General features: G+C 62.9%; 112 protein-coding genes, 1 tRNA gene and 1 other RNA gene (2 of these 114 cut by a window edge). 63 read left to right on the top strand and 51 right to left on the bottom strand.

The features are described from left to right. Nucleotides 1–92: the 3' end of a nucleoside hydrolase gene (locus tag ACRTG1_RS04760; RefSeq protein WP_432515824.1), read on the top strand. The gene continues 850 nt to the left of window position 1, outside the view; only the last 92 of its 942 coding nucleotides appear in the window; the start codon falls outside the window, past its left edge; it ends in the stop codon at nt 90–92. Nucleotides 93–133: 41 nt separating this feature from the next. On the opposite strand, the gene ACRTG1_RS04755 is transcribed toward ACRTG1_RS04760, so the two are convergent. The 3 genes from ACRTG1_RS04755 to ACRTG1_RS04745 form a co-directional block, all read right to left on the bottom strand. Continuing rightward, entirely contained in the window at nt 134–1030 is an 897-nt protein-coding gene (locus tag ACRTG1_RS04755; RefSeq protein WP_113153927.1) for a ribokinase, read from the bottom strand. Between the two features lie 107 nt (nt 1031–1137). Next, nucleotides 1138–2031 (bottom strand): methylated-DNA--[protein]-cysteine S-methyltransferase, encoded by an 894-nt coding sequence (locus tag ACRTG1_RS04750; RefSeq protein ID WP_206544445.1) that lies wholly within the window; start codon nt 2029–2031, stop codon nt 1138–1140. Between the two features lie 108 nt (nt 2032–2139). Continuing rightward, the gene (locus tag ACRTG1_RS04745; protein WP_206544444.1) at nt 2140–2625 is read right to left on the bottom strand and encodes a DUF2244 domain-containing protein; all 486 of its coding nucleotides are present in this window, start codon (nt 2623–2625) and stop codon (nt 2140–2142) included. A gap of 21 nt (nt 2626–2646) precedes the next feature. On the opposite strand from ACRTG1_RS04745, the gene nth reads away from it, so the two are divergent. Beyond that, nucleotides 2647–3387, top strand: a complete 741-nt coding sequence (nth, locus tag ACRTG1_RS04740) for an endonuclease III (protein WP_432515823.1) — start codon at nt 2647–2649, stop codon at nt 3385–3387. A 30-nt stretch (nt 3388–3417) separates the two neighbouring features. On the opposite strand, the gene ACRTG1_RS04735 is transcribed toward nth, so the two are convergent. Continuing rightward, nucleotides 3418–4152, bottom strand: coding sequence for a sulfate transporter family protein (locus tag ACRTG1_RS04735; RefSeq protein ID WP_206548725.1), 735 nt, complete (start codon nt 4150–4152; stop codon nt 3418–3420). A 169-nt stretch (nt 4153–4321) separates the two neighbouring features. Between ACRTG1_RS04735 and ACRTG1_RS04730 the strand changes: the two genes are divergently transcribed. Further along, nucleotides 4322–5314 (top strand): adenosine kinase, encoded by a 993-nt coding sequence (locus ACRTG1_RS04730; protein ID WP_206544441.1) that lies wholly within the window; start codon nt 4322–4324, stop codon nt 5312–5314. Nucleotides 5315–5319: 5 nt separating this feature from the next. Here the strand turns inward: ACRTG1_RS04730 and ACRTG1_RS04725 are convergent, their stop codons facing one another. The 3 genes from ACRTG1_RS04725 to hrcA form a co-directional block, all read right to left on the bottom strand. Next, nucleotides 5320–5952, bottom strand: a complete 633-nt coding sequence (locus ACRTG1_RS04725) for a trimeric intracellular cation channel family protein (RefSeq protein ID WP_317088977.1) — start codon at nt 5950–5952, stop codon at nt 5320–5322. Nucleotides 5953–6101: 149 nt separating this feature from the next. Continuing rightward, on the bottom strand, nt 6102–6761 hold the full coding sequence (gene grpE / locus ACRTG1_RS04720; protein WP_206544440.1) for a nucleotide exchange factor GrpE: 660 nt from the start codon (nt 6759–6761) through the stop codon (nt 6102–6104). 121 nt (nt 6762–6882) lie between these two features. Next, nucleotides 6883–7968, bottom strand: a complete 1086-nt coding sequence (hrcA, locus tag ACRTG1_RS04715) for a heat-inducible transcriptional repressor HrcA (RefSeq protein WP_113153920.1) — start codon at nt 7966–7968, stop codon at nt 6883–6885. A gap of 164 nt (nt 7969–8132) precedes the next feature. On the opposite strand from hrcA, the gene rph reads away from it, so the two are divergent. The 5 genes from rph to ACRTG1_RS04690 all read left to right on the top strand — a co-directional run bounded on the left by rph (nt 8133) and on the right by ACRTG1_RS04690 (nt 11982). Then, entirely contained in the window at nt 8133–8849 is a 717-nt protein-coding gene (rph, locus tag ACRTG1_RS04710) for a ribonuclease PH (RefSeq protein WP_113153919.1), read from the top strand. A gap of 144 nt (nt 8850–8993) precedes the next feature. Next, nucleotides 8994–9407: a VOC family protein gene (locus ACRTG1_RS04705; RefSeq protein ID WP_206544439.1), complete on the top strand. Its 414-nt coding sequence runs from the start codon at nt 8994–8996 to the stop codon at nt 9405–9407. Continuing rightward, nucleotides 9404–10051: an RdgB/HAM1 family non-canonical purine NTP pyrophosphatase gene (gene rdgB, locus ACRTG1_RS04700; RefSeq protein WP_297564213.1), complete on the top strand. Its 648-nt coding sequence runs from the start codon at nt 9404–9406 to the stop codon at nt 10049–10051. The genes ACRTG1_RS04705 and rdgB overlap by 4 nt, the downstream gene beginning before the upstream one ends. Continuing rightward, nucleotides 10048–11214, top strand: a complete 1167-nt coding sequence (hemW, locus tag ACRTG1_RS04695) for a radical SAM family heme chaperone HemW (protein WP_113153917.1) — start codon at nt 10048–10050, stop codon at nt 11212–11214. The genes rdgB and hemW overlap by 4 nt, the downstream gene beginning before the upstream one ends. Before the next feature lie 129 nt (nt 11215–11343). Then, nucleotides 11344–11982, top strand: a complete 639-nt coding sequence (locus tag ACRTG1_RS04690; RefSeq protein WP_432515822.1) for a glutathione S-transferase family protein — start codon at nt 11344–11346, stop codon at nt 11980–11982. A gap of 24 nt (nt 11983–12006) precedes the next feature. Here the strand turns inward: ACRTG1_RS04690 and ACRTG1_RS04685 are convergent, their stop codons facing one another. Beyond that, nucleotides 12007–13224, bottom strand: coding sequence for a penicillin-binding protein activator (locus ACRTG1_RS04685; RefSeq protein WP_206544435.1), 1218 nt, complete (start codon nt 13222–13224; stop codon nt 12007–12009). Between the two features lie 87 nt (nt 13225–13311). On the opposite strand from ACRTG1_RS04685, the gene rsmI reads away from it, so the two are divergent. Continuing rightward, a complete protein-coding gene (gene rsmI, locus ACRTG1_RS04680) occupies nt 13312–14220 on the top strand; it encodes a 16S rRNA (cytidine(1402)-2'-O)-methyltransferase (protein ID WP_432515821.1) in 909 nt (302 codons plus the stop codon). Next, entirely contained in the window at nt 14210–14575 is a 366-nt protein-coding gene (locus ACRTG1_RS04675; RefSeq protein ID WP_113153913.1) for a YraN family protein, read from the top strand. Before rsmI ends, ACRTG1_RS04675 begins: the two co-directional genes overlap by 11 nt. Nucleotides 14576–14595: 20 nt before the next feature. Here ACRTG1_RS04675 and ACRTG1_RS04670 read toward each other — a convergent pair whose 3' ends face one another. Then, on the bottom strand, nt 14596–15966 hold the full coding sequence (locus tag ACRTG1_RS04670; protein ID WP_432515820.1) for a cytochrome P450: 1371 nt from the start codon (nt 15964–15966) through the stop codon (nt 14596–14598). 164 nt (nt 15967–16130) lie between these two features. Here ACRTG1_RS04670 and ACRTG1_RS04665 point away from each other — a divergent pair, with 164 nt between their 5' ends. After that, nucleotides 16131–16328: a CsbD family protein gene (locus ACRTG1_RS04665; RefSeq protein WP_206544432.1), complete on the top strand. Its 198-nt coding sequence runs from the start codon at nt 16131–16133 to the stop codon at nt 16326–16328. Nucleotides 16329–16420: 92 nt separating this feature from the next. Here the strand turns inward: ACRTG1_RS04665 and aztD are convergent, their stop codons facing one another. Continuing rightward, nucleotides 16421–17644: a zinc metallochaperone AztD gene (gene aztD, locus ACRTG1_RS04660; protein WP_432515819.1), complete on the bottom strand. Its 1224-nt coding sequence runs from the start codon at nt 17642–17644 to the stop codon at nt 16421–16423. Between the two features lie 230 nt (nt 17645–17874). Continuing rightward, nucleotides 17875–18861 carry a zinc ABC transporter substrate-binding protein ZnuA gene (znuA, locus tag ACRTG1_RS04655; protein WP_432515818.1) on the bottom strand — a complete coding sequence of 329 codons (987 nt, stop codon included), beginning with the start codon at nt 18859–18861 and terminating at the stop codon, nt 17875–17877. Nucleotides 18862–19001: 140 nt separating this feature from the next. Between znuA and ACRTG1_RS04650 the strand changes: the two genes are divergently transcribed. Genes ACRTG1_RS04650 through ACRTG1_RS04640 form a run of 3 tightly spaced genes read left to right on the top strand, consistent with a single transcriptional unit; the run spans nt 19002 to nt 21080 of the window. Then, complete coding sequence (locus ACRTG1_RS04650; RefSeq protein ID WP_206544429.1) at nt 19002–19877, top strand: ATP-binding cassette domain-containing protein; 876 nt, start codon at nt 19002–19004, stop codon at nt 19875–19877. After that, nucleotides 19867–20688: a zinc ABC transporter permease subunit ZnuB gene (gene znuB / locus ACRTG1_RS04645; RefSeq protein ID WP_432515817.1), complete on the top strand. Its 822-nt coding sequence runs from the start codon at nt 19867–19869 to the stop codon at nt 20686–20688. Before ACRTG1_RS04650 ends, znuB begins: the two co-directional genes overlap by 11 nt. Next, entirely contained in the window at nt 20685–21080 is a 396-nt protein-coding gene (locus ACRTG1_RS04640; protein WP_206544427.1) for a Fur family transcriptional regulator, read from the top strand. The genes znuB and ACRTG1_RS04640 overlap by 4 nt, the downstream gene beginning before the upstream one ends. Here ACRTG1_RS04640 and ACRTG1_RS04635 read toward each other — a convergent pair. Further along, nucleotides 21077–21973 (bottom strand): LysR family transcriptional regulator, encoded by an 897-nt coding sequence (locus ACRTG1_RS04635; RefSeq protein ID WP_432515816.1) that lies wholly within the window; start codon nt 21971–21973, stop codon nt 21077–21079. The two genes, ACRTG1_RS04640 and ACRTG1_RS04635, sit on opposite strands and share 4 nt — an antisense overlap. Before the next feature lie 130 nt (nt 21974–22103). Here ACRTG1_RS04635 and ACRTG1_RS04630 point away from each other — a divergent pair, with 130 nt between their 5' ends. The 3 genes from ACRTG1_RS04630 to ACRTG1_RS04620 all read left to right on the top strand — a co-directional run bounded on the left by ACRTG1_RS04630 (nt 22104) and on the right by ACRTG1_RS04620 (nt 23876). Then, nucleotides 22104–22595 carry a DUF1269 domain-containing protein gene (locus ACRTG1_RS04630; protein ID WP_432515815.1) on the top strand — a complete coding sequence of 164 codons (492 nt, stop codon included), beginning with the start codon at nt 22104–22106 and terminating at the stop codon, nt 22593–22595. 52 nt (nt 22596–22647) lie between these two features. Continuing rightward, nucleotides 22648–23421, top strand: a complete 774-nt coding sequence (locus ACRTG1_RS04625) for an SDR family NAD(P)-dependent oxidoreductase (protein WP_206544424.1) — start codon at nt 22648–22650, stop codon at nt 23419–23421. Between the two features lie 83 nt (nt 23422–23504). After that, nucleotides 23505–23876: a hypothetical protein gene (locus ACRTG1_RS04620; RefSeq protein ID WP_206544423.1), complete on the top strand. Its 372-nt coding sequence runs from the start codon at nt 23505–23507 to the stop codon at nt 23874–23876. A gap of 7 nt (nt 23877–23883) precedes the next feature. Here the strand turns inward: ACRTG1_RS04620 and ACRTG1_RS04615 are convergent, their stop codons facing one another. The 8 genes from ACRTG1_RS04615 to ACRTG1_RS04580 all read right to left on the bottom strand — a co-directional run bounded on the left by ACRTG1_RS04615 (nt 23884) and on the right by ACRTG1_RS04580 (nt 31863). Then, nucleotides 23884–24423: an AAA family ATPase gene (locus ACRTG1_RS04615; protein ID WP_283800317.1), complete on the bottom strand. Its 540-nt coding sequence runs from the start codon at nt 24421–24423 to the stop codon at nt 23884–23886. Nucleotides 24424–24513: 90 nt separating this feature from the next. After that, nucleotides 24514–25845 carry a histidinol dehydrogenase gene (hisD, locus tag ACRTG1_RS04610; RefSeq protein WP_113156135.1) on the bottom strand — a complete coding sequence of 444 codons (1332 nt, stop codon included), beginning with the start codon at nt 25843–25845 and terminating at the stop codon, nt 24514–24516. Between the two features lie 129 nt (nt 25846–25974). Continuing rightward, complete coding sequence (locus ACRTG1_RS04605; protein ID WP_206548737.1) at nt 25975–26430, bottom strand: GNAT family N-acetyltransferase; 456 nt, start codon at nt 26428–26430, stop codon at nt 25975–25977. Next, complete coding sequence (locus ACRTG1_RS04600) at nt 26423–27352, bottom strand: ABC transporter ATP-binding protein (protein WP_432515814.1); 930 nt, start codon at nt 27350–27352, stop codon at nt 26423–26425. The genes ACRTG1_RS04605 and ACRTG1_RS04600 overlap by 8 nt, the downstream gene beginning before the upstream one ends. Next, nucleotides 27349–28158, bottom strand: coding sequence for an ABC transporter ATP-binding protein (locus tag ACRTG1_RS04595; protein WP_432515813.1), 810 nt, complete (start codon nt 28156–28158; stop codon nt 27349–27351). Before ACRTG1_RS04595 ends, ACRTG1_RS04600 begins: the two co-directional genes overlap by 4 nt. Further along, entirely contained in the window at nt 28155–29063 is a 909-nt protein-coding gene (locus tag ACRTG1_RS04590; protein WP_065817299.1) for an ABC transporter permease, read from the bottom strand. Before ACRTG1_RS04590 ends, ACRTG1_RS04595 begins: the two co-directional genes overlap by 4 nt. Beyond that, a complete protein-coding gene (locus ACRTG1_RS04585) occupies nt 29063–30040 on the bottom strand; it encodes an ABC transporter permease (RefSeq protein ID WP_113153898.1) in 978 nt (325 codons plus the stop codon). Before ACRTG1_RS04585 ends, ACRTG1_RS04590 begins: the two co-directional genes overlap by 1 nt. Before the next feature lie 164 nt (nt 30041–30204). Then, the gene (locus tag ACRTG1_RS04580; RefSeq protein ID WP_206548739.1) at nt 30205–31863 is read right to left on the bottom strand and encodes an ABC transporter substrate-binding protein; all 1659 of its coding nucleotides are present in this window, start codon (nt 31861–31863) and stop codon (nt 30205–30207) included. 264 nt (nt 31864–32127) lie between these two features. On the opposite strand from ACRTG1_RS04580, the gene ACRTG1_RS04575 reads away from it, so the two are divergent. After that, a complete protein-coding gene (locus tag ACRTG1_RS04575) occupies nt 32128–35487 on the top strand; it encodes a hybrid sensor histidine kinase/response regulator (RefSeq protein ID WP_206994381.1) in 3360 nt (1119 codons plus the stop codon). Nucleotides 35488–35528: 41 nt separating this feature from the next. Next, nucleotides 35529–37460 carry a beta-N-acetylhexosaminidase gene (locus tag ACRTG1_RS04570; RefSeq protein ID WP_432515812.1) on the top strand — a complete coding sequence of 644 codons (1932 nt, stop codon included), beginning with the start codon at nt 35529–35531 and terminating at the stop codon, nt 37458–37460. A 52-nt stretch (nt 37461–37512) separates the two neighbouring features. Here the strand turns inward: ACRTG1_RS04570 and ACRTG1_RS04565 are convergent, their stop codons facing one another. From ACRTG1_RS04565 to ACRTG1_RS04545, 5 genes are read right to left on the bottom strand one after another with little or no spacing between them, the layout of a single operon-like run. Continuing rightward, on the bottom strand, nt 37513–38013 hold the full coding sequence (locus tag ACRTG1_RS04565) for a GAF domain-containing protein (RefSeq protein ID WP_113153894.1): 501 nt from the start codon (nt 38011–38013) through the stop codon (nt 37513–37515). 12 nt (nt 38014–38025) lie between these two features. After that, nucleotides 38026–38778 carry an ABC transporter ATP-binding protein gene (locus ACRTG1_RS04560; protein WP_206544414.1) on the bottom strand — a complete coding sequence of 251 codons (753 nt, stop codon included), beginning with the start codon at nt 38776–38778 and terminating at the stop codon, nt 38026–38028. Then, a complete protein-coding gene (locus tag ACRTG1_RS04555; RefSeq protein ID WP_206553536.1) occupies nt 38775–39620 on the bottom strand; it encodes an ABC transporter ATP-binding protein in 846 nt (281 codons plus the stop codon). The genes ACRTG1_RS04560 and ACRTG1_RS04555 overlap by 4 nt, the downstream gene beginning before the upstream one ends. Continuing rightward, the gene (locus tag ACRTG1_RS04550; protein WP_065817307.1) at nt 39617–40513 is read right to left on the bottom strand and encodes an ABC transporter permease; all 897 of its coding nucleotides are present in this window, start codon (nt 40511–40513) and stop codon (nt 39617–39619) included. The genes ACRTG1_RS04555 and ACRTG1_RS04550 overlap by 4 nt, the downstream gene beginning before the upstream one ends. Continuing rightward, nucleotides 40510–41541 carry an ABC transporter permease gene (locus ACRTG1_RS04545; RefSeq protein ID WP_224873387.1) on the bottom strand — a complete coding sequence of 344 codons (1032 nt, stop codon included), beginning with the start codon at nt 41539–41541 and terminating at the stop codon, nt 40510–40512. The genes ACRTG1_RS04550 and ACRTG1_RS04545 overlap by 4 nt, the downstream gene beginning before the upstream one ends. Before the next feature lie 278 nt (nt 41542–41819). Between ACRTG1_RS04545 and ACRTG1_RS04540 the strand changes: the two genes are divergently transcribed. The 7 genes from ACRTG1_RS04540 (at nt 41820) to queF (ending at nt 47721) form a co-directional block, all read left to right on the top strand. After that, nucleotides 41820–42509: a helix-turn-helix domain-containing protein gene (locus ACRTG1_RS04540; protein WP_206544413.1), complete on the top strand. Its 690-nt coding sequence runs from the start codon at nt 41820–41822 to the stop codon at nt 42507–42509. A 20-nt stretch (nt 42510–42529) separates the two neighbouring features. After that, nucleotides 42530–44116: an ABC transporter substrate-binding protein gene (locus ACRTG1_RS04535; RefSeq protein WP_206544412.1), complete on the top strand. Its 1587-nt coding sequence runs from the start codon at nt 42530–42532 to the stop codon at nt 44114–44116. Between the two features lie 84 nt (nt 44117–44200). Then, nucleotides 44201–45298 (top strand): M24 family metallopeptidase, encoded by a 1098-nt coding sequence (locus ACRTG1_RS04530; RefSeq protein WP_206544411.1) that lies wholly within the window; start codon nt 44201–44203, stop codon nt 45296–45298. A gap of 137 nt (nt 45299–45435) precedes the next feature. Beyond that, nucleotides 45436–46167: a 7-cyano-7-deazaguanine synthase QueC gene (gene queC / locus ACRTG1_RS04525; RefSeq protein ID WP_432515811.1), complete on the top strand. Its 732-nt coding sequence runs from the start codon at nt 45436–45438 to the stop codon at nt 46165–46167. Further along, on the top strand, nt 46160–46516 hold the full coding sequence (queD, locus tag ACRTG1_RS04520; RefSeq protein ID WP_113153887.1) for a 6-carboxytetrahydropterin synthase QueD: 357 nt from the start codon (nt 46160–46162) through the stop codon (nt 46514–46516). The genes queC and queD overlap by 8 nt, the downstream gene beginning before the upstream one ends. Further along, the gene (gene queE, locus ACRTG1_RS04515) at nt 46513–47238 is read left to right on the top strand and encodes a 7-carboxy-7-deazaguanine synthase QueE (protein WP_432515810.1); all 726 of its coding nucleotides are present in this window, start codon (nt 46513–46515) and stop codon (nt 47236–47238) included. The genes queD and queE overlap by 4 nt, the downstream gene beginning before the upstream one ends. Nucleotides 47239–47253: 15 nt before the next feature. Next, on the top strand, nt 47254–47721 hold the full coding sequence (gene queF / locus ACRTG1_RS04510; RefSeq protein ID WP_206544408.1) for a preQ(1) synthase: 468 nt from the start codon (nt 47254–47256) through the stop codon (nt 47719–47721). Nucleotides 47722–47736: 15 nt separating this feature from the next. Here queF and ACRTG1_RS04505 read toward each other — a convergent pair whose 3' ends face one another. Further along, nucleotides 47737–48837 (bottom strand): glycosyltransferase family 8 protein, encoded by a 1101-nt coding sequence (locus ACRTG1_RS04505; RefSeq protein WP_432515809.1) that lies wholly within the window; start codon nt 48835–48837, stop codon nt 47737–47739. Nucleotides 48838–48871: 34 nt separating this feature from the next. Next, nucleotides 48872–49690, bottom strand: coding sequence for an FkbM family methyltransferase (locus ACRTG1_RS04500; protein WP_432515808.1), 819 nt, complete (start codon nt 49688–49690; stop codon nt 48872–48874). Between the two features lie 201 nt (nt 49691–49891). Between ACRTG1_RS04500 and ACRTG1_RS04495 the strand changes: the two genes are divergently transcribed. From ACRTG1_RS04495 to ACRTG1_RS04475, 5 genes are all read left to right on the top strand, one after another. After that, a complete protein-coding gene (locus ACRTG1_RS04495; protein ID WP_432516004.1) occupies nt 49892–50422 on the top strand; it encodes a MarR family winged helix-turn-helix transcriptional regulator in 531 nt (176 codons plus the stop codon). Then, nucleotides 50419–51201, top strand: coding sequence for a DNA alkylation repair protein (locus ACRTG1_RS04490; RefSeq protein ID WP_432515807.1), 783 nt, complete (start codon nt 50419–50421; stop codon nt 51199–51201). The genes ACRTG1_RS04495 and ACRTG1_RS04490 overlap by 4 nt, the downstream gene beginning before the upstream one ends. A gap of 14 nt (nt 51202–51215) precedes the next feature. Continuing rightward, a complete protein-coding gene (locus ACRTG1_RS04485) occupies nt 51216–51548 on the top strand; it encodes a DUF6616 family protein (RefSeq protein ID WP_432515806.1) in 333 nt (110 codons plus the stop codon). Nucleotides 51549–51637: 89 nt separating this feature from the next. Then, complete coding sequence (locus ACRTG1_RS04480; RefSeq protein WP_432515805.1) at nt 51638–52249, top strand: hypothetical protein; 612 nt, start codon at nt 51638–51640, stop codon at nt 52247–52249. Nucleotides 52250–52628: 379 nt separating this feature from the next. Then, nucleotides 52629–52760, top strand: a complete 132-nt coding sequence (locus ACRTG1_RS04475) for a hypothetical protein (protein ID WP_432515804.1) — start codon at nt 52629–52631, stop codon at nt 52758–52760. 109 nt (nt 52761–52869) lie between these two features. Here ACRTG1_RS04475 and ACRTG1_RS04470 read toward each other — a convergent pair. After that, nucleotides 52870–52959 (bottom strand) — tRNA-Ser (locus ACRTG1_RS04470). 218 nt (nt 52960–53177) lie between these two features. Between ACRTG1_RS04470 and ACRTG1_RS04465 the strand changes: the two genes are divergently transcribed. The 6 genes from ACRTG1_RS04465 (at nt 53178) to ACRTG1_RS04440 (ending at nt 60233) form a co-directional block, all read left to right on the top strand. Beyond that, entirely contained in the window at nt 53178–53489 is a 312-nt protein-coding gene (locus ACRTG1_RS04465) for a hypothetical protein (protein WP_432515803.1), read from the top strand. A gap of 372 nt (nt 53490–53861) precedes the next feature. Continuing rightward, nucleotides 53862–54854, top strand: coding sequence for a BMP family lipoprotein (locus ACRTG1_RS04460; RefSeq protein ID WP_113153878.1), 993 nt, complete (start codon nt 53862–53864; stop codon nt 54852–54854). A gap of 128 nt (nt 54855–54982) precedes the next feature. Then, on the top strand, nt 54983–56365 hold the full coding sequence (locus ACRTG1_RS04455) for a dipeptidase (protein WP_113153877.1): 1383 nt from the start codon (nt 54983–54985) through the stop codon (nt 56363–56365). Between the two features lie 17 nt (nt 56366–56382). Continuing rightward, nucleotides 56383–57000, top strand: coding sequence for a ribonuclease D (locus ACRTG1_RS04450; RefSeq protein ID WP_432515802.1), 618 nt, complete (start codon nt 56383–56385; stop codon nt 56998–57000). A 111-nt stretch (nt 57001–57111) separates the two neighbouring features. Beyond that, on the top strand, nt 57112–59415 hold the full coding sequence (locus tag ACRTG1_RS04445; RefSeq protein ID WP_432515801.1) for a transglycosylase domain-containing protein: 2304 nt from the start codon (nt 57112–57114) through the stop codon (nt 59413–59415). 74 nt (nt 59416–59489) lie between these two features. Continuing rightward, entirely contained in the window at nt 59490–60233 is a 744-nt protein-coding gene (locus ACRTG1_RS04440; RefSeq protein ID WP_206544400.1) for an SDR family NAD(P)-dependent oxidoreductase, read from the top strand. Nucleotides 60234–60306: 73 nt separating this feature from the next. Here ACRTG1_RS04440 and ACRTG1_RS04435 read toward each other — a convergent pair whose 3' ends face one another. Continuing rightward, nucleotides 60307–60753: a host attachment protein gene (locus ACRTG1_RS04435; RefSeq protein WP_206544399.1), complete on the bottom strand. Its 447-nt coding sequence runs from the start codon at nt 60751–60753 to the stop codon at nt 60307–60309. A gap of 229 nt (nt 60754–60982) precedes the next feature. Here ACRTG1_RS04435 and cysG point away from each other — a divergent pair, with 229 nt between their 5' ends. The 6 genes from cysG (at nt 60983) to rpsU (ending at nt 66201) form a co-directional block, all read left to right on the top strand. Further along, the gene (gene cysG, locus ACRTG1_RS04430) at nt 60983–62410 is read left to right on the top strand and encodes a siroheme synthase CysG (RefSeq protein ID WP_432515800.1); all 1428 of its coding nucleotides are present in this window, start codon (nt 60983–60985) and stop codon (nt 62408–62410) included. Next, nucleotides 62410–62718, top strand: a complete 309-nt coding sequence (locus tag ACRTG1_RS04425; RefSeq protein WP_113153873.1) for a DUF2849 domain-containing protein — start codon at nt 62410–62412, stop codon at nt 62716–62718. Before cysG ends, ACRTG1_RS04425 begins: the two co-directional genes overlap by 1 nt. A 16-nt stretch (nt 62719–62734) precedes the next feature. After that, the gene (locus ACRTG1_RS04420) at nt 62735–64405 is read left to right on the top strand and encodes a nitrite/sulfite reductase (RefSeq protein ID WP_299940835.1); all 1671 of its coding nucleotides are present in this window, start codon (nt 62735–62737) and stop codon (nt 64403–64405) included. Continuing rightward, nucleotides 64380–65147 (top strand): phosphoadenylyl-sulfate reductase, encoded by a 768-nt coding sequence (locus ACRTG1_RS04415; RefSeq protein WP_432515799.1) that lies wholly within the window; start codon nt 64380–64382, stop codon nt 65145–65147. The genes ACRTG1_RS04420 and ACRTG1_RS04415 overlap by 26 nt, the downstream gene beginning before the upstream one ends. A 9-nt stretch (nt 65148–65156) precedes the next feature. Continuing rightward, entirely contained in the window at nt 65157–65678 is a 522-nt protein-coding gene (locus ACRTG1_RS04410) for a DUF934 domain-containing protein (protein WP_297565358.1), read from the top strand. A gap of 295 nt (nt 65679–65973) precedes the next feature. Further along, nucleotides 65974–66201 (top strand): 30S ribosomal protein S21, encoded by a 228-nt coding sequence (gene rpsU, locus ACRTG1_RS04405; protein WP_113153869.1) that lies wholly within the window; start codon nt 65974–65976, stop codon nt 66199–66201. A 656-nt stretch (nt 66202–66857) separates the two neighbouring features. On the opposite strand, the gene ACRTG1_RS04400 is transcribed toward rpsU, so the two are convergent. The 7 genes from ACRTG1_RS04400 to ffs form a co-directional block, all read right to left on the bottom strand. Beyond that, the gene (locus tag ACRTG1_RS04400; protein WP_432515798.1) at nt 66858–68315 is read right to left on the bottom strand and encodes an aldehyde dehydrogenase family protein; all 1458 of its coding nucleotides are present in this window, start codon (nt 68313–68315) and stop codon (nt 66858–66860) included. A 268-nt stretch (nt 68316–68583) separates the two neighbouring features. Further along, complete coding sequence (locus tag ACRTG1_RS04395; protein WP_432515797.1) at nt 68584–68982, bottom strand: Kazal-type serine protease inhibitor domain-containing protein; 399 nt, start codon at nt 68980–68982, stop codon at nt 68584–68586. Between the two features lie 138 nt (nt 68983–69120). Continuing rightward, nucleotides 69121–70350, bottom strand: coding sequence for a lytic murein transglycosylase (locus ACRTG1_RS04390; RefSeq protein WP_206544392.1), 1230 nt, complete (start codon nt 70348–70350; stop codon nt 69121–69123). Between the two features lie 336 nt (nt 70351–70686). Further along, nucleotides 70687–71292, bottom strand: coding sequence for a recombination mediator RecR (gene recR / locus ACRTG1_RS04385; RefSeq protein WP_113153865.1), 606 nt, complete (start codon nt 71290–71292; stop codon nt 70687–70689). 158 nt (nt 71293–71450) lie between these two features. After that, nucleotides 71451–71774: a YbaB/EbfC family nucleoid-associated protein gene (locus ACRTG1_RS04380; RefSeq protein WP_113153864.1), complete on the bottom strand. Its 324-nt coding sequence runs from the start codon at nt 71772–71774 to the stop codon at nt 71451–71453. A 17-nt stretch (nt 71775–71791) separates the two neighbouring features. Then, a complete protein-coding gene (locus ACRTG1_RS04375; RefSeq protein ID WP_299940848.1) occupies nt 71792–73654 on the bottom strand; it encodes a DNA polymerase III subunit gamma/tau in 1863 nt (620 codons plus the stop codon). Nucleotides 73655–73782: 128 nt separating this feature from the next. Continuing rightward, nucleotides 73783–73879, bottom strand: an RNA gene (ffs, locus tag ACRTG1_RS04370) — signal recognition particle sRNA small type. 219 nt (nt 73880–74098) lie between these two features. Here ffs and ACRTG1_RS04365 point away from each other — a divergent pair. Both ACRTG1_RS04365 and nudC read left to right on the top strand, forming a co-directional pair. Continuing rightward, nucleotides 74099–74518: an HIT family protein gene (locus tag ACRTG1_RS04365; RefSeq protein ID WP_113153862.1), complete on the top strand. Its 420-nt coding sequence runs from the start codon at nt 74099–74101 to the stop codon at nt 74516–74518. Nucleotides 74519–74548: 30 nt separating this feature from the next. Beyond that, nucleotides 74549–75499 (top strand): NAD(+) diphosphatase, encoded by a 951-nt coding sequence (gene nudC, locus ACRTG1_RS04360; protein ID WP_317090203.1) that lies wholly within the window; start codon nt 74549–74551, stop codon nt 75497–75499. 25 nt (nt 75500–75524) lie between these two features. On the opposite strand, the gene ACRTG1_RS04355 is transcribed toward nudC, so the two are convergent. Beyond that, the gene (locus tag ACRTG1_RS04355) at nt 75525–76394 is read right to left on the bottom strand and encodes a prephenate dehydratase (RefSeq protein ID WP_206548763.1); all 870 of its coding nucleotides are present in this window, start codon (nt 76392–76394) and stop codon (nt 75525–75527) included. 2 nt (nt 76395–76396) lie between these two features. Further along, nucleotides 76397–77143 carry a 3-deoxy-manno-octulosonate cytidylyltransferase gene (locus ACRTG1_RS04350; RefSeq protein ID WP_432515796.1) on the bottom strand — a complete coding sequence of 249 codons (747 nt, stop codon included), beginning with the start codon at nt 77141–77143 and terminating at the stop codon, nt 76397–76399. Nucleotides 77144–77340: 197 nt separating this feature from the next. Here ACRTG1_RS04350 and ACRTG1_RS04345 point away from each other — a divergent pair, with 197 nt between their 5' ends. The 7 genes from ACRTG1_RS04345 to ACRTG1_RS04315 all read left to right on the top strand — a co-directional run bounded on the left by ACRTG1_RS04345 (nt 77341) and on the right by ACRTG1_RS04315 (nt 86893). Further along, on the top strand, nt 77341–78057 hold the full coding sequence (locus ACRTG1_RS04345; RefSeq protein WP_113153858.1) for a c-type cytochrome: 717 nt from the start codon (nt 77341–77343) through the stop codon (nt 78055–78057). Between the two features lie 156 nt (nt 78058–78213). Beyond that, entirely contained in the window at nt 78214–80094 is a 1881-nt protein-coding gene (locus ACRTG1_RS04340; protein ID WP_206544388.1) for an extracellular solute-binding protein, read from the top strand. Beyond that, nucleotides 80091–81980, top strand: a complete 1890-nt coding sequence (locus ACRTG1_RS04335; RefSeq protein WP_113153857.1) for an extracellular solute-binding protein — start codon at nt 80091–80093, stop codon at nt 81978–81980. Before ACRTG1_RS04340 ends, ACRTG1_RS04335 begins: the two co-directional genes overlap by 4 nt. Before the next feature lie 54 nt (nt 81981–82034). Beyond that, complete coding sequence (locus ACRTG1_RS04330) at nt 82035–83147, top strand: microcin C ABC transporter permease YejB (RefSeq protein ID WP_113153856.1); 1113 nt, start codon at nt 82035–82037, stop codon at nt 83145–83147. Continuing rightward, nucleotides 83147–84298, top strand: a complete 1152-nt coding sequence (locus ACRTG1_RS04325) for an ABC transporter permease (protein WP_113153855.1) — start codon at nt 83147–83149, stop codon at nt 84296–84298. Before ACRTG1_RS04330 ends, ACRTG1_RS04325 begins: the two co-directional genes overlap by 1 nt. Continuing rightward, nucleotides 84295–85926 carry an ABC transporter ATP-binding protein gene (locus ACRTG1_RS04320; protein ID WP_206544386.1) on the top strand — a complete coding sequence of 544 codons (1632 nt, stop codon included), beginning with the start codon at nt 84295–84297 and terminating at the stop codon, nt 85924–85926. The genes ACRTG1_RS04325 and ACRTG1_RS04320 overlap by 4 nt, the downstream gene beginning before the upstream one ends. A gap of 16 nt (nt 85927–85942) precedes the next feature. After that, entirely contained in the window at nt 85943–86893 is a 951-nt protein-coding gene (locus tag ACRTG1_RS04315) for a 2-hydroxyacid dehydrogenase (RefSeq protein WP_206548768.1), read from the top strand. A 1228-nt stretch (nt 86894–88121) separates the two neighbouring features. On the opposite strand, the gene ACRTG1_RS04310 is transcribed toward ACRTG1_RS04315, so the two are convergent. The 3 genes from ACRTG1_RS04310 to ACRTG1_RS04300 all read right to left on the bottom strand — a co-directional run bounded on the left by ACRTG1_RS04310 (nt 88122) and on the right by ACRTG1_RS04300 (nt 90862). Next, on the bottom strand, nt 88122–88991 hold the full coding sequence (locus ACRTG1_RS04310; protein ID WP_432515795.1) for an NlpC/P60 family protein: 870 nt from the start codon (nt 88989–88991) through the stop codon (nt 88122–88124). Then, nucleotides 88988–89338, bottom strand: a complete 351-nt coding sequence (locus tag ACRTG1_RS04305) for a MarR family winged helix-turn-helix transcriptional regulator (protein ID WP_206544778.1) — start codon at nt 89336–89338, stop codon at nt 88988–88990. Before ACRTG1_RS04305 ends, ACRTG1_RS04310 begins: the two co-directional genes overlap by 4 nt. A gap of 150 nt (nt 89339–89488) precedes the next feature. After that, a complete protein-coding gene (locus tag ACRTG1_RS04300) occupies nt 89489–90862 on the bottom strand; it encodes a leucyl aminopeptidase family protein (RefSeq protein ID WP_432515794.1) in 1374 nt (457 codons plus the stop codon). A gap of 121 nt (nt 90863–90983) precedes the next feature. On the opposite strand from ACRTG1_RS04300, the gene ACRTG1_RS04295 reads away from it, so the two are divergent. Then, nucleotides 90984–91808, top strand: coding sequence for a tetratricopeptide repeat protein (locus ACRTG1_RS04295; protein WP_206994458.1), 825 nt, complete (start codon nt 90984–90986; stop codon nt 91806–91808). A gap of 75 nt (nt 91809–91883) precedes the next feature. On the opposite strand, the gene ACRTG1_RS04290 is transcribed toward ACRTG1_RS04295, so the two are convergent. The 9 genes from ACRTG1_RS04290 to ACRTG1_RS04250 all read right to left on the bottom strand — a co-directional run bounded on the left by ACRTG1_RS04290 (nt 91884) and on the right by ACRTG1_RS04250 (nt 100986). Further along, complete coding sequence (locus tag ACRTG1_RS04290) at nt 91884–92873, bottom strand: type II secretion system F family protein (protein ID WP_206544381.1); 990 nt, start codon at nt 92871–92873, stop codon at nt 91884–91886. 3 nt (nt 92874–92876) lie between these two features. After that, entirely contained in the window at nt 92877–93890 is a 1014-nt protein-coding gene (locus ACRTG1_RS04285; RefSeq protein WP_206544380.1) for a type II secretion system F family protein, read from the bottom strand. Between the two features lie 43 nt (nt 93891–93933). Further along, nucleotides 93934–95358, bottom strand: coding sequence for a CpaF family protein (locus ACRTG1_RS04280; protein ID WP_222474219.1), 1425 nt, complete (start codon nt 95356–95358; stop codon nt 93934–93936). Nucleotides 95359–95464: 106 nt separating this feature from the next. Beyond that, nucleotides 95465–96742 (bottom strand): AAA family ATPase, encoded by a 1278-nt coding sequence (locus ACRTG1_RS04275; protein ID WP_432515793.1) that lies wholly within the window; start codon nt 96740–96742, stop codon nt 95465–95467. Nucleotides 96743–96762: 20 nt separating this feature from the next. Further along, entirely contained in the window at nt 96763–97506 is a 744-nt protein-coding gene (locus ACRTG1_RS04270; RefSeq protein WP_206544377.1) for a CpaD family pilus assembly protein, read from the bottom strand. A 14-nt stretch (nt 97507–97520) separates the two neighbouring features. Continuing rightward, nucleotides 97521–99050 carry a type II and III secretion system protein family protein gene (locus tag ACRTG1_RS04265; RefSeq protein ID WP_432515792.1) on the bottom strand — a complete coding sequence of 510 codons (1530 nt, stop codon included), beginning with the start codon at nt 99048–99050 and terminating at the stop codon, nt 97521–97523. Nucleotides 99051–99112: 62 nt separating this feature from the next. Further along, the gene (gene cpaB, locus ACRTG1_RS04260) at nt 99113–99928 is read right to left on the bottom strand and encodes a Flp pilus assembly protein CpaB (RefSeq protein WP_432515791.1); all 816 of its coding nucleotides are present in this window, start codon (nt 99926–99928) and stop codon (nt 99113–99115) included. A 201-nt stretch (nt 99929–100129) separates the two neighbouring features. Further along, a complete protein-coding gene (locus ACRTG1_RS04255; protein ID WP_432515790.1) occupies nt 100130–100651 on the bottom strand; it encodes an A24 family peptidase in 522 nt (173 codons plus the stop codon). 155 nt (nt 100652–100806) lie between these two features. Further along, the gene (locus ACRTG1_RS04250; protein WP_297561483.1) at nt 100807–100986 is read right to left on the bottom strand and encodes a Flp family type IVb pilin; all 180 of its coding nucleotides are present in this window, start codon (nt 100984–100986) and stop codon (nt 100807–100809) included. Nucleotides 100987–101339: 353 nt separating this feature from the next. Between ACRTG1_RS04250 and ACRTG1_RS04245 the strand changes: the two genes are divergently transcribed. The 10 genes from ACRTG1_RS04245 (at nt 101340) to ACRTG1_RS04200 (ending at nt 111405) form a co-directional block, all read left to right on the top strand. Next, a complete protein-coding gene (locus ACRTG1_RS04245; RefSeq protein ID WP_222474203.1) occupies nt 101340–101753 on the top strand; it encodes a pilus assembly protein N-terminal domain-containing protein in 414 nt (137 codons plus the stop codon). Between the two features lie 145 nt (nt 101754–101898). Continuing rightward, nucleotides 101899–102447 (top strand): TadE/TadG family type IV pilus assembly protein, encoded by a 549-nt coding sequence (locus ACRTG1_RS04240; protein ID WP_283800264.1) that lies wholly within the window; start codon nt 101899–101901, stop codon nt 102445–102447. Nucleotides 102448–102485: 38 nt separating this feature from the next. Then, nucleotides 102486–103115, top strand: coding sequence for a TadE/TadG family type IV pilus assembly protein (locus ACRTG1_RS04235; protein WP_432515789.1), 630 nt, complete (start codon nt 102486–102488; stop codon nt 103113–103115). Between the two features lie 266 nt (nt 103116–103381). Then, the gene (mutM, locus tag ACRTG1_RS04230) at nt 103382–104278 is read left to right on the top strand and encodes a bifunctional DNA-formamidopyrimidine glycosylase/DNA-(apurinic or apyrimidinic site) lyase (RefSeq protein WP_297565304.1); all 897 of its coding nucleotides are present in this window, start codon (nt 103382–103384) and stop codon (nt 104276–104278) included. Between the two features lie 33 nt (nt 104279–104311). Continuing rightward, the gene (locus tag ACRTG1_RS04225) at nt 104312–105085 is read left to right on the top strand and encodes an enoyl-CoA hydratase (RefSeq protein WP_113153840.1); all 774 of its coding nucleotides are present in this window, start codon (nt 104312–104314) and stop codon (nt 105083–105085) included. 224 nt (nt 105086–105309) lie between these two features. Then, on the top strand, nt 105310–105576 hold the full coding sequence (gene rpsT, locus ACRTG1_RS04220) for a 30S ribosomal protein S20 (RefSeq protein WP_113153839.1): 267 nt from the start codon (nt 105310–105312) through the stop codon (nt 105574–105576). Nucleotides 105577–106591: 1015 nt separating this feature from the next. Then, nucleotides 106592–107992 carry a chromosomal replication initiator protein DnaA gene (gene dnaA, locus ACRTG1_RS04215; RefSeq protein WP_236042257.1) on the top strand — a complete coding sequence of 467 codons (1401 nt, stop codon included), beginning with the start codon at nt 106592–106594 and terminating at the stop codon, nt 107990–107992. Between the two features lie 302 nt (nt 107993–108294). Next, nucleotides 108295–109413 carry a DNA polymerase III subunit beta gene (dnaN, locus tag ACRTG1_RS04210; RefSeq protein ID WP_206544368.1) on the top strand — a complete coding sequence of 373 codons (1119 nt, stop codon included), beginning with the start codon at nt 108295–108297 and terminating at the stop codon, nt 109411–109413. Nucleotides 109414–109430: 17 nt separating this feature from the next. Then, nucleotides 109431–110597, top strand: a complete 1167-nt coding sequence (gene recF, locus ACRTG1_RS04205) for a DNA replication/repair protein RecF (RefSeq protein ID WP_420507348.1) — start codon at nt 109431–109433, stop codon at nt 110595–110597. Between the two features lie 31 nt (nt 110598–110628). Further along, complete coding sequence (locus ACRTG1_RS04200; RefSeq protein WP_432515788.1) at nt 110629–111405, top strand: molybdopterin-synthase adenylyltransferase MoeB; 777 nt, start codon at nt 110629–110631, stop codon at nt 111403–111405. A gap of 252 nt (nt 111406–111657) precedes the next feature. On the opposite strand, the gene ACRTG1_RS04195 is transcribed toward ACRTG1_RS04200, so the two are convergent. Continuing rightward, nucleotides 111658–111760, bottom strand: the 3' portion of a protein-coding gene (locus ACRTG1_RS04195) for a 2-hydroxyacid dehydrogenase (protein ID WP_113153834.1). 899 nt of this gene lie beyond the right edge of the window; 103 of the gene's 1002 nt are visible here — the last part of the coding sequence; the start codon falls outside the window, past its right edge — the gene reads right to left on this strand; its stop codon occupies nt 111658–111660.

The raw sequence follows: 111760 nt of genomic DNA, 5'->3' as shown, positions 1-111760 counted from the left end.
TGACGGACCGCCCGGAGAACGCGCTCGTGATGCGCGACATCGACGATGACGGCTTCTTCACGCTCCTGACGGAGCGGCTTGCGGGGCTTTAGGTCGGGTTGCAGTCAGGTGAAAACACCTGACTGCTGAACGCTCAGGCGAGCGCCGCGTCCACATCCTTGCGCAGCGGAATGGCAGGCTGCGCGCCGGGTTTCAGGCAGGCAAGCGCGCCTGCCGCCGCTGCCTGACGCAATGCGGCTTCCAGTTTCAGCCCCTCGGCCAGCCCTGCCGCCAGATAGCCGCAGAACGTGTCGCCGGCTCCAACCGTGTCGACAGGCGTGATCTTCATCGACGGGCAGGTGACGAAACCGTCCGGCGTTGCAGCCCATGCGCCTTCACCGCCCAGCGTCACGATGACGATGCGGCCGGTCTTTGCCACGAACGCTTCCATGCGCGCGCGCCGGTCTGCGCCTTCAAGTCCCAGCGCATCGGCGTAGAGGTCGAACTCGGTCTCATTGGCGACCACGTAATCCGCATCGGCAAGCAGCGACGCCGCCTCGGGCCGGTAGGGCGCGGTGTTGAGCACCGAAATGGCCTCGGCCCTGCGCGCTTCCTCGATGGAGGCCGCAACGGTCTCGATCGGGATTTCAAGCTGCAGAAGCACATGGTCACCGGCGGCCAGTGCGGCCTGCGCCACATGGCCGGGCAGAACATCGGCATTGGCGCCCGGAACGACGGCGATGGTGTTCTCGCCTTCCCGGTCAACGAGGATATGGGCCGTGCCGGTGGCGCTTTCGGCCCTGTGCACGGCGGAGAGATCGACGCCCGCCGTCTCCAGAAGCTCCAGCGCCTCGCCGGCGAAAGGATCATTGCCCACCGCACCGACGATGCGGGTGCGCGCTCCGGCCCGCCGTGCGGCCAGCGCCTGGTTCGCTCCCTTGCCGCCCGGCGCAGTGACGAATGTGTCGCCGGGCACCGTTTCGCCGGGCTTCGGCAGCCGATGCACCGTGGCGATCAGGTCGAGGTTGATGGAACCGATAATGACGATCAAGACTGTCTCCCGCGCTTATTCGCGCCGGAAAGTAGAGCATCGGGCCGAAAAGTGGAATCCGGTTTTTCGGTTGTTCCGATGCGCACTCAAGAGACGTCTTTGCGGGGTCAGGCCGGCTGGCTGTCCTGCGAGAGCTGCCCCGCTTCCCAGCCAAGGATGGCGCGCTTGCGCGTGAGGCCCCAGTGATAGCCCGTGAGCGCACCCGACTTGCCGACGGCGCGATGGCACGGCACCACGAAGGAAACCGGGTTGGCGCCAACCGCTGCGCCAACCGCGCGCGAGGCGCTGGGCTTGCCGATGGTGCCGGCAATGTCGGAATAGGCGCAGGCGCGACCCATCGGAATCTTGAGAAGCGCGTCCCAGACCCGCACCTGAAAATCGGTTCCGATCAGCACCACGCGCAGCGGCTCGTCGGCACGCCAGCGCGACGGCTCGAACACGCGCGCCGCATAGGGCGCGGTGGCGGCCATGTCTTCCACATAATCGGCATTGGGCCAACGCGAGGCCATGTCCTCGAACGCCGCACGCTCCTCGCCCGCATCGCAGAAGGCAAGGCCCGCGAGGCCGCGTTCCGTGACCATGATCAGGGCCTGACCGAAGGGCGAAATGTGAAACCCGTAGCGCATGGTGAGCCCTGCCCCGCGCGCCTTGTATTCGCCGGGTGAAATCGCCTCATGGGTCACGAACAGATCGTGCAGACGGCCCGGCCCCGACATGCCCAGTTCAAGGGCTGCATCAAGCAGCGGCATGCCGGAATCGAGAAGCCGCCGCGCGTGATCCAGCGTCACCGCCTGCAGGAACGCCTTGGGCGATAGCCCCGCCCAGCGCGTGAAGAGTTTTTGCAGGCCGGTCGGCGTGTCGCCCACCTCCTGCGCGATTTCCTCCAGCGAGGGCTGGTCGCGATAATCGAGGCTGATCTTTTCGATGACCCGGCGCACGATCTCGTAATCGCTGCCCTCCGGGGTTACATCGCGTTGCAAAAGCGCGGTCTGCATGTTCATGGCGTCCATTCCCGGCGCTGGCCGCTGTCGCGCCGCGCCTCGTCAAATCTCCATCGAAGCCGACAATGACGGTTTCAGCGCATCCGCACCACCCGTTTCCTGCAAAGCTCAGCGCCCCTTCGCGGTGGCCAGCGCCTGCCCGAATGCGGTCGCGAAGCTTTCACGGTCGTCGGGGTTCAGAAAGCTGCCCAGTTCGACCCGCTCGCCACGCATTTCCACCGCCATGTCGGTGATGCCGATCTCGTCGTGACGGTCGATGCGGAACCGCGTCCAGAACGGGTTGAAATGATGCTCCTCCGCCTTGCCGGAGGGCGGCACTTTGCGAATGTCGAGACTGGTGCGCGACAGGCGCACTTCCTCGCGCACCCGCGCGGCGCGGTAGTTCACCCGAAACGCCACATAGATGGCCAGAATGTCGAGCCCGAAAAAGCCGAACACCGGCCATGCGCCGATCCGCAGGAAGACCGCGCCGATGGTCAGCCACACAAGCAGGAGAAGGCCCATAAGAACGGCAAACCCGCGCCCGCTCAGCGAGCGATAAGGCGTGAGCAACGCCTGAAAAACAGGTGCGTCTGCGGTGTTTGTTTCAGCCATGATCCCGATTATAGAAGGCACATGGAAAAGCCCAAGAAGAAAATTGCAGCACCCCGCAAGCCGAGCCGCACCCGTCGCCGCAGGACCGTTTACACGCCAGAGGAGATCCACGAGATCTTCCGCCGTTTCTCGGTGCAGCGCCCGGAGCCGAAGGGCGAGCTGGAGCATGTCAACGCCTTCACGCTTCTGGTGGCGGTGGTCCTGTCGGCACAGGCAACCGACGCCGGCGTGAACAAGGCGACGCGCGATCTCTTCAAGGTGGCCGACACGCCGGAGAAAATGCTGGCGCTCGGCGAGGAACAGGTGGGCGAATACATCCGCACCATCGGCCTGTGGCGCAACAAGGCGAAGAACGTCATCGCGCTGAGCGAGGCGCTGATCCGCGATCACGGGTCACAGGTGCCCGACAATCGCGAGGCGCTGGTCACCCTGCCGGGCGTCGGGCGCAAGACGGCCAATGTGGTTCTCAACATGTCGTTCGGGCAGCCCACCATGGCCGTCGACACGCATATCCTGCGCATCGGCAACCGGATCGGGCTTGCGCCGGGCAAGACGCCCGAGCAGATCGAAGACACGCTGGTGAAGATCATTCCGGCGGAGTTCATGCGCCACGCCCATCACTGGCTGATCCTGCACGGGCGCTATGTCTGCAAGGCGCGCAAGCCCGACTGCGTGGCCTGCGTGATCGCCGATATCTGCAAGTCGGCGGAGAAGACGAACGAAATCCCCGCCCCGCTGGTGGAGCTGGCTCCGCAGGCCTGATCCAGCAATTCCAGAAGAAGCGGAAGCGCTCTAGCCGCGCAACTCCACCCCGCGCGCGGTTCTTGCCGCGTCTTCCTGCGAAATCAGCTTGTGCAGGTGCACCATCATGGCGGCCGCAAACAGCGGCGTCAGCAGGTTGAGGATCGGCACGGCCAGGAAGCCCGCGATCACCAGACCGGCAAGGAAGATGGTGCCCGCATGGCGGCGGCGCAGCGCCTTTGCATCCGCCTCGCTGCGGAAGCGCATGGCGGCGAATTCGAAGAATTCACGCCCCAGCAGATAGCCGTTGACGAGGAAGAAGGCGAGAATGTTCACGCCCGGCACCAGAAGCAGCAGGAGCGCGATGATGTTGCCGAGAATGACGACGCCGAAAAACTTGATGGATGTGGCTATGGCCGCGCCAAGCGGCAGCGCCTTGCCGGGCGGGTCCTGCGGATAGTCTTCCTTCTCCACCACCTCGGCCACATCGTCGAGGAAGAGACCGGCGATCACGGCGGTCACCGGCGCGATGAGAAGCGCAAGCCCGGCCGCAAGACCGAGCCCCGCCGCAATCGCCGCGACGAAGCTCAGCCAGCCCAGCCATGAAGGCATATCCGGGAAGAACGCATCGAACCACGGCAGCGCGAAATACTCGAACAGTTCCTTTGTGCCGAGCCACACGCCGACAAGCACGAGAAGCGTCAGACCGAGCGTCTTGAAGAACACGCTGCGGAACTCACGGGAGAAAAGACGGCTTATGGCGGCGCGCGCCGCATCAAGGATCATACGGGTAAAGGGCCTTTCACGGTGTGTCTGCCGCTTCGAGATAGGGTGCGCTCAAGGCCGGTGCAAGGCGCACGGTTCGCACCGATGGCTTGCAAATCCCGGTCAAACCGCTAAACCGCCCGGAGATTTGAGCCAACAACGCTTCCCTTGCATATCTGGAGATCTGAACTTGAGCGAATATGACGTGCTGTGCATCGGCAACGCCATTGTCGACATTATCGCCCGTTGCGACGAAGCGTTTCTGGAAGACAACAACATCATCCGCGGCGCGATGAACCTCATCGATGTCGACCGCGCCACCCTGCTCTATGACCGCATGGGACAGGCCATCGAGGCTTCCGGCGGCAGCGCCGGCAACACGGCGGCCGGCATTGCGGGCTTCGGCGGCAAGGCTGCCTATTTCGGCAAGGTCTCCGACGATGCACTCGGCAAGATCTTCGCGCACGACATTCGCGCGCTGGGCGTCGCCTTTGACACCAAGCCGCTCGACGGGCATCCGCCGACAGCCCGCTCCATGATCTTCGTCACCCCGGATGGCGAGCGTTCCATGAACACCTATCTGGGCGCCTGCGTGGAGCTTGGCCCGGAAGACGTGGAAGAGAAAAAGGCCAGCGGCTCCAAGGTCACCTATTTCGAGGGCTATCTGTGGGACCCGCCGCGCGCCAAGGAAGCGATCCGCATGACCGCCGACGCGGCCCATGCCGCAGGCCGTGAAGTGGCCATGTCGCTGTCCGACCCGTTCTGCGTCGACCGCTACCGCGACGAGTTTCTGGAACTGATGCGTTCAGGCCGCGTGAACATCGTTTTCGCCAATGAGCACGAGCTTCTGTCGCTTTACCAGACCGCGTCCTTCGACAGTGCACTGGAAGAAATCCGCAGAGACACTAGCATGGCGATCGTGACCCGCTCCGAGAAGGGCTCGATCATCGTCACCAGGGATGAGACGATCCCGGTCGACGCCATTGCCATCGACGAGCTGGTGGATACCACCGGCGCAGGCGATCTCTATGCGGCAGGCTTTCTCTACGGCTACACGAACGGGCGCAGCCTCGCCGATTGCGGCCGGCTGGGCTCATTCGCCGCCGGTCTGGTCATCCAGCAGTATGGCCCGCGCCCGCAGAAAGACCTGCGCTACGAGGCCGAACAGGCTGGCCTGATCTAGGGGCACTACTCTAGCTCTTCCGGCGGACGGCCCGGCCGCGAACGATAGCGCGGGATCGTCCAGCCGAATTTGAGTGCACCGCCGCGCACCAGAAAAGCGGCGGTGACGGCGATCAGGGCCGCCACAGCGCCCTGCATACCTGCCAGATCGGCCACGGTGAACACGCTGGCTCCGACCAGCGCGGCAGAGACATAGACTTCCGGACGCATGAGAACCGACGGTTCGCCCGCCAGCACATCGCGCAGCACGCCGCCGAATGTTGCGGTGAGCATGCCCGTCACCACCGCCACGATGGCCGAACCGGACGCTTCAAGCCCCTTGGCCGCGCCCAGCACCGAATAGGCGGCAAGGCCGGCGGCATCGAGCCACAGAAGCAGCCGATAGCGATATTCCACCAGCGGCGCGCCAAAGAAGACGAGCAGCGCCACGACGGCGCAGACGACGATGTAGATGTGGTTTTCGACCCAGAAGACCGGAACGCCCAGAACGAGATCGCGCAGCGTGCCGCCGCCTGTGCCCGTCACACCGGCCAGGAACATGAACCCGATAAGGTCGAGTTCCTTGCGTGAGGCCGCAAGCGCGCCTGTGGCGGCAAACACCGCAACACCCGCATAATCAAGAAGCTGAATAGGATCCATCTGGCCCTCCCCGGCACTCTGGATAGCCGAAGGGCGGATGAATAGGAAGCAAGCCCCGCTACAAAGCGGTTTTTGCGCCCGGAAAGAGGTGCAGGAGAGGTCTGTCGCCGCGGGCGCGCGATGCCCCGCGGCGATGAACAAATCACGCCTTACGCGTCGCGTTCGGCCTGCGGATTGGGCGGACCGGGCTCTGCCGAAGCATTCTCGCCATTCTGTACCGCGCCGGCCTTCGGGCCGCCCTTGGCGACGCCGACCATGGCCGGGCGCAGAACGCGCTCGCCGATCACGAAGCCCTGCTGCACCACCTGAACGACGGTGTTTTCAGGGGTTGTCGGGTCCGGCACCTCGAACATTGCCTGATGGAAATGCGGGTCGAAACGCTCACCCTTCGGGTCGAGCTGCTTCACGCCATGGCGCTCCAGAGTGGAGAGCATGGAGCGCTCCGTCATCTCGACGCCTTCCATCAGCGAGGCAAGTCCGCTCTCGGCAGCCGCACGGGCTTCCGCCGGCACCGCTTCGAGCGCACGGCGCAGATTGTCGGAAACCGTCAGCATGTCGCGGGCGAAGCCGGCGATCGAATAGCTGCGCGCTTCGGCGACGTCGCGTGCGGTGCGCTTGCGCAGGTTTTCCATTTCGGCCGCGAGGCGAAGGGCACGTTCCTTCAGCTCCTCGTTTTCCCTGGCCAGCCGCACCAGGACGTCTTCTTCCGAAACCGCCTCGCCGCCGGCGTGCGCTTCGGACGCCTTCAGGTCCTGCTCCTCGGCCGTTCCGGGTCTGGTTGCTTCGTTGTCCTTAGCCTGATTGGTCATGACAGTCCGTCTATGGTTCTAGAATTGTTCGGATATTGCGTCCGATATCGAGGTTCGTGCGGGCAAAATCAAGGGGTGGGCTGATGCATTCGCGTACTGGCTTCCGGTGTGACTTAATCCGCTAGCGCAGAAGGCGCCCCACGATCTGGGCCGTATAGTCGACCATCGGCACGATGCGGGCATAGTTGAGCCGCGTGGGGCCGATGACGCCCAGCGCGCCAATCACGCGCGATTCCTGATCGCGATAGGGCGCAACCACAAGCGACGAGCCGGAAAGCGAGAAGAGCCGGTTCTCCGAACCGATGAAGATGCGCACGCCCGACCCTTCCTCGGCCATGTCGAGAAGCTGGATGAGACCTTCCTTGGTCTCCAGATCTTCGAACAGCCGGCGCAGAAGCTCCAGATCGGCCTCCGCCGTCAGGTTTTCCAGAAGATTTGCCCGGCCACGCACGATCAGCCGCGCCGGCTGGCCGCTTTCGGTCCCCGCCCACACGGCGAGCCCCTGCTCCACCAGCTCCTGCGAGAGCGTGTCGAGCGCGGCGCGTGTTTCTTCCTGCAGGCGCGACAGCTCGGTCCGCGTTTCGGCGAGCGTGCGGCCACGGATATGCGCATTGAGGAAGTTGGACGCCTCATGCAACTGCGAGATGGTGACGCCTTCCGGCAGATCGATGACGCGGTTTTCCACGTCGCCATTCTGCGAGACGAGCACGGCAAGCCCCTTGCGCGGCTCAAGCTGCACGAATTCGATGTGCTTGAGCGCTGCTTCCGACTTTGTGGCGAGCACCAGTCCCGCACCGCGCGAAAGGCCGGACAGAAGCTGGCTCGCCTCCGTCAGCATGTGATCGAGCGAATGACCGCTGCTCGACGCCTTGACCTGCGTTTCGATGATGCGGCGCTCATTGTCCGACAGGTCGCCGATTTCCATGAAGGCGTCGACGAAGAAGCGTAACCCCTGCTGCGTGGGCATGCGGCCGGCAGAAACATGCGGCGCGTAAATGAGGCCCAGATGCTCCAGGTCGCTCATCACGTTGCGGATGGTGGCCGGCGAAAGCTGCGTGGAGAGGATGCGCGAAAGGCTGCGCGAACCCAGCGGGTCGCCGTCTCTCAGGTAGGATTCCACGATGACGCGGAAAATCTCGCGGGAGCGGGAATCCAGCGATTGCAGTGCGTGTTCGTGAAAATCTCTGTCCAAGACTGGTTTCGTCATTCGCGGCCTCTGATATGTCGAATATAAGCGGCATCCCATGGATGACAACAGTCATGAAGGTGCGCGCACAGCTGGATTTCCAGTCGTTTCCGGATTTCCTTTGCGTTGACGCACCCGCGAAGCTACAAGCCGCCAACACCAAATGACACTGGAGAGAACCGCCCATGCGCCCTTCCAAACGCGAACCCGATGAAATGCGTGCTGTCAGCTTCGAGCGGGGCTTTTCCAAGCACGCTGAGGGGTCGTGTCTGGTGCGCTTCGGCGACACCCATGTGCTGTGCACGGCCAGCCTCGAAGAGCGCGTGCCGCCATGGCTGCGCAATTCCGGCCAGGGCTGGGTGACGGCGGAATACGGCATGCTGCCGCGCTCCACCGGCGACCGCATGCGCCGCGAGGCCTCTTCCGGCAAGCAGGGCGGCCGCACGCTCGAGATCCAGCGCCTGATCGGCCGCTCGCTGCGCTCGGTCGTCGACCTGCAGGCGCTTGGCGAAAAGCAGATCACCGTCGACTGCGACGTGATCCAGGCCGATGGCGGCACCCGCACGGCAGCCATCACCGGCGGTTTCATCGCCCTTTCGGACTGCCTTTCGTGGATGGAAGCACGCCAGATGGTCAGCCGCGACAAGGTCCTCAAGGACCATGTGGCCGCCATTTCCTGCGGCATCTACAACGGAACGCCCGTTCTCGACCTCGACTATCCCGAGGATTCGGCTGCCGAGACCGACGCCAACTTCGTGATGACCGGCAAGGGCGGCATCGTGGAGATTCAGGGCACGGCTGAAGGCGAGCCCTTCTCCGAGGACGAGTTCGCAGCCTTGATGGGACTTGCCCGCAAGGGTATCACCAAGCTCGTGGACATGCAGAAGATGGCAATCTCCTGAGCTGGCTCCTGAGCTGGATCGCCGTGCGTCCCATTCGGACGCACAAAGGACGATCTGAACATTAGATGGAGCATCGGAATAGACCGAAAACCGGTTTCCACTTTCGGTCCGATGCTCTGATCCCGAAAGGGTCGTAACCGAGCCATGCAACCCCCGGCCATACTGGAAGCCGCGCTCTATGTAAGTGACCTTGCCGAAGCCGAGCGCTTCTATGGCGAGGCGCTCGGGCTGGAGCGGATTGCCAGGGTCGAGGGCAGACATGTGTTCTTTCGCTGCGGGCAGACCGTACTGCTGCTGTTCAACCCGGCGGCTACCGCCGAACCGCCCGCAGCCGACGCCCGGCTTCCCGTGCCGCCGCACGGCGCGCGCGGACAGGGCCACCTCTGTTTTGCCGCAACTGCCGAAGAGATTGCCCGCTGGAAGGCGCATCTCGAAGCGGCCGGCATCGCAATCGAAGCGGATTTCGAATGGCCGGGTGGCGGTCGCTCGATCTATTTCCGCGATCCTTCCGGCAATTCGCTCGAATTCGCCGAACCGCGCATCTGGGGACTGACTTGAGACCGATCGACAACAAGACCTTCGTGCTCGCCAGCCATAACAAGGGCAAGCTTCGCGAGTTTTCAGACCTTTTGGCCCCGTTCGGCTACACGGTGCGCTCGGCTGCCGAGCTTGGCCTGCCCGAGCCGGAAGAAACCGGCACGACGTTTGAAGAGAACGCCCGCATCAAGGCGCTTGCCGCCGCCGAGGCCACCGGCCTGCCGGCGCTGTCGGACGATTCCGGTCTCTGCGTGGATGCGCTGGACGGCGCACCCGGCGTCTACACCGCCGACTGGGCGACGAAGGATGACGGCAGTCGCGACTTCATGATGGCCATGGAGAAGACACAGAAACTGCTTTCCGAGGCTGGCGCGGACACGCCGGAAAAGCGCACCGGCCGCTTCGTGGCGACGCTTTGCCTGTGCTTTCCCGATGGCGAGACCGAATACTACCGCGGTGAAGCCGAAGGCCATCTGGTCTGGCCGCCGCGCGGCACGGACGGGTTCGGCTATGATCCGGTGTTCCAGCCCGAGGGCTATGAAGTCACCTTCGGCGAGATGACGGCCGAGGAGAAGCACGGCTGGAAGCCCGGCGACGAGCACGCCCTCTCCCACCGCGCCCGCGCGTTCCAGAAGTTCGCCCGGGCAAGGCTGGGCGCCGCGTGATCACCCCGCTCGATAGGACGCCGGGCTTCGGCATCTATCTGCATTGGCCGTTCTGCGCGGCCAAATGCCCTTATTGCGACTTCAACAGCCATGTGCGCCACCAGCCGGTGGATCAGGAGCGCTTTGCCGCCGCCTTTGAGCGCGAGCTTGCCACCATGCGCGCCCGCACCGGGCCGCGCACCGTCACCAGTATCTTTCTGGGCGGGGGCACGCCCTCGCTGATGGAGCCGCGTACGGTCGGCGCTCTGCTCGACGCGGTCGCCGCCAACTGGAATGTTCCAGACGGCATTGAGGTGACGCTGGAGGCCAATCCAAGCTCCGTCGAGGCCGACCGTTTTCGCGGCTATCGCGCTGCCGGCGTCAACCGGGTTTCGCTCGGCGTGCAGGCGCTCAACGACCGGGATCTCAAGTTTCTCGGCCGTCTGCACAATGTGGAAGAGGCGCTGAAGGCCATCGGCCTTGCCCGCGAGACCTTCCCGCGCCTTTCCTTCGACCTGATCTACGCGCGTCCCGGCCAGAGCGAGGAAGCCTGGGCCGAAGAGCTCAGACAGGCCATCGGCCACGCCGCCGACCACCTGTCGCTTTACCAGCTCACCATCGAGGAAGGCACGCGCTTCCAGCTTCTGCACGCCGCCGGCAAGCTCGACATGCCCGATGGCGACCACGCCGCGCGGCTCTACGAGATCACGCAGGAGGTGACGGCGGCGCACGGCCTGCCGGCCTATGAGATTTCCAACCACGCCCGCCCCGGCGCGGAAAGCCGCCACAACCTCGTTTACTGGCGCTATGGCGAATATGTCGGCGTCGGCCCCGGCGCCCATGGCCGTTTCATCGAGAATGGCCGCCGCCATGTGACCTTCACCGAGAAGATGCCGGAAACCTGGCTGGAGCGGGTGGAGACCAAGGGCCATGGCGTGATCGGCGGCGAGGTGCTGACGCATGACGAAGAAGCCGACGAGTTCCTGCTGATGGGCCTGCGCCTTGTCGAGGGCATCGACCTGCCGCGCTACGAGGCGCTTTCCGGTCGCGCGCTTTCAAACAGCCGCATTGCCGTGTTGCAGGAAGAGGGACTGGTCGAGCCCATCGGCAACACCCGCCTGCGCGCCACCCCGCAGGGCATGATCGTGCTGGATGCGGTCGTGGCCGATCTGGCGCGCGAATAGGCCGGCGTTCCCGGTTCTCACAAACCGATTGCAGCATATGGCAGGAGCGAATGCGCCTGTGTCCCTCGTCGCCTTGTTGCCTCGCCGGTGGCCCGCTATAGCTCGGGGCCTGGGAAGAGGAGACGATTGATGGCAGAGCTGACGCTGACGACGTTCGACTGGGTGCCCGAGCTGCCGCGCGGCTATGTGCGCGACCTGAGGATAAGATGGGCTCTGGAAGAGGCCGGCCTGCCTTACCGCGTGGAAAGCGCGGCGTTCAGCGACCGGCAGCCCGGGCACTTCTCGCACCAGCCCTTCGGGCAGGTGCCGTGGCTGACGGATGGCGACACCTCGATCTTCGAAAGCGGCGCGATCCTGCTGCATCTGGGCGAAAAGAGCGATGCCCTGATGCCCACGGATGACAAGGGCCGCAGTGAGACCATCGCCTGGCTGTTTGCAGCGCTGAACTCGGTCGAGGCGGCAAGCCTGCCCTGGACGATCTTTCAGTTTCACGGCCTTGCCGGCGACACGCCCGGCTGGAAGCCCCTCAACGACTTCCTGAACGCCCGCCTGAAGCACATGGAGAGCGTTCTGGCTGACCGCGAATGGCTCGGAGACAGCTTTTCCATCGCGGATATCGCCATGGCCGATGTGCTGCGGCTGGTCGACCGTTTCGACGGGCTGGCGGCCTGTCCGGCCTGCCGCGACTATGTCGCCCGCGCCACTGCCCGCCCGGCCTTTGCGAAGGCGCATGCCGACCAGATCGCGCATTTCGCCGCAGCAGACTGAGCCGACGCTCGATCAAAGGACGGTCTAGAAAGCCCCGCCGAACCGGGTTGGCGCGGCATCAATGACCTGCGGACGGCCCTCACGCACCTCGTAGACCGCATAGCCGCGCTCGGTCGTGCCATCGCCATTGAAGCGGAACAGCCCGGTATAGCCATTGAAGCCGACCGGCGTTTCAAGCGCATGGCGCTGAACGCCGCCGCCGCCCTTTGCAATGTTGGCCACCAGAACGACCGTGTCATAGGCGAGCGCCGATGTGAGCGAGGGCTCGGCCCCGAAGCGCGCCTGATAGCGCTGCTTGTAGGTGTTGACGCGCGCCTGATCGGTATCGGCGAACCACGCGCCCTGAAGCGCGGGATCGGCGAGGTTGGCGCTCGTCCACTGCCCGGTTCCCAGGATCTTCTTGTTGGAAACGTCGATGCCGGTTTCCGTCATGGTAGTGACGATGGTCGCCGGGCTGCTGCCGCCATCGGGAATGAACACCGCATCGGCGGCCCGCACGGCATCAGCCACACTCTGCACGGCTTCATAGACGGACATGTTGTCATAGGCGTAGCGCGCCACCGCCGTCAGCTCACCGCCGGTTTGCTGCATGGTGCGCCGCGCCTCGGCCTCGGCGAGGTCGCCCGCCGCCCCTTCCGGCAGGATCGCCACAACGGAGCGCACGCCCTGACCGGCGGCATAGGTGAGCGTGCGGTTCACGACGCCCTGCGGCAGGAATGAGTTGAGGTAGACGCCCGGCGAAGCAGCCGCGCGGTCCGACGAGAATGCGATCATCGGCGTCTGCGTTGCCTGCAACGCCGGTGTTGCAGCGCGAACATTGGCCGAGAAGAGCGGCCCCAGAACGGCAGACGCGCCTTCCGTCAGCGCCTGCGTGGCGGCGGCGGTCGCGCCTTCGGTCGTGCCGCCCGTGTCCTTGACGACAAGTTCCAGCGTCTGCATGCCGCTGTCATCCATCGCCAGCAGGGCCGCGTTCTTGAGTTCGGCGGCGATGCGGCTTGCGTTGCCCTCACCCGTCAGCGGCAGGAGAAGCGCCACCCGCGTATCGCCCGAGCCGATCACCTCGCCCGTGGCCGGCTGACGCGGGGCATTGTCCGCGAAGGGCTGGTTGAAGCCGCTCTGGCCATTCGTCTGCGGCACGCCGTAAGGCACATCGCTGCCCATGCAGCCGCCAAGCGCCAGAAGCGCTGCAAGCGCGCCCGTGAGAAACCCGGCCCTGCGACCGGGCATTGTCCATAACTTCATTACCGCATCCGTCCCAAATTGAGCGCGCGACTTTGCAACCCTCATGTCGGCATGTCAAAGAGATGAGCGAATAAGGACCAATGAGCTATGGATAACCCGCGCGTGGAGAAAAGTTTCGTCGTCGGCAACGCCCGTATCGGCGCCGACCCGCTGGAGCCCGCGCTCTATCTGGTGGCGACGCCCATCGGCAATCTGGGCGACATCACGCTGCGCGCGCTCCACATTCTGGCGGGTGCGGACATCGTCGCCTGCGAAGACACCCGCGTCTCGCGCGTGCTGATGGCGCGCTATGGCATCAGCCACAGCCTCACCGCCTATCACGAGCACAATGCGCGCGAGGCAGGCCCCCGCCTGCTGGCCGCCATTGAGGATGGCAAGAGCGTCGCGCTGATCTCCGACGCCGGCACGCCGCTTGTCTCCGACCCCGGTTACAGGCTTGTCGATCAGGCCGTCGAAAAGGGGCTGCGCGTCGTTCCCATTCCCGGTCCCTCGGCGGTTCTGACGGCGCTTTCGGCCTCCGGCCTGCCAACGGACGCCTTTCTCTTCGGCGGCTTCCTGCCGGTGAAGGAAGGCCAGCGCCGCACGCGGCTCGAAACCTTCCGCCAGACGCCGGCCACGCTGATCTTCTTCGAATCCCCGCGCCGGCTGGCCGACAGCCTTGCCAGCATGGCGGCAACACTGGGAGCGGACCGCTCCGCCTGCGTCGCGCGGGAACTCACCAAGACCTTTGAAGAGTTCCGCCGCGGCACACTGGCCGAACTGGCCGAACATTATGCCGAAACCGGCGCACCCAAGGGCGAGGTCGTTGTCTGCATCGAGCCGCCGCAAGAAGAGGAAAGCGTCAGCGCCGAGGATGTCGACCGGCTGCTTCTGTCGCTCTCCACCGAAATGTCGGCCTCCAAGGCCGCCGGCGAGGCGGCGCGCATGACGGGCGGCCGCAAATCCGAACTTTATCAGAGGCTTCTGGCGCTGAAGGCCGAAAGCGATGCCGGCTGAGGCGCGGCGCAAGGCCTACAGGCTCGGCCATCGCGGCGAATGGTTCGCAGCAATGGCCCTGCGCCTCAAGGGCTACCGCATTCTGGCCCGGCGCTACCGCACGAAACTCGGCGAGATAGACCTGATCGCCCGGCGCGGCGATGTGGTTGCGATTGTCGAGGTCAAGGCGCGGCCGACGCTGGAGCAGGCAATGGACGCGGTCGGCTATCAGGCGCAGATCCGCATCGAACACGCCGCCGATCTGTGGCTTGGCCGCCAGCCCGACCACGCCCGCCTTTCGCTACGCTTCGATCTCGTCGCCATCCTCCCCCGCCGCTGGCCGGTGCATGTGGAGAATGTGTTTCAGGGGGGATAGTTTTCACCCCTAGCGCCTCCTCAGCGCCGGCTCACGCGCATGGGCAGGCCGCCCTGTGGCTGGGTGGTCAGTTTCTGAACCGGCCATGGCTTCGTTTCCGGCAGCGTGTCGAAACGGAAGCGGGAAAGCAGGATGGCGAGCGCGATGACGGCCTCCTGCATGGCGAAAGTGGCCCCGATGCACACGCGCGGCCCCGCGCCGAAGGGCAGATACTGATAGCGGTCGAGCGTCTCCCGGTTGCCCGGATGGAAGCGCGACGGGATGAAAGCGTCGGGATTGTCCCACAGCGTCCGGTGGCGATGCACCGTCCATGGCATGACAAGCACCTGCGCGCCCTTCACGATGGTCAGGTCTTGGTAGCGATCCTCCGCGATTGCCTCCCGGTTGATCGAAGGTGCAGGCGGATAAAGCCGCAACGCCTCCTCAAACGCGGCGCGCGTCAGGGGCATGGCATCGAGCCAGTTGACCGGATCGGGCTCGCGGGAGAGCACCGCATCGATCTCGGCTTCCACCTTCTCGCGCTCCCAGGGGGCTTCGGCGAGACAGTAGATCGTCCAACCCAGCGCCCGCGCCGTGGTTTCGTGACCGGCGCCGATGAAGGTGATGATGTTGTCCTCGATCTCCTCGCACGTCAGCCCTTCCGGCCCTTCGGCGCGCAGGAGAAGCGTGAGGAAGTCTTCCGGCACATCGCTGCCGCGCGCCATCTTCTCTTTCCGTAGAGCCATGGTCTCGGCCACGATGTTGCGGAAGAAGGTAAGCGAGTTGCGCCCCAGAAGGCGCGTGATGCGGGGCAGCCAGTCCGGCGCGCCCAGAAGATCCAGCGGATCGACGCGGCCCATGGTTTCAAACAGGCGATCCACCTGTTCGGCGAAACTGCCCGGCTCGCCCGCAATTTCGCCGGAGAAAAGCGTCTCCGCCAGAATGTCGAAGGTCAGGAGCGTCATGTCGCGCGACACATCCACCGGCCCTGCCGCATCTTCATAGCGATCGACGAAGGCGCGGCTGCGCTCCAGCATCGGCTTTGCGAAACCGGCAATGTGGCGCGGCGTGAAGACCGGGGCCATGGCCTTGCGCGAACGCCGCCACACGGCCCCTTCCGCCGTCAGAAGACCATCGCGCAGGATCGGGCGAAGGATTTTTTGGCGCACCCGCGCCATCTTGTAGTTTTTCGCATTGTCAACGAGCACATGCCGGATCAACCCCGGATCATTGGCGATGACCAGCGGCCCGCCAATCGTGTTCTCGATGTTGATCCACGGCTCGTTGTAGGAAGGTTCGCCCCACAGTTCGAGCGGATTGCGATAGACGATCCGCATCATCTCGAGCGTGGAGGGCGGCTTGGTGCGCGGGCTGGGCGCCGGCGGCACAAAGGGGGCGGGCTGGCTTTCCATGATCGCTTCCTTTCCCGCTTGATTTAGGTCCTGCGACGCTGCGCTTCAATTTGGGCGCGGCTATGAAAAGGCGGGAACTTCATCTCCGCTCGCGCATTGTTGAAACACCTAGGCCGATGAAGACAAACCGGAGTGCACTCCGCAGAGATGCGGAAGGATAAGTCATGAATTGGAATCAGATCGAAGGCAATTGGGAACAGTTCAAGGGCAAGGTCCAGCAGAACTGGGGCAAGCTCACCAATGACGATCTCGACGTGGTGCGCGGCAACCGCCGGGAACTCGCCGGAAAGCTGCAGGAACGCTACGGCAAAGCCCAGGAAGAAGCCGAGCGCGAGATCGACGACTGGCTTTCGCGCCACTGAGCGCACGCACTGACCGCGCTTTGAGACATCCCTGCCCCAAAGCAAAAAGCCCCGGCAATGCCGGGGCTTTTTCATTCCAACACAATCCTGGATCAGTGGTTTTCGTGCTGCTCGCCCGAACCACCGACGGCCAAGATGTTGTAGGGCATGCCCTCAACGGCAATGTCGCGCGCCTTCTCGAAGGTCTCTGCGTCGACCGCACGGATAACGCTCTTGAGCGGATCGGTGACCATGATCTCGTCGCCGGTGACGGCGATGCGCGGACGCGGATCGGACCAGTGGCCATCCATCGAATAGGCGGCCGTGAGCTCAACCGACTTGTCGATCTTGCCCGAAAGCACATTGATGCGGTTCAGCTTGCCATCCTCGGTGAAGACATAGGCGAACTTCGGACGCACCGGGTCTACAACGAAGTGCACGGCGCGCACCGGCAGTTCGATCAGGCGGAAGGCATCTTCGTCTTCCGGGTCGATCAGGACGAGGTTCGACTTGCCGAAATTGCCGAGGAAGTACTGCAGCGCCTTGCCGCCGGCGAGCGTCGAGACCTTCAGATCCTCGGGCAGCGACTTCGTGTAGGCGAGATGCCGGATCGTCGGGGCGGCACTGCGGCTTCCCGAAACCAGGAGCAGGCCCGTATCGCAGGCAATGGCCGTGATGTTGCCGGAGGTGGCTTCACCATGCAGGCCCGGGCAGGCTGCGGCATCCCCCACGGCTTCTCCCTTGGCGTCCACCACCTGCACACCCTCGGGCAGCTCGCTCGGGTCCTTGCTGTTGGGAACGGTCGCGATGGCGTGCGCGCCATAGGGGATCACGACGCCATGGTGCGGTGCGGAGGTCTTCAGCTCGCGGAATTCGGGCTTGCCGTCCTGCACCTGCTTTTCCGAAACCACGCGGGCCACGCCCTCGCCATCGAAGAAAAGGGCGATCTCGCCATAATGGGAGACGAAATGCACCGGCCGGTCGCCATCGACGGAACCGTCGAGCGCCTTGGGAGCGCTGACTTCCATGTCGGCATGATCGCCGTGATCGTCGAAATGGATGCCGCTGGAGAACGCCGTCACCGTGTTGGCGTCACGCTGGACGGCAAAGACGGTCTCATTGCTCTCCGTGGCGTAGACGCGCGCAGGAGACTTGAGCGAGAAGGTTTCAATCGTCTCGCCCTTTTCCGCATCGAGCACACGAAGCTCCGGCGCGGAATGGTCGGCGACGAACAGCCGCCAGGCCTCGTGCTCATCGGCGTGGGCCGGATGCAGCGCGGCGAGCGCTGCACCCGCGCTCAAAAGCCCTGCACGCAGAAGGACTATGGAAGGACGCATCGTTTCTCTCCTATTTGTTATAACGTTACTAAAATTGGACAAGCAAATGCCGGCTTTCTCCCCGGTAGAGAACCGGGCCCAGGCAAGTCTGGAAACTCATGGCCACCCCAGAGGCGGGCGGCTACTGAAACGGGTTTTGGCGCGGGGCCGTCATCCAGCCGGGCAGGTAATGGGCTCGGAACCCGGCCGGATGAGCGGGCCTGGAAGCAATCGCCTCCATGCCCCTGAACCTATTTCGTGAGACAGGTCTTCAGCGAGGCCGCCATGCCGCGCATCAGCTCGAAATAGAGATCCTTGCCATCTTCGATCTCGGCGCCCAGCGGATCGAGCACACCGGATTTCGCGTCAGTGCCTTCGGTGACCACCTCCACGAGACGCGGCTCGAACTGGGGCTCGGCGAAGACGCAGGCCGCATCAAGCTCACGCACCTTGGTGCGGATTTCATCGACACGCTGCGCTCCGGGAATGATCTCGGGGCTGACGGTGATGGAACCGGCTGCCGCAAGGCCGAACTGCTTTTCGAAATACTGATAGGCATCGTGGAACACGATGAAGGGACGGTCTTTGACGGGCTCCAGCTCGGCGGAAAGCTCGGTCTGGAGCGCCGCGATGCGCTCGTTGAGTGCGGCGGCATTGGCCGCATAGGCAGATGCGTTCTCCGCATCGGCCGCACTGAGCGCCTCGGCAATGGCGCTCACCATGATCTTCGCATTGTCCGGGTCAAGCCAGAGATGCGCGTCGGGACCATGATCATGGGCGTGATCGTGGCCGAATTCTTCCGCTTCGTGGCCATGGTCGTCATGGTCATCATGATCGTCGCCATGCGAATGCGCTTCGAACGCGCCGCCCTCGCGCATCTCGAGCAGGGTCAGGCCCTCGCTGTCGGAAAGCGCCACCTGCGTCGCCTCGCCGGCCAGCGTTTCCAGCGGCTTTTCAAGAAAGACTTCAAGGCCCGGCCCGACCCAGAACACCAGATCCGCATTGGCCAGCATGCGCGCCTGCGACGGGCGCATCGAATAGGTATGCGGCGAACCGGCGCCCTGCAGGATGAGCGCCGGCTCGCCTACGCCCTCCATCACCCCGGCCACGAGAGAGTGCACGGGCTTGATGGACGTGACGACCTGCATGTCGGCGGCGAAAGCTCCGGTCAATGCGCCCGGCGTCAACAGCGCAAGGGAGGATGCGGCTGCGGCGAGCGAAAGGCGAAACGACTTCATGGAAGGCTCCTGTAGGCATTGAACGGACGGACATGGCATGCAAGCCCAACCTTCACCGCCTCGGTGAATGTTATGACATTACACATCCTTGCGTTACGCTATAACGTGTGCCATATCCGCTGACAAGTCGGAAAAATCACATGCTGAAAAAACAAAGCCCCTCCCCCGAAACCGCCGGTGAAATGCTGGTGGAGATGCACAATGCCGGCGTGAGCCGCAGCGGGCGCTGGCTGGTGCGCGGCGTCGACCTTTCGGTGCGGCGCGGCGAAATCGTCACGCTGATCGGCCCCAATGGCTCGGGCAAGAGCACCACCGCGAAGACGGCCATCGGCGTCATCCAGCCGAACGAGGGGCATGTGCATCGCGCGCCGGGTCTCAGGGTCGGCTACGTACCGCAGAAAGTGGCCATCGACTGGACGCTGCCGCTGACCGTCGAGCGCCTGATGACCCTGACCGCGCCGGCCGGCAGCGCCGAGATCAAGGCAGCGCTCGCGGCAGCGGGCGTGGCGCATCTGGCGGGACGCCAGGTGGCCGCCCTTTCCGGCGGCGAGTTTCAGCGCGCGCTTCTGGCCCGCGCCATGCTGCGCAAGCCGGACCTGCTGGTGCTCGACGAGCCCGTTCAGGGCGTCGACTTTACCGGCGAGGCCGCGCTTTACGAACTCATTCGCGAGATCCGCGACCGCACCGGCTGCGGCATCCTGATGATCTCGCACGACCTGCACATCGTCATGGCCGACACGGATACGGTGATCTGCCTGAACGGCCATGTGTGCTGCCGCGGCGCGCCGCAAAGCGTCATGGACAGCCCCGAATACCGCAAACTTTTCGGCACGCGTGCGGCGGAAGCGCTGGCGCTCTACCGCCATCACCACGACCACACGCATCTGGCCGACGGGCGCGTGCGCCATGCCGATGGCACCATCACCGAGCACTGCCATCCCGAGGATGGTCACCACCATCACGACCATGCGTGCGCCAGCGACACGCCGGCGAAGGGAGCAAACAATGCTCGATGATTTCTTCACCCGCGCGCTGGTGGCCGGTGTCGGGCTCGCCCTGGTAACCGGCCCGCTTGGCTGTTTCGTCGTGTGGCGGCGCATGGCCTATTTCGGCGATACCATGGCCCACTCCGCACTTCTGGGCGTCGCGCTGTCGCTGGTCATGGAAATCAACCTGATGGTCGGCGTGTTTCTGGTGGCCGCGCTCGCCTCGGTGGCGCTCATCATCATGGAGCGGCGTCGCGCGCTCTCCACCGATGCCCTGCTCGGCATTCTCTCGCACTCGACACTGGCGCTCGGCCTCGTCATGGTGGCCTTCATGACGTGGGTGCGCGTGGATCTGATGGGCTTTCTGTTCGGCGACATTCTCGCCGTCTCGAAACTCGACATCGCCGTCATCTATGGCGGCGGCGCGGTCGTTCTCGGTCTGCTGATCTGGCTCTGGCGCCCCCTTCTGGCGGCCACCGTCAACACAGACATCGCGCAGGCCGAGGGGCTGAAGCCCGAGCGCTCGCGCCTGATCTTCATGCTCCTCATGGCGGCGGTCATCGCCATCGCCATGAAGCTGGTGGGCATTCTGCTCATCACCGCGCTGCTCATCATTCCCGCCGCCACCGCCCGCCGCTTTGCCGGCGGGCCGGAGATGATGGCCGTTCTGGCCGCCATTGCCGGTGCACTTTCGGTCATCGGTGGGCTGACGGCGTCGCTGCAATTCGATACACCGTCCGGACCTTCCATCGTGGTGGCTGCGCTGGCGCTGTTTCTCGTCAGCCTCATGCCGTCGCCAAGGGGAGGAACCGACGATCGCGCAACGGAGACCAAGCCATGAGTGCCGACCTGACACGCAACCAGGCGCTGGTGATGAAAACGCTCTCCGGCGCAGAGGCTCCTCTCAGCGCCTACACGATCCTCGACCGGCTGCGCGGCGATGGCCTGCGCGCGCCGCTGCAGGTCTATCGTGCGCTCGACAAGCTGACCGAGATGGGCCTTGTGCACCGGCTGGAAAGCCTGAACGCCTTCGTCGCCTGCGCACACCCCAACTGCCATGAGCAGGAACTGATCGCCTTTGCCATCTGCGAGGCCTGCGGCAAGGTGGAAGAGTTTTCCGACGAGATCGTGAAGGACCGGCTCGACGGCTGGGCCAGAAGCCACCGCTTCAAGCCGGCCAAGACCACGATAGAGATCCGCGGCAATTGCGGATCATGCGTGGCTAAGGCCTAGAGAGCCTCACCATCGCCCGGCGGCTGCAAAAGCAGCACCTTGGCCCTTGCCGTTCTGGGATTGCGCATCGCGCTTTTGAGCCACAGCAGGTAATAGGCGATTTCAGGATTGCCGCGTGGCCCTGCGATCACGTCCAGCGCACCGGAGCGCAGATGCGCGGCCACCAGATAGCGCGGCAGAACACTCCATCCGAACCCTTCAACCACGAAGTTCCTGAGCGCTCTCAGATCGGGCGTCGTAACCGCCTCTTCCGCATTGCCGATGGACATCTGATTGTGCTCGATCCACATGCGGATCATATAGCGCTGCAGATCATAGGAGAGGAACGGAACCTCCTGCAGCGCTTCCGCCAGCGCCGTTTCACGCCCGATCCGCTCCACGACCTCAGGCGCAGCCACCAGCAGCAGTTCCTCACGGCCATAGAGCGCAGCCTCGATCCGTGGATCGTCCGGCACCTTGACCGCAAAGGCGAAGTCTGACCGCCCCTCGACCAGCATGCGGGGTGGCTCGTCATCAACGGCGGGGTGAAGCTGCACCGCCAGATTGCTGTGCATCAGGGTCTTGATCCGGTCGGTAATGAGATCGGACAGAATGTCCGACGGGCCGCACAGATGGATCGTGCCGGAAACGCGCATGGAGCGCGCCCGCACCTCCGCCAGAACATTCTCCGCCACATCGATGGCGCCGGTGACGCGGCTGGCAAGTTCGTCGGCAATGACCGTCGGCGTCACGCCACGGGCGTGGCGCGTGAAAAGCTTGCGCTCAAGCTGCGCTTCAAGACTGGCGATATGCCCGGTGACGGCTGGCTGGGTGAGCCCAAGCTCATGCGCGGCCCGACTGACCGAACCCTGACGGTAGACCTCGACGAAGCTTCTCAGATGCGTGACCGACATGTTCGAGACATAACATATTTTATGCCTATTCAAAAATACGATAATTGGCTTTCTGGCATGACAACACCGATCTTCAGGTCACGGGCAGCGATGAGGCTGCCGAAGAAATTGTCTGACCAAGGAGATCATGATGTCCAAGCTTGTCGCGATCAGTTTCAAGGATGATGCAACGGCCTTCGCCCTGCGTTCGGATCTGGCTGCCATGCAGTCCGATTATCTGCTTGCCCTGGACGACATTGTCGTCGTGACCAAGGACGAGAAGGGCAAGCCCAAACTGCACCAGCCCGTCAGCCTGACCGGGGCCGGCGCCCTGAGCGGCGGCTGGTGGGGCACGCTCATCGGCTTCCTTTTCCTCGCCCCTCTGGCCGGCCTCGTAATCGGCGCGGGCACCGGCGCACTGGCCGGCAAGCTCACGGATATCGGCATCGATGACCGCTTCATGCGCGATGTCGCCGCGAGCCTGGAGAAGGACGAAGCCATGGTGTTCGTGCTCGTCCGCGATGTGACAATCGACAAGGTGATGGACGGTCTGAGCGCCTATCGCGGCCAGGGCAGGATCCACACGACCTCGCTCTCCCGCCGCGATGAAGATGAACTCAGGAAGCTTATCGAAGCCGCCTGACCAGGCCCTCAAACCCTATTGCCCCCCAACCCCCTACTGAAAGGACAGGATCATGTCCGACAACAAAGTTGCCATCGTCACCGGTGGCGGAACCGGCCTTGGCCGCGCCATCGCGATACGTCTTGCCGAAGACGGTTTCTCGGTCGTCGTCAACGGCCGCGAACAGTCCAACCTTGATGATATGGTCGCAAAACTCGGCCCGGAACGGGCCATGGCCGTCGCTGCGGATATCTCCGTGAAGGCGGAAGCAGAACGCCTGATAGCCGAAACCCTAACGCGCTTCGGGCGCATCGACGTTCTCGTCAACAATGCCGGCGTGGCCAATCCGGGCACGGTGGACACGCTGAGCGACGACGATTTCGAAGCCATGCTGGCCATCAATGTCAGCGGCCTGCGTCACGTCTCTCTTGCAGCCCTTCCCGCCCTGCGCCGGTCGGGAGGCAACATCGTCAACATGTCGTCCGTTTCGGGCATGCGCGCCGACTGGGGCATGTATGGCTACAACGCCTCGAAGGGTGCCGTGACGCTGATGACGCAGGGCATGGCGCTGGAACTCGGGCCGGAAGGCGTGCGCGTCAACGCAGTGGCCCCTGCTACGGCGAACACGCGCCTGGTCAACGGCCTGAAAGGCAAGCGCGGCGCGCTGGAGGCCTTTGCGGATCGCATCCCCATGGGCCGGATCGTCGAGCCCTTCGAGGTCGCAAACGCGGTGGCCTTTCTCGCCAGCGATCAGGCAAGCTTCATCACCGGCGTCATTCTGCCGGTCGATGGCGGCCTGACCGCATCGAACGGCCAGCCCAACTTTCTCACCCTGATGGCCTCCTGATCCTGCCGCCGGTGAAAGACAAAAAACCTGCCCCCGCGTCTTTCACCGGCGCTTATCCTTCGCCCCGGAACCGGACCCACGCAATGTCTGAACGCTTTCTGCGCAACACGCTGTTCTTCACGTTTTTCTACAATCTCATGGGCTTTGCCACATTCATGTTCCCCGCACGGTTCGGCGGCATGGCGGCGCTGCCCACGGATGTGCCCTTCCTGTATTCAGGCTTCATCGCGACGAACATTCTGCTGTTTGCCCTTGTCGGCCTTTGGCAGGCCCGCGCGACGACGCTTCACACACCGGTGCTTGTGATCTTCGGTGTCAGCAAGATCGTGTTCTTCGGCCTCATGACAGCCGCCTGGTCTCTTGGTGAAGTCGCGTTTGCCGGTGTCGCCATGAGCGCGGTGGATCTGGCGATGGGCGTCATCTTCCTGCTGGGCGCAAAACGGTTCGCTGCGTGAAGCATGCCTAGCGCGGTGCCGGTAGATCCCAGTCCTTGTAAAGCGCATTGAGCGCACCCGCCGTGTGGCACTCGACGGCGGGCAGACCGGAGCCGCGCACGACCTCGGCATATTTGGCGTCGCTGTTGCGGGTCTTCACGAGGATCCAGTGGATCATCGCCCACTTCACACTGTCCTGCGCGCCTTCCAGATGTCCCGCGCGATCAGACCGGTTGGCGAGCGTGCGTCTGAAATAGCGCGCAATGCGCAGCCACGGGCTGGACGTGACCAGAATGACGCCGGTTGCCCGCGCCAGACGCTGCGGCATCAGGCGCGAGTAATTGCCTTCCATCACCCAGCCATCTTCAAGAATGGCCGCATCGTGCAGTGCCGCGAACTCGGCCTCCGGTCGCGGCTGCCAGTCGGTGTTTGGCAGGTGCTGCAACTGATCGAGATGAACCGGCGGCACGCCAAGTTTTTCAGAAAGGGCGACGGCCAGCGTCGACTTGCCCGCATTGGACGGACCGAGGATCGCTATGCGCTCTCCAAGCGAAGACAGGGGCAGCATGTGGGACACCCATTGGCCGCGAGGCAAGGAAGCGCGATGAGCGAAGGACGCACCGGAACCCGGCGCGCCCGTCATTGTTCCCGCACTTGCCTACTCGCCTTTTTCGACGTGGTTGTTGCGCAGCCGCGTAACGGCGTTGCCATGCGCATCGAAGCCCTCATAGCGGGCAAAGCGCAGCGTATGAGGCGCAAACTCGGCATAGCCCTGTGCGGTCACGTGACCGATGGACGAGGTCTTCATGAAGTCGTGCACGCCGAGCGGCGAATGCGCCCGCGCCATGCCCGACGTCGGCAGAACGGCGTTCGGCCCCATCGCGTAATTGGCCATGGACCCCGCCGCATATTCGCCCAGCAGGATTTCCGACGCATTGCGCACGTGCGACAGATATTCGAACGGCGTCTTGGACAGGATCTGAAGGTGCTCCGGCGCGTAATCGTTGACGAAGGCGAACGCCTCTTCCGGCGTGTCCGCCAGAACGATGCCGCCGCTTGTGCCGCCCAGAACATCGGAGGAGTAGCGCACGCGCTCGGCGCTCATCTCCGCCCAGTATTTCGGCAGCGCATCGCGCACCTTTTCTGCAACCTCGCGCGACCAGGTGACGAAGAAGTTGGAGCTGTCGCTGCCGTGTTCGGCCTCGACCAGCAGGTCGAGCGCCGCGATCTCGGGATCGGCGCTCTCATCGGCAAGCACGATGCTCTCGGTCGGGCCGGCGGGAAGCCGCGAGGCGATCTGCCCCTGAAGCAGCCGCTTGGCAGCGGCGATCCACGGGCTGCCGGGGCCTTCGAACTTGGCGCAGCGCGGCACCGTGTCCGTGCCGAATGCGGCAGCAGCAACGGCCTGACCGCCACCGGCCTTGTAGACGTGTTTCACGCCGGCAATGCGCGCGGCAACCAGCGTCGCCGCATCCACCTTGCCGTCCGGTCCGGGCGGGGTGAGCACGATGGGCATCGGCACGCCGGCCACCACGGCCGGGATCGCCGTCATGAGCGTCATGGAGGGGAAGGTGCCCTTGCCGCGCGGCGAATAGAGCGCAACGCTGTCAATGGGCGTGGCGCGCTCGCCCACCAGAACGCCGGGGCGGATTTCCTTCATCCACATTTCCTGCGGGCGCTGCGCCTCGTGGAAACGGCGAATGTTGTCGGCGCAGAATTCCAGCGTCTCGATCATCTCCGGATCAAGCGTCTTGAAGGCGGCGTCGAAATCCTCTTCCGTCGCAGCGATCGCGTCCGGCTCGACCTGGGCCTTGTCGAACATGCGCGCGAAGCGGGCCAGCGCCACATCGCCTTCCTTGCGCACCGCCTCGATGATGGGCGCGACATTCTCCAGAAAATGGGTGAGATCGTCTTCCGTTCGTGTGAGGAGCGTCTTGCGCTCTTCAGCAGACAGTTTCGACAGTTCGTGCCAGGCAACGCGGTTCGACATTTTCACCCACCAGTTCAAAGGATGCGTTTCGGCGCCACGTATAAATCATTTTCGGGCGAGGCATAGGGTCAGGACCAATCAAATCGGCAAGATTGACCGGCCACGACCTCATGCCGCAGCGCCAACCGCTCAGCGCAGCATGTCGCCATAGATGCCGGGGGTGGAATCGGGAATCTCGATTGCGCCGCACTGGCTCTTGTAGAATTCGATCGGCCCGGCGCTGCCGATCACGCCATAGACATAGCCCGCATCGCGCATCGCCTGAAGCGTGGCCATGAGCAGCGCCGCCCCGACGCCGCGCCCGCGCGCGGCCTCGTCAACGCCGGTCGGGCCGAAGAAGCCCTTCGCCGTGGCGTCGTAGCAGGCAAAGCCCAGAAGCTTTCCGTTTTCCACCGCGACCAGAACATTGGCCGGCTGCGCCGCCATGGCCACGGCGCATTCGCTGGCCCAGTTGCGGCTGAAATGCTTCTCGGCGAAATCGCACACGACATGCATTTCCGGCCCGATGGCGCGGCGAATGACAATGCCCTCGGCCACGGGTCTGGCCGGCGGGAGCTTGTAGAGGGGCACGAGCATATCAGTCATGGTCTGCATCCGAATAGGCAACGAAATGGTCTGGCGCAACTTCACGATAACCCGAGATGGGACGCGCCGCACTTGCCCGCACGGCCTCCGCTTGCCGGGTGAAGGCGAGCCCGTCGCCATCGGCGTCATCGAAACGCTTCGCCGGATCGGGCACGGCAGAAATGAGAAGGCGCGAATAGGGATGGCGCGGATTGCGGATGACCGCATCGGACGGGCCGCGCTCCATCACCTGCCCGGCATACATCACCGCCGTTTCCTCTGCGATGTAGTGAGCGGTCGCGATATCGTGCGTGATGTAGAGGAAGGCGATGTTGCGCTCCTCCTTCAGCCGCCGCATCAGGTCGAGCACCGATTTGCGGATCGACACATCGAGCATGGAGGTGGGTTCGTCGGCAACGATCAGCTCCGCGCCCACCGCAAGCGCACGGGCAAAACTGACACGCTGGCGCTGACCACCGGAAAGCTGGTGCGGGAACTTCTCAAGCGTGGTGTCGGGATCAAGCTCCACATCGGCCAGCGTCTGCCTGAGCCTTGCTTCGAGATCCGCCGTCCCGCCATGCAGCCGCAGCGGGCGTTCGAGATGGTGACGGATCGTGTGGGTGGGGTTGAGCGAGGAGAACGGGTCCTGAAACACCATCTGCACCGCGCGCAGATAGGCGCGGTCTCCGCTGCGGGTGCGGTTCTCAAAAATGTTCTCGCCGCGAAACCGGACGGTGCCGGCGCTCGGCTCGAAATGGCGGATCACGGCGCGCCCGCAGGTGCTCTTGCCCGACCCGCTTTCGCCGACCAGCGCCAGCGCCTTGCCCGGCTCGATGGAGAAGGTGACATTGCGCAGCGCATCCACGCGGCGCACCGCGCCCAGAACCGGGCGCACATGGAAGGTCTTGGATACGCCTTCAAGCGACAGAAGCGGGGCGTTCATGCGGCTGCTCCCTCAATGCGCGGCATGGCTGCCCAGAGCTTGCGCGTATATTCGTGCTGCGGATCGGCCACCAGGCTGCGCGCCTCGCCCTGCTCCACGATGCGCCCTTCCAGCATGATCGCGATGCGGTCGGCGAACTGCGCCATCAGCGCCAGATCATGCGTGATGAAAAGCACCGAGAAGCCGAGCGTTTTGCGGAGCGCCACGATCTCCTGCAGGATCTCGCGCTGCACCACCACATCGAGCGCGGTGGTGGGCTCATCCATGACCACGAGGCGCGGCTTGAGCGTCAGCGCCATGGCGAGCACCACGCGCTGGCGCATGCCGCCGGAAAGCTGGTGCGGGAATGAATCGAGCCGGTCTTCGGGGATGCCCACCATGGCCAACATTTCACCGGCTTTCACGCGGGCGGCGTCGCGCCCCATCGTCTCGTGACGGGCGAGCATGTCGCGGAACTGCTCGAAAACCGTCAGCACCGGGTTGAGCGAGTTCATCGCGCTCTGGAACACCATGGACGCCCCGCTCCACCGCCAGGCCTCGAGCCGGCGGCGCGAAAAGGCGAGAACATCCTCACCCTCGAACAGGATCTTGCCATCGCTGATGAAGGCCGGCGGCCGGTGGAGCCGCATGATCGAGAAGGCGATGGTGCTCTTGCCACACCCGCTTTCGCCGGCAAGCCCGAGGATCTCGTTCTGCCCGATGTCGAGCGAGACATTGCGCACGGCGCGGAACGTGCCATTCGGCGTCAGGTAGTCGACGCACAGATTCTGCACCGAAAGAAGTGGCTTTGCGGTCTCCATGCTCATGCCTCCTTCTCCGCAAGACGCGCGCGGTCGAGCTTCTTCTGCAGCTTCATGGCCTTGCCGATGGCGCCCAACGTGCGCAGCCGCGGATTGGAAATCTCGTCAACGCCGAAATTGAGCAGCGACAGGCCCACGCCGATGATGACGATGGCGACGCAGGGTGCAGCCATCTCCCACCATGCGCCCACGGTAATCGCCGAGGCGTTCTTGGCGTTGTAGAGCATCGTGCCCCACGAGACGGAGAGCGGATCGCCGAGCCCGAGGAACTCCAGCGTGGCCTGGGTGATGATGGTGAAGATCACGCTGCCGATGAAGTTGAAACCGATGATCGACAGGAGGTTCGGCAGCATTTCCACCAGGATCATGCGCCAGACCGGCTCGCCGATGAGTTGGGAAGCCTGAATGAACTCTCGGTTCTTCAGCGTCATGGCCTGTGCGCGTGTCACGCGCGCGCCCCACGCCCATGATGTCAGGCCGATGATGATGGCGATGGAGAGCGGCCCCACCTGCCCGAGAAACGCCGCCAGCACCAGAAGCAGCGGCAATTGCGGCAGCACCAGCACCACATTGGTTGCGAAATTGAGCGTCTCGTCCGTCGCGCCGCCATAATAGGCGGCGGTCAGGCCCACCACGGTGCCGATCAGCGTGACGATGAGCCCGGCCAGAATGCCGACCATGAGCGAAGTGCGCGTACCCCACACGAGCTGGGTGTAGACATCGCGGCCCATGCGGGTGGTGCCCATCACATATTCCGCGCTCGGCGGCTGATGCGGACGGCTCACGCGCTTGTTGGGATCGTGGTCGGTGATGAGCGGCGCGGCCAGCGCCACCACCACGTAGAACACGACGATGAAGACGCCAAAGGCTGCCTTGCGGTTGCGCACGAAGATCTTCAGGAGATTGAGCATCACGCCCTCCTCAAGCGCGGGTCGAGCGCCACATAGGCGATGTCGACGGCAAAGTTTGCGCTCAGCATGGCGAGCGTCATGATGAGAAGCTGGCCCTGAATGAGCGGGAAATCGCGGGCTATCACCCCCATGTAGAGCAGGTTTCCAAGCCCCGGATAGTTGAACACCACCTCGGTGATGAGCGAGCCGCCGAACACCGAGCCAAGGCTGATCGCAAAGGCGGTGATGGACGGCAGGAAGGCGTTGCGCGCCGCATAATTGTAGCGCACGCGGGCATCCGAAAGCCCCTTCGCCTCCGCCAGATGCACGTAATCCTCGCCGAGTTGCCCGATCATGTTGTTGCGCATGGTGATGAGGTAACCGCCCACCAGAACGATGCTGAGCGACAGGACCGGCATCAGCGCGTGAAAGAACACGGAGGACAGGAACGGCCCGCTGAGCGACGGCTCAAGCGAAGGGTCGAATGCATAGCCGGCCGGCAGCCAGTTGAGCGAGACGGAGAAGAGGAACATCGCCGTGATCGCGATCACCACCGGCGGGATGGACTGCAGCGCCAGCGCCAGCGGGGACATGAAACTGTCGAACCCGCTGCCACGCCGCCACGCGGCGCGAATGCCGAACAGCGTGCCGAGCGCATAGGCCAGAAGCGTCGCCGTTCCGGTGAGGAACAGTGTCCACGGCAGCGCGCGGGCAAGCAGATCGAACACCGGCGTCGGGTAGTATTTGACGGAAAGGCCGAAATCCCAGGTGAAGATCGAGCCCAGATATTTGAGATATTGCAGATACAGGGGTTCGTTGATGAAGCCGAATGTCTCCATCAGCGCCTCGCGCGCCTCGGGCGGAATGGTGCCCTGGGCCTGGGCCAGCATGACGTCTGCCGGATTGCCCGGCATCAGCCGCGGTATGAGGAAATTGAATGTGGCCGCCACCAGAAAGGCAACGAGATAGAACGCCAGCCGGCGCAGAATGAAGCGCATGGTGTCCCCCTGCTCTGTGCGCCGTCAGGCGGCCCGAAGGCCACGGCGTCTTTTCTGAAGGCGGGGCGAAGGCCCCGCGTCAGCTCCCGGTTTTCCCCTCCGTGGAACCCTTCTCCCCGCGAACGGGGAGAAGGGGGGAGGATGCAGTCAGATCGAGGATCGGATCAATCTTCGACCGGACGCAGGGAGAGCAGGTGAAGGAGACGCTCCGGCGTCTCGTCGTGAACGACGGGCTTGGCCTGAGGATTCTCGGCGCTGAAGAAGCCCGTGAAGCGCTTGGTGTTGTACTGGTACCAGAGCGGGTTGTTGAACACGGCGATGAACGGCATGTCACGACCGACTTCCATCTGGATGTCGTTCATGATCGCGCGCTGCTTCTCCGCATCAACGGTCTGGAAGAAGGAGTCCAGCAGCCCATCGAGTTCTTCATTGTAGTAACGCGTCGCGCCGAAGCGGGTCTTGCCCTGGTTCTGCGAATGCAGGCCCAGATCATACTGGTAATGCGGCGTGACACCGGTGAAGTAGGCGTTCATGGCCATGTCGTAATTGCCGTTGATCAGGCTTTCCGACCAGACCGCATGCTCGGGCGTGGCCACCTGGGCCTCGATGCCGATCGCCGTCAGACCTTCCACCGCCAGCTGCACCGTGTTGATCCAGTCGGTCCAGCCATTCGGCACGATGATGTTGAACGAGATCTTCTTGCCGCTCGGCGTTTCCAGATTGCCGTCGCCATCGGTGTCCTTGTAGCCCGCCTCGGCCAGAAGCGCCTTGGCGCCCTCGACATCATAGCGGGTGAACTTGCCATACTCGGCATCCACTTCCGGGTTGTTCCAGGAGTGGTAGGCCTGGCCGAGACCGGACGGATACTGGTTGATGGTCGGATAGCCGTAACCGGCAATGTCGACCATGGCTTCACGGTCAAGCGACATGGAAACGGCGCGACGGAAATCCACGTCGCTGAACGCTTCGCGGTTGCCTTCGTTCTTCGATTCCATGTTCACGTTGAACATGACGAGCGAGCCGGCCGGGAACCAGTATTTGTGGTTCTCGGGATCCTTGCCGACAAAGGTCTTTTCGATGTCTGGCAGGAACGAGCCCATCCAGTCCAGTTCGCCACGGGCGGCAGCCGCCAGCGCCTGATCGTTTGTGGCGATCTGCGGGAAGCGCATGCAGTCGACCTTGAGGGTCTCCGCATCCCAGTATTTTTCATTGCGGCACTGGATGTATTCCTGCGGCGTGAAGCGGCGGATCTCCGTCAGCGGGCCGGTGCCGACCGGGTTCGGGTTGGTGAAGGTCACCGGGTCTTCGACACTTGACCAGACATGCTCGGGCACGATCGCCAGACGGACGATGGAGTAGATCGCGCCGGAATTGGCATCGCTCAGCTGGAAGCGGACGGTCTTGTCGTCCACAGCCTCGACCGTATCGACGAGCTTGCCATGACCATAGATGTCGAGCGGCTTGTTCTCCTTCACCAGATTGAGGCTGAACACCACGTCATCGGCCGTGAAGGGCTCGCCATCGGACCAGGTCACGCCGTCGCGCAGGGTGACTGTCAGCGTCTTAAGATCTTCGGAGAATTCATAACCCGTCGCCAGCCGATAATTCGGCTCACCGCCTTTCAGGGTATTGAAGATGATCAGCGGCTCGTAGATGAAGTCGTTGACCGAAGGCAGTCGCGAGGACTGGTTGAAGGGATTGTAGTTTTCAATCCACGCCGTGCGCTGGATCGGCAGGGCCGTGAGAACGGATTCAGCCGCGGCCGCTTGCATCTGCAGAATACCGGCGGCAAGGACCAGCCCGGCCGTCAACGAATGTTTCATGCTTTCCTCCCTCAAGAGTCCGGGCGGACCGTCCGCCCTCTTCTACTGCTCCGCCAAAGGCTCCACCCTGGCGCGACACGCGCCGGCAAGAACAGTCCAGTCATTCTGGTAGATAGGACCAATCTAATGCCACCGTCTATTTCGTAAATTTCGTCAGTTTCGTTGCATTCGCCTTCGGGCGTGGCTCGCGGTCTTGGCGGAGCCTTCGGCTTTCGCTAGCGTATTCATTGAAAGGCGTGCTTTTTGCCGTCTCGGGAGGATTACATGAATTGGCGCAGGATTTTACCGGCCGGTTTCCAGGCGCGGCTCTTATTGGTCTTGCTTGCGGTATCGATCGTGCCGCTGGCGATCAGCGCTGCCGCCTTCTACTCCCTCGTCAACGCAAACATTGCACGCGAAACCTTCGAGAAGATCGCCTTTGCGCGCGATGCCAAGACCAGTGAACTGACACAATATGTGTCTTTCGCCAAGCGGCAGGCCGAAAGCCTCGCCCAGACCAATATAGCGCGCTACTCGATTGGCGATTTTTACGGTTTCAGCTACGCGATGAGCCAGATGGCGCCCGATGAGGAGCAGGCGGCGGAAGAGCTGCGCAGCCTGTTCGAGGTCGGGCCGAACGAGCCGGCGCGGGCCGAAGCGCCCAGCCATGACCGGCTCCTGCGCGAAGCCCTCGCCTACGCCAATGCGCACAGCCAGTTTCACGAAGAATATCTGACCTTTGTTGAAAGCTCCGAGTTCGACAATGTCTATCTCGTCAATGCGCGCGGGCGGGTCGTCTACTCCGTCTTCAAGGACGATTATCTGGGCAGCCTCCTGACCAAAGGCGATTCAACGCTTTCCAGCGCGCTGATGGAGCTGCGCTCCGCGCCCGACGACCGGCACATCGTGTTTTACGATTTTGCGCGCGATCCGCGCACCGGCGAATTCGCCGCCTATTTCGCCGTTCGCGTGAGCCTTTATCAACGCGCCAGCGGCGCGGCCATTCTGCGCCTACCCGCCAGCAAGCTTGCCGCCCTTCTGGGTGGGCATGAAGGCGTCAACGGCACGCTCAGCCTCATCTCGTCGCGCGGCGCCGTCATCGCCTCTTCGGCCCCTGCCCTCAAGACCGGCGTGAGCGCCAGCGTGCCGGAGGAGATGGAAGCGAAAAGCGGTGTGACGATGCTCGAAACGGGACTGCTCGGCGCACCCGTCCTTTCGGCATGGACGCATCTTCTCCTGCCCGACGCCACCTGGCTCTTCGCCGTCGATGCAGACGCCGCATCGGCCTTCGCGGCGAGCACCAGACTGCGCAACCTCATCCTGGCGCTGGCCGCACTCGCGCTGCCGCTGATCCTGCTTCTGTCCTACTATCTCGCCCGCTCGCAGACCCGCCCCCTGAAATCCGTCACCGATGCGGCAGAGGCCGTGGCCGATGGCGCGTTGGACATGAGCCTGCCGAAATTCGACAAGCCGACGGAATTCGCGAGGCTCTCCCATTCCGTCGCCCGCATGCGCGATGCGCTGCGCGATCAGCTTCAGCTCATCAGCCAGAAGAACCGCGAACTGGAAGTGCATATCCGCGAGATCGGCGAGAAGAATGCGGAGCTGGAACAGGCCGACCGCATGAAGGACCAGTTCCTCGCAAACACCTCGCATGAGCTGAGAACACCGCTCAACGGCATTATCGGCATCTCCGAAACACTGGCTGCGGGTGCGGCCGGCGACATCGCACCGACACAACGCAACCAGCTTCAGCTCATCACCTTCTCGGCGCGCCGCCTGTCGCGCCTCGTGGACGATTTGCTCGACCTCTACCGCATCCGTCAGGGCCGCATGCGGCTCGACATTCAGGGCGTCGATGTGGCCACCAGCGTGCGCCAGGTTCTGCTCCTGTCAGAGCCGCTGCTTTCCGGCGAGCCGGTGAGCCTCAGGGTGGACATTCCCGATGTGACGCCGCCGGTGATCGCCGACCCGGTGCGCTTTGAGCAGATCCTCTACAATCTCATCGGCAACGCCATCAAATATGTCGATGACGGGCACATCCACGTCACCGCATGGCACGAGGGCGAAGGCGACAGCGCGACCGTCTCCGTCGCCGTGGAAGACACCGGACGCGGCATCTCGCCCGAGAATCTGGAACGCATCTTCCAGCCGCTCGAACAGGCCGAATCCGGCGACGTCACGCAGAAGAAGAGCGGGACCGGCCTCGGCCTCGCCATCGCGCGCAATCTTGCAGCCCTGCTTGGCGGCACGCTGACCGCGACCAGCGAGCCGGGCAAGGGCTCGCGCTTCGTGTTGCAGCTACCCGCCGCCAGCGCCGATGCCGCAGAACAGGCGCGCGGGAAATATCCCGGCGGCCTGCACCAGACCATCAACGCGCTCGATGCCTTCGAAACCTCCGTCTCCGAGCGCGGCGACGCCAATGCGCAGACCATCGTTGTGGTGGATGACGAGCCGATCAATTTACAGGTTCTGCGCAACGTGCTCCTGCCGCAGGGCTATCGCGTCATCTGCGCCGACAATGGCCGCGACGGCATCGAGGCCGTTCTGGAACACAAGCCCGACCTTCTCATCCTCGACGTAATGATGGACGATCTCTCGGGCCTCGAAGTGGCGCGCAGGCTGCGCCGCCAGTTCTCGCTGATCGACCTGCCCATCATCATGGTGACGGCGCGCAGCCGCACGCGCGACATGATCGCCGGCTTCGAGGCGGGTGCGAACGACTATGTGGTGAAGCCCTTCGTCAAGGATGAGCTTCTGACGCGCATCTCCACCCTGATCGACGCCTCGCGCGCCCGCAGCCGTGCGGAGGAAAATCAGGAACTGCGCGACGAGGTGGATCGCCGCATCCAGGTCGAAGACGCATTGCGCCTGTCGCAGCGCCGCATGGCGCGCCTGCTCGACGCGCTGGAAGCCGGTCTTGTCTGCGTCAACGACAAGACGATCATCACCTATGCCAACCGGGCTGCGGAGACGATCTTCGGTCGCCCGCTCGACCGCGCCACGCCCCTGTCTCTCCTGCTGCCGTCGGACATGGCCGCGCTGCTCGACAGCCAGTGCCGGGTGGATGGCGAAAGCAGCGCCACGCTGCATCTGGGCGGACGCGAATTCACCATCAATGCGTTCGAGCTGGAGCCCGAAGCGGGCGCGGGTATGGCGCTCGTTCTGAGCGACGCCTCGCTGGAGGCCGAGAACCTGCTCGTTTCGGTGCGCGGAGCCATCGACAGCGCGCTGCCGGTAATGGCCGGCGAAGCGCAGGCCGAGCCGGGCCCGGCATCGGATGAAGCCTATCGTGCCCTCATCGTTCAGGTGATGACGGGCAGCCTCAACCTGTGGCGCGACGTGACCGGCAAGGAGCGGATCGAATTTGCCGAGGAGAGCGGCATCTGGCGCGTCAGCCTCGACAAGACATCGCTGCAGACCCGCACGCTCGACAAATATCTGCTGATCGAAACGCTGCCTCTCAACCCGCGCTGGCGCGATGTGGTGCGCTCGGCCGAGTTCACCCTTGCCCGCGCGGAGGCTGCCGACCGGCAGGCCGAAGCGCAGAAACTCGCCGCCGATCTCGCGCGCCTGCGCGAGCATCTGCGGATCGCCAACTCACCCCGGCAGCGGCAGGACCAGCCCACCGCCGCCGATCTCTGAAATCCATCAATCCACGCATTCTTTTTTCGGGAGGAACACCGATGCCGAACAGCCATGCCTGCCGCCTGCTGACCAATTGGGACGCAGAGCGCCGCGTGATCGAGCTGAAGCTCGAAATGACCGAAGGCGCGCCCATCAGCGGCGCGCAGCTCGCCACCACCTCGCTCTTCCGCATTCATCCCGATTGCGAGATCGAGGGGGCGACGCTTGCCGACCAGCTTTCCAACTACCACGTGTTCCTCCAGCCGAGCGGCGCAGTGCTTGCGCCGGGCGAAAGCTGGGTCATTCGGGCAGACCGGCTGAGCCATGTGCTGCGCCACTACACCTATGGCCCCAAGAGCGCACATCTCATTCTGAAAGACGGAACCACCTGCCCCGTGGACGTCGAACCAATGACGCTGAATGGCGTTCCCGGCGAACCGAACTGGGAGAAACTCGAGCCGACCGCGCTGCCGGAAGGGGCGGCCCCCGTCTCCGTCATTCCCGCACCGCTGGACGTTCAGGTGGATGGCCGGCGTGACACGGTTGCCCCCTTCGTGCTCGCAGCCGGGGCCACACCGGATGCGCAGAAAGCGTTCTCGGTGGTCAGCGCGCTTGCAGGCCGCCTCTTCGCCGGTGAGGAGGCGCTGTTCGGCCACGACGGCGGACATGTGGTGACGACAACGGCCGGTCCCGATCTGGGCGATGGCGCCTATGCGATCACTTTCAACGCGGAAGACATCGCGCTCAGCGCCGGTGATGAAAACGGCTTCCGCCACGGCCTCATCACGCTGGGACAGATGCTGCGCGGCGCGCGCCAGCGCCCGGACGAGTTCACCCTGCCGGCCAGCGGCGCGATCAACGACAGGCCGCGTTTCGGCTGGCGCGGCGCACATCTCGATGTCGCCCGCCAGTTCTATCCGATGCAGGACCTCAACGACTTCCTCGACTGCCTCGCCTGGAACAAGCTGAACCACTTCCACATCCACCTGAACGATGACGAGGCGTGGCGTCTTGAAATTCCGGGCTGGCCCGCGCTGACAGAGCGCACCGCGTTTCGCGGCGGCAACGAAATCCTGCCGCCGCTTCTCGGCACGCCGGCAGAGCGTTCCGGCGGTTTCTACACCGGCGACGACATGCGCGCGCTGGTCGCCCATGGCGCGGGGCTCGGCATCGAGATCATTCCCGAGATCGACATTCCCGGCCATTGCTACTGCGTGCTGCGCGCGCTGCCCCAGCTCTGCGATCCGGGTGAGAACCGCATCTACTATCGCTCGGTGCAATACTTCCCGAACAACGCGCTCAACCCCGCGGTCGACGCCACCTGGACCTTCCTCGGCGATGTGTTCGACACGCTGGTGGACATCTTCCCGGCACGCTACATCCACGCCGGCGCAGACGAAGTGGCCGAGGGCGCATGGCTGGAATCCCCGCTCGCCCGCGCGCTGGGCGAAAAACTGTTCGGCAAGGTCGAGACCTTCTCGCTGCAGTCCCATTTCCTGAAACGCGTGCAGGAGATGCTGCGCGAGCGCGGTCGCGATATCGCCGTATGGGAAGAGGGTGCGCTTGGCGGCGGTCTCGATGTGGACGGCGCGCTGCTTGTCGCATGGAAGGAATCGAAGAGCGGCCGCGCTCTGGCCGAACAGGGCTATCAGGTCGTGCTGGCCCCTGCCGAGCATTACTATCTCGACATTGCCCGTTCGACGGAATGGTGGGAGCCCGGCGCAAGCTGGGCCGGAACCGTGACGCTGCGCGACGCCTATGACTATGAGCCGGGCGGCGACTGGCCGGATGCACTGAAAGATCAGCTCGCCGGTGTGCAGACGTGCCTCTGGTCGGAGAACCTGGCGACGCCCGGCCTCTTCGCACATCTGGTCTATCCGCGCATCTCCGCCATGGCCGAGACGGCGTGGTCGGCAAGTGAGCGCAAGGACTTTGACCGGTTCCGGGCGATCCAGGATCTGATGCCCGTTTCACACCGCACGGTGTCGTAAAGAAATTCCGCCCTCATGGTCCGACAGGCTGACCATGAGGGCGGAAACAGTGTCAGCCCTGCAGCTGGCGGCTGGCGAGATACGCAGCCTTTGCCGGCACCGAGAGCCAGGCCTTCGCAAGCGCCACGCGCTCGGGCGTGTAGTGATGCTCGACATCGAGGATGTTGACGGTGCCAACCAGCGTATCGCCCAGCACCACCGGCAGGTTGATGACCGAACCGCAGCCGAGTTCACCGATCAGCGTGGCGTCGGGGAACACGGTGTCGATGTCGGCCAGCGTGTTGGCGACGAAGCATTCGCGCTTCTTGTGCACGGTCTCGAACCACCGGTCATAGTGGATCGGCTTGGTGCCGGACACCGGATATTCTTCCGGATGCGAGGTGTAGGAACGGCTTGCCGTTTCCGTCTTCATGTCTGCCGTCATGAAGGTGAACAGCTTCGTGCCGACCACGGCACGCGTCAGCTCCAGCAGCGCATCGAAGGGTGCATCCGGGGTCGTGGCGAGTGAAAGCGCACGGTCGAATTCGGCCAGCGGGCCGGTGTAGTCGGTCATTTTCAGTCTCTGTTATGCGGGTTGGAGCGTGCCGCCACTGGCGGCGTAGAGTTCGCGCGAATAGGGATCGGAAAGCCGACCCGTCTTCAACGCATCCACCTCTGCGATCTCGACAACACGGCCATGACGCATGACCGCCATCCGGTCGCAGAGGAAGGAGACCACGGGCAGGTTGTGGGTCACCATCAGATAGGTGAGCCCCTGCTCGCGGCGAAGCTTCTTCAGGAGGTTGAGGATTTCCGCCTGCACCGACACGTCGAGCGCCGAGGTGGGCTCGTCGAGCAGCATCACGCGCGGCTCCAGCATCAGCGCACGGGCAATCGCCACGCGCTGCCGCTGGCCACCCGAAAGCTGGTGCGGAAAGCGGAAACGGAAACGCTGGTCGAGACCGACCGCATCGAGCATGTCCTTCACGCGCGTGTCGCGTCCGCCGATGCCATGCACGGCAAGCGGCTCGGCCAGGCAGTCATCCACCGTCTTGCGCGGATGCAGCGATCCGTACGGATCCTGAAACACCATCTGGCAGACTTTTGCGAACGCGCGGTCCGGCGCATGGCCACGCGGCTTTCCAAGCACGGAGATCTTGCCGGTCCAGTCGGGCGCAAGCCCGCTGATCGCCTTCAGGATGGTCGACTTGCCGGAACCCGACTCGCCCACCAGCGCGAAGCTCTCGCCCTCGGACACCGAGAAATTGACATCGAACACCACCGGCGTCTTGCCGTAGCTGATCGACAGGTTTTCGAGATGAATTGCGGCGTTCTTCATGTGCCCGCTCCCGTGGTCCAGGTGCTGCGGTCGAGAACCGGCAGTTCGTCGCGGTCCTCGTTCATGCGCGGCATGGCCGCAAGAAGCCCCCTCGTATAGGGGTGCGTCGCCTTGTGCAGATCGCTGGCCTTGCACGATTCAACGATCTCGCCGCTGTTCATCACGAGAATGCGGTCGCAATAGCGCGAGACGAGGTTCAGATCGTGGCTGATGAGGATCAGCCCCATGCCCTTGCCGGTCACGAGATCGTCGATGATGTCGAGCACCTGCGCCTGCACCGAAACATCGAGCGCTGAAGTCGGCTCGTCGGCGATCAGAAGGTCGGGTTCGGGGATGAGCATCATGGCGATCATGACGCGCTGGCCCATGCCGCCCGAAACCTCGTGCGGATAGAGGTTCGCCACCCGCTCCGGCTCGTTGATGCGCACGGCTTCCAGCATGGCAAGCACCCGCGCCTTCAGCTCGCTGCGCGGCAGCTTCTTGTGGGTGAGCAGCGCCTCGCCGATCTGCTCGCCGATGGTCATCACCGGGTTCAGCGAGAACTTCGGGTCCTGCATCACCATGGAGATGCGCGCGCCGCGAAGCTCGCGCATCTGCCGTTCGCTCTGCGACAGAAGGTCGATGCCGTCGAAGGTCATCCGGTCCGCCGTCACGCGGCCCGGCTTGCGGATGAGCCGCAGGATCGACCGGCCCGTCATCGACTTGCCGGAACCGGATTCGCCGACGATGCCCAGGCGCTCGCGGCCAAGCGAGAAGGAAATGCCCTTCACCACGTCGACCGGTCCCCTGGACGTCGGGAAGGTGACTGTCAGGTTTTCGATTTCAAGCAGCGGTGCGCTCATTGCTTTTCTCCCTGCTTGGGATCGAGCACGTCACGCAGACCGTCACCCAGGAAGCAGAAGCCGAGGCTGACGAGAATGATCGCAAAGCCCGGCATGGTGGCGACCCACCACTGATCGAGGATGAAGTTGCGCCCGCGCGAGATCATCGCGCCCCATTCGGGAAGCGGCGGCTGCGCGCCGAGGCCGAGGAAGCCGAGGCCGGCGGCGGTGAGGATGATGCCCGCCATGTCGAGCGTCACGCGCACGATGGTCGAGGACGCGCAGAGCGGCAGCACGTGACGCAGGATGACCCGCGTCGCCGAAGCGCCCTGCAGCCTGACCGCCGAGATGAATTCCGAATCCCGGAAGGTGATCGTCTCTGCGCGTGCGATGCGCGCATAGACCGGCCATGCGGTGATGGCGATGGCGATGATGGCGTTTTCGATGCCCGGTCCAAGCGCCGCCACGAAGGCGAGCGCCAGAATGAGCTTCGGCATCGACAGGAAGATATCGGTCACGCCCATCAGGACGCGGTCGACCCAGCCGCCGAAATAGCCGGACACCGCACCGACCACGAGGCCGATGGGAGCGGCGATGACGGCCACCATGGTGACGATCAAAAGCGTGATGCGCGCACCGTAGACGACGCGCGAATAGATATCGCGGCCAAGCTCATCCGTGCCCATCCAGTGTTCGGCGGAGGGCGGCATGAGGCGGTTTGCGAGATCCTGCCCAACGGGGGAGTAGGGCGCAATCAGCGGTGCGAAGATCGCCATGACGACCAGCACCAGCACGATCAGCGCGCCGACAACGGCGAGCGGATTGCGTAACAGTGCGGTCCAGACGCGCCATGCGCGGCCCATATTGGCCTGCAGGCGCGAAGTCGGGGAATCGTCGAGAAGCCAGTCAATCATCGGCGTGCCCTCGGGTCGAGGATGCGGTAAAGCACATCGGAAATCTTGTTGATCATGATGAAGACGGCGCCAATCACCAGCGTCGCGCCGAGAACGGCGTTCATGTCGGCGGTCAGAAGCGCGGTCGTGAGATAGTTGCCGATGCCCGGCCACGAGAACACGGTCTCGATCATCACCGAACCTTCCAGCAGCGCCGCATAGGACAGGCCGATCACGGTGATGAGCTGGATGCGGATCGGATAGAACGCATGCCGCCAGATGACGCGGCGCTCGGACACGCCTTTAACCCGCGCGGTCGTCACATATTCCTGCCCGAGCTGGTCGAGCATGAAGGAGCGCGTCATGCGGGCGATATAGGCCAGCGAGAAGAAGCCGAGGATCGACGCCGGCAGCATCAGATGGTCGAGCGCGTTCCAGAAGATATCCCACTCACCGGCGATCACGCTGTCGACCAGATAGAGCCCGGTCACGGGATCGAGCAGGCCGTCATAGAAGATATCGACGCGGCCCGGACCGGCAACCCAGCCAAGCCCCGCATAGAATATCGCCAGACCGACAAGGCCGAGCCAGAAGGCCGGCACCGAATAGCCGAGCAGGCCGAGCACGCGGATCACCTGGTCGATCCAGCTGCCCTGATGCGTGGCGGCGACAACGCCCATGGGCACGCCCAGCACGACGCCGATGATGATGCCGATGGTGGCCATTTCCAGCGTCGCGGGGAAGACGCGCGCCAGATCGTCGACCACCGGACGCCCGGTGGAGATCGACATGCCGAGATCGCCCGTCAGAACGTCGCCCACATAGGCGAAGAACTGCACGATGAGCGGCCGGTCGAGCCCCATGGCCTGACGCGCCGCCTCATAGACTTCCTGTGTCGCCCGGTCGCCAACGACCGAGAGCACGGGATCGATCGGCACGACACGACCGATGAAGAAGGTGATGGCCAGAAGGCCGAGAAAAGTGCCGGCGACGACGACGGCGAAACGCAGGACGCTCGCAACGCCTTCCCAGGCACGGCCGGCCAGCATGCTCAAACGCGCGCTGGCAGCCCCTGTGGATGGTTCAAATGCCATGGCTTGTTTGCTCTCTGGCCGCTGTTTTTGTTGATGGACGCCCCAAACGCGCCTCCTGTCCCTTGGCTGGCCGGCAGGCCTGCCGTGAGACAAACCAGACGCCAACGTCTTGTTTTCATGCAACTTTGGGGCGCTCAAACTCGTCCCGCGCCCTGCCAAGTCAGTCAAAAAAGTGCTTGGATCATACAAAAAAATCTGATTACATCAAAAAAATTTTTGTGGGGGAAAAATCTTTGAGCAGCCCGACGGTCCGCGCCACACCCGAAGTCGACACCAGGATTGGTGTGCTTATTCGTGCACGCCGCCGCCAGCTCGGCCTCACGCTTCAGCAGCTTGGCAAGGCGGCCGGTCTTTCCGTTGGGTATCTGAGCCAGGTGGAGCGCGACAACGCCACGCCGACGCTCGGTTCGCTTGCCGGCATTGCCCGCGCGCTTGGCGTCGGCCTCGACTATTTCGTCTCCCAGCCCCGCGCCGAAGACGGCCTGACGCGGGCCGAAAGCCGCCCGCAGTTTTCCATCGCCGGATCGCCCATCGTCTATGAGCGGCTCGGGACCGAGTTTCCCGGCAGCCAGCTTTCTTCCTTCCTCCTCACCGTACCGCCCGGCTACGCCTCGGAGACGGTGAGCCATGAGGGCGAAGAGATGATCTACGTCCTCGAAGGCTCCATCACCCAGTATCTCGATGGCGAAGAGATGGAGATGAAGGCCGGCGACAGCCTGCATTACCGGGGCAACACCCCGCACGCCTGGAAGAACGGCACCGACAGTCCCGCACGCCTGTTGTGGACCGGCACGCTGACCGTGTTCGGCGCCAATGGCCAGGCGACCAACCGCATTGAACTGGTTTCTCCGGACAAGGGCAGCCCCAAAGGCTCCCGGTCGGGAACCGGTTCGTCAACCAGCAAGACCAAGAGCAATTCCTGATCCATAAGGAGGAGAAAACAATGAAGCTCTTCAAAACGGCGCTCCTTGCCGCCGCTCTCACCATGCCGCTGTCGCAGCATGTGCTCGCAGCCACGCCGGACAATGTTCTGGTCGTCGCGCAGAACATCGACGACATCGTCGCCATCGATCCGGCGCAGGCCTACGAGTTCTCGTCGGGCGAGCTGGTCACCAACATCTATGACCGTCTCGTGCAGTACGACGCCGAAGACCCGACGGTGCTCGCTCCCGGCCTCGCAGCCGAGTGGGAAGCCGATCCGGAAGCCAAGACGATCACCTTCACCATGCGCGACGGCGCGACCTTCCATTCGGGCAATCCGGTCCGCGCGGAAGACGTGGCGTTCTCGTTCGCCCGCGTCATCAAGCTGAACCTGACCCCGGCCTTCATTCTCACCCAGCTCGGCTGGACGCCGGAGAATGTCGACGCGATGGTCACCGCCGATGGCGACAAGGTCGTCGTGAAATATGAGGGCGACTTCTCCCCCGCCTTCGTGCTGAACGTTCTGGCCGCCCGCCCTGCCTCCGTCGTCGATGAAAAGACGGTCATGGAGCATGAAGAAAACGGCGACATGGGCAACAAGTGGCTCAACGCGAACTCCGCCGGTTCCGGCCCGTTCAAGCTGACCGCCTACCGCCCGGGCGAGCTGGTGCGCATGGGCGCCAACGCCGACTACTTCAAGGGTGCGCCGAAGGTCGAGAACGTCATCATCCGTCACGTGGCCGAAGCAGCGACCCAGCAGCTTCTCCTGCAGTCGGGCGACGTGGACATGGCCCGCAACCTGACGCCGGACCAGATCAACGGCATCAAGGCCGACAACATCAAGGTCGAGACCTACCCGCAGGCCGCCGTGCACTTCGTGTCCTTCAACCAGAAGACCGAAGCGCTGCAGCCGGAAGCCGTCTGGGAGGCCGCGCGCTACCTCGTGAACTATGAGGGCATGGCCGACAGCTTCCTCAAGGGACAGATGGAAATCCACCAGGCCTTCTGGCCGAAGGGCTTCCCCGGCTCCTATGACGAGACGCCCTACACCTACGATCCGGAAAAGGCGAAGCAGATCCTCGCCGACGCCGGCATTGAAACGCCGATCAAGGTCACGCTCGACGTCATCAACTCGACGCCGTTCACCGACATGGCGCAGTCGTTGCAGGCAAGCTTCGCGGAAGCCGGCATCAACTTCGACATCATCCCCGGCACGGGCTCGCAGGTCATCACCAAGTACCGTGAGCGCAGCCACGAGGCGATGCTGCTCTACTGGGGCCCGGACTTCATGGATCCGCACTCCAACGCGAAGGCCTTCGCCTATAACCGCGACAATTCCGACGACAATTACCAGGCCACCACCACATGGCGGAACGCCTGGGCCGTGCCGACGGAGATGAACGACAAGACCGCTGCCGCTCTGGCCGAATCCGACGCTGACAAGCGCAACGAGATGTATGTCGAGCTGCAGAAGGAAGTGCAGGCCAAGTCGCCGATCGTCATCATGTTCCAGGCTGCCTACCAGGTCGCCATGGACGAGAAGGTGAACGGCTACGTCAACGGCGCCACCTCCGACTTCGTCTACTATAGGCTCGTCACGAAAGACTGACGAACGCCGCACCAATCGAGGCCGCCCCGCCAGCCGGGGCGGCCTCTTTCCTTTGCATAGCGCCATTCTTTTCAGGAGTTTCTGATGTCCAACACCTCCGCCCGGCGGCTTGAGGCACTGCGCCAGCGCATGAGCGAAACCGGCACCGACCTGGTGGCCATCGGCCCGTCCAGCCACATGGTCTACCTTGCCGGCCTCGACCCGCACGGCGACGAACGCCCCGTCATGCTTCTGATCTCGAAGGATCATGCCGGCTTCCTGATGCCCGCGCTCAATGTCGACAGCTCGCGCCAGAAGACCGACCTGCCCTTCTTCCCCTGGCGCGACGATGACGGCCCGGACGCCGCCCTTGCCGGGCTTCTCAAGGCATCGAACCTGCCGGAGACCCCGAGCGTGGTGATCGACGAGACGATGCGCGCCGATTTCGCGCTGCTCCTGCTCGACGCGCTGCCGGGCGCAAAGCGCCGCTTCACCGACGACACGGTCGGCCATCTGCGCGCCCGCAAGGACGAAGACGAGTACAAGCGCCTGAAGGCGAGCGCGGTGCTCAACGACAAGGCCGCCATGGCCGGTTTCGATGCGCTGAAGCCCGGCGTCACCGAGCTGGAAATCTCCGCAGCCATCCGCGACGTCTACAAGGCGGCGGGTGCGGTGCCGGTGTTCACCAGCGTCTGCTTTGCCGGCAATGGCGCATTCCCGCATCACCACACCGGCGACACGAAGCTGAAGGAAGGCGACGCGGTTCTCATCGACACCGGCGGCCGGCTGGACGGCTACCCCTCCGACATGACGCGCGTCGGCTACTACGGAAAGCCCGATGCGGAGTTTGAGAAGGTCTACGCCATCGTCGAGCAGGCGGTTGCCGCGGCTCTTGCCGCTGCAAAGCCCGGCGTCACCGCAAAGACCATCGACAAGGCCGCGCGCGACGTGATCACCGAGGCCGGTTATGGCGACTTTTTCCCCCACCGCACCGGCCACGGGCTCGGCATCGACATTCACGAGCCGCCCTACATGACCGCCACCTCCGAGACGGTTCTGGACGAAGGCATGGTGTTCTCCATCGAGCCCGGCATCTATCTGCCCGGCAAGTTCGGCCTGCGGCTGGAGGAGATCGTCATCATGCGCGCCGACGGTGCGGAGATCCTCTCCGACCTGCCGCGCACCGCGCAGCTGCGCGGATAGAGGCTCACAAAACCAGGCGGCGGTCGGGAAACCGATCGCCGCTTTTCTTTGGGCTGAAGGTCTGATACGCCTCCAGCCGCCGGAGAGTTCCGGCACCGGTCGCAGCCTACCCGGTCATTAAAACAAGGAACCCGATCATGAAAACGCTCGTCGTCTGCTCAGGCGGACTCGATTCCGTTTCCCTTGCCCACAAGGTGGCGCGGGAACAAAACCTTATTGGCCTGATCTCCTTCGATTACGGCCAGAGACATCGCAAGGAGCTGGATTTCGCGGCAAAGGCAGCCGCCCGGCTCGGCGTCCCCCACGACCTTCTCGACATCTCCGCCATCGGCCGGCATCTGGCGGGCTCCGCCCTCACCGACGCCATCGACGTGCCGGATGGTCACTACGCCGAGGAGACCATGCGCGTGACGGTGGTGCCCAACCGAAACGCCATCATGCTCACCATCGCCTTCGGCATTGCCGCAGCGCGCGGGGCCGATGCCGTGGCCGCAGCCGTTCATGGCGGCGATCACTTCATCTATCCCGATTGCCGGCCGGGCTTCATCGATGCGTTTCAGGCCATGCAGGACGCTGCGCTCGAAGGCATGGGCGCGGTCAGCCTCTACACGCCCTTCGTGACCGGCTCCAAGGGCGACATCGTGCGCGAGGGCGCACGCGCTGAAACGCCCTTTGCCGAGACCTGGTCCTGCTACAAGGGCGGCGAAAACCATTGCGGGCGCTGCGGCACCTGCGTGGAGCGGCGCGAGGCCTTCCACGAGGCCGGCGTTCCAGACCCCACCCTCTATGACGATCCGGACTTCTGGCTTGCCGCCACCGGCCGGCAGACCGCCGCACGACAGCCCACTGGGGAGGCAGACCATGTATAGGGTCAGCAAGGAGTTTCATTTCTCCGCCTCGCACCGCCTGACGAACCTGCCCGACGACCACCCTTGCGCGCGGCTGCACGGGCACAATTACATCGTGGTGGTGGAACTGGCCGGCGAGCGGCTCGACAATCACGGCTTCGTCCGCGACTACCGCGAGCTCAAGCCCCTTAAAGACCATATCGACGACACGCTCGACCACCGGCACCTGAACGAGGTGTTCGGCCATGACGGCGTCACCGCCGAGTTTCTGGCCAAGGCGCTTTTCGACTGGTGCCGGACGCGCTGGAGCGAGGTGACAGCGGTGCGCGTGAGCGAGACGCCCAAGACCTGGGCGGAATACCGCCCATGAGCACGCTGCGCATTGCCGAGATTTTCGGCCCCACGATCCAGGGCGAAGGCGCATTGATCGGCATGCCGACCGTGTTCGTCCGCGCCGGTGGCTGCGACTATCGCTGCCGCTGGTGCGACAGCCTCCACGCCGTCGACAACGCCTATCGTCATGACTGGCTGCCGATGCAAAGCAAGGATGTAATGGACCGCATAAGGGACCTCTCCGGCGGCACGCCCGTCATGGTTTCACTGTCCGGCGGCAACCCGGCGATCCAACCCTTCGAACGGCTGATCGATACGGGCCGCGCCGAGGGCTATCGCTTCGCGCTCGAAACGCAGGGCTCCGTCGCCCGCGACTGGTTCGCAAAGCTCGACATGCTGGTTCTGAGCCCCAAGCCGCCCTCCTCCGGCGAGACGGTGAACTGGGAGCGTTTCGACGCGTGCATCGCCGCCGCCGGCGATGCGCCCATGGCGATGAAGATCGTCATCTTCGACGAGGCCGATTATCGCTGGGCGCGGCATGTGGCGGACCGCTACCCCGCCCTGCCCCTCTACCTCCAGCCCTGCAACCACACCCCGCCGCCGCCAGAGACCGAGGCCGAGGATGCCGCCATCGACATGGAAGGCGTTCTGGAGCGCATGCGCTGGCTGGTGGACCGCACCGTTGCCGACCGCTGGTTCTCCCCCCACATCCTGCCGCAGCTTCACGTGCTCCTGTGGGGCAACCGGCGCGGCGTCTGAAAGGAAGCGACCGCAATGACCGACAAGACCATCTACGACAATCTGACCCTTCTGGGCGGCAAGACCGAACTGCCCGCATCCCCCGAAGAAGCCGTGCTCGAACGCGTGCCCAACCCGCAGGAGGATGCGCTCTACGCCGTGCGCTTCACTGCGCCGGAATTCACCTCGCTCTGCCCGCTCACGGGCCAGCCCGACTTCGCCCATCTGGTGATCGATTATGTGCCGGCCGGCTGGCTGGTGGAGAGCAAATCGCTAAAGCTTTATCTCGGCGCGTTTCGCAATCACGGCGCGTTTCACGAAGACTGCACCGTCTCCATAGGCCGCCGCCTCTGCGACCTTCTGGAACCCCACTGGCTGCGCATCGGCGGCTACTGGTATCCGCGCGGCGGCATGCCCATCGACGTGTTCTACCAGACCGGAGAACCTCCAAAGGGCGTGTGGATCCCCGATCAGGGCGTCCCGCCCTACAGGGGGCGTGGCTAGGGAGAGAGGGAGCGTTCAGGACGCACTCTGCTTCGCAAGCAGCGCATCCCTGTCGAGGCGCGTCCTGAAGAAGCGGCCGTCGAAATAGGTCTCGTCGCGGATATCGGGCAGCGCCTTGGCCGTCATGTCGGCGAAGCGCCCTTCGGAAAGGCGCGCGGAAACATAGTCGGCGAACACACCGATGCGGCGCTGCCTTTCCCGCCCCACGCGCCGCTCCTTGCGTGAGGGAAAACCGTGCGCCGCCATCTTTCTGCGCAGCCAGAATTTGAAGCGCTGCGGCCCCGTCAGTGTGAGCGGGCGCGCCAGCGCTGCGGCGTCGCAGCCGGCATCTTCCAGAAGCGCATCGTACACATCGATGATGGCTTCATCGATATTGGTCGCGGCGTCGCCCCGGCGGTCGAACCAGGGCTTTTCATACTGACAGAAATGCACGAACACCGGATCAATGGCCGCAAACATGCCGAAACCGAGCACCGACGCCTGAAAATTGAAACGCGGGCTCAGCTCCGTCCATGCGCCATCGAAGAGCCAGGCAAGAAAATCCTGATCGAAACGCTCGGCCTGCGGATATTTTTCAAAATATTCGACAAGCCTGCCGGCAAAGTCATGCTCCCGCCAGCGCTGCGGGTCGATAACCAGAACGCCCGAGTTGAAGCCACGACCGGATGAAATGCCCAGCGTCTCCAGCCAGCCCTCCCGGCACAGATTTTCGGCCGTTGGCGGCAGCTCGAAAAGCGTTCCGTAATCTTCCACGGCGGCAAGACCGGACGGCAGAGCCACGTCCCAGATCGCATGATCGGGCTTCATGCTCAGGACGTCGGCATCGAGATAAATCAGCCGGCTATATTGCTGCAGGCGCGCCGGAGCAAACAGCCGGAGATAAACGATATGCGGCCAGCTGCGGCTGCTCGGCAGCCCTTCCGGAAGACAGGGCATCAACGCGTCGAAATGATAGTGAATACGCCCTTCATGCTCGACCTGCCGTACGGCGGCTGCGGGATCACGCCTTTCGACAAAGACATGCACATCGCAGCCCCAGCTGCGCGCAATATGCAGGGCCTGCGCGCTGGCAATGCAGCACATCCCCTCATCGACGACAAAATAGAAAGCGTTCAAAACCTTGCCTCAGAACGGGCAAGGCTTCCGTTTCCTATCTGAAAAGAAAGTCCACTTGCCGATCAAATTTCGAAATATCGAACTCGGGCATTGAGTTCCAAATAACGCCGTCCTTATGAACGACGGCCCACTCCTTCCAGCACGCAAAAACGTCATTTGAAAGGCGACGGATAGCCGGCGAATATTCTACGCAGAACGGCAGCCCCGCCATGGAGGGCCAGCCGGCGATGGCGTCCCCCTCGAAGCCTTCCACATCCATCCAGACCAGCCCGATCTCATCCGGTGACACGCCCAGATCGGCCATCACGCCCTCGATGCGCACGACAGGCACATCGACGGCAACGCCGCTGCCGCCATCATGCAGAAGGCTGCTCGCGCCGGTGTTGAGCGTGTTCAGAAAAAGCCGGGCCTCACCGGGCTCCCTGCCGGCCGCCGCTTCCATGATCGTCACCCGGTCGGTCAGATCGTTGATGGCCATGTTGGCCTTGAGGATCCACAGATGTTCCGGGTGCGGCTCAAAGCAGATCGCCCGTTCGAAGCCGCCGAACTTGAGCGCATAGATCGTCTGGGTTCCGATATTCGCACCGACATCGACAAAGATCCCGCGCCGCGCCGCCGCCTCGAACACCGCCATGGTTTCTTCCCGAAACCAGCCCTTCTCCTGCCGAATGGCTTTTCCGATACACTGGTCCTGAATGCTGACCGCACATCGGTGATCATCGAGCTCGACGATCAGCGCGCCCGCTTCTTCATAAAGATGCCGCTGAAAATACCGCGAACGAATGAGCGGCTTGATGATGCGTTCGTCCCGAAAATTCCGGGCGCTCTTTTCAAGCGTCTTGAGAAAACCCATGGCCTGCATCCCGGATAACCGCGCGGAAACACAACCTTAATGACAGAGCCCGGCGATCACGACAAGCCTGTGGTTGCGGGCCGGATGGAGAGAGCAGGAATTGGTGGATACCCCGCCGAAGACCATGAAACCGAAATCCACGCAAACGCCACCGCCCAAAGATTATTGACTATAATTAGCCACCATATTATATGCCGCCATATGAATGAGATGCTTGAACAGAAACACCTGGCGCTGCTGAACGAAGCCGAGCGCCGCGCCACCGCCCCCACGCACAACATCCGCGCATGTTTCGAGCTGCTGACACTGGCCGGCGCGATTGATCGCGACTGCGCCGCCCGGCTCGCGCCGCACCGGCTTTCCGAAAGCAAGTTCGTCCTGCTTTTTCTCCTGCACGACAAGCCCGAGGGGCTTTCGCCGCATGAGCTGGCGGAACGTGCGGGCGTGACGCGCGCAACGATCACCGGACTTCTCGATGGCCTCGAACGCGACGGCTTCATCGCCCGCCGCGGCGGCCTTGATGACCGGCGGAAGGTCGCCGTCAACCTGACCGAAGCAGGACAAAAAACGGCGCGTGACCTGTTCAACGAACACACCGAATGGGTCGCTTCGCTGTTTGAAGGCTTCGCCGACGATGAGCGCAAAACGCTGAACATGCTCCTGCAACGCATCTGGCAAAATCTGGAAGCCGGCAGACCACAGGCGGGCCAGCCAAAGGATGCGCGCGCATGAGCGCGGCAAAGCCCGCAGGGCGCGGCGTCAGGGATATAAGCCCGGATCGCCTCGCCCGCCTCAATGCCGGAGAGATTGAAGCCGCGACGCTCACCGAGTGTCTCGCCGTCGATTTTGCCGTGCTCATGGGCAATGTCCTGCCGGAAATCGGCGCGGACGCCCTGGCCGAAATGAAACAGAGCGCAGCGCAAGGCATATCAAGACGCATGGCGCTTGCCGCGCAATTGATCCGGCAGGAGCTTGGCGACACCGCATTGGACCGGCTTGGGCAGCACCCTTCCGACACCGCGCGCGGCTGGGCCTGCTTCATGGTCGGCGCGGCCCAAATGCCCCTTCACGACAGGCTTGCGGCGATACGGCCCTATGCCGACGACCGGCATTTCGGCGTGCGGGAATGGTCGTGGATGGCCGTCCGCCGGCATCTCGCCGCCGAACTCGAAAGCGCCATCGCGATGCTGGCCGCGTGGAGCGCAGATCCGTCGGAGCGCGTCCGGCGCTTTGCCTCGGAGGCTATCCGCCCGCGCGGCGTGTGGTGCACGCATATCGGCGCGCTGAAGACACAGCCACAGCTTGGGCTTCCGGTCCTCGAACCGCTTCGAGCGGACCCTTCCGGCTATGTGCAGGACTCGGTTGGCAACTGGCTGAACGACGCCGGAAAAGACCGGCCGGACTGGGTTCAGGCCCTGTGCGCCCGGTGGTCCGCCGAAAGCCCGACACCTGCGACAGCCCGCATCTGCAAGCGCGCCCTTCGCTCGATCAAACCCGATCTCCAACGTTGAACCGGAAGTGAACCATGGCGCACTATCTCGCCGAACTCTACACCCCGAAACCCGCCTGGCTCGACCTTTCCGAGAGCGAACGCCAGCAATTCTTCGCCGGCATCGGCTCGGCCGTTCCGGCCCTGTCCGCCCTCGGCGTGGAGGCTCTTGCACTCGGCAAGGTCGATCAGACCAAACTGCACGCCGCGCCACAGACATTCTTCGCCATATGGCGCGGCCCCGACGATGCGGCGCTCGATGCGCTCGTATCCGGCATCGCGCAATCGGGCTGGCACGATTATTTCGACACCGTCAACGCCGGCGGCGAAGCAACCGATCTTGCCGGACACCTCACGCAGCTGAGCTGAAGGCACCGGAAACCGGAAAGGCGTGAGACAAACCGCTTGCTATTTTTGCTCAACAGCGCACCAATCGACACTACTTCAGGAGATCAGATATGGAAGCCCTGCTCAGCACCCCATTGGAATTGCAGATATCCATAGCTGCTGGCTATCTCGGCTGGTGGATTGCGACCATTGGGAACCGGCAGAACAGCCCCGCTGACATGGCGCTTCAAATTCTCCTATACAGCATCGTCGCCCGCTCTGCTTCTTCCATGGCACTGGCATTCGCCCCAGAGATGACCGAAGGTATAACTTTCGCAGCAGTCGCTGTATCCACCATTGGTTCTGCCGTGATCATTGCGATCGCATGGAGGTCGATTATCCGCCCTCTCTGGGGCGATCTCATGGCGTGGCTAGGCGTTTACTACGATGATCATCAGACTTCGTCTTGGCGTTCGATCAATGAGATAAAAGACAAGCGGCACACCATCCATATACATCTGAAGGATGGTTCAGTTCTGGAGTGCAATTATGCCGAAACAGGAGCCGCCAGTCGCGCGCACGATCTTTATGTAGCCGAAGACGGAATGGCATTGCCTGTCACGAAATTTTATCGAGCTGACGGCACAAGCGTCGCCTTCACTGCGCATGACAATGACTTCAGTCTCGACTACATTCCGCGCTCCGAAATCCAACGCGTCACATGGCACTTCGGAAAAGAATAGCTACTTCTTGGGAGCCGGCGGGTTGGGTTTAACCATTGTCGGAGGCTTTGCTGACGCAGTTTCGCCACCAGTTGTAGGTCGCGTAGTAACCGACGAAGCTCCCCCCGACATCTTCCCCAAAGCAGAGTTTTCTCCCTTTGCACCCATAGCACTGTTCCTTTTCGTCTTAAGATGAGACAGAGTCGGAAAGCCCCGACGACAGGTAATCACCAAACCAATTCCGTACGACAGTACAACTATCGCACCCGCCGCTCCTTCGAGCGTATGGAGTGTGTCTGATTCTCTAAGGAAAAAACATGCAACTCACTAGCGACCACTCCCCATCACTCCATCTGCACCGTGGCCAGTTGAAGCGACATCCCCCCTGCCGAGCAACGATATGACGCAGATCCGGCAGCTGTTATCATCGCGGATTGATCTGGAGGGTGCCCAGCTGAACTATTCCATCTCCGCCGGCACCGGCACGAAGGCGAAGGAGCTGATCATTTCCTCGGTCGAGGATCAGGGCTAAGCAGGAGGTCCCTTCAAACACCCTTTGAGGGGCTTCAAGAAACTGTGACTGGTCTAAAAAGCGCTGACAAAAATCCAGAAAGCGACGGCCGGCTACAATCAGCTGAATATGGCGGAGAGAGAGGGATTCGAACCCTCGATACGGTTTCCCGTATACACGCGTTCCAGGCGTGCGCCTTCAACCACTCGGCCACCTCTCCACGGCGCTGCATTTTTCAGCTACGCGACGCTCATCTAGTCGATCTGATCGCGAATGCCAAGACCAGTCTGTGACAGATTTGCAATTTGACGCATTTTCCTGTGTCCGGAGTTCACAAACGCTCAACTTTCCGTAGCGCAATTGCCATCCCGCGCACCGCAGCCTATGTCTCGACAGGTAGTTTCAAATGCACCGCGCGAACACACCCAAGGGGAAGCGATGTTTCGCTTGATCTTTCGAATCCTGGCCCTGTTTGCCCTGGCCGTCGCCGTCGTGATGGCGGTGATCGACGCCACACGCTCCATCGCCGCTTCCGCGCTCATCATCACCCCGCTGGGTGAAAGCTGGTTTTCGGTCTCGCCCGATACGCTCAATCTCAGCCAGGCGCTGATCCAGCGCTACACCTTCCCCGTCATCTGGGATCCGGCCATCATCTACATTCTCACCCTGCCGGGCTGGCTGGTCTTCGCCGTGCTCGCGCTTCTCTTTCACGCCATCGGATACCGGCGCAAACGCCACGCCTTCTCATAAGGCGCGCGGAAAGAGACCGCACAGCCAGGCAGCAGATCGCCCGCTTTCGTGCGGCCACAAAACGCGCGCTCCGAACTATTGATAGGGCCGAAAACCGGATTCCACTTTTCGGCCCGATGCTCTCCACTGAACCCCGGCAAGACTATCCAAAGTCGTTTTTCCGAACGGTCAAAATTCCACGTGAAATTTGAATTCAGCCATGCAAGAGTGCTGGCAAGAGGAGAGTAATTTGCTTTCCTCATGCCGTCCCCGCTGGTCCACGGCCGGTTACGGGATGCTCGCAAGGGCGCGGGAGCGAACGGGCCTTGGTTCCGGTATCCGCTTCTGCGGCACAGGCAAAAGAGACAGGATAACCGACAGGGTGTGGATCACATGAAGCGTATTGTCCTCGGCCTTCTGGCCGCAACCGCGATGTCCGCAAGCGCATTTGCGGATGAGATCGCTCCGGCTCTCATCTACGATCTGGGAGGCAAGTTCGACAAATCCTTCAACGAGGCAGCCTATAATGGCGCCGAGCGGTTCAAGGAAGAAACCGGCATCGAATATGTGGAGTTCGAAATCTCCAACGACGCCCAGCGCGAGCAGGCCCTGCGCCGCTTCGCCGAGAACGGCCGCAACCCGATCGTCATGGCCGGCTTCACCTGGGTGGATTACCTGAAAAAGGTCGCCGCAGAATATCCCGACACCGACTTCACCATCATCGATGATGCGGTGGATGCGCCCAATGTGCGCTCGGTGACCTTCAAGGAGCAGGAAGGCTCCTATCTGGTCGGCATGCTGGCAGCGCTCGCTTCCGAAACCGGCACGGTCGGCTTCGTCGGCGGCATGCAGGTTCCGCTGATCGGCAAGTTCGAGTGCGGCTATGTGGGCGGCGCGAAGGCAGCCAATGCAGACGCCAAGGTCATTCGCAATTACACCGGCGACACGCCATCGGCGTGGAACGACCCGACAAAGGGCGGCGAGATCACCCGCACGCAGATCGACCAGGGCGCAGACGTGGTCTATCACGCCGCTGGCGGCACGGGCGTTGGCGTTCTCCAGGCTGCGGCGGATGCCGGCAAGCTCGGCATCGGCGTCGATTCCAACCAGAACGGCCTGCATCCGGGCAAGGTTCTCACCTCCATGGTCAAGCAGGTGGACGTCGCCGTCTACAATGCCTTCATGGACGCCAAGAACGGTGAGTTCAGCTACGGCCTTCAGGATCTCGGCCTTGCCGAAGACGGTGTCGGCTACGCCATGGACGACAACAACAAGGACCTCGTGACCGACGAGATGAAGGCCACCGTCGAGGCAGCCAAGCAGAAGATCATCGACGGCGAGATCGTGGTGCACAACTTCCTGAGCGACAACGCCTGCCCCTATTGAGGCAGCGCTTTCGCTCCGGCGACACATTCCAAAGGGCCGCCCGTGCGGCCCTTTTTCCTTTCCTCTCCGCGGCCGGAATGTGTTAGGCCGCTTCCATATTTTCTCCGTACAGTCTTCAGGAGCTTTCCATGTCCGATCTCGCCCCGGTTCTCGATCAGCTCGATCGTTCCATCGATCAGAGTCTGGAGCGGCTTTTCCACCTTCTGAAGATCAAGTCGATCTCGACCGATCCGGCCTTCACCGCCGACTGCCGCAAGGCTGCCGAATGGCTGGTGGACGATCTGAACTCCATCGGTTTCGACGCCAGCGTGCGCGACACTGAAGGTCACCCCATGGTGGTGGCGCATCATGATGGCGAAGGCCCGCACGTGCTGTTCTACGGCCATTACGATGTGCAGCCGGTCGATCCGCTGGAGCTGTGGGACGAAGACCCGTTCTCCCCGTCGATCAAGGAGATCGAGCCGGGCCGCAAGGCGATCCTCGGTCGCGGTTCTTCCGACGACAAGGGCCAGCTCATGACCTTCGTGGAAGCCTGCCGCGCCTATAAGGCGGTTCACGGCAAGCTGCCCTGCAAAATCACCATCCTGTTCGAGGGTGAGGAGGAATCCGGTTCCCCGTCGCTGCGCCCCTTCCTGGAAGCAAACCGCGAAGAGCTTTCCGCAGAGTTTGCGCTGGTCTGCGACACCGCCATGTGGGACCGCGATACGCCGGCGGTCTGCGTTGGCCTGCGTGGCCTGGTCGGTGAGGAGATCACCATCAAGGCCGCCGACCGCGATCTGCATTCGGGCTTCTTCGGCGGCGCCGCCGCCAACCCGATCACGGTTCTGGCGCGCATCCTCGGCGACCTGCACGACGAGAATGGCCGCGTCACCGTGCCCGGTTTCTATGAAGGCGTGGAAGAAACGCCGGCAGAGATCCTGAAAACCTGGGAAGGTCTCGGCGAGACCACCGAGGATTTCCTCGGCCCCATCGGCCTTTCCAAACTGTTCGGCGAGAAGGACCGTTCCGCGCTGGAGCTGGTCTGGGCACGCCCGACGGCAGAGGTGAACGGCATCACCGGCGGCTACACCGGCGAAGGCTTCAAGACGGTCATCCCGGCCGAAGCCTCGACGAAGGTTTCCTTCCGTCTCGTACACAAGCAGGATCCTGAAAAGATCCGCGCCGCCTTCCGCGCCTTTGTCGAGGAGCGGCTGCCCGACGACTGCCGGGTGGAGTTCCATCCGCATGGCGGCTCGCCCGCCTTCCAGCTCGACTATGACATGCCGCTTGTCACCAGGGCGCAGGCCGCGCTGACCGACGAGTGGTCCAAGCCGGCGGTGGCCATCGCCATGGGCGGCTCCATTCCGATTGCCGGCGAATTCCGCCGCATGCTCGACATGGAGACGCTGCTTGTGGGCTTTGGCCTGCAGGATGACCGCATCCACTCACCCAACGAGAAATACGACCTCAACTCGTTCCACCGCGGCCAGCGCTCCTGGGCCCGCATTCTTGATGCCCTGAGCAAGCAGTAAGCCGGGAAGAAGAAGACATGACCATCCGCTTTCACAAGAACGATCTGCCGGATCTCAGCAATTACGATGTCGACGCCGTGGCCATCGACACCGAGACGCTGGGCCTGAAACCGCATCGCGACCGGCTTTGCGTCGTCCAGCTTTCGCCGGGCGACGGCACCGCCGATGTGGTGCAGATCGATGCCGGGCAGAAGGAGGCGCCGAACCTCGTCGCCCTTCTGAAGAACCGCAAGATCACCAAGCTGTTCCACTATGCGCGCTTCGATCTGGCCGTGCTCTATCACAGCTTCGGCGTCATGGCGGAGCCGGTGTTCTGCTCCAAGATCGCCTCGCGCCTCACCCGCACCTATACCGACCGTCACGGCCTGAAGGATCTGTGCAACGAGCTGCTCGGCGTCAGCCTGTCCAAGGCGCAGCAGTCGTCCGACTGGGCCGCCGAGACGCTTTCGCCCGAACAGCTCGAATATGCGGCATCCGACGTGCTCTACCTGCACCAGCTGCGCGAAAAGCTGATCGTGCGTCTGGAGCGCGAGAAGCGCACACGCGAGGCCGAGGCCTGCTTCCGCTTCCTGCCCACCCGCGCCAAGCTGGACCTGATGGGCTGGGAAGAAGCCGACATTTTTGCCCACAGCTGAGCGCAACCCGGTCGATTTCGTTTAATTTGACTTAACTGCGCCTTAAACCGCTGCCCTTTACTGTGCCCGCACTTGGCAATGCGGGCACAGGATCACGGGGCAACAGGCTGTATGGCGCGTAAGACGAAAAACCGAAGGATCGAACCGACATTCGACGCGCCCGCAGCGCGCCGAGGCGGCGATGATCTCAAGCTCGGTGACGCCGATCGCGTCGTGCCCTCGCGCCAGCGGCGCAAGCCCGCAAAGGGCAAGAGCACCAAAGGCGGAAAAAGCGCCCGCCGCGCAAGCCCGCGCCGCAAGAGCGGTGCCGGTGGTAGCGGTGCCGGTGGTAGTGGTGGTGGCGGTTTCTTCGGCTTCCTGCGCACCGCCGTCTACTGGTCATTCGTGCTGGCGCTGTGGGGCGGCATCGCCGCCGTGGGCATCACCGCCTATTACGGCGCGAAAATGCCCTCCGCCACCACCTGGGAAATCCCCGACCGGCCACCCAATGTGAAGATCGTCTCCGCCGATGGCGGGCTGATCGCCAATCGCGGCATGACCGGCGGCGAGGCCGTTGGCCTGCACGAAATGTCGCCCTTCATCCCGCAGGCCGTGATCGCCATCGAGGACCGCCGTTTCTATTCGCATTTCGGCGTCGACCCCATCGGCCTTGCGCGCGCCATGTCGGAAAACCTTCTGGCCGGGCGGCTGACCCAGGGCGGCTCCACGCTCACCCAGCAGCTTGCCAAGAACCTGTTCCTGAAGCCCGACCGCACCATTGAGCGCAAGGTGCAGGAAGTGCTGCTCGCCTTATGGCTGGAGCAGAAGCACTCCAAGGATCAGATCCTCGAAATGTATCTGAACCGGGTCTATTTCGGCTCCGGCTCCTATGGCGTCGAGGCAGCCTCGCGGCGCTATTTCAACAAGTCCGCGCGCGACGTCACCCTGTCGGAAGCCGCCCTCCTCGCGGGCCTTCTGAAAGCGCCCTCGCGCCTTTCGCCGGCGCGCGATCCGCAGGCCGCCGAAACCCGCGCGCAGGTGGTGCTGACCGCCATGCGCGACCAGGGCATGATCGGCGACAGCGAGATGACCACCGCCATGAGCCGGCCCGCCACCCGCGCCGCCGCCTACTGGACCGGGTCCGAACACTATTTCGCCGACCGTGTGATGGAAGAACTCCCCGGCCTCATCGGCGATGTGAAAAACGACATCATCGTCGAGGCGACGGTGGACTTCCGGCTTCAGAAACAGGCCGAAAAGACCATCCGCAGCCTGATCGACGAGAAGGGCGGCAAGCTGGCGGTCAGCCAGGGCGCGCTCGTCTCCATCGACACCACGGGCGCAGTGCGCGCCATGGTGGGCGGCTACGACTACGCCAACAGCCAGTTCGACCGCGCCTCCGAGGCGCGCCGGCAGCCGGGCTCCGCCTTCAAGCCCTTCGTCTACATGGCCGCGCTGGAACAGGGTCGACGCCCCGACAGCGTGCGCAATGACGCGCCGATCAGGATCGGCAAATGGAAGCCGGAAAACTACAAGGGCAAGTATTACGGCCCCGTCACCCTGTCGGAAGCGCTGGCCCGCTCGCTCAACTCCGTTGCAGCGCAGCTTGCCATGGAAGCCGGTCCCAAATCCGTGGTGGAGCTGGCGCAACGCATGGGCATCGAGTCCGACCTCAAGGCCAACGCCTCCATCGCGCTCGGCACCTCCGAGGTCACGCCGCTGGAATTGACGGCGGCCTACCTTCCCTTCGCCACCGGCGGACTGCGCCCGGAGGTCCATTTCGTCACCCGCGTGACCACCTCCTCCGGCAAGGTGCTCTATCAGCATGACCGGCCACGCATGACGCGCGTGGCAAGCGCGGAAGTGATCGGCATGATGAATTCGATGATGCAGGGCGTGGTGGAAAACGGCAGCGCCCGCGCAGCCGCCATCGGTCGCCCCGCCGCTGGCAAGACCGGCACCACGCAGCAGTCGCGCGATGCGTGGTTCGTGGGTTACACCGCCGATCTGGTGACCGGCGTGTGGTTCGGCAACGACACGTCCAAATCCACCAGGGCGACGGGCAGCTCCCTGCCAGTGCCGGCATGGAAGGCTTTCATGGAAGAAGCCGAAAAGGGCCGCCCCGTAAAGCGCCTGCCCGGCTCCTGGTCGCCCGGCGCATCCTTCGGCGGCGGCGTCGCCGCGCAGCCTCAGGAGCGCCCCGTCCCGCAAGTCGCTGTTGGCTCTGGCGGTAATGGCGGCGCCAACACACAAGCGTCGCAGGCCTCTGAGGCCCGGCCTACACCGCCCGCCCCAGTGCCAGCCCCAGTGCCCGCACCCGGCGGCGGAAACCCCGACCACACGGCCTCCGTGCGCCGTCCCGTGCCACCGGCGGATGTCGGCGGTGCGCCGCAGCGCAGCCAGACCTCCATCCTCGACATCATTCTGGGAAATTAGAGTGCCGCCATCCGCTTTGCCTATCGCTTTCCCCTGCGCTGTCGCCTACATAGGAACGGAACAGGGAGAAGGGCATGGCGGACGAGCGGAAGACACTGGTTTTAACCGGCGCAAGCCGGGGCATTGGCCACGCGACGGTGAAGCGTTTTTCCCGCGAGGGCTGGCGCGTCATCACCTGCTCGCGGCAGGCGTTCGCCGATGACTGTCCATGGCCCGCCGGCCCGGAAGATCACATCAAGGTAGACCTTTCCGACCAGGAAGACGTGGGCATCGCGGTCGCCGAGATCCGGCACCGTCTGGAGGCCAATGGCGGCCGGCTCGACGCGCTGGTGAACAATGCGGCCATCTCGCCCAAGCTTGAGGGCGGCAAGCGCATGAACTCCATCGACACGCCCATGCATGTGTGGCGCGATGTGTTTCAGGTGAATTTCTTCGCCCCCATCATGCTGGCGCGCGGCCTCTTCCGCGAGCTTGGCAATGCGAAGGGCTCCATCGTGAATGTCACGTCCATCGTCGGCAGCCGCGTCCACCCCTTTGCCGGAACCGCCTACGCCACGTCCAAGGCCGCTCTCGTGGCGCTGACCCGCGAAATGGCAGCCGATTTCGGCCCCCATGGCGTCCGCGTCAACGCCATTGCGCCGGGCGAGATCGAAACCTCGATCCTTTCTCCCGGCACCGACAAGATTGTTGAAGGCATTCCGCTGCGCCGCCTCGGCCAGACCTCGGAAGTCGCCGACACGATCTTCTTCCTGTGCTCGGATCAGTCGTCCTACGTGTCCGGCTCGGAAATCCACATCAATGGTGGCCAGCACGTCTAAAACATCCCACGCCGCGTGAGGTGTAACAAACGTTGCAGCGTTTCCGGGAAACGCTGCAACGGCGCACAAGCTGCTATTGAAGCAGCACTTTCTCGATGTCGCTCACCGTGTGATTGGTCAGCGTCTTGGCGATCTCGCCGATCACCTTGTCTTCCACTTCCTTGTGCATTTCCTTGCGCAGCTCGCCCAGCACCAATGGCGGGGCGACCAGCACGAGCTTGCTGTACTTGCCCTTGTGCGCAAGCTTGTAGAGGCGCTCGGCGACATCGCCGGCAAAGCGCTCTTTCTCGATGCGGTGCCAGTCGGTCTCGTCCACGGCGCTGCGGTGCCCGCCATTGCCGTCATTGAGACGTCCCGGCCTGTCGGTGCCCTGCTCCCGGCTTGGCGGGTTCTCTTCCTGCATCAAACGCACGACCTGAAGGTTGGGATAGGTGGCGTCGCCTTCATTGCGAAGGAACAGCGCCTTCTCACCATCAGCGACCACAACCCATGTATCGTGTACAAGCCGGAACTCAGCCATTTCGATCTCCATTGCTCAAGTCGGTCTCCGGGAAACGCGGGCTGGCGCTTCCCGTTCCCACAAAACTGATATGGGTATCGCAGCGAAGCCGGGGAAGGATTTCCTGCGGAAAAGCGACGCTGCGGAAAAGCAATCTTGTCGCACCCCTGTGCCACGGTGAGTGTATTTCTTCTCAGGAACCCATGCAAACCGCCATTATTCCGGGCATCTTTCAACAAGGCTCGCGATCATGGCGACAGACACTCAAAAGCTTGCGGCTTTTCCCGTGTTCATGCGGGTGGAGAACCGCGCCGTCGTCATCGTCGGCAATGGAGAAGAGGCGCTTGCCAAGGCCCGCCTTCTTGGCCAGTCGCGCGCAGCACTCACGCTTGTCGCCGATGCGCCCGAAGACGCCCTCGTCTCCTGGGCGAAGGCCAACGGAGCGCATCTCATCCGCGCGCCCTACGCGCCGCGTTATCTCGACAATGCAGCACTGGTGTTCGCCGCCACCGATGATGAGGCGCAGGACCGCGCCATCATTGCCGATGCACGGGCGCGCTCCATCCCCGCCAATGCGGTGGACCGGCCCGAACTTTGCGATTTCTACACACCGGCTCTGGTGAACCGTGCGCCGCTCGCCGTCGCCATCGGCACAGAGGGAGCCGGCCCCGTGTTGGCGCAGATGGTGCGGGCGCGCGTGGATCAGATGCTCTCCCCGTCGCTGGGCGCGCTCGCCCATCTCGCCACGCAATATCGCGACGCCGTCGACCGGCTGGTGCCGCGCGGGCTCGCCCGCCGCCGCTTCTGGAAAGCCTTCTTCACCGGCGACACGGCACATGCCATGGCCCGGGGCGACACGGCGGCAGCCCGCCGCAGCGCCTCCAGCCTGCTGGCCTCCGGCAGCGACATTCCCGGCCACATCGCGCTTGTGGGCGCAGGCCCCGGCGCGGAAGATCTGCTGACGCTGCGCGCCCAGCGCCTGCTCATGGAAGCCGATGTCATTGTCTACGACGCGCTCGTGCCCGAGGCCGTGGTTGCCATGGGCCGCCGCGATGCGGAACGCATTTCCGTCGGCAAGCGCAAGGGCTGCCACTCCAAGAGCCAGGAACAGATCAACGATCTTCTGGTCACGCTTGGCCGCGAGGGCAAGCGTGTGGTGCGGTTGAAGTCCGGCGACCCGCTGATCTTCGGTCGTGCGGGCGAGGAAATGGCGGCACTGCGTGAAGCAGGCGTGTCCTACGAGGTCGTGCCCGGCGTCACCGCCGCCTTTGCGGCCGCCGCCGATTTCGAGCTGCCGCTGACGCTTCGCGGCATCGCCTCCTCCATCGTGTTCACCACCGGCCACGACCTGAAGGGCCGCACCCTGCCGGACTGGGCGAGCCTTGCCGTCTCCGGTGCGACCATCGCCGTCTATATGGGGCGCTCCGTGGCTGCCGATGTGGCTGGGCGTCTCATCGAGGCCGGCCTCTCGCCGGACACCGCCGTGGCCGTGATCGAGAACGCCAGCCGCGACGACAAACGCCTGCTGCATGGAACGCTGAGCGACCTGCCTTCGCTTGCCGACCGCAGCGAACTGACCGGCCCCGTGATGACGCTGATCGGCGACGCCGTGGCTGGCGCAAACTTCGAGCGCTCCGAAGCGCTCGCAACCTATAAGCACCAGCTGGAGCGCGCGTGATGAAGATAGTAGCCGCCAATCGCCTGACCGATGGCGAAACCGTATGGCTGGGCGCAGGCGACCGCTGGGTCGATACGATCGACGCCGCCCATGTGGCGCGCGACGCCGAAGACGAAGCGCGCATCGCCGCTGCCGGCAGCGCCGCGCTCGCCGCCAACATCGTGATCGACGTCACACTGGTCGACGTGGACATCGCCGAAGGCCGCATCCTCCCCAAGCGCCTGCGCGAACGCATCCGCGCCGGCGGGCCTTCCATTCACCCCGAGATCGGCAAGCAGGCGCGCAACGCCGCGCAGCACGCCGCCTAACGTCAGGCCACGTCCCATGTACCGTTACGACGAATTCGATCATGCCTTCGTGCAGGCCCGCGTTGCAGAGTTTCGCGACCAGGTGGAGCGCCGCCTTTCCGGCGAGCTGACGGAAGACCAGTTCAAGCCGTTAAGGCTGATGAACGGCGTCTATCTTCAGCTTCACGCCTACATGCTGCGCATCGCCATTCCCTATGGCTCGCTGACCGCGCGCCAGATGCGCAGGCTGGCCCATATCGCGCGCACCTATGACAAGGGCTATGGCCATTTCACCACGCGCCAGAACCTGCAGTTCCACTGGCCGAAGCTGACCGACATTCCGCGTGTGCTCGAAGAGCTGGCGGAAGTGGAAATGCACGCCATCCAGACCTCCGGCAACTGCATTCGCAATGTGACGGCAGACCATTTTGCAGGCGCCGCCGCAGACGAGGTGGCGGACCCGCGCCCCTATGCGGAGATCCTGCGGCAATGGTCGTCGCTCCATCCGGAGTTCTCCTATCTGCCGCGCAAGTTCAAGATTGCCGTTACGGGCGCAGAGCGCGACCGCGCCGCCATCGAGGTGCACGACATCGGCCTGCACCTGAAAAAGAACGAGGAAGGCGCGCTGGGCTTTGCCGTGTTCGTCGGCGGTGGCCTTGGCCGCACGCCCATGGTCGCCAAGAAGATCCGCGACTTCCTGCCAGAGCAGGACCTGCTCTCCTATGTGACGGCGATCCTGCGCGTCTACAATCTGAACGGACGCCGCGACAACAAGTACAAGGCGCGCATCAAGATTCTGGTCCACGAGACCGGCACCGGGGAACTGACAGCGCAGGTGGAAAAGGAATTCGCCGCGCTGAAGGAAAGCGAGCTGAAGCTCCCCGATGCCGACATTCGCGCCATCGAAACCTATTTCGCGCCCCCGAAGCTCAAACCCCGCCCGGAAGGCGACGCAGCAGTGAGCAAGGTGGTCAAGGCCGATCCCGGCTTTGCCGACTGGCTGCGCCGCAATGCGCACACGCACCGCAACCCCGACTATGCCTCCGTGACCGTGTCGCTCAAGGGCATTGGCGAGGTGCCGGGCGACGCCACCGATGTACAGATGGACGCCATTGCGGATCTGGCGGAGCGGTACGGCAATGACGAAATCCGCGTGAGCCATGAGCAGAACCTGATCCTGCCCCATGTGGCGCGCGCCGATCTTCCTGCGGTTCATGCGAGGCTTGTCGAGATTGGTCTTGCGACCTCCAATGCCGGTCTCATCACCGACATCATCGCCTGCCCCGGCCTCGATTACTGCGCGCTCGCCAATGCCCGCTCCATTCCGGTGGCGCAGGAAATTTCGCAGCGTTTCGCAACCCAGGCCCGGCAGGACGAGATCGGCGATCTGCAAATCAAGATTTCCGGCTGCATCAATGCCTGCGGCCATCACCATGTCGGCCATATCGGCATTCTGGGCGTCGAGAAGAAGGGCACGGAGCTCTATCAGGTGACGCTTGGCGGTTCGGCGCGCGAGGGTTCGACCATCGGCGAGATCATCGGGCGTGGCTTTGCGCCGGAGGAAATCACCGACGCGGTGGAAACCATTGTCGACACCTATCTCGCAAAGCGCGAAAACCGCGACGAGACCTTCCTCGAAGCCTATCGCCGGCTCGGACCGGCGCCGTTCAAGGAGGCCCTTTATGGCCACGAAGCCAAGGCAGCTTGACCGCGACTTTGCCGCCAGTGGCGACACGGGCGACCTCGCGGCTGCGCTGAACCTGCGCTACGGACACCTGCCCGCCGAGGAGATCATTGCCGTGGCAATCGATCTCTTCGCGGATGCGGGCGGCATTGCCGCCACATCCTCCTTCGGTGCCGATTCCGCAGCGCTGCTTCACCTGATCGCAGAAGCTGCTCCCGGCCTGCCGATCACCTTCCTCGACACCGGCCAGCACTTTGGCGAAACGCTTGAATACCGCGATCAGCTCGCGGACGATCTGGGCCTGACCAATGTCGAGATCATCAGGCCGCTTGAGGATGCTCTTGCCGCTGACGATCCCGATGGCATCCTGCACCAGAGTGACACCGACCGCTGCTGCGCGATCCGCAAGGTGGAGCCCATGGCCCGCGCCATCGCGCCCTATCGCGCCTGGTTCACCGGCCGCAAGCGTGGTCAGGCGTCGACCCGCGCCGAGATGCCGGTGTTCGAGGCCGTTGGTCCGCGCATCCGCGTCAACCCGCTGGCGCGCTGGTCGACCGAAGATCAGGCCGCCTATATGCGCCGGCACGGACTGCGCCAGAACCCGCTGGTGGCGTTCGGCTATCTGTCGATCGGCTGTTTTCCCTGCACGAGCCCCGTAAAGCCCGGCGAAGACCCGCGTTCAGGCCGCTGGGCCGGTCATGCCAAGACCGAATGCGGCATCCATCTGCCCGGCCTCGAAGACACGCTCTCGACGGCATCGGGATAGGAGTTTTTCATGAACACGACCGATATTCGCCTCTGGACCGCAGACGGCTTTCAGGACGACCGCTGGCAGAAGGCCGAAGACGGTTCGGCACTTGATGCCAGCGCGCATGTGATCCTGTCACTTGCAGCCTTTCTCGATCTTGACGACGAGACACGCACAAAGGCGGCCGACCGCATTGGCGTGGAGCTTCAGCCAGGCGATGCGCTGGATGCGCTCCTGCCGCATCTTGCGCGTCTGCCGCTGGTGGCGCTCGCCTTTCCCGCCTTCAATGACGGGCGAAGCTATTCCAAGGCCGAACTCCTGCGCACGCGCCATGGCTATCGCGGTGAAATCCGCGCCACGGGCGATGTGTTGATCGATCAGGTCGCGCATATGCTTCGGGTCGGCTTCTCCAGCCTGGAAATCGCCAATCCGCGCACGCTGGAGCAGCTCCAGTCCGGCCGGGAAGCGGGCATTCCGCTTTACTACCAGCCGGCGGCGAAAGCGGCCGCAGCGCCCGGCTCCTATGCATGGCGGCGGGTTTCGGCCTGAATCACCCGGAATCAGGGCTGCAAATCACGGTTATCGCGCTGTTTTGCGGGATTTTGGCTCGCTTTTCAGGGGATTATCCCTATATTAAGACCTCAGGGGTGCATTCGGCAGAACTTCTGTTATGGTGCGCCCCATCTTGAGTCGCCCCTTTGACGGGCGCTTTTGCATCTCTGCGCCGGCTGATGCCAGGCTCCCGCACCGATGTGGAATAAGATTGAACGTGAGTTGCCCTTCGCGCTTTCGAGCGCCCTGGCCAGGCTCAATCACTGAAACGCCAACTGAAGAAGGAAGTCCATTGCAGGTTATCGTTCGCGACAACAATGTCGATCAGGCCCTCAAAGTGCTCAAGAAAAAGCTCCAGCGCGAGGGTGTTTTCCGGGAAATGAAAGCCCGTCGTTCTTATGAAAAGCCGTCGGAGAAGCGCGCACGCCAGCGTGCCGAAGCTGTCCGCCGCGCTCGCAAGCTGGCCCGCAAGCAGGCTCAGCGCGAAGGCCTTCTGCCGAAGAAGCGCCGCGCAGCCTAAGGGCTGATGCCAGGCAAGCCTGGTTTTTGTGAATTTACGAGACAGGGACGGTGCGGCTTTGGCCCCGTCCCTGTTTTGTTTTTTGGATTATGGGATTGCCCTGCGCCCACCCGGATGCATTGCAATCGGTCCAAGCCATTGATGGCGCATCGGAATAATCGGATTACACGCTTCGTCCCGATGCCCGGGCCGGCAGTTCAGCCTGCGCGGCTCTCGGCTTCGTCCAGCTTTCCCAAAAGATCCTGAAATTCGTCCGGAATTTCCGAATCCAGCGAAAAATGCGGCAATTTGTTCAGAAACCGCGTGTTTTCGGGCTGCCCAAGACGCTGTCTGACACTGCGCGCAGTGTCAGCGCGATATGCGTCGCTCCGGCGCTCCTGTCGTTTGTCCTGTTGCGTCATTGTCCTTGCTCGATGTTGCAAATCGCACTCGTGAGATAAAATCCCGAGTTGTGGATTTGTTCCGAGAAATGAGGCGCTTCAGCCACATTCAGGCAACAGGGTAAACTTTTCCTAAAATTGTAAGCATCACCCAGAACACCCGGAATCCGGCGCCTTTGGGTCATGACAGCATGATCGAAAAAGCGATACGGACACCGCGCCGGGGATGCCGCCACCAAAGATGGCGACGTCGGTATTCTGTCAGCGCCCTGACGATCAGGGCTGTGTGTAGGCGGTCTTCACCGTGGTGTAGAACTCGACGGCATAACGCCCCTGCTCACGCGAGCCGAAGCTCGAGCCCTTGGTGCCGCCGAACGGCGCATTATAGTCGACGCCGGCGGTCGGCAGATTGACCATGACCATGCCGGCCTGGGACTTTTGCTTGAAGTCGCTCGCATATTTCAGCGAGGTCGTGCAGATGCCCGAGGAAAGGCCGAAGCTGGTGTCATTGGCGACGTGCAGCGCTTCCTCGTAATCCTTCACGCGGACGACGCTGGCGACCGGGCCGAAGACCTCTTCACGGTTGATGCGCATATCGTTGCGGGTTTCGGTGAAGAGCGCCGGCGCCATGTAGAAGCCGGGCTTGTCGAGCGTCAGGCGCTCGCCGCCAAAGGCAAGCCTGCCGCCTTCCTGGCCGGCGATCTCCACATAGGAGAGATCCTGCTCAAGCTGCTTCTCATCGACCACCGGCCCCATCTGGGTCCTGGGGTCGAGCGCATCACCAACCACAAGCGCCTTGAGCTTGTCGGTGAGCGCGGAGACGAACCGGTCATGAATGCCATCGGCCACGACAAGGCGGCTGGAAGCGGTGCAGCGCTGGCCGGTGGAGAAGAATGCACCGTTGAGAGCGGCGGAGACTGCCACATCCAGATCGGCATCGTCGAGAACCACCAGCGGGTTCTTGCCGCCCATTTCAAGCTGCACCTTCTTGAGATGCTGTCCGCAGGCAGCGGCGATGCCACGGCCGGTGGGCACGGAGCCGGTGAAGGAGATGGCGCGAACCTTCGGGTTCTCGATCATGCGCGGACCAAGCTCGGAACCGCGACCGGCAACCATGTTGAACACGCCTTCCGGCAGACCGGCGCGGGACAGGATCTCCGCCAGCGCCCATGCCGAACCCGGAACCAGCTCGGCCGGCTTGAGCACGATCGTGTTGCCATAGGCAAGCGCGGGCGCGATCTTCCAGGCGGGAATGGCGATGGGGAAGTTCCACGGGGTGATGAGACCGATCACGCCCATCGGCTCGCGGCGCATGTCCACCTCAACGCCCGGACGGATGGAATCGAGGCGTTCACCCGGCAGTCGAAGGGCTTCGCCGGCAAAGAACTTGAACACCTGACCGGCGCGCACAACCTCGCCAATGCCTTCCGGCAGGATCTTGCCTTCCTCACGCGAAAGCAGGTGGCCGAGCTCGTCCTTGCGGGCGATGATCTCATTGCCGACAGCGTCGAGAATGTCGAAGCGCTGCTGCGGCGTGGAACGCCCCCAGCCTGGCGCGGCATCATGTGCGGCATCGATGGCGCGGTCGAGATCCGCAGCGCCGGAGCGCGCCGCCAGGCCCACCACATCGCGCGTGTCCGACGGATTGATGTTCTCGACCTGGCTGTCGCCGTCAATCCATTCGCCGGCAATGTAGTTTTTGAAATCCATGCTGCCCGTTTCGGTTAGCGCCATTGGTGGAATACCCCCGCTTATCTCAGTTTGGTTGGCCCGGAGCCTAACCCAGGCGGGGCAGGCCAGTCATGCGATGCTTCGTTATGCCAGCCTGCCATTTGCGCATGAAACCTGAGCGGAAATGCCGGAAGCACCGAGTGTGGTCCAAGGCCCGCACAAAAGAAAACGCGGGTGAAGCTGCCCGCCTCACACGCGCCTGCATTTTCAGTGCTGTTTTGAGTGCCGGCAGCCCCTCTGGAAAGGCGGCGGGGCTGAACTTCCCGTCAGATCAGCACTGGCCGGGGCGAACGATCCGGTAGCCGGCGGCCTGTGCCGAGCAGGCATTGCCGAAGGTGCGACGCTGGCCGTTCTTGCGTGCGCATACCGGGCGGTATTCGCGGGTGCAGATCTGCGGACGCTCGGGCCGGTTGGACTGTGCCCGGCACTCACCCGGCCGAACGATGCGATAGCCGGCGGCGCGCGCCGTGCAGGCATTGGCAAAGGTGCGCTGACGATCACCCCGCCGCGCACAGACCGGCTGGAATTCCATCGTGCAGACCTGCGGGCGATCCGGACGCGGTGGACGCGGACGGTTCGGCCCCTCTTCAACAACCACCGTACAGCTCGCCAGAATGACGGCTGCGCCCGCAAGCGCGCCGACACGGGACAGAATTTTTGCAAAAGACACCGCGAGACCCTCTCTCTTTCAAATATTGACGCCGGCTCCCGGCGCAATCCCCATGCGCAGATTAGACGATTTTGAAGAAGTCACCAGTGTATCGAGAGATGCTATGCTTCCGGCCCGCAGCCGAAGACGGTTTTACTGCTATTGCAGGCGGCGCACGGTCTGGCTTTCCGGGAAGCAGGTCGGAGAGACCCCGTTTTTCTGCTGCCACTCGCCGATGGAGCGGCGCGTCTTGAAGCCGACCAGACCATCGGCCCCGCCGACATCGTAGCCAAGCCTTTCAAGCCCGCGCTGCATGCCCGCCACATCGCTGCGATTGAAGCCGCCGACACGGCCCCACGAGGTGGCGAATTCATTGTTGCCATACATGATGCGGTCGCCCGCATGGCCCACGAAAAGCGCGTAGAGGTCGCTCTCGTTGTAGTCCTTGAGGCGGTAGAAATTGGGCGTGACGATGAAGGCCGGACCAAAGCGGCCGGCAGGCATCATCAGATAGCCCTCGCCGCGCAGCTCATGCTCGGGAAACGCCTTGCCACCAACCCGGCGGATGCCGAGCGCCTGCCAGTCTGCAATGCTCTTGCCGCGATCCGGGCCCTCGAGCGCGCAGGAAACGCCCTGCGGAACGGTCACTTCAAAGCCCCAGTCGCGCCCGCGCACCCAGCCATGCTGCGCCAGATAATTGGCGATGGAGGCAAGCGTGTCGGCCTGCGAATTCCAGATGTCGGCGCTGCCATTGCCATCGCCATCGACGGCATATTTCAGGTAGGAGGTCGGCATGAACTGCGGCTGCCCCATGGCGCCGGCCCAGGATGAGCGCATGGCGCGGGGCGAGACGCCGCGACGCTCCACCATTTCGAGCGCTGCCAGAACCTCTTCACGGAACATCGCCTTGCGGGTGGCGAGAAAGGCCTTGGTGCCGAGAACCTCGAACGCGTCATAGGGAATTTTTGCCCCGCCAAAGCCGGATTCCCGCCCCCAGACGGCGAGCACGACGCCACGCGGAACGCCATAGCGCTTTTCGATGGCCGACAGCACGCCATTGAGCTTTCCAGCCCGCGCGCGCCCGCCGGAGACGACGCCCCCGATATGCTTGAAATAAGCCGATGGCGCACGGAATTCCGCCTGATGCTGCCTGTCGCTGCGCGGCTTGCTCTCGCCCGGCAAGACGAGGTCCGGCAGTTTCAGATTGGGTGACACATTGGCGAAGGCAGCGTTGAAAGTGTTGGCCGAAATGCCCCGGCGCTGCGCCTCCGGCCACAGATCGCTGGCGAGCCAGTTGCGGAACTGCGTCTCGACGGACTGCGCCGCAGCCGCGCCCGCGGCAAGCGAAACGCTCAGAATGACAAGAAGGCGGATCATGCGCTGGAACATCAAGGCGTCTCTCCCGTCGCCGCAATGGGCGTTTGATCGTCTGATAGCATGGTAGCGGCACAACCGCCGCGCTGGCTAGATCGCGTCCACTTCTCGTTGAATCGTGAAAACGCTCTCATTCACTGGTCTTGTGCAATTCCGGGCGCCGACTTCGAGGCCCCCTTCTCCCCGCTCGCAGAGAGAAGGTGAGGATGAGGGGCGAGCGCAAAGTTCTGCGAACCCACAATGCGGCTAGATTTTCACGCACGGCGTCAGCCCCTCATCCCCCTGCCGGGACCTTCTCCCCGCTCGCGGGGAGAAGGAGGCTGTCATCCGGCCAGAGCGCTTCCGCTTCTCCTAGAAACTGGTACGCGATTTGAGCGCCGCCGACAGCGTTCCCTCGTCCAGATAGTCGAGTTCGCCACCCACCGGCACGCCGTGCGCAAGGCGCGTGACCTTGATTTCCATCCCGGCCACCTGATCGGTGATGTAATGGGCGGTGGTCTGCCCCTCGACCGTCGCATTGACGGCAAGAATGAGCTCGGACACCCCGCCTTCGGAAACCCGGCTGACGAGCCCCGCAATATTGAGATCGCCCGGCCCGACGCCATCGAGCGGCGACAGCGTGCCGCCAAGCACGTGATAGCGTGCGCTCATCGCGCCGGCGCGCTCAAGCGCCCAGAGATCCGACACATCCTCGACAACGATGATGGTGCTGCCATCGCGGCGCGGATCGGTGCAGATGGTGCAGGGATCGTGCGTATCGACATTGCCGCAGGTGGAACAGATCCGGACCTTGTCCAGCGCATCCGACATGGCGGCAGTGAGCGGCGCGAAGAGCTGATCCTTTTTCTTGATCAGATGCAGCGCCGCGCGCCGGGCCGAGCGCGGCCCGAGCCCCGGCACACGCGCCAGAAGCTGGATAAGACGCTCGATTTCAGGCCCGGCGATGGATTTTGACATGCAAGGATACCATTGAGGGGCTGATCCGATTGCGGATCAACGCCCGTTCTCCTGTCCTGGAGCGCCGTGCGTCCATTCGGACGCACATAGGACGCTCCAACCTATTGAATCCACGCATCGTGCTTTCCGAAAATCAATCCCGATTTTCGGGGCGATGCCTAGAAAGGCAGCTTCATGCCCGGAGGAATGGGCAGGCCAGCCGTCATTTCCTGGGTCTTTTCCTGCATGGTGGCTTCGAGCTTGGTCTTCGCATCGTTGTGCGCCGCCAGAATCAGGTCCTCGAGGATCTCCACATCGTCTTCCTTGAAGAGCGACGGGTCGATCTTGAGCGCCTTCATCTCGGACTTGCCGCTAAGCGTTACCGTGACGGAGCCGCCGGCAGCCTGGCCCTGGACTTCCATCTGGGCCATTTCTTCCTGCATGGCCTGAAACTTGGCCTGCATCTCCTTGGCCTTGCCCATAAGGCCCATCAGATCGCGCATTTTGGTCTCCAATTCAATCAGAAATCGTCGTCGTCATCATCATCCAGATCGACCGCCTCGACGGGACCGGATGCATCGTCGATCGCATCCGGGTCGGTCGCGTCGGGGATGCGGATATCGATGATCTTAGAGCCGGGAAACTTGTCCAGTATGGCTGCGACGGCGGGGTCCGCCTTCGCGTCGGCCATGGCGCTTTCGCGCCGCCCCTCTTCCACCTCGGAAAGCGTGGGGCCGCCGGCCTCGCTGGAAAGCATGACGATCCAGCGCCGCCCGGTCCACTCCTTGAGCCGGTTGGTCAGGTCGCCCATCAGCGTTTTGGGCGCATCGGCGGCGAGATTGACCTCAAGCCGGCCGGGCTCGATCGAGACGAGGCGCACATAGCTCTTGAAGCGAACCTTGAACGCCATGTCGCGATTGGCGTCGGCAAGCTTTGCGATGTCTTCAAGCGAGCGCAGCGGCACGGCGTCCGCCTCGGCCTCTTCATGCACGGCCTGCTGCTGCATGGGCGCAGGCGCGCTTTCGGGTGCGGACTGGACAAGACGCATGGTCTGGCCGCCACCGCCGCCGGACACGGAAACATGCTGGGTGGCCACTGCCGAACCCATTGATCCACCGCCGCCAGCGCCCCCACCAGCACCATTGCCCGAAGGCGCAGGCGCGCCATGGCCGGAGGGCTGGCCCTGACCATTGCCGGCAGGCATGTCGTCGAGCCGCTTCATCGCTTCATCGAGCGTCGGCAGATTCGCTGCGTGGGCGATGCGGATAAGCACCATCTCGCCGGCGGCCACCGGCCGGCCGGAAGACTGCACTTCCTGAATGCCCTTGAGCAGCATTTGCCAGGCGCGCGAGAGAACACGCACGGAAAGCGTTTTGGAAAATTCGAGGCCGCGGGCGCGCTCGTCTTCCGACAGCGAGGCGTCTTCAGCCGCCTCGGGCACGAAGCGCAGCCGCGTGACCAGATGATTGAATTCGGCGAGATCGTTCAGCACGGTCGCCGGGTCTGCGCCGACATCGTATTGCGCGCGGAACTCGGCCAGCGCGGCGGCGACATCGCCCTTCATCAGGTTTTCGAACAGGCCGATGATGCGGCTGCGATCCGCCAGTCCCAGCATGTCACGCACGGTTTCCGCCGTGACCTGACCGGAGGAATGGGCAATCGCCTGATCGAAGATCGACTGGGCGTCACGCATAGAGCCTTCGGACGCGCGCGCGATCATCGCCAGCGCCTCGTCTTCCGCCTCCACGCCCTCCAGCCCGCCGATGCGGGCGAGGTCTGCCTTGATCATGGCTGCATCGATGCGGCGCAGATCAAAGCGCTGGCAGCGCGACAGGATGGTGATCGGAACCTTGCGGATTTCCGTCGTCGCGAAGATGAACTTCACATGCGGCGGCGGCTCCTCGAGCGTCTTCAACAGGCCGTTGAAGGCCTGATTGGAGAGCATGTGGACCTCATCGATGATGAAGACCTTGTAGCGCGCGGAGACCGGCGCGTAGCGCACCTGATCGATGATGTCGCGAATATCGTCGATGCCGGTGTGCGAGGCCGCGTCCATCTCCACCACGTCGACGTGGCGGCCTTCGAGAATGGCGCGGCAATGCTCGCCCTCAACGGTCAGATCGACCGTTGGCGCATCGATGGTGTCTGTCTTGTAGTTGAGCGCACGCGCCAGAATGCGCGCCGTCGTGGTCTTGCCCACACCGCGCACGCCGGTGAGCATCCACGCCTGCGCGATGCGCCCAGCGCCAAATGCATTGGTGAGCGTGCGGACCATCGGCTCCTGGCCGATCAGTCCCGTGAAATCGCTTGGACGGTACTTGCGGGCCAGAACCCTGTAGGCGCTGCCGGCCTTGTCGCTTGCGTTCGTGCCGGCGTCGGTCATTGCCCTGTCGCGCTCCGTGTTTTGCCCTGACGCTTCCAGTGTCCCCTTGGACGAGGTTGTGCGTCAATGGACAATCTGGACGGCAAGGCTGGATTCCGGTGAATGCGGCTTAGAAAAGCAAGAAGAAGGTGGGAGGCTGGCACGGCGACCCGTGCCTGGCTCGTTAGGGCTGCTTCCTTCCGGACCTGACCCGGTTGGCGAGTGGCTCGTCCACCACCAACCTCCCGGCCCCCATATCGGAAATTGTGAAGCCAAATGCAAGGGAGGAGTTTCGCTTTCCTGTCGATGACCGGCCGATTGCCTGCAACCGCCGCGCCCGCATCCGGGCCGGCCTACGGGTTAACCGAAACGGCGAACTGCCTGATATGCTCAATTATGCGGTATGAGGTGATTTCGCCCGACCGCAAAATAATCTAGCCTTGATTGTCATCATGAGGAAAAGCGATGCTGCCGGACGCCAAGCAGGGTTTCGAGCTCAATCCACGGCTGGAGGCTGAAAGCCTTCACGTTACATGGCTCGGCCTTTGCGAGCTGCGCCTTTGCGACGACCGTCGCTGGCCCTGGCTCATGCTGATTCCGCAGCGCCCCGGCGCGGAAGAGATTCACGAGCTGACCCCACTCGATCAGGCCATGGTGAGCTTCGAGACCAATCTCGTCGCCCAGGCGCTCAAGGACATGACGGGCTGCACCAAGATCAACACCGCCGCCCTCGGCAATGTCGTCCGGCAACTGCATATCCATGTGGTTGCCCGCAATGAAGGCGACCCCGGCTGGCCCGGCCCCATCTGGGGCCATGGCGTACGTGAGCCCTATCGCCGCGAAGACCTGCATCAGCTCGCCGAAACGATTCGCGGCAAACTCTGACCTTTTCCTGAAAACGGACTTCCCTCTTCCATGACCTTCCCATTTTTCGACGAACGGCGCGACGAAGCCAGCCAACGCGTCGCCTTTTCCGGAAACTCCATCGACCGGCAGTCCGAGGCGCGCACCGACGATGATGCGCTGAAGGCGCTCAGGGACGAACGGGCGCGCGTGATGCTTTTCGGCGAGGGACGGCTTTTCCTGCGGGTCGCTGGGGAAGACGCATTCGACCCTTATCTATCGCCGGCGGATCGTGCGGCCTGCGCACCCGATCTGGAGCGCGCGGTGCTTCTGGGGCATCAGGAAAGCGTTCCGGTTCTGGCCGTGCCGGCGACGGCGGACCCCGAGACATTGCCCGACCACCTCAAGGCCATCGACTATCGCTCGATCTACATGCAGGGACTGCTGGACGCCGATGCGCTCGGCGCGATGGCGCAAGGCGCATCGCTTTTGGCGTGGCACGCCAATCACCGTTTTTGCGGGCGCTGCGGCAGCGAGAGCGAAATGCGCGACGGCGGCTACAAACGGCACTGCCCGGCCTGCGGACGCGACCACTTTCCGCGCACCGACCCGGTGGTGATCATGCTGGCGATCCGCGGCGAGCGCTGCCTCATGGGCCGCAGCCCCCATTTCGCTCCGGGGGTCGTGTCGTGCCTTGCCGGCTTCGTGGAGCCGGGCGAGACCATAGAAGCCGCAGTGCGCCGCGAAACACGCGAAGAATCAAACATCGAAGTCGGCACGGTCGCCTATCACGCCAGCCAGCCCTGGCCGTTTCCCTATTCGCTGATGATCGGCTGCTACGGCGAGGCCATGAGCGAGGAGATCGCCATGGACGAGAACGAGCTGGAGGAATGCCGCTGGTTTTCGCGCGCCGAAGTGCGCCAGATGCTCGAAGGCGCGCATCCCGGGGGCTACCGTGTGCCCCCGAAAGGCGCCATCGCCAACACGCTCATCCGCGACTGGGCGCTCGCGACGGAGAGCTAGAGCGCTTGCGCCTTTCCTGGAATTGCTAGTCCTCGTCTTCGCTCTGCATGGCGCGGAACGGGTGCCCTTCATAGACGCCCAGAATGCGCACTTCGCGTGAGAAGAAGCCAAGCTCTTCCAGCGCCAGCGCCACATTGCGGTCGTCCGGATGCCCCTGAACGTCTGCGTAGAACAGCGTCGAGAAGAACTTGCCGCCGAGCTGATAGCTCTCCAGCTTGGTCATGTTGACGCCATTGGTGGCAAACCCGCCCATCGCCTTGTAGAGCGCCGCCGGCACGTTGCGCACACGGAACACGAACGTGGTGACCATGGTCTGGTCAGGCGAGGAACGCGCGGCCCATTTCTGCTCCTTGGAGAGTACGACAAAACGGGTGACGTTGTTGTCCGTGTCCTCGACATTCTCCATGGCGATATCGAGACCGTAGAGATCGGCTGCCAGAAGCGGCGCCAGCGCGGCGTTGGAACGCTCGCCCATCTCGGCCACAAGACGCGCGGCGCCCGCCGTATCGCCGGCGACCATGCCCTTCCAGCGCTTCTGGCGGATGATCTCCCGGCACTGCCCCAGCGCGTGGATGTGGCTGTAGACCGTCTTGATCTCCTCCGTTTTCACGCCCGGAAGAACCATGAGCTGAAAATGGATCGGCAGGAAATATTCGCCGACAATGTGCAGCTTGGAGCGCGGCAGGAGATGGTGAATGTCGGCAACGCGGCCGGCAATCGTGTTCTCGATCGGGATCATCGCCAGATCGGCAGCACCCGTTTCGACCGCGTTGAAGCAGTCCTCGAATGTCGGACAGGGCAGCGGCTCCATGTCCGGAAACATGTTGCGGCAGGCCGTGTCTGAATTTGCACCGGGTTCGCCCTGGAAGGCGATCTTGTTGGTCTTGGCTGCCATCTTCACATGTCCGTTTCTGCTAAAAGTCTGGTCCTGGCTTTTTCCAGGTCTTCGGGCGTGTCCACGCCCAGCGGCACCGAGGCCACGATCTGCGCAACGATGCGCATGCCGGCCTCGAGTGCGCGCAACTGCTCAAGGCGTTCGCGCCGCTCCAGCACCGAAGGCGGAAGCGAAACGAAGCGCTCGAGTGCGGCGCGACGATACGCATAGATGCCCACATGATGGTAGAGCGGCCCTTCGCCCCATGGCGCGGTGGCGCGCGTAAAATAGAGTGCGCGAAGCCGGCTGGCGTCTGCCGGGAGCGGCGCGCCAACGATCTTCACAACATTCGGATTGGTCTTTTCCGCCTCATCGGTGATCTCGACGCCAAGCGTCGCGATGTCGATCCCGGGATCATCCAGCGGACCGGCAACAGCGCGGATATCTTCCGGCGCGATGGTCGGCAGATCGCCCTGTAGGTTGATGACGCGTTCGCACACGCCCTGCGGATCGAGCTTGCCCAGCGCCTCAAAAATGCGGTCAGAGCCGGATTCATGGTCGGAACGGGTCATCACCGCATCGAAACCGGCCTTCTCCACCGCATCGGCCACTTCCTGCGTGTCGGTGGCGACCGCCACCCGGCCAATGCCGCTTTCACGCGCCCGTTCGGCCACGTGCACGATCATCGGACGCCCCGCAATATCGGCCAGAGGCTTGCCCGGAAGACGGGTAGACGCCATGCGCGCGGGGATTATGATGAGGCTGGACATTGGGGCGCGAACTCTTTTGAAATGATAAAGTGGCAAAAAGTCTCACAGGGAAGTGCCTTATATGTGTTGCATGCGCGGAGCAAAAGCCCTAGTTTCCGCGCGATTTTACCGGCATCGGTCGAACGCGGGGGACACCGGCGCGGAAGTTTGGATCTTCACGCCGCCGCGAGCGTCCGGAATAGGGAGCCTCAGGGCGTATGAACTCTTTCGAACTCAACAAAATCCTCGGCGCGCTGCTTGCCGCCGTTTTCGTGGTCTTCTCGGTCAGCCTTCTCTCGGATGCGATCTTCGCTTCGCCGCCGCCTGCCACACCGGGCTACGCGATCGAGGTTGCTGAGGACGACGGATCGGGCGCGCCTGCAGAACCGGCCGAACCGGAATCCATCGCGCCGCTGCTCGCCTCTGCCGATGTCGCCAAGGGCGAGAACATCTTCAAGCGCTGCCAGGCCTGTCACACCGTTGATGACGGTGGCGCCAACAAGGTCGGCCCGAACCTCTGGGAAATCGTCGACCGCCCGATCGCCGGCCACGAAGGCTTTGGCTACTCGGCGGCCATGGAAGAATTCTCTCAGGGCGGCACCGTGACCTGGACCTACGAGAATCTCGACCACTTCCTGACCAACCCGAAGGGTTTCGTCTCCGGCACGGCGATGGCTTTCGCCGGTCTGAAGAAGATCGAGGACCGCGCCAACCTGATCGCCTATCTGCGTGAGAACGCTGCGACCCCGGTTGCCCTGCCCGATCCGGAGCCCGAGGACGAGGCTTCTTTCGAAGAGCCGCTTTCGCCGGATGAGCGCACGGACCTGACCGTGGAAGACGAAGATGCTTCGCTTCCCGCAGGCGTCAGCGACGACCCGGCCACGGGCGAGGAAGCTTCGGCCGACGAGACCGAAGGCGAAGCAACCGCCAACTAACGAAAATTTAATTTCGTGGAACTTGAAAAAGCCGGTTTCGACCGGCTTTTTTGTTGTCCGAACATATAGTTTCCGGAAATCCACATGGCCCTTGCCATGTGCGGGCGATGGTCTACCTTTCGGCTGGGAACGAAAAACAATTATGAGGAGAATGCCATGCGGGTAATCGGTGCAACAGCAACAAGGGCGGCCTGCATGGCCGTGGCACTCTTGTTCGCCGGCACACCCGCAAGCGCCGAAGACGAATGGCTCACCAGTTCGTCCCTGATCGAGCCCGAAGGCCAGACAGGTGACTTTGAGCGATACGACTATGTGAACCCGGACGCCCCCAAGGGCGGCACGCTCAATTCCGTGGCGCTGGGCACGTTTGACAGTTTCAACCCGTTCATCGTGCGCGGCACGCAGGCTGCCGGACTGAACTATTTCGGCGGGCTGCTCTGGGACACGCTCATGCAGCAGTCGCTGACCGAGCCGAGCACCAGCTATCCGCTGATCGCCGAGGCGTTCAAGCATCCCGAAGACAATTCATCCGCGACCTACCGCATCGATCCGCGCGCACGCTGGCATGACGGCAAGCCGATCACCGCCGAAGATGTGGTCTGGACGCTGAACATGCTCAAAAAGCACAGCCCGCAGCACACCCGCTATTTCTCCAGCGTGGTGGAGGCCGTGGCCCTTTCCGAGCGCGAGGTGGAGTTCCGCTTCGACCAGAAGGGCAACAAGGAGCTGCCACACATCATGGGCGACCTGCCGGTTCTGCCAAAGCACTGGTGGGAAGGCACGGACGCCGACGGCAAGAAGCGCAATTTCACCCAGCCGACCCTGGAAAAGCCGCTGGGCAGCGGGCCATACCAGATCGAGAGCTTCAAGCCGGGCTCGGAAGTCGTCTGGAAACGCGTGGAAGATTACTGGGCCGCCGACCTGCCGGTGAATGTCGGGCGCTACAATATGGATCGCCGCCGATACACCTATATTCAGGACGAGAACGCCGCCTGGCTGGCCTTCACCAAAGGCGGGCTGCAGGACATCCGCATAGAAAACCGCTCCCGGCGGTGGGCGACCGAATACAATTTCCCGGCCTTCAAGGATGGCGATGTCATCAAGCGCGAATTCCCGACGGGCGGTGCGGAACCGATGCAGGGCTTCGTGCTCAACACTCGGCGTCCGAAATTCCAGGATCGGCGCATTCGCGAGGCGCTGACGCTCGCCTTCAACTTCGAAGACATGAACCGCACGCTGTTCTTCGACAGCTACACCCGTACCGACAGCTATTTCGAGGGTTCGGAACTGGCCGCGACCGGCCTGCCGGAAGGGCGCGAACTGGAAATCCTCGAAGAGTTCAAGGACAAGCTGCCGGCAGAACTCTTCACCGAGGAATTCAGGCTCCCGGTCTACGACAATCCGCAGGCCGAGCGCACCTATCTGCGTGAAGCCATCAAACTCTTCTCCGAGGCTGGCTGGAGCATCAAGGGCGGCAAGATGACGAACAATGGCACCGGCCAGCAGTTCACCATCGAGTTCCTCGGCAACAGCCCCACCGACGAGATCACCACCGGTCCCTATATGGCCGCGCTCCGCAAGATCGGCATCGACGTGTCGCTGCGCATCATCGATCCCTCGCAATATGTGAACCGCATCCGCAATTTCGACTTCGACGCCGTGGCGAGCATTTTCGTCAACTCGCTTTCGCCGGGCAATGAACAACGCGAATACTGGGGCGCCAAGGCGGCCGACATTCCCGGTTCGCGTAATCTGGCGGGTGTGAAGGATCCGACCGTTGATGCGCTGGTCGAGAAGATCATCTACGCGCAGGACCGCGAGGAGCTGGTTGCGGCCAGCCGCGCGCTCGACCGCGTGCTCCTGTGGAACTACTACTGGGTGCCGCAGTGGCATGCGCCCTATATTCGCATCGCCTACTGGAACAAGTTCGGCATTCCGGAGAAACAGCCGGAATATACCGGTGTGGATCTGGAATCCTGGTGGATCGATCCCAAGCTTGAAGAGGCGCTGGCCGCCAAGTATCGGAGCCAGAATTGAGCCGCCCTGCGGCCCGACAGTGCGGCGCATCGCGCCGCACTTTTCTGGCCCTTGCCGGGGCAGCGGTGGCTGCCCCCCTTCTGCCGCACGACGTATTTGCCAGCGTCGAGACCGGCAAGCCGCTTCATGGCCTGTCGGCCTTCGGCGATCTCAAATACGCCCCCGGTTTCAGCCATTTCGACTATGCCAGTCCGGATGCCCCGAAGGGCGGAACGTTCAATTTCCAGCCGGGCTACTGGTACTACAATCAGAACGTTTTGACCTTCAACACGCTGAACGCTTTCGTGCGCACGGGCGACGCCCCGCCGCGCATGGAGATGTGCTTCGCCTCGCTGATGACGCGCGCCTATGACGAGCCGGACGCGATCTACGGCTTTCTCGCCGAAAGCGTGACGCTTTCCGAAGACCGGAATGGCTTCACCTTCGCGCTGCGGCCGGAAGCGCGGTTTCATGACGGTTCGCCGATCACCGCCGAGGACGTCGCGTTCACCTACACGCTGCTCAAGGAGAAGGGGCACCCCCAGCTTCTGCTGCCGCTCGCCGAGTTGACCGAAGCGCGGGCGGATGGGCCGCACAGCGTGCACCTGCGGTTTTCCGGCCAGCAGTCGCGGCGCAACATCCTGACCGTCGCCACCTTCCCCATTTTCTCAAAGGCCTTTGTCGAGGAGAATGGCTTCGACAGTTCCCGCATCGTGCCGCTGCTCGGCTCGGGGCCCTACAGGGTGGGGAATTTCTCCGCCGGGCGTTTTGTTGAATACAAGCGGGTGGAGGACTACTGGGCGCGTGATCTGGGGCCGCTCAAGGGTTTCAACCATTTCGACACGGTCCGCATCGATTTCTATCGCGACCGCAATGCCGGTTTCGAAGCCTTCAAGAAGGGCGACGTCAACTGGCGACAGGAATTCACCTCCCGCATCTGGGCGACGGGCTATGATTTTCCGGCCATGCGCGAAGGGCGCGTTCTGAAGACGGAGATTCCCGGCGAGAAGCGCGGGCAGCTTTATGGCCTGGTGCTGAACCAGCGGCGTGAGCAGTTTCGCGATGTGCGGGTGCGCGAGGCCATCAGCCTGTGTTTCGACTTCGAATGGACCAACCGCAACCTCTTCTACGACGCCTATACGCGTTCGCATTCCTTCTTCGAGCGAGCGCCCTTCATGGCCGAGGGCGCACCTTCGCCGGAAGAAGAGGCGCTTCTTGCCCGCTTCCGTGGCGAAGCGCCGGAGGCGGCCTTTGGCGAAGCGGTGATGCAGCCCGTTTCGGACGGATCGGGCCGCGACCGCAACAATCTGCGGCGCGCACGGCAGCTTTTGACAGAGGCCGGCTGGACGCCGCGCGATGGCGTTCTCCACAACGAAAGAGGCACCCGCCTCACGCTTGAATATCTGGTGCGGGACGAGATCTTCCTGCGGCAGGATGCGAGCTTCGGCGAGAATCTGCGCGCCATCGGCATTGACGCTTCGACGCGGCTTGTCGACGCATCGCAATATCAAAGCCGCCAGAGCGCCTTCGATTTCGACATGATCTCCGCGGCGATCGGCATGGACGCCACCCCCGACGAGGAAGGGCTGGAACAGCTTTTCCATTCGCGAACGGCGGCTCTGGAAGGCTCCTACAACTTTGCGGGCATCACCGACCCGGTGGTCGACGAACTGATCGAGATCGCCGGCAAGGCCGAGAACCGTGACGACCTGAACGTAACGCTAAAGGTGCTGGACAGGGTCTTGCGCGCGCGGCGCGACTGGATTCCAAATTGGCACCTGACGAATCACCGTGTGGCCCACTGGGACATGTTCGGCTACAGCGACAACAAGCCGGACTACTTCTTCCCTGCGGAGGCTCTCTGGTGGTTCGATGAAGAAAAGGCGAAAGCGATTGGCAAGGCGTAAGGACGGCGTGGCAAAACTCCCAGCACTCCTGAACACGAAGAAAGCAGCAGACTGATGGGCGCGTATATTCTCCGTCGCCTGTTGCTGATGATCCCGACCCTGCTCGGCATCATGGCCATCTCCTTCATTGTCGTGCAGTTCGCGCCCGGCGGCCCGGTGGAACAGGTCATCGCGCAGATCACCGGTCAGGCCGGGGGCGCCGATGCGCGCATCTCCGGCGGTGGCGGCGATTTCGGCAATCAGGGCTTTGACGGCAGCTCGGTCGAAAGCAGCGGCGCGACCTCGAAATATCGCGGCGCACAGGGCCTCGACCCGGAATTCATCGCCTCGCTCGAAAAGCAGTTCGGCTTCGACAAGCCGCCGCTCGAACGCTTTGGCCTGATGATCTGGAACTATGCCCGCTTCGACTTCGGCGAGAGCTATTTCCGCGACATCTCCGTGATCGACCTTATCCTTGAAAAGATGCCCGTCTCCATCTCGCTGGGGCTCTGGATCACGCTGATCTCCTACGGCATTTCCATTCCGCTCGGCATCCGCAAGGCGGTGAAGGACGGCTCGCCCTTCGACGTGTGGACCAGCGGCGTGGTGATTGTCGCCTACGCCATTCCCGGCTTCCTGTTCGCCATCCTGCTGATGGTGCTGTTTGCCGGTGGCTCCTTCTTCGACTGGTTCCCGCTGCGCGGCCTGACCTCCGACAATTGGGAAAGCCTTTCCTGGCCGGCGCGCATTCTCGACTATTTCTGGCACCTTGCCCTGCCGCTCACGGCCATGGTGCTGTCTGCCTTCGCCACGACGACGCTTCTGACCAAGAACTCGTTCCTTGACGAAATCCGGAAGCAATACGTGACCACCGCGCGCTCCAAGGGGCTTTCGGAACGGCAGGTGCTTTACGGGCATGTGTTCCGCAACGCCATGCTGATCATCATCGCCGGTTTTCCGGGCGCGTTCATCTCGGCCTTCTTCACCGGCTCGCTTCTGATCGAGAGCATCTTCTCGCTGGACGGGCTTGGCCTGCTCGGTTTCCGGTCGGTCATTGACCGCGATTACCCCGTGGTGTTCGCCAACCTCTACATCTTCTCGCTCATGGGCCTTCTCATCAGCCTGATTTCCGACGTGACCTACACGCTGATCGATCCACGCATCGACTTCGAGCGGAGGGATGTGTGATGTCGGACGTGCAGGTGCAAAGCGAGGTGGCGACGGCGCGCCGCCCGCAGTCGCGGCCATGGCTTTCGCCGATCAACAAGCGCCGCTGGCAGAATTTCTGCGCCAACCGGCGTGGCTACTGGTCGCTGTGGATCTTCCTGATCCTCTTCGTGCTGTCGCTGTTTGCGGAATTTCTCGCCAACGACAAGCCGATCCTCGCCTATTACAAGGGCGAGGTGCTCTACCCGGTTCTGGTCGATTATCCCGAGGAAAAGTTCGGCGGCTTCCTGGCCGTGACGGACTATCGCGATCCGATCATCTCCGAGGAGATCGATGCGAATGGCTGGATGGTCTGGCCGCCGATCCGCTACTCCTATCGCACGGTGAACAACGAGATTCCCGAGGCGGCTCCGGCCAAACCCTCCTGGATGTACACGAAGGAAGTGCGCTGCGAGCGGTATCCGCTGGGCGTGGATGACCCCGCCTGCACACCCGGAAACTGGAACTGGCTCGGCACCGACGATCAGGCGCGCGACGTGCTTGCGCGGGTGATCTACGGTTTCCGCATCTCGGTTCTGTTCGGTCTCATCCTGACCGCCGCCTCGGCGCTCATCGGCGTCAGCGCCGGTGCGATCCAGGGCTATTTCGGCGGCTGGACGGACCTTCTGTTCCAGCGCTTCATCGAGATCTGGTCGTCCATTCCGGTTCTCTACCTGATCCTGATCATCGCCGCCGTGCTGCCGCCGGGATTCTTCATCCTGCTCGGCATCATGCTTCTGTTTTCCTGGGTGGCCTTCGTCGGCGTGGTGCGCGCCGAGTTCCTGCGCGCGCGCAATTTCGAATATGTCAGCGCGGCCCGCGCGCTCGGCGTTTCCAACCGCACGATCATCTTCCGGCATCTTCTGCCGAACGCCATGGTCGCCACGCTCACCTTCCTGCCCTTCATCCTGAACGGTTCGATCACAACCTTGACTTCGCTCGACTTCCTCGGCTTCGGCCTGCCGCCGGGCTCGCCCTCGCTGGGTGAGCTGCTGCGTCAGGGCCAGCGCAATCTGAACGCCCCGTGGCTCGGCATTGCCGGCTTCCTGAGCCTCTCCATCATGCTGTCGCTGCTGATCTTCATCGGCGAAGCGGTGCGCGACGCCTTCGACCCGCGGAAGACGTTCAAATGAGCGAGCAGCCTCTTCTTTCGATCCGCGATCTCTCCGTTTCCTTCACACAAGGGGCGCAGGAGACGCTTGCCGTCGACCATATCTCGTTCGATATCGGGCGCGGCGAGACCGTTGCGCTGGTGGGCGAATCCGGCTCGGGCAAATCAGTCTCGGCGCTGTCCGTGCTGCGGCTCCTGCCCTACCCGGCTGCCAGCCACCCTTCCGGCCAGATTTTCTACAATGGCGTCGACATTCTGGCCGCCGACGAGGCGACACAGCGCAAGGTGCGCGGCAACGAGATCTCCATGATCTTTCAGGAGCCGATGACCTCGCTGAACCCGCTGCACACGATCGAGCGGCAGATCGGCGAGACGCTGAAGCTCCATCGCGGCATGGGCGACAAGGCCGCGCGCGACCGCACGCTTGAGCTTCTCACCCAGGTCGGCATCCGCGATCCTGAAAAGCGGCTCGATTCCTTCCCGCATCAGCTTTCCGGCGGACAGCGCCAGCGCGTGATGATCGCCATGGCGCTCGCCAACGAGCCCGACCTCCTGATCGCCGACGAACCGACCACCGCGCTCGACGTGACGGTGCAGGCGCAGATCCTCGAGCTTCTGGCCGACCTGCGGCGCAAGAAGTCCATGTCGATGCTGTTCATCACCCATGATCTCGGCATCGTGCGAAAGGTGGCCGACCGCGTCTGCGTGATGACCGACGGCAAGATCGTGGAAAGCGGGCCGACGGAGCAGATCTTCACCAACCCGCAGCACGAATACACGCGCCATCTCATCGCCGCCGAGCCCAAGGGCCGCCCGCCAAAGGCCGATCCGAACGCGGAAACGGTGATGCAGGGCGACGACATCAAGGTCTGGTTCCCCGTGAAAAAGGGGCTCATGCGCCGCACGGTCGATTACATCAAGGGCGTCGACGGGGTCGACGTCACGGTGCGCGCCGGCCAGACGCTTGGCGTGGTGGGCGAGTCCGGTTCCGGCAAGACGACGCTCGGTCTGGCGCTTGCCCGCATGATCGCCTCGAAGGGCGAAATCCGCTTTGACGGACAGGAAATCGACAGGCTGAGCTTCCGCCAGATGCGCCCGCACCGGCATGCGCTGCAGGTGGTCTTCCAGGACCCGTATGGCTCGCTCAGCCCGCGCATGTCTGTCGCTGAAATCATTCAGGAAGGCCTGCGCATCCACCAGCCCGGCCTTTCGGCGGAAGAGCGCGATGCGATGGTCGTCGACGTCTTGAAGGAAGTGGACCTCGATCCCGAATCCCGCTTCCGTTATCCGCATGAATTCTCCGGCGGCCAGCGCCAGCGCATCGCCATCGCCCGCGCCATGGTTCTGAAGCCGCGCTTCGTGATGCTGGACGAGCCCACCTCCGCGCTCGACATGAGCGTTCAGGCGCAGGTGGTCGATCTTCTGCGCGATTTGCAGAAGCGGCACAATCTGGCCTATCTCTTTATCAGTCACGACCTGAAAGTGGTGCGCGCGCTCGCCAATGAGGTGATCGTCATGCGCGCCGGCAAGGTGGTGGAGGCCGGTCCGGCGGAGCAGATTTTCGATGCCCCGCAGACCGACTATACACGCGCGCTGATCGCAGCCGCGTTCAACATCGAAGCCACGCCCGGAGGCGTGGTCAGCGAATAAATCCAAGGGGCACGCCATGAGCACACCGCAGCGCGGTCGCGTCTTACTGTCTGTTACCGGCTTCAATCCGCAGCGCTGGTATGATCTTCTTTCGCAGGAACGGGACGTCGTTCTCGAACCCGACGGCGCGGAGGATCCGTCCATCGACTATGCGGTGGTCTGGAAACAGCAGCCCGGTGTGCTCGCCAAACTGCCGAACCTGAAGGTGATCTTCTCCATCGGCGCAGGCGTGGACCACATTTTCAATGACGATCAGGTGCCGGATGTGCCGATCGTTCGCGTGGTGGCGGAAAACCTTACCCAGTATATGTGCGAATATGTGAACTGGCGGGTGCTCGATCATCACCGCCAGGGCGCGCTCTATCGCACGCAGCAGACGAAGAAGGTCTGGCACGAGCCGCGGCAACCGCCCGCGAACGAAGTTTCGGTCGGCATTATGGGGCTTGGCCAGCTTGGCACGCGCGCCGCCGAGGCGCTTCTGGCGCTCGGCTTCTCGGTGAATGGCTGGAGCCGCACGCCCAAGGAGATCGACGGCATCGCCTCCTATCATGGCGAGGATGGCCTCACGCCTTTCCTGAACGCCACCGACATTCTGGTCGTGCTTCTGCCGCTCACGCCTGCGACCGACGGCATCGTGAATTACGGGCTGCTGTCACGCCTGCGCCAGGATGGCCCGCTCGGCGGCCCCTGCCTTATCAACGCCGGCCGCGGCAAACTCCAGCGTGAAGCCGACATTCTGCGCGCGCTGGAAGACGGTGTACTGAAGGAAGCAAGCCTCGACGTGTTCGAGAGCGAGCCCCTCGCATCCGAAAGTCCTCTCTGGGAGCATCCGCGCGTCTTTGTGACACCGCATGCTGCGGCCACATCCGACCCGGCCCATCTGGCACCGCCAATGCTGCGTCAGATGGATGCATTCGAACGCGGCGAGCCGCTTGAAAACCTCGTCGACCGCAAGGCCGGTTACTAAGCGCGCTTCCGCTTTTCGTTGGATCGCGAAAGCGCTCCAATTCATTCTCCTGCGCAATTCCGGGTGCCGGCTTCAAAGTCCCCTTCTCCCCGCAAGCGGGGAGAAGGTGAGGATGAGGGGCGAGCGCCAACGTCTCCGATTCCACAATACGGCGAGATTTTCATGCGCCGTGTCAGCCCCTCATCCCCCTGCCGGGACCTTCTCCCCGCTTGCGGGGAGAAGGAAGCCGTCATCCGGCCAAAGCGCTTCGGCTTTTCGTTGAAGCGCGAGAACGCTCCGGTCATTCTTTTGCGCAATTCCGGGCATCGGCTTCGAGGCCCCCTTCTCCCCGCAAGCGGGGAGAAGGTGAGGATGAGGGGCGAACGCCAGGTTCGGCGAACCACACAATACGGCGAGATTTTCGTGCGCGGTGTCAGCCCCTCATCCCCCTGCCGGGACCTTCTCCCCGCTTGCGGGGAGAAGGAAGCCGTCATCCGGCCAGAGCGCTTCCGCTTTTCGTTGAGGCGCGAAAACGCGCCAGTTCATTCTTTTGCGTAAATCCGGGTGCCGACTTCGAGGCCCCCTTCTCCCCGCAAGCGGGGAGAAGGTGAGGATGAGGGGCGAGCGCCAGGTTCGGCGAACCACACAATACGGCGAGATTTTCGTGCGCCGCGTCAGCCCCTCATCCCCCTGCCGGAACCTTCTCCCCGCTTGCGGGGAGAAGGGGGCCGTCATCCGGCCAGAGAGCTTCGGCTTTTCGTTGAAGCGCGAGAACGCTCCGGTCATTCTTTTGCGCAATTCCGGGCATCGACTTCGAGGCCCCCTTCTCCCCGCAGGCGGGGAGAAGGTGAGGATGAGGGGCGAACGCCAGGTTCGGCGAACCACACAATATGGCGAGATTTTCATGCGCCGCATCAGCCCCTCATCCCCCTGCCGGGACCTTCTCCCCGCTTGCGGGGAGAAGGAAGCCGTCATCCGGCCAGAGCGCTTCCGCTTTTCGTTGAATCGCGAAAACGCGCCAATTCGTTCTTTTGCGTAAATCCGGGTGCCGACTTCGAGGCCCCCTTCTCCCCGCAAGCGGGGAGAATGTGAGGATGAGGGGCGAGCGCCAGGTTCGGCGAACCACACAATACGGCGAGATTTTCATGCGCCGCGTCAGCCCCTCATCCCCCTGCCGGGACCTTCTCCCCGCGCGCGGGGAGAAGGAAGCCGTCATCAGGCCAGAGTGCTTCGGCTTTTCCTGGAGTTGCTAATCCGCCGATACACCCGGCCGGCGGTAGTGGGTTGGCCGGCCATAAAGACGCTCGATCCGCTCGATGGCGTCTTGCAGCGGTTCGCGCGCGACGGTCATGGTGTTGCCATTGGCGTGCAGCATCATCTCGTGATCCAGCATGATCGCGACATGCCCTTTCCAGAACACGAGATCGCCGCGCCGAAGGCCATTCTCGCCGGGCTCGATCAGAACGCCGATGCTCTCGGCCTGCATGTCGGTATCGCGCAGCACCGTCTGCCCGGTCATGCGCATGGATGTCTGCACCAGCCCCGAACAATCGATGCCGAAGCCGCTCGTGCCGCCCCAGAGATAGGGCGTGTGCAGGAAGGTTTCCGCGACCGAGACGTAATCATCCTGATGATCGTCGATCGCCTGCAGATGGCCCGCGAACATCGCCCCGCCCGTGGAAAGGACCGCATAGCGCGTGCCGCGGTTCTCGACCATCCCGGCAACTTTCACTCCCGCGCCAAGGCTATGGGCGGCGACAGCCGGTTTTTTCAGTTCCGGCTCGGGATAGACGAAACTGCGCTGCGCGGTCACGCGGTGCGTGGGCGCTGCCGCATCCGTGGCAAGCGACGTGGCGTCCACATAGCCCACATAGCCGTCATGGTCGGCCTGCACCCAGGCCCAGCCTTCAAGCTGCTCGAAAACACGCACCGTGTCTCCGTAGAGGAACTGGGTGTCGATGCCGGCATCGGCGCGCGGCGCGCTGTGCACGTCGATGACAGGCGCGCTGACACGCGCAGGCGTGCCGGCGGTGAAACGCTCCGCTTCCACCGTGCCCTCAAGGCGGGCATCGGCAAGGTCCGCCCGGTGGGCGTGAAGACGGCGGTCGAGTGTCGTCATAGGGGTAGCTCCGCAGCTTTGGCCACCACCACATCTCCGAACCGCTCCACGAAAAGCGCGCCTTCGACGGTGCGCTTGATCAGGACATTGCGGCGGTCGCTTGGATCGCGGTGGCGTGAAACGAGTTTCAGTGCGCCCATCGTATCGAGGGCGCGGGTAATGACCGGTTTCGAGACATCCAGTTTTTCGGCCAGCCCCCGCACGGTGTGCGGCGGTGGGTCCAGATAGATCGTCAGCAGGATCGCAAGCTGGCGCTCGGTGAGGTCGGGCTCCTTGCCCTGCACCTCGGTGAGGCTGACCTGCTGCCACAGACGCAGCGCCTGGCTTGGCCTCAGCTGAACGGACATATCAGGACCTGCCTTCATGACGGCTTCCGGGCCGGCCACCGGGCCAGCGCGCTTTCGCGATGAAACAAAACCGTTTCGGTTCCGTTTCATTCATGCCGTGAAAGGCGCGCCGAGGCAAGCGCTCCATGCGCTCGCCCCGCTGAACCTGACCTACTTGCCGTAACGGTCTGCCAGAACGCGTTCGATGGCGCGAATGCCCTGCGCCTCGCCGCCGATGGCCGAATAGGGCTTGTCGGACGGGTTCCAACCGTAAATGTCGAAATGCGCCCAGCTCTTCGCCTTCTCCACGAAGCGCCCCAAAAACAGGCCGGCAATGGGCGAGCCCGCAAAACCGTCGAGCGAGACATTGTTCATGTCTGCGATTTTGGAATCGAGACGCGGCAGGTAGGGCTTCCACAGCGGCATGCGCCAGAGCGGATCAGACACCGCTTCGGAGGCTTCGGCCAGCGCACCGGCCAGCGCCTCGTCATCGGTGTAGAACGGCGGCACATCCGGCCCGAGCGCCACGCGCGCGGCGCCCGTCAGCGTTGCCATGTCGATCAGGAGTTCCGGCTCTTCCTCATCGGCCAGCGTCAGCGCATCGGCCAGCACCAGCCGGCCCTCGGCATCGGTGTTGCCGACTTCGATGGTGAGGCCCTTGCGGCTGGTCAGTACATCACCCGGGCGAAAGGCATTGCCCGCCACGGCGTTTTCCACCGCCGGGATGAGCACGCGCAGCCGGATGTCGAGTTTCGACCCCATGATCATCGAGGCGAGCCCCAGAACATTGGCCGCGCCGCCCATGTCCTTCTTCATGAGCAGCATGCCGGCGGCGGGCTTGAGGTCGAGACCACCCGTATCAAAGCACACGCCCTTCCCGACCAGCGTGACCTTCGGCGCATCGTCCCGCCCCCAGCGCATGTCGAGCAAGCGCGGCGCGGCTTCGGCAGCGCGGCCAACCGCATGGATCATCGGCAGGTTTTCCTTGAGGAGATCGTCGCCGGCGATGACGGTCATCGCCGCACCGTGCTGGTCGGCCAGCGTGCGCATTGCCGCTTCCAGCGCGTCTGGGTCCATGTCGCCTGCCGGCGTGTTGATCAGATCGCGCGCGAGGAAGCTGCCGTCGGCAAGACGCTGGACGCGCTCGGCGTCCACGCCTTCCGGCAGCGCGAAACGAAGCGCGTTGCGCGGCTTCTTGCCATAGCGCGTGAAGGTGTAGGAGCCGAGCATCAGGCCAAGTGCCGCGAGCTCGGGCTCGGCCGGCTTGCCCGCGAAATGCCAGTCGCCTTCCGGCAGGTGACGCGCCAGCGCACCGGCAGCAAGCGGGTTTGCGGCGTCAAGCTTGCCAAGGCCGAAGAACGCGCCGGCCAGCGCGCCATTCTCACCCGGGATCGACAAAACCTTGCCCGCAGCGCCCGTGAAACCGTTCGATCTGGCCCAGGCGATTGCCGCTTCGGGCGCGCCGGACCTGTCGAGGCCCTCCGTCTCAACCGCATAGACCGGCAGCGATGTAGCCTCTTTCGAACTCAGGAGCGTGACGGGCATTTCTTGTCTCCACGTTTACGTTTCACGAAGCGTTTTAACGCTCCGTTAGGGTTAACAGAATATTGCTCTCTGATGAGAGTTGGCCGGAGGGCGGCCGAAGCCAATCGGAGGGCGCGCGCAGATGTTTACCGAACAGCGCACGAATGCAACCGCAAACAGGATAACCATGACGGCCCTGGCGCTCGTTATGGCAACGGCGATGGCCGGCTGCGCCAGCAAGGACCGGATGACCACCGGGTCTGTCAGCCGAAGCACGCCAGGTGCTGCGACCAATGTGGCCAGCATGACCGAACCGCAGTTGCGCAGCGCCGCAGACTCGCTGGGCCGCGCCTACACCAAGAACACCAAGGACAAAGCGACCGCCCTGCGCTACGCATCGGTTTTGCAAATGACCGGCCGCGCCGATCAGTCGCTTGCCGTGATGCGCAAGCTCGCCATCGACCATCCGCAGGATCGCCAGGTGCTGGCAGCCTATGGCAAGGCGCTGGCTGCCGCCGGCGAATTACAGCCGGCGCTCGACGCCGTACGCCGCGCCCAGACGCCGGAATATCCGGACTGGCGTCTCCAGTCTGCCGAGGGTGCGATTCTCGACCAGCTCGGCCAGAAGGACGCCGCACGCGCCCTCTACACCCGGGCGCTTAACCTGCAGCCGAATGAGCCGTCCATCCTTTCCAATATGGGCATGTCCTATCTCTTGGAAGGCAATCTCAAATCCGCCGAGCACTACATGCGTCAGGCGGCGCAGAGCCCCGGCGCAGACAGCCGCGTGCGCCAGAATCTGGCGCTGGTGGTCGGCCTTCAGGGCCGGTTCGGCGAGGCCGAGCAGCTTGCCCGGCAGGAGCTTTCGCCCGATCAGGCAGAAGCCAATGTGGCCTATCTGCGCGCCATGCTTTCGCAGCAGAATGCCTGGAGCCAGCTTTCCGACAAGAAGAAAAAGCGCAACTGACCCAGCCGCGCACCGCACACGAAAAAAGGCCGCTTGATGCGGCCTTTATTTTTGAGCGCTTTGAAGGCAGGCGCCCTAGAACAGCCCCTGCTGTTTGATCTGGATGCCTGCCGGTCCGAGAATGACGGCGAACAGCACGGGGATGAAGAAGAGGATCATCGGCACGGTGAGCTTCGGCGGCAGCGCAGCCGCTTTCTTCTCCGCCTCGTTCATGCGCATTTCGCGGCTTTCGTCCGCCAGAACCCGGAGCGCATGGCTGACGGGCGTGCCGTAGCGCTCGGCCTGGATCAGGGCCTGTGTGACGCTCTTGACGGTTTCGAGCCCGGTGCGCGCGGCGAAATTCTCATAGGCCTGCCGGCGCTCCTGCAGGAACGACAGTTCGGCAGTGGTGAGCACCAGCTCCTCGGCCAGCGCGACCGACTGCGCGCCGATCTCGTCCGAGACCCTGCGGAACGCAGCCTCGGTGGACATGCCCGACTCAACGCAGATCAGCATCAGGTCCAGCGCGTCGGGCCATGCGAGCTGGATCGACTTTTTGCGCTTGGTCGCCAGATTGCTGACATAGAGCACGGGCGCATAGAAGCCGGCATAGGCGGCGATGAGGCAGACGAACAGTTTCACGAAGAAGGGCTGTTCCGGAAGCGCTCCCATGCCGAAAACGTAGATGCCTGCCAGCGCCAGCGTAGCGAAAGGCAGCGTAGCACGGAAAAACAGAAACTTGGTAAGCGGGTTCTGTCCGCGGAAACCGGCCGTGCGAAGCTTGGCCATGGTGGTCTCGTCGGCAAGCGCGCGGCGCAGATCGAGCTTGTCGACGATGGCCCGCATGCCCACGGACTGCTTTTCGCGCAGGCCCCGGCGGCGCTGGTCTGCTTCAGCCGCGAGACGGGCGCGCTGGCGGGCGCGCAGTTCCTCGCGCTCCAGCGCCACATTCTTCATGCGCGATTTGAGCGGGTCCCCGCCAAAGGCAGGCAAAAGGGTGAACACGGTCGCAAAAACCGCGACCGCGACCAGTATCGCGATCAGGAAGCTTGGATCGATGATACTTCCAATGGCGTCTGCGGGCATTGCCTAAACCTCGAAGTTGATCATGTTCCGCATCACGATAATGCCGATTGTCATCCAGAGCCCCGAGAAGCCGAGGATCAGGTGGCCGGTGCTCGTCGTGAAGAGCGGGGTGATGTAGGTCGGGCTTGTGAGATAGACCAGGAACGCAACGACAAACGGCAGGGCGCCGATGATCACTGCGGATGCCTTGGCTTCCATGGAAAGCGCCTGCACCTTTGCTTTCATCTTCTTTCGATTGCGCAACACCCGCGAAAGGTTGGCCAGCGCTTCGGAAAGATTGCCGCCCGCCTGAGCCTGAATCTGGATCACGATGCCGAAGAAATTCGCTTCAGGGCAGGGCATGGTCTCCCCCATGCGCAGGCAGGCTTCCGGCGTCGAGATGCCCATCTGCTGGGCCTCAACAATGCGCCGGAACTCCGTGCGGACCGGCTCCTGCGATTCACTGGCGATCAGGCGGATGCCGTCATTGATGGGCAGACCGGATTTGACCGCACGCACGATCACATCGAGCGCGTTCGGGAACTCGTTGAGGAAGGCTTTCACGCGGCTGCGCCGCTTGAAGGCGACGAACCAGCGCGGAAACCCGAGCACGCCCACGATCAGTATGCCGGGCAGGACCAGAAGCGGCACGCCGAGGATGAAGGCAATGAGCGTGAGAACCACGCCACTGACGCCCGAAACGACATGAAAGCGCTCCGGCGTGATCTCCATGCCGGCCTGTTTCAGCTGCATTTTCAGCGGCGGCTTGCGAACCTTGCTGTCGCGCTTCTTTTGCCGGTCGTCGAGTTCCTTGAGCGAATCCTGAATGGATTTGCGCCGCTTCGCCACTTCGGCGACGCGATCCCGCGATGCCTTGATCGCGGACTGGTCGGTCTGCGCCTTCTTGACCGTTTCAAGCCGGCGGTCGACCTTCTTTTCGCTGGCGATGTTGTTGAACATCAGCGCATAGGCCACCGCCCCGGCGCTGCAACCGGCCAGCAGAATGAAGGCGATCATGGTTATGTCCAGGCCGAACATCGCCTACCCCCTGTCGCCTGAGAAATCGGAAGCTGCGGTCATGTCAGCCAGTCTTCCTTTCCATGCCCTCCAGCGCCGTCGCGAGACGCTGCTCCTCACCGTAATAGCGGGCGCGATCCCAGAAGTGCGGGCGGGCGATGCCGGTCGAGACATGATCGCCGATGATCTTGCCGTTCGCGTCCTCGCCCTTCATGTCGTAGAGCATCAGATCCTGCGTGATGATCACATCGCCTTCCATGCCAATCACCTCGGTGATGTGCGTGATGCGGCGCGAACCATCGCGCAGGCGGCTCGCCTGAATGATCACGTCCACCGAACCGACGACGATCTCGCGCACGGTGCGCTGCGGCAGCGTGAATCCGCCCATGGCCACCATGGATTCGATACGGTTCAGGCATTCACGTGGGTTGTTGGCGTGGATGGTTCCCATGGAACCGTCGTGACCGGTGTTCATGGCCTGCAAAAGGTCGAAAACCTCGGAGCCACGGACCTCGCCGACGATGATGCGTTCGGGACGCATGCGCAGACAGTTGCGCACCAGGTCACGCATCGTCACCTCGCCCTCGCCTTCCAGATTGGGCGGGCGGGTTTCAAGCCGGACCACATGCGGCTGCTGAAGCTGAAGCTCGGCGGAGTCCTCACAGGTGATGATGCGCTCATCGGCGTCGATGAAATTCGTCAGGCAGTTGAGCAGCGTCGTCTTGCCCGAACCCGTGCCGCCTGAGATCAGGATGTTGCAGCGGACGCGGCCAATGATCTTGAGGAGTTCGGCGCCTTCCGGCGAAATCGCGCCGAAACGGACCAGCTGATCGAGCGTCAGCTTGTCCTTCTTGAACTTGCGGATGGTGAGCGATGCGCCATCAATGGCCAGCGGCGGCGCGATGACGTTGACACGCGAACCGTCCGGCAGACGCGCGTCACAGATCGGGCTCGACTCATCCACACGGCGGCCGACCTGGCTCACAATGCGCTGACAGATGTTGAGAAGCTGCTGGTTGTCGCGGAAGCGCACGCCGGTCTGCTCGACCTTGCCGTTCACTTCGATGTACACGCTCTCCGCGCCATTCACCATGATGTCGGCGATGTCGTCGCGGGCGAGAAGCGGTTCCAGCGGGCCGTAACCGAGTACATCGTTACAGATATCCTCAAGCAGTTCTTCCTGCTCGGAAATCGACATCGCGAAATTCTTGATCGCAATGATGTCGTTGACGATGTCGCGGATTTCCTCACGCGCACTGTCCGGATCGAGATTGGCGAGCTGCGAGAGGTCAATGGTCTCGATCAGCGCCGAGAAAACCTGGCTCTTCGTGTCGTAATAGGCTTCGCTGCGCGTGCGTGTCGACGAGGCCGGCTTTGCCGATGAAGGTTTCTCGGTCCGGGCAGGCTCCTGACGCGGCCTGGCCGTGGCGGCGGATGGCGGAAGATCGGGTTTGGAGGCCCGTGGTGCTTCCGGGCGCTCCGGCGTCATGACAGCCGCATCACCCGAAACGGGTTTCGGGATCTCAATATGCGGCGTTGCAGAATGCGGGACGCCGGCCCCTCTCTTTCCGAACATCTGACGCTACCAATCCGTATCAGCTTTTGCGTTTCAGCCGTTCCAGAATGCTGGACAGGCCGCTCTTTTTCTGCGGCTTCACCTCGCGACGGCCGGTCAGCACATGGGCCAGCTCGTTGATCGTTTCCACGATCGGGCTCTTGGCATCCATCTCGCCGAGCATGCGCCCGTTATTGGCCGCATTGCCGAACAGCTGCGGCTCGAACATGATCGTCGCCGCCGGCGTCACGCCGAGCGGTTCGGCGAAATCTTCCAGCGAGATTTCCGGACGTTTGGGGATGCCCGCCTGATTGAGCAGCAGCACCGGCGGCTTGTCGTTCGGGCGCAACTGCTTCAGCGTATCGATCAGGTTTTTCGTGTTGCGCAGATTGGCCAGATCCGGCGTCGCCGTGATGACCACCTCATCGGCCTGCGCAAGCGTCGTTCTCGTCCAGCCATTCCAGACATGGGGCACATCCAGGATCAGAACCGGCGCGGTGCGCTGCGTGGTGTCGATGATCTGGGCAAATGCCTCCGGGTCGAAATCATAGACCCGGTCGAGTGTCGACGGCGCTGCCAGAAGCGAAAGACGCTCGGCGCACTGCGACAGAAGACGGTCGAGATAGACCTCATCGATCCGTTCCGGCGAGAACACGGCTTCGGCGATGCCCTGCGGCGGGTCCTGATCGAAATTGATGTTGGCCGTGCCGAAAGGCAGATCCAGGTCGGCCACCACAACCTCGTTCTCGAACAGGTTGGAAATGGCCCAGGCCACATTGTGCGCGATGGTGGACGAGCCGACGCCGCCCTTGGCTCCGACAAACGCAATGGAATGGCCGAGAGGCTCGGCCGTCGGATCGACAAAGATGTTGGCGATGACGCTCACAATGTCGGCCATCGAGATCGGCGCGACCACATATTCCGAGATGCCGGCGCGCATCAGCTCACGATAGAGCCACACATCATTGTAGTGCCCGACAATGATGACCTTGGTGCTCGGGTCGCAGACTTCGGCAAGCTGCTCCAGCGAGGCGAGCATTTCGCGCGGCTCGGCGGATGATTCCACGATCACCAGGTTCGGCGTTGCCGCCGTCTGGTAGAACTCCACCGCAGTGGCAACGCCCCCCATGTGGACCTTGAGGTGCGTTTTCGCCATGCGGCGATCCTCACCGGCCCGTTCGATCGGATTGGACACGCTCTCGGTGTCGCAAAACGCCTGGATCGAGATCCTGGGGATCGGGCGAAGGGACTGCAGATTGGGATCGGGCGCATTCGCAGTGAATGCCTCGTGATCCGTTTCATAGGCCAGATTGCTCATTTTATGCCTCTTGCCCCCGCCTAGTACTGGACTTCTCGGTTGCCGCGGAATTCCTTGGAAACCTTGCCGGCTTCGTAACTGCTTTCCGAACCACGATACTTGTCGATCACTCCCATCCGGTTTTCCGCATCGATGGGCGTCTGCTGACGCGGACCGAGGAAATCGTTGGGATTAGCCACCTGCGCGGCGAGATTGTTCTGATAGGAACAGCCGAAATTCGCGTAATGCTTGTTATCCGTGGTGTCGAGAATGTCTTCTGGCCACCGGCCACACTGGTTGGTGGAAGCCCTGATCGCGGGATAGGACACGCGGATCGGCGGCGCAGTATCTGCCGATGGCGCCCGGTAGGAAACGACCGCAATGTTCTCGGGCGGCACGCCATGCTTCTGCAGCTGCCGCGTAATCTGGGAAGCGATGTTGGACGCCCCGCGCTCATTGACGGAGCCGGTCGGAACCAGCACCGTGACCGTGCCGCCGGACCGCCGGTCATAACCGCTCATGAAGCCGGCGAGCGTGCCGGCCTGGCCACGCGTCATGCTTTTGGCCGAGACAGCGACCGGCAAATCGATCTTCTGATCCTTCTCGGAGATCACGATCGGGTGGTTGGTGCGGTAGTCATCCGGAATGGAGCCCACAATCACCGAGTCCCGCTTCGCGGCACAGCCAGCCAGCAGGGCGGCAGCGCCGATGAGGAGGACAGCACCGGTCGTTTTAAGCCGTGCGGTATTTCCAGTCTCATGTTTCATCATGACCACCCCCGACATGACCTTCTCCCCGCTCACTTGTAGATGTAGCCGACAACGCCGTGATAGCGGCCATTGGGCAGATCGGTTTTCATGGTTCCGTAGACGCGGTTGACCCGCCCCAGGAACATGCCCGCGCCATCGCTGGCCGGCGTGAAATTGTCATCCGGCTTGGCAAGCGCGGTGCGCGCCGTGGGCTTCGACAGATAAGGCGTGACGATGATCACCAGTTCGGTCTCGTTGCGCACGAAGTCGCGGCTCCGGAACAGTGCGCCAAGCACCGGCACTTTTGAGAGGCCTGGCACACCGGTGAACGCCTGACGCACATCGTCCTGCACCAGGCCGGCAATCATCATCGAACCGCCCGACGGTAACTCGACAGTGGTGTCGGCCAGTCGCTTGCGGATGGAAATGATGTTCGTTCCCTTCGACCGGACGCCCTGGGACATGGCAACCGAGCCCTGCGTGGTGGGTTCGGAAACCTGTGTCCTTATCTTCAGGCTGATCCGGCCGGCAGAGAGAACCGTCGGCAGGAACTCAAGGCCGATACCGTATTCGACTTTCTGAATGTCGTACTTCGTCTGGCCCGTCTTGTTCTCGTCGGAAACGGCAGAGTCCACACCTGTGACAAGGTTGAACTCACCGCCGACGCGGAACGTCGCCTTCTCGCCGGACACGGCGGTCAGCGCTGGTTCAGCCAGAGTCTTCATGACACCTGCCTGTTCCATCGCATTGACATAAGCGTCAATCAGCGAGCCGCCGACAGAGAAGCCACTGTGCGACAGCGACTTGCCCAGACCGGCGAAATTGTCACTGATCGCTCCCCAGGTGATGCCGTCGACGTTGCCCGAGCCAATCATGTTCACGCCGAGCTGCTTCATGACGGAGCGGCTGACCTCGGCAACTGTCACCTTGAGCGTGACCTGGTCCTCGCCGATGATCTGCAGCATGTTGACGATGCGGCTTTGCTGACGCTGTTTGTCCGGGTTGTTGATGGCGACACCGCCACCATCGGTCGGCGCGGCGGCGCTCTGTGAATACTGACCTGTTGTCGCTTCACCGCCGGTCACGAAGATCTGCGCCAGCTGTGCGGCGCGCGATGCATCGAGTGGCGTCTCGACCGTTCCGGTCAGCACCACATTGTCGTTGATGAGTTCGACATCGATGTCGGAGTTCGGGATGAAGCGTTTCAGATAGTCTTCCAGACCCGCGACATCGCGCTCGACCGCAACGTCGAGGCTGGCGATCTGCTCGCCATTCGCTCCGAAGACGAAGATGTTCGTTTCGCCCACCTGTTTGCCGAACAGATAGATCCGGCGCGCGGTACGCGTGACGGCGTCTGCAACGGCTGGATTGGCGACGAGAATGTCATAGGCGTCGCTTGGCAGGTCCAGCACCAGCGACTTGTTGAGACCGAGCTGTATGCGCTGTGTGGCGCTGCTGGCCCTCGCCTTGACCGTGTTCTGAGCCGCATATGCCTCGCTCGCGGGCATGGCGATCTGCAGGGACAACGCTGCTGCGCAGCCCAGAAGAACACGTGCGGTCAGTCGTGATTTTGTGCCCATAATCCGCCCCGTTTTTTTAACGCCCGTATTTTTCACGGAAGTTCCCCTGCTGGCGCGCCTGATCATTTACGGGTCCCCACTTCGGTCACTTCACCCGACTTGATAAGGCGGACACTGTTGCCACGGCCCCGACCGGACACGAGGTAAGCGCCGCTGGCGTCCGCCTCTTCGCCGGTGTCGGTAATTGCTCTCAGCGAAAGCGTAAGGCGGTCGGCCATCTGCTGCGCCACGGTGATGATTTCGGCCTGCTCCGGCGTGAGCTCCAGCGTGGCGGTCTCACCGACCTTCACGCGGCGGCCTTCCTCATCTTCCTGAATGGTCTGGTCGATGGCGAGGATCTTGATGTTCTTGAGGATGGTCTCGGTGATGAAGCCATTGGCCGAATCTTTGTCCTCGGCCCTCCGGGTCATGATCACGTCAACGAAATCATTGGGCAGAATGAAACCACCGGCCGACGTGTCGGCTGCGATCTGCGTGGCGACGGCGCGCTTTCCCGATGGCAGAATCGCCGACATGAAGCTCATGCCTTCGCCGATCAGCTTGGAACGCCGCAGCGGCTCACCCGTATAGAGGTTTACGCGGGCGATGGAGTTGCGCAGTTCCTCCAGAGCCTCGGGGCTCTGGTCACGAACGATCATGTTTGCGTTGATGTTCTCTCTGGGCCAGGACTGCCAGTTCAGCCCGCTGCCCAGTTCCGAGCCCATGGGAACGTCCTGGCCGATGACCAGCACATCGACGAGATCGACCGTCGGTTCCGGCACGCTGGCCTGCACGGCCGGCTGCTGCGGTTGCGGCGCAGTCAGGTTTTTGGCCACATATCCGGCGCCGAGAGCAGCCAGTACGGCCACACCCAAAATGACGATCCGGGATTTGCTCATGACTTCCGCCCCTCGTGCTCGGACTTACCTTGCGTGAAGCGGACAATGGGCTTCCAATCGTCAAATTATGGTTAACGTGAAGCTTACAGACGTTATTAATTTAGTGTTGACCGGTCGTCGGATGCCGCTTCGCTCCCCAAAAAAATACCCCGGTGAAACACCAGGGTATCTGCATATCCGTCAAAGCTGTGGGGCGAAGGACTAACCGCCTGCCAGTCGGGCAACGGCCCATTGCATGATCGGTGTTTCCGGATAGGAGACCAGCCCCGCAATCCCGAGCGCGATGCCATAGGGAATGCCTGCCTTGCCATTGGCCAGATGCTGCAGGAGCGCATTGCCTCCGGCAAAATGGGCCAAGGGGGAATTCCTGAAATAGACAAGCGCCAGCGTCAGGACGCCGCCGAAGATCGCCGCGAAGACAAGATACTGGACGAGCGCCACACTCAGCCCAAACCATATGGCGGTGGCCGCCATCAGCTTCGCATCCCCGCCCCCCATGCCGCCAACCGCGAACAGAACGAATGTGACGCTCAGCACCAGCGCACCAGCGGCCATGTGAAGACCGATCTGCGACCAGTCCATGCCGGTGAAAGGCGCGATGACGGCAAAGGCCGCCAGAAGGATCAGCGAAACACGATTGGCGATGGTCATGGAGAGAATGTCCGAGACCGCCGCAAACACCATGCAGAATGGAAATATGACGAAAATTGCCGCTTCAAGCATATGACCTTGCCCCGATTTTTGAGCATTCTGCGCGAGCGGCCTTAAGACTTGGTGAAATGCGCGAGAGCACCCTGCGATACCGCTCCAGAAACAAAAAAACCGCCTCCCTTGCGAGAGGCGGTTTCGTTTGGGAGACTATCCCCCGAAAGCGTGGCTTAGTTGGCCACTGCAGCGTCGAGTTCACCGCCGATGTCGGTAAAGAGGCCCGAGATGCTCGTGCCAAGGCTACCAGCAGCCGTGATGATGCCCACAGCGATCAGAGCGGCAAGCAGACCGTATTCGATTGCGGTTGCGCCGGACTCGTCCTTCAGGAAACGTGCAAACAGATTAGCCATTTTGTAAAACTCCTCTTCCGCGTTTTTGTTCAGCAAGACCGTCAACGTTTTTTCGTGTGTTGATCGGATGTGCAGAACATACGAAGGAGCTCTTTCAACCAGCTTAAGAAACAGCCTTACCAAAACCTTGCTGCCCCAAAGCGCCCTCAATGGTTAACAGTTGCATAATCACACATACGCAACCCAGGGCCGTTTTGTGACATTATATATACACCCGCACGGGACGGCCTTCTGCGACCGGTTCTGCAACCACGGGGCGGCGCACTTAACCCTTGGTTCACCAATATGGTTCATGGTCTCTTCAGCTTGACTTGGGGAGCAGGGCGATGCGCCACGCATTTTCGAAATCCGGAATGGCCTTGAAATCGGTCGCACTGCTTGCGGGGCTGGTCGCGATGCCAGCCACAACCCTCGCAGACACATCCTCCATCGAAGTGGTGATGAACCAGGCGAAGATCGTGAAGCTGGCCCGCCCTGCCGACACGATCGTCATCGGCAACCCGGAAATTGCGGACGCCGCCGTGCAGGACGCCACCACGATCGTTCTCACCGGCAAGGGCTTCGGCGTGACCAACCTCGTCGTGCTCGACATTGACGGGCAACCCGTCGTTGACGAGCAGGTGGTGGTCAGCCGGCAGACCGTGGATTCGGTTCGCATCTATCGCCGCGCCAATGTGCAGACGCTGTCCTGCACGCCCTATTGCGAGAGCGCCTACAAGACCGAGGCCGAACGCCTTTCCGAAGCCGAGCTGAACTCCAGCCAGTAGCACCTCCCCGCTTTTCGAAAAGCGGCAAGTGCATGGTTTACAAAACCTGAAACCTTGCGCTTCAATTCGACTGGTCGTCAAAACCGGAATGCAACCTGAACGCGCTAATGTTCGTCCCGTTGGGTTTTCACCTCAGGGGCCGGAAATGGGCGAGCGGAAAAAGCAGAACGGTATCGGAGCGCGTCTGGGACGCCGCGTCTTACGGCGCTTCATCAAAAACGACGAAGGCGCGACGGCCATCGAGTTCGCCTTTCTCGGCATACCCTTCTTCTTTCTGATCTTCGTGATCCTGGAATCCAGCATCGCCTTTGCAGCGCAGCAATTGCTGACCAACGCAACTGATGACGTGGCGCGGCTTTTCCGGACAGGACAGGAGCAGCGGGTAACGCTCGACGAGACCAAGCTCCGCCAGTTGATCTGCGATCGCATCTCCATCCTCATGTCGAACACCTGTCCCGGCCTTGAAGTCGATCTTCGCCAGTTCGACACATTCGAGGACGCCGCCAAGGCGGCGCTCGCCCTCAATGCTGACGGCTCGATCAACACAGAGGTCGATCTGGGGCCGGCACTGTCCAAAAACATGCTGCGCGTCTTCTACCACTGGCCCGTGGTGACCAACATTCTGGCCGAGCGGCTGCCAGACGGGAAGATGCTGCTCTACTCGACCAGCACCTGGCAGAACGAGCCATTCTGATGCAGTCGAAACTCTGGCAGAGGCGCGGGGAAACCGAGATGAAACACCACCAGAAGACGGACGGCGGCAGGATGGGGCTCATGATTGCAATACGCGACTTCCTGCGCGACAGACGCGGCGTGGCGGCCATCGAATTCGCGATCGTCGCGCCGATCCTGTTCGCCATGTATTTCCTGACCCTGGAATTCGGTCAGGCGATCAACGCCAACAAGAAGATAAGCCGCGCCGCCAGCATGATCGGCGATCTGGCAGCCCAGCAGCCTTCGATCACGCCGAGTGAGGCCGATGCGATCATGAAGATCGGCGGCGCGATCCTAAAACCTTACAACCGCTCCGAGCCAAACATCACCCTGACCGCGATCGAGGTGACCGATGAAGACACACCGGAGGTGAGGGTCGTCTGGTCGCGTGAGCTGAAGAACGGCTCCACCGGGCCTGGCCTGCCCAAGGGCAGCATCACCACGATCCCCCAGGAACTCATGAAAAAGGGCGCGTTCTATATATGGGCGACCACATCGCTTGGTTATAAGCCGATCATCACCTGGTCGAGCAATGGTCAGAAGTCGCTCGGCATCACCGCGATGGCGGGTCTCGACAATCTGCAGATGAGCGAGCGCTATTATCTGCGCCCGCGCATGAGCAGCTCCATTCCCTGCTCGGACTGCTGAATACGCGCCTGCCCGTTTATGATCGCCAAAGGGCGATGTTCTGTCCGATTGCAAAGCCCCGGCCACCCTTCTATGTCTTGGTGAACGGGAGCAATGAGAACCGGGCATGGCGCGCGCATTCCTTTTCATTCATGAAAGCTCCGGCTCGACCGGCGTGAACTGCCTCCTGCGGGGCGGTTCAACGCTTTACGGCGCTTGCAGGATACCGCTCCCTCAGCCGCGTGCCCGGCATCAGAGCCCATACTTCTTCAGCGAGCATTCCACACATGCCTGAATTGCCAGAGGTCGAAACGGTCCGCCGTGGGCTGCAGCCGGTCATGGAGGGGGCGCATATCGATTCCGTCGAGCTGCGCCGTCCGAACCTGCGTTTTCCGTTTCCGCCGGATTTCAACAAGCGTCTCGCCGGTCAGGAGATCATCGCTCTTGGCCGCCGCGCAAAGTACCTGCTCATCCACCTGGAAACCTCCGACGTGGTGCTTTGCCATCTCGGCATGTCCGGCTCGTTCCGCGTCGATCAGGATGAGGAAGAGGAACACCCCGCCCCCGGCAAGTTTCATCATGAACGCTCGAAGGCCGAGAAACACGATCATGCCGTTTTCCACCTGAAAGGCGTCGACGGGCGCAATATTCGCGTCGTCTACAACGACCCGCGCCGTTTCGGCTTCATGCTCTTACATGACGATGGACGGCTCGACAGTCACCCGCTTCTGGCCGGGCTCGGGATCGAACCGACGGGCAATGCGCTGGACGGTGCGGAACTGGCGGAACGCCTGCGCGGGAAGAGAACCTCCCTGAAAGCGGCATTGCTCGACCAACGCATCATCGCCGGGCTGGGCAACATCTATGTGTGCGAGGCTCTGTGGCGCGCCCGGCTCTCGCCAAGGCGCACAGCCGCGTCCATCGTTTCGAAGCGGGGAACGTCTGAGCGGTGCGAGCGGCTCGCCACAGCCATTCGTGCGGTCATTGCCGAGGCGATAGCAGCCGGCGGCTCATCATTGCGCGACTATGTGAAGGCGGATGGCTCGCTTGGATATTTCCAACACGCCTTCAAGGTCTATGACCGGGAGGGACAACCCTGCCAGCGCGAAGAATGCGGCGGCACGGTCCGGCGGATCGTTCAGGCCGGGCGCTCCACATTCTTCTGCCCGTCCTGCCAGCGCTAGCTCTTTTCACGAACACGGAGAGGAAAACAGACCATGGCCTATGAAACGATCCTGGTGGAAACGCGGGAGCGCGTGGGATTGATCACGCTGAACCGCCCCAAAGCGCTCAACGCCCTGAACTCGAAGGTGCTCGAGGAAGTCGTCGCAGCGGCTAAAGCCTTTGACGAGAACCCGCGCGTTGGCGCCATCGTGCTCACCGGTTCGGAGAAGGCCTTTGCCGCCGGCGCCGACATCAAGGAAATGGCCTCGAAGAACTATGTCGACGCCTATCTGGAAGACCTCTTTGCTGGCTGGGAAGGGCTGACGCGCGTGCGCAAGCCGGTCATTGCGGCGGTTTCGGGCTATGCGCTCGGCGGCGGTTGCGAGCTGGCCATGATGTGCGATTTCATCATCGCGGCGGACAACGCAAAGTTCGGCCAGCCCGAGATCACGCTCGGCGTCATGCCCGGCATGGGCGGCTCTCAGCGCCTCACCCGCTTTGTCGGCAAATCCAAGGCGATGGATATGTGCCTGACCGGCCGCATGATGGACGCCGCCGAGGCGGAGCGCTCCGGCCTCGTGTCGCGCGTGGTTCCGCCGGGCGAGTTGATCGAGGAGGCGCTCAAGGCCGCCGACAAGATCGCCGATTTCTCGCTTCCGGCCGTGATGATGACCAAGGAAGCCGTCAACCGCGCCTATGAGACGACGCTTGCCGAAGGCCTGCGGTTCGAACGGCGCGTGTTCCACGCCATGTTTGCCCTGGACGACCAGAAGGAAGGCATGTCGGCGTTCACCGAAAAGCGCTCCGCGAACTTCAAGAATCGCTGAGAAGTGCGGCCATCAGGTTCCGCGGCAATGCTGCGGAACCGCACCTGAGGCGGTCGGTTGGCCGCAGACATGCAGTCCGGGGCGGTTTGAAGGGCAATAGGCGTTGACGTTGCCCGAAAGCTCTACTATAAGCCGCCACGACTGTGGTGGCCCTGCGGCTGCCCTTTTTGTTTTGCGTCCGCGAGAGACTTCGCGGCAAAATCTGTAGAGACGAGAGAGGAAACATGGCCAACACGACTTCGGCCAAGAAGGCGGTTCGCAAGATTGCTCGCCGTACTGCGGTTAACAAGAACCGTCGCTCGCGCGTGCGCAGCTTCGTTCGCAAGGTCGAAGAAGCGCTGGCCGCTGGCGACAAGGCTGCAGCGGAAACCGCCTTCAAGGCAGCACAGCCCGAGCTGATGCGCGCTGCCGGCAAGGGCGTCCTTCACCGCAACACGGCATCGCGGAAAGTGTCCCGCCTTGCCGCGCGCGTGAAATCGCTTAGCGCCTGATATATCGCTTAGATATTCCTGAGAAACCCGGCCATGTGCCGGGTTTTTCTTTGCCCATCAAAAGGTTGGCTCTCAGCACGTCACCGACGTTTGAGACCGGCCTTTTTCTTTTCTTGAAGGAAGACGGCCGGGAATCGTGCAAAGCCGTCACATACCGAACGCCATCCAACGGTCGCCATTCAATATTCCCCTTTTATTTCAGTGTTTTACAAACCTTTATCCACAGGTTATCCATGTCATCCCCGACGCCGGAGAGACCCTGAAATGTCAAGTTATTTTTTGAGATTTTTTTCCGCCCCGACTCGGTCACGCGGCAAATGAAAAAGGCTCTTGAATCCAAACAGCTTATCGCCACACCCCTTGGGCGATGCCGATTTCAGCGCGGGAAACAAGAGCAGATTCGACAAAAAAGCGGCAGTCTCGCCCTTGCCCTTTCCACAAGGATTTCGGTAATGTCAGGCCATCGAGAGGGCGGACAGAGCCCAACGAATTTAAGCCCAAATCGGCACCTACTGAAACGCGGAATCCCGATTCTGCGCAGGGGCTTCGTGCGCTCTCGAAACAGCCCTGCCCGCTTGTCTGTCGGGGACCGATCGAGGCGCATCCGCGCCACTTGCTCAAGCGAGCGCAAGGCTATGCTGCCGCCGGCGATTTTATCATCCGGTGGCTGCGCACATTAATTGGAACTGCAGTTTACGCCTGTAGAAAGCAAAAGGAGCGTTTGGGGCCGAAAGTCAGACGAGCAACACTGACTGGAACAAACACACCAATCAAAAAGATACGGAATGAGCAGGGGCAATTAACTCAGGTGGGCTCTTCCGTAAAAACACCACTCAAAGCGACAGGGACACAAGGAATGCAAAGCGGCGCTGAAAGGGAAGTTTCGGGGGGATTTTCTTTTCAAGAGCAGATGTCTCAGAAGGACACTGAGACCAAAGAAGCAGGCAACAGCGACAGCAAGGCAGGACCTTCCGACGCAGTATTCGAGCGCGTTAAAACGCAGCTCCGTGCACGTCTGGGCAGTGAGGTCTACTCCAGCTGGTTCGGTCGTATGAAGCTCATGGAAGCCTCCAAGGGCTCCGTGCGCATCTCGGTTCCGACCGCCTTCCTGCGCTCTTGGATCAACGGGCATTATCTGGACCTCATTACCGAGCTCTGGAAGAAAGAATCGCCAGACACGCTGAAGGTGGAGATCGTCGTACGCACGGCAACGCGCAATGTACGCACCTCCCAGGACAGCAAGCCGGCGGCAGCGCGCAAGGTTTCGACCCGGCCGCAGACCGCACTGGCCACGGGAACGCTTTCGGCGAACCCGGCCGCACGGTCCGCTCCCGCGCAGATGCCGGACCTTGAGGGACGCTCCAACATTCTGGGGTCTCCTCTCGATAGCCGGTACACGTTTGAATCCCTCATCGAGGGCACATCCAACCGCGTGGCATGCGCGGCGGCGCGCACTGTTGCGGAATCCGATTCCAATGCAGTTCGCTTCAACCCGCTGTTTCTCCACGCATCCGTCGGCCTCGGCAAGACGCACATGCTGCAGGCAATCGCTGCAGAATCGCTGCGCCGCAAGCCGCAGGCACGTGTCGTCTACCTGACGGCGGAATACTTCATGTGGCGCTTCGCAACCGCGATCCGCGACAACAATGCGCTGACCCTGAAGGAGCAGCTGCGCGACATCGATCTTCTCATCATCGATGACATGCAGTTCCTGCAGGGCAAGTCGATCCAGAACGAGTTCTGCCATCTCCTGAACATGCTGCTCGACAGCGCCCGTCAGGTGGTGGTGGCCGCAGACCGGCCGCCCTCAGAGCTGGAATCGCTTGAGCCGCGCGTGAAGTCGCGCCTCAATGGCGGCGTTTCGCTGGAGATCGGCGCACCGGATTTCGCCATGCGCCTTTCGATCCTGAAGCAGCGCCTTGAGAGCGCGCAGGCCGAGGACGCATCGCTGGATATCCCGGAGGAGATCCTGGTCCATGTCGCACGTTCCGTGACCGGCAGCGGTCGCGAACTGGAAGGCGCGTTCAACCAGCTTCTGTTCCGCCACTCCTTCGAGCCGCAGATCACCATTGACCGGATCGACGAGATCCTCGGCCATGTGTGCCGTGCAGGCGAGCCCAAACGTGTGCGCATCGAGGACATCCAGCGCATCGTCGCACGGCACTACAACGTGTCGAAGACGGAGCTTCTGTCCAACCGCCGCACGCGGACCATCGTGAAACCGCGCCAGGTGGCCATGTACCTCTCCAAGGTCATGACGCCGCGCTCGCTGCCCGAGATCGGCCGCCGCTTCGGCGGGCGTGACCACACGACGGTGCTGCATGCGGTGCGCAAGATCGAGGGTCTGACTGATGGCGACAGGCAGCTTGCACAGGAGATCGAACTCCTGAAGCGCCTGATCAGCGACCAGGCTTAACCGGACAGGCCGGCAGGTTTTCGAGCCTGCCGGCATTTTCCTTTTGGAGCGCCGCCGCCAGCCGGAAAGGCGCTCTTTTGTTCCCGGCAGGGGGCGCATCGCAGCCAGGGCGGCGCGGCGCAACGCCGCCAGGAGCCTTCTTTTCCCCAGAATGCGCGGCGAACGAGCGCGTAAGCCCATGACAGGCTTGCGTTTCCCGTTGATTTCCTGTCATTTTGGGTCAAATCAAGCCTGTTCACGGCTGTCCTGGACATGCGTCATGTTTGCCGGGCTATTCTTCATTCAAGTGAGATTGATTGGTCATGCGTGTTATTCTGGAACGCTCCACCCTTTTGAAGTCCCTGAACCATGTTCATCGCGTGGTGGAGCGCCGCAACACCATCCCGATTCTGTCCAACGTGCTTCTGAGCGCTGACGGCGCGAGCCTGCAATTGAAGGCGACCGACCTCGACCTCGAAGTGACCGAGGCAGCGGGTGCGACAATCGAGCAGGCCGGCGCGACGACCGTGCCCGCGCACCTGCTCTACGACATCGTGCGCAAGCTGCCGGACGGCGCAGAGGTCATGCTGAAGACGGACGAAGACGGCAATGCCATGTCGGTGATGGCCGGACGTTCCAGCTTCCGCCTCCAGTGCCTGCCGCAGTCTGACTTCCCCGAGCTTTCCGCCGGTAATTTCTCGCACATCTTCCGCCTCGACTCGGCGGATCTGAAGGCGCTGATCGAGAAGACGCAGTTCGCCATCTCCACCGAGGAGACGCGCTATTATCTGAACGGTATCTTCCTGCACACGATCGAGTCCGAGGGCAGCCTCAAGCTGCGCTCCGTGGCAACCGACGGACACCGCCTTGCACGCGCCGAGATGGAAGCGCCGGCCGGCTCCGAAGGCATGCCGGGCATCATCATTCCGCGCAAGACCGTGGGTGAGCTGCAGAAGCTGGTGGACGCGCCTGACGTGGCCGTGACGGTTGAGCTTTCGGACACGAAGATCCGCTTCACAATCGGCAGCGTGATCCTGACTTCGAAACTGATCGACGGCACCTTCCCCGACTATCAGCGCGTGATACCGACCGGCAATGACAAGCAGCTGGTGATCGACCGCCAGACCTTCGCTTCTGCAGTGGACCGCGTTTCGACCATCTCTTCCGAGCGCGGCCGCGCCGTGAAGCTGACCATCGCCGAGGGCCAGGTGACGCTCACCGTCAACAACCCGGATTCGGGCTCGGCAACGGAAGAGCTGGCGGCGGATTACGAATCCGACCCCATCGAGATCGGCTTCAACGCCCGCTATCTTCTGGATGTGGCGGCGCAGCTTTCGGGTGGCAATGCACGCTTCCTCCTGGCCGATGCCGGTTCGCCGACCCTCGTGCAGGATGAAGGCGACGAAAGCACGCTCTACGTTCTGATGCCGATGCGCGTCTAGGCGTCGATGGCTCTCCCTTGGTCGAGCAGACATCCGGCAGGCAGCCCGTAGCCCAGGTTCACGTAACCAGGCTTAGCCTGACCGACTTCCGCAATTATCACGCCCTGGCGCTGGATCTCGCGCCGGGCGCCGTGGTTTTGACCGGCGAGAACGGCGCCGGCAAGACGAACCTGCTCGAAGCCGTTTCCTTCCTCTCCCCCGGCCGTGGCCTGCGCCGCGCCAAGTTCGACGATGTTGCGCGCGTGGGCGCTGAAACGGGCTTTGCCATCCATGCAAGGCTTGAAGGGCCTTTCGGCGAATGCGAGATCGGCACCGGCACTGCCGGAATGCAGCCGGGCGCTGAAACCGGCCGCCGCCTGCGCATCAATGGCGAAACCGCGCGAACCGCCGACGCCATGCTCGAATGGGTGCGCGTTCTGTGGCTGACACCGGCCATGGATGCGCTGTTCACCGGGCCTGCCGGCGACCGCCGCCGCTTTCTCGACCGTCTCGTTCTGGCCATCGACCCGGCCCATGGCCGTCGCGCGCTCGACTATGAGAAGGCAATGCGGGCGCGCAACCGCCTTCTGTCGGAGGATTCGCGCGATGCCGGCTGGTTCGACGCCATCGAGACCCAGATGGCCGAAACCGGCGTGGCGATTGCAGCGGCCCGCGCCGAGATGGTGCGCCTTCTGGCGGCGATGAATGAACGCCTGCCCGCCGATGGCCCCTTCCCCACCGCCGAGATTGCGCTCGAAGGCACGATTGATGCGGAGATCGGCCAGAACGCCGCCGTGGATGTCGAGGAAATGTTCCGCCGGCTCCTGCGCGACCACCGCCCGCGCGACCGCGCTGCCGGGCGCACGCTGGAAGGCCCGCACCGCAGCGAGCTTCTGGTGCGCCACGTCCCCAAGGACATGCCCGCCGCACGCTGTTCCACCGGCGAGCAGAAGGCGCTGCTCGTGGGGCTGATTCTCGCTCATGCGCGCCTGACCGGCGAGCTTTCGGGCAGCGCGCCCATCCTTCTGCTGGACGAGATCTCCGCGCATTTCGACCCGGACCGGCGGGCAGCGCTCTTCTCGATTCTGGAAGAGCTGAACTGTCAGGCCTTCATGACCGGCACGGAGGCAAGCCTGTTCTCGGCCATCGAAGGCCGCGCGCAGTTTTTCTCCGTATCGGCCGGCGCGATCCACGAACCACGCTGACACCCTCTCTCCTGCTGGATAAGATCGCCGCATGACCGAGACAACCACATCCCCCACCGCACTTTCCGACACCGAGCTGGAGCGCTATGCCCGCCATATCGTTCTGCCGGAGATCGGCGGCGCCGGGCAGCAAAAACTCAAGAAGGCGCGGGTTCTGGTGATTGGCGCAGGTGGGCTCGGCGCACCGGTTCTGAGCTATCTGGCGGCTGCCGGCATAGGCACGCTGGGCGTGATCGACGACGACACGGTGTCGCTCTCCAACCTGCAGCGTCAGGTGATCCACGACACGGGCAGTGTCGGCATGGAAAAGGTGGAGAGCGCCCGGGCAAGCATTCTCCGCATCAACCCGCATGTGACGGTCGAAACGCATGTGAAGCGGCTTGATACGGAGAATGCCGCCGGCATCATCGCCGCCTATGACATCGTGGTGGACGGCTCGGACAATTTCGCCACGCGCTACCTTCTGGCCGACACATGCGCGGCGGTGGAGCGCCCGCTCGTGACGGCGGCGGTGGGCCGCTTCGACGGGTCGCTGACCGTGCTCAAGCCCTTCGAGCGGGACGGCGACGGCAACCCGCTGCCGGGCTATCGCGATCTCTTTCCCGAACCGCCGCCGGCGGGACTGGTGCCAGGCTGCGCGGAAGCCGGCATTGTCGGCGCGCTGACCGGCGTGATGGGAACGCTGGAGGCGATGGAGGTGATCAAGCTCATCACCGGAGCGGGTGAACCGCTGATCGGCCGCCTGCTGCTTTACGATGCGCTGGCAGCCCGTTTTGAAACCGTGAAATACCGGCGGCGTGCGGGCTGAGATTACCGCTTACCCGTTGCAGTGAGACCCTGCGTGGTTCGACAAGCTCACCATGAGGGTCGTTGTGTCTGGCAGGGAGGCCGGTTCGAATACTCGGGGCAGTTCACCACCCCGTCTACACAGCCCCCCGTCCCTCATGGTGAGCTTGTCGAACCACGCACCACGCGACGGTCAGGAAACCTTGGGCAAACGAAATCGCTGCGCGGCGCACGCCACGCAGTGATCAAGCCCACAAGGCAATGAGTCGTCTGCTCAGACGTTTTTCGGCAGAACCCGGTCCGGCGGGCGATGACCATCGAAGAAGGTGCGGATGTTGATGATGACCTTCTCGCCCATGTCGATGCGACCCTCGATG

It is taken from the genome of Nitratireductor sp. PBL-C9 (assembly GCF_050877045.1).
Taxonomy (GTDB): Bacteria; Pseudomonadota; Alphaproteobacteria; order Rhizobiales; family Rhizobiaceae; genus Nitratireductor; species Nitratireductor aquimarinus.
Note: the sequence above shows the minus strand (reverse complement) of the source record. Positions and strands in the feature narration are given on the sequence as shown.

Bases quoted from the DNA above. Each gene is read 5' to 3' on its own strand.
- ACRTG1_RS04750 (WP_206544445.1), bottom strand. From the start codon at position 2,031: ATGAACATGCAGACCGCGCTTTTGCAACGCGATGTAACCCCGGAGGGC.
- ACRTG1_RS04745 (WP_206544444.1), bottom strand. From the start codon at position 2,625: ATGGCTGAAACAAACACCGCAGACGCACCTGTTTTTCAGGCGTTGCTC.
- nth (WP_432515823.1), top strand. From the start codon at position 2,647: ATGGAAAAGCCCAAGAAGAAAATTGCAGCACCCCGCAAGCCGAGCCGC.
- ACRTG1_RS04735 (WP_206548725.1), bottom strand. From the start codon at position 4,152: ATGATCCTTGATGCGGCGCGCGCCGCCATAAGCCGTCTTTTCTCCCGT.
- ACRTG1_RS04725 (WP_317088977.1), bottom strand. From the start codon at position 5,952: ATGGATCCTATTCAGCTTCTTGATTATGCGGGTGTTGCGGTGTTTGCC.
- grpE (WP_206544440.1), bottom strand. From the start codon at position 6,761: ATGACCAATCAGGCTAAGGACAACGAAGCAACCAGACCCGGAACGGCC.
- hrcA (WP_113153920.1), bottom strand. From the start codon at position 7,968: ATGACGAAACCAGTCTTGGACAGAGATTTTCACGAACACGCACTGCAA.
- rph (WP_113153919.1), top strand. From the start codon at position 8,133: ATGCGCCCTTCCAAACGCGAACCCGATGAAATGCGTGCTGTCAGCTTC.
- ACRTG1_RS04705 (WP_206544439.1), top strand. From the start codon at position 8,994: ATGCAACCCCCGGCCATACTGGAAGCCGCGCTCTATGTAAGTGACCTT.
- ACRTG1_RS04690 (WP_432515822.1), top strand. From the start codon at position 11,344: ATGGCAGAGCTGACGCTGACGACGTTCGACTGGGTGCCCGAGCTGCCG.
- ACRTG1_RS04685 (WP_206544435.1), bottom strand. From the start codon at position 13,224: ATGAAGTTATGGACAATGCCCGGTCGCAGGGCCGGGTTTCTCACGGGC.
- rsmI (WP_432515821.1), top strand. From the start codon at position 13,312: ATGGATAACCCGCGCGTGGAGAAAAGTTTCGTCGTCGGCAACGCCCGT.
- ACRTG1_RS04675 (WP_113153913.1), top strand. From the start codon at position 14,210: ATGCCGGCTGAGGCGCGGCGCAAGGCCTACAGGCTCGGCCATCGCGGC.
- ACRTG1_RS04670 (WP_432515820.1), bottom strand. From the start codon at position 15,966: ATGGAAAGCCAGCCCGCCCCCTTTGTGCCGCCGGCGCCCAGCCCGCGC.
- ACRTG1_RS04665 (WP_206544432.1), top strand. From the start codon at position 16,131: ATGAATTGGAATCAGATCGAAGGCAATTGGGAACAGTTCAAGGGCAAG.
- aztD (WP_432515819.1), bottom strand. From the start codon at position 17,644: ATGCGTCCTTCCATAGTCCTTCTGCGTGCAGGGCTTTTGAGCGCGGGT.
- znuA (WP_432515818.1), bottom strand. From the start codon at position 18,861: ATGAAGTCGTTTCGCCTTTCGCTCGCCGCAGCCGCATCCTCCCTTGCG.
- ACRTG1_RS04650 (WP_206544429.1), top strand. From the start codon at position 19,002: ATGCTGAAAAAACAAAGCCCCTCCCCCGAAACCGCCGGTGAAATGCTG.
- znuB (WP_432515817.1), top strand. From the start codon at position 19,867: ATGCTCGATGATTTCTTCACCCGCGCGCTGGTGGCCGGTGTCGGGCTC.
- ACRTG1_RS04640 (WP_206544427.1), top strand. From the start codon at position 20,685: ATGAGTGCCGACCTGACACGCAACCAGGCGCTGGTGATGAAAACGCTC.
- ACRTG1_RS04635 (WP_432515816.1), bottom strand. From the start codon at position 21,973: ATGTCGGTCACGCATCTGAGAAGCTTCGTCGAGGTCTACCGTCAGGGT.
- ACRTG1_RS04630 (WP_432515815.1), top strand. From the start codon at position 22,104: ATGTCCAAGCTTGTCGCGATCAGTTTCAAGGATGATGCAACGGCCTTC.
- ACRTG1_RS04625 (WP_206544424.1), top strand. From the start codon at position 22,648: ATGTCCGACAACAAAGTTGCCATCGTCACCGGTGGCGGAACCGGCCTT.
- ACRTG1_RS04620 (WP_206544423.1), top strand. From the start codon at position 23,505: ATGTCTGAACGCTTTCTGCGCAACACGCTGTTCTTCACGTTTTTCTAC.
- ACRTG1_RS04615 (WP_283800317.1), bottom strand. From the start codon at position 24,423: ATGCTGCCCCTGTCTTCGCTTGGAGAGCGCATAGCGATCCTCGGTCCG.
- hisD (WP_113156135.1), bottom strand. From the start codon at position 25,845: ATGTCGAACCGCGTTGCCTGGCACGAACTGTCGAAACTGTCTGCTGAA.
- ACRTG1_RS04605 (WP_206548737.1), bottom strand. From the start codon at position 26,430: ATGACTGATATGCTCGTGCCCCTCTACAAGCTCCCGCCGGCCAGACCC.
- ACRTG1_RS04600 (WP_432515814.1), bottom strand. From the start codon at position 27,352: ATGAACGCCCCGCTTCTGTCGCTTGAAGGCGTATCCAAGACCTTCCAT.
- ACRTG1_RS04595 (WP_432515813.1), bottom strand. From the start codon at position 28,158: ATGAGCATGGAGACCGCAAAGCCACTTCTTTCGGTGCAGAATCTGTGC.
- ACRTG1_RS04590 (WP_065817299.1), bottom strand. From the start codon at position 29,063: ATGCTCAATCTCCTGAAGATCTTCGTGCGCAACCGCAAGGCAGCCTTT.
- ACRTG1_RS04585 (WP_113153898.1), bottom strand. From the start codon at position 30,040: ATGCGCTTCATTCTGCGCCGGCTGGCGTTCTATCTCGTTGCCTTTCTG.
- ACRTG1_RS04580 (WP_206548739.1), bottom strand. From the start codon at position 31,863: ATGAAACATTCGTTGACGGCCGGGCTGGTCCTTGCCGCCGGTATTCTG.
- ACRTG1_RS04575 (WP_206994381.1), top strand. From the start codon at position 32,128: ATGAATTGGCGCAGGATTTTACCGGCCGGTTTCCAGGCGCGGCTCTTA.
- ACRTG1_RS04570 (WP_432515812.1), top strand. From the start codon at position 35,529: ATGCCGAACAGCCATGCCTGCCGCCTGCTGACCAATTGGGACGCAGAG.
- ACRTG1_RS04565 (WP_113153894.1), bottom strand. From the start codon at position 38,013: ATGACCGACTACACCGGCCCGCTGGCCGAATTCGACCGTGCGCTTTCA.
- ACRTG1_RS04560 (WP_206544414.1), bottom strand. From the start codon at position 38,778: ATGAAGAACGCCGCAATTCATCTCGAAAACCTGTCGATCAGCTACGGC.
- ACRTG1_RS04555 (WP_206553536.1), bottom strand. From the start codon at position 39,620: ATGAGCGCACCGCTGCTTGAAATCGAAAACCTGACAGTCACCTTCCCG.
- ACRTG1_RS04550 (WP_065817307.1), bottom strand. From the start codon at position 40,513: ATGATTGACTGGCTTCTCGACGATTCCCCGACTTCGCGCCTGCAGGCC.
- ACRTG1_RS04545 (WP_224873387.1), bottom strand. From the start codon at position 41,541: ATGCTGGCCGGCCGTGCCTGGGAAGGCGTTGCGAGCGTCCTGCGTTTC.
- ACRTG1_RS04535 (WP_206544412.1), top strand. From the start codon at position 42,530: ATGAAGCTCTTCAAAACGGCGCTCCTTGCCGCCGCTCTCACCATGCCG.
- ACRTG1_RS04530 (WP_206544411.1), top strand. From the start codon at position 44,201: ATGTCCAACACCTCCGCCCGGCGGCTTGAGGCACTGCGCCAGCGCATG.
- queC (WP_432515811.1), top strand. From the start codon at position 45,436: ATGAAAACGCTCGTCGTCTGCTCAGGCGGACTCGATTCCGTTTCCCTT.
- queD (WP_113153887.1), top strand. From the start codon at position 46,160: ATGTATAGGGTCAGCAAGGAGTTTCATTTCTCCGCCTCGCACCGCCTG.
- queE (WP_432515810.1), top strand. From the start codon at position 46,513: ATGAGCACGCTGCGCATTGCCGAGATTTTCGGCCCCACGATCCAGGGC.
- queF (WP_206544408.1), top strand. From the start codon at position 47,254: ATGACCGACAAGACCATCTACGACAATCTGACCCTTCTGGGCGGCAAG.
- ACRTG1_RS04500 (WP_432515808.1), bottom strand. From the start codon at position 49,690: ATGGGTTTTCTCAAGACGCTTGAAAAGAGCGCCCGGAATTTTCGGGAC.
- ACRTG1_RS04495 (WP_432516004.1), top strand. From the start codon at position 49,892: ATGAATGAGATGCTTGAACAGAAACACCTGGCGCTGCTGAACGAAGCC.
- ACRTG1_RS04490 (WP_432515807.1), top strand. From the start codon at position 50,419: ATGAGCGCGGCAAAGCCCGCAGGGCGCGGCGTCAGGGATATAAGCCCG.
- ACRTG1_RS04485 (WP_432515806.1), top strand. From the start codon at position 51,216: ATGGCGCACTATCTCGCCGAACTCTACACCCCGAAACCCGCCTGGCTC.
- ACRTG1_RS04480 (WP_432515805.1), top strand. From the start codon at position 51,638: ATGGAAGCCCTGCTCAGCACCCCATTGGAATTGCAGATATCCATAGCT.
- ACRTG1_RS04475 (WP_432515804.1), top strand. From the start codon at position 52,629: ATGACGCAGATCCGGCAGCTGTTATCATCGCGGATTGATCTGGAGGGT.
- ACRTG1_RS04465 (WP_432515803.1), top strand. From the start codon at position 53,178: ATGTTTCGCTTGATCTTTCGAATCCTGGCCCTGTTTGCCCTGGCCGTC.
- ACRTG1_RS04460 (WP_113153878.1), top strand. From the start codon at position 53,862: ATGAAGCGTATTGTCCTCGGCCTTCTGGCCGCAACCGCGATGTCCGCA.
- ACRTG1_RS04455 (WP_113153877.1), top strand. From the start codon at position 54,983: ATGTCCGATCTCGCCCCGGTTCTCGATCAGCTCGATCGTTCCATCGAT.
- ACRTG1_RS04450 (WP_432515802.1), top strand. From the start codon at position 56,383: ATGACCATCCGCTTTCACAAGAACGATCTGCCGGATCTCAGCAATTAC.
- ACRTG1_RS04445 (WP_432515801.1), top strand. From the start codon at position 57,112: ATGGCGCGTAAGACGAAAAACCGAAGGATCGAACCGACATTCGACGCG.
- ACRTG1_RS04440 (WP_206544400.1), top strand. From the start codon at position 59,490: ATGGCGGACGAGCGGAAGACACTGGTTTTAACCGGCGCAAGCCGGGGC.
- ACRTG1_RS04435 (WP_206544399.1), bottom strand. From the start codon at position 60,753: ATGGCTGAGTTCCGGCTTGTACACGATACATGGGTTGTGGTCGCTGAT.
- cysG (WP_432515800.1), top strand. From the start codon at position 60,983: ATGGCGACAGACACTCAAAAGCTTGCGGCTTTTCCCGTGTTCATGCGG.
- ACRTG1_RS04425 (WP_113153873.1), top strand. From the start codon at position 62,410: ATGAAGATAGTAGCCGCCAATCGCCTGACCGATGGCGAAACCGTATGG.
- ACRTG1_RS04420 (WP_299940835.1), top strand. From the start codon at position 62,735: ATGTACCGTTACGACGAATTCGATCATGCCTTCGTGCAGGCCCGCGTT.
- ACRTG1_RS04415 (WP_432515799.1), top strand. From the start codon at position 64,380: ATGGCCACGAAGCCAAGGCAGCTTGACCGCGACTTTGCCGCCAGTGGC.
- ACRTG1_RS04410 (WP_297565358.1), top strand. From the start codon at position 65,157: ATGAACACGACCGATATTCGCCTCTGGACCGCAGACGGCTTTCAGGAC.
- ACRTG1_RS04400 (WP_432515798.1), bottom strand. From the start codon at position 68,315: ATGGCGCTAACCGAAACGGGCAGCATGGATTTCAAAAACTACATTGCC.
- ACRTG1_RS04390 (WP_206544392.1), bottom strand. From the start codon at position 70,350: ATGTTCCAGCGCATGATCCGCCTTCTTGTCATTCTGAGCGTTTCGCTT.
- recR (WP_113153865.1), bottom strand. From the start codon at position 71,292: ATGTCAAAATCCATCGCCGGGCCTGAAATCGAGCGTCTTATCCAGCTT.
- ACRTG1_RS04380 (WP_113153864.1), bottom strand. From the start codon at position 71,774: ATGCGCGATCTGATGGGCCTTATGGGCAAGGCCAAGGAGATGCAGGCC.
- ACRTG1_RS04375 (WP_299940848.1), bottom strand. From the start codon at position 73,654: ATGACCGACGCCGGCACGAACGCAAGCGACAAGGCCGGCAGCGCCTAC.
- ACRTG1_RS04365 (WP_113153862.1), top strand. From the start codon at position 74,099: ATGCTGCCGGACGCCAAGCAGGGTTTCGAGCTCAATCCACGGCTGGAG.
- nudC (WP_317090203.1), top strand. From the start codon at position 74,549: ATGACCTTCCCATTTTTCGACGAACGGCGCGACGAAGCCAGCCAACGC.
- ACRTG1_RS04355 (WP_206548763.1), bottom strand. From the start codon at position 76,394: ATGGCAGCCAAGACCAACAAGATCGCCTTCCAGGGCGAACCCGGTGCA.
- ACRTG1_RS04350 (WP_432515796.1), bottom strand. From the start codon at position 77,143: ATGTCCAGCCTCATCATAATCCCCGCGCGCATGGCGTCTACCCGTCTT.
- ACRTG1_RS04345 (WP_113153858.1), top strand. From the start codon at position 77,341: ATGAACTCTTTCGAACTCAACAAAATCCTCGGCGCGCTGCTTGCCGCC.
- ACRTG1_RS04340 (WP_206544388.1), top strand. From the start codon at position 78,214: ATGCGGGTAATCGGTGCAACAGCAACAAGGGCGGCCTGCATGGCCGTG.
- ACRTG1_RS04330 (WP_113153856.1), top strand. From the start codon at position 82,035: ATGGGCGCGTATATTCTCCGTCGCCTGTTGCTGATGATCCCGACCCTG.
- ACRTG1_RS04325 (WP_113153855.1), top strand. From the start codon at position 83,147: ATGTCGGACGTGCAGGTGCAAAGCGAGGTGGCGACGGCGCGCCGCCCG.
- ACRTG1_RS04320 (WP_206544386.1), top strand. From the start codon at position 84,295: ATGAGCGAGCAGCCTCTTCTTTCGATCCGCGATCTCTCCGTTTCCTTC.
- ACRTG1_RS04315 (WP_206548768.1), top strand. From the start codon at position 85,943: ATGAGCACACCGCAGCGCGGTCGCGTCTTACTGTCTGTTACCGGCTTC.
- ACRTG1_RS04310 (WP_432515795.1), bottom strand. From the start codon at position 88,991: ATGACGACACTCGACCGCCGTCTTCACGCCCACCGGGCGGACCTTGCC.
- ACRTG1_RS04305 (WP_206544778.1), bottom strand. From the start codon at position 89,338: ATGTCCGTTCAGCTGAGGCCAAGCCAGGCGCTGCGTCTGTGGCAGCAG.
- ACRTG1_RS04300 (WP_432515794.1), bottom strand. From the start codon at position 90,862: ATGCCCGTCACGCTCCTGAGTTCGAAAGAGGCTACATCGCTGCCGGTC.
- ACRTG1_RS04295 (WP_206994458.1), top strand. From the start codon at position 90,984: ATGTTTACCGAACAGCGCACGAATGCAACCGCAAACAGGATAACCATG.
- ACRTG1_RS04290 (WP_206544381.1), bottom strand. From the start codon at position 92,873: ATGCCCGCAGACGCCATTGGAAGTATCATCGATCCAAGCTTCCTGATC.
- ACRTG1_RS04285 (WP_206544380.1), bottom strand. From the start codon at position 93,890: ATGTTCGGCCTGGACATAACCATGATCGCCTTCATTCTGCTGGCCGGT.
- ACRTG1_RS04280 (WP_222474219.1), bottom strand. From the start codon at position 95,358: ATGACGCCGGAGCGCCCGGAAGCACCACGGGCCTCCAAACCCGATCTT.
- ACRTG1_RS04275 (WP_432515793.1), bottom strand. From the start codon at position 96,742: ATGAGCAATCTGGCCTATGAAACGGATCACGAGGCATTCACTGCGAAT.
- ACRTG1_RS04270 (WP_206544377.1), bottom strand. From the start codon at position 97,506: ATGTCGGGGGTGGTCATGATGAAACATGAGACTGGAAATACCGCACGG.
- ACRTG1_RS04265 (WP_432515792.1), bottom strand. From the start codon at position 99,050: ATGGGCACAAAATCACGACTGACCGCACGTGTTCTTCTGGGCTGCGCA.
- cpaB (WP_432515791.1), bottom strand. From the start codon at position 99,928: ATGAGCAAATCCCGGATCGTCATTTTGGGTGTGGCCGTACTGGCTGCT.
- ACRTG1_RS04255 (WP_432515790.1), bottom strand. From the start codon at position 100,651: ATGCTTGAAGCGGCAATTTTCGTCATATTTCCATTCTGCATGGTGTTT.
- ACRTG1_RS04250 (WP_297561483.1), bottom strand. From the start codon at position 100,986: ATGGCTAATCTGTTTGCACGTTTCCTGAAGGACGAGTCCGGCGCAACC.
- ACRTG1_RS04245 (WP_222474203.1), top strand. From the start codon at position 101,340: ATGGCCTTGAAATCGGTCGCACTGCTTGCGGGGCTGGTCGCGATGCCA.
- ACRTG1_RS04240 (WP_283800264.1), top strand. From the start codon at position 101,899: ATGGGCGAGCGGAAAAAGCAGAACGGTATCGGAGCGCGTCTGGGACGC.
- ACRTG1_RS04235 (WP_432515789.1), top strand. From the start codon at position 102,486: ATGAAACACCACCAGAAGACGGACGGCGGCAGGATGGGGCTCATGATT.
- mutM (WP_297565304.1), top strand. From the start codon at position 103,382: ATGCCTGAATTGCCAGAGGTCGAAACGGTCCGCCGTGGGCTGCAGCCG.
- ACRTG1_RS04225 (WP_113153840.1), top strand. From the start codon at position 104,312: ATGGCCTATGAAACGATCCTGGTGGAAACGCGGGAGCGCGTGGGATTG.
- rpsT (WP_113153839.1), top strand. From the start codon at position 105,310: ATGGCCAACACGACTTCGGCCAAGAAGGCGGTTCGCAAGATTGCTCGC.
- dnaN (WP_206544368.1), top strand. From the start codon at position 108,295: ATGCGTGTTATTCTGGAACGCTCCACCCTTTTGAAGTCCCTGAACCAT.
- ACRTG1_RS04200 (WP_432515788.1), top strand. From the start codon at position 110,629: ATGACCGAGACAACCACATCCCCCACCGCACTTTCCGACACCGAGCTG.